Source organism: Neobacillus niacini (assembly GCF_036961885.1).
GTDB classification, from domain to species: domain Bacteria; phylum Bacillota; class Bacilli; order Bacillales; family Cytobacillaceae; genus Neobacillus; species Neobacillus niacini_H.
The window spans coordinates 88,912-200,293 of sequence record NZ_JBALNQ010000008.1 but is presented as its reverse complement, the minus strand read 5'-3'; the positions used below and the strand labels follow the sequence as shown (position 1 = coordinate 200,293).

Sequence of the window (111,382 nt, the reverse complement as noted above, 5' to 3'; positions counted from 1 at the left end):
AACCGTGAAGGCTGTGGGTTTGAATAAAAATGAACAATGCGATGTAAGCGACTGGCGCAGTATTGTGGCGATAGCGGTGGGTAGTAATCATACCATCGGCCTTAAATCGGACGGAACGGTGGCGGCTGTGGGTTGGAATAAATATGGGCAATGTAATGTAAGTGCTTGGCGCGATATAGTGGCGATTGCGGCGGGTTGTGCCCATACCGTCGGGCTTAAATCGGACGGAACGGTGGTTGCTGTGGGTGATAATGAATATGGCCAATGCGATGTAAGCAGCTGGTGTGGAATCCAACTGCCCAACATGTAGTTTTCGAGTGAAGTTGATCTACCTATAGAATAGTAAAGATAAATCGCTACGGCGGTCTTTTTTGCTTGTTGTGAGGATAATAAATCATGATAAACTAAAAGTAACAATAATGTTCATGGAGTGGTCTAAGTGGTTATCACAATGGAAATGCCCGTATCAGGTATTGCAAATAGTTGGGACGAAACAAAAGAAGTATTTAAAAAACACGATATTCCTGTTGGTTCTAACAAAGCACTAAAAGAACATCTTCAAGATAAAGAGTTGGATTTATTGATTTCTGACCTAAACAAAACCATTGGTAGCTCTGAAGTTACCTGTATAAAAGGCGGTTGACGCGTTAAGTAAGGCACTGGATGTGCCCTTTGTTTATTGTCCTATCGGGGGCGGTTCTAATGGGTCATTTACAGAACCGTTTTCATGGTCTTGGCGACACTACTAGCTAGTTGAAATCCCCTGTTCTTTGGCTGAAAACCTATCCTGTGCATCTTTCGGCAGCAAGTCTGAACCACTTTTTCCCCGTTAAAACAAAACCGCCTCTCGACAAACTTCCCTTCGCTAAAGTCAATCAAACCCCTCCACACCAGCAAAAACAGCAAATCCAATCAAGCGTTTAATTGACAGAAAATGTACGAATCAATCGTTTGATTAAATGTCAGCAAAACCCTTTTATTAAACGAACTCAGACCAGTTTATTAGAAAATTTCCTGTCGATGATAGGTCTCAATCTTCGATAACAATTTTCAATATTAACGTATAAAAACGGCTAACCTACACATATTGACACGTTTTGATACTAATTAAACGATTAATTAAAAGTACACCCACCACTGATAAACAAGGCATTTCTATCATAAAATACGTCGAATGATGTCACCCCGAAACGCGGTTCTAACTTTGCAAAGTAAAACGCGAGAAGACAAAACTTTTTATAATCCATACGTTTAACTTGCAATCAGGATCCCGAACTGGAACTTCTTTGAATCGTTCCTTTCACCTGTTTTTAGCGATGGTTAACTCTAGGAATTCATAAGCCCATTTTCTACAATGAAAAAGCCACCAGAACCGACCCCATGGCTCCAATGGCTATTCCCAAAATCATTTATATCTGATCGTTTACAATTACTGCAACTTTACCAACGTTTTGCCCTTTGAGGTAGCTGTTGTGTACTTCGTGAAGTTGGCTGACGTCAATGCGTTTGGTGATATAAGGCTTAATCATGCCTTCATCAATCAACTCTGCAATACGAGTCAAAGCGGACGAATCGGGATGTACGGCGAAAACGATATATTCAAAATCATCCTTCGTATCCTCTGGTTCATCAAAAACAACTCCGTCTGCAAAAGCCTGATTTCCGCCAGTCTTTTGGAACATATCTTGTGCACTTGCAGCGTTTCCGTTGACAACAATTCCGCCTTTTTTCAAAATGCTCATCTGACCCTGAATTTGGGAATTTGGTGCGTTAGAAAAGTTGATAATTAAGTCGACCTCACCCTCGACGACTTCTTCTGCCTTTTCGACTTTGTAGTTCACAACCTGATCGGCTCCTAACATCTTTACCGCATCAAGATGTTCAGGAGCGTCTACGCCGATTACATAAGCACCTTTCCATTTTGCTAACTGTACAACAAACGATCCTACACCGCCGCTGGCACCATTGACAATAACCTTTTGACCCGGCTCCAACTTTCCGTTCTCAAAAAGCGTTTCCCAAGCAGTCAAAGCGGCACCAGTTGCTGTTGCTGCATCGCTAAGAGGAATGTTCTTAGGTGCTTGGGCTACATTACTGGCTTTCGTGACAGCAAATTCCCCTGCACCGCCTCCATATGCATATCCAAGGTAGGAGAAAACACGATCGTTTACCTGGACGTTCGTTACCTTGTTACCAATCTCAACCACTACACCTGAACCATCCATTCCGATTACGTAAGGCATCGGTACAGAAAAAAAGTCTTTGTACTCCCCAGCGGCAACCTGTCTGTCAGCCGGATTAAAGCTAGTTCCAGCAATTTGTATTAGAACCTCGTCCTCCTGGATGGTTGGGACGTCAATCGTAGCGATTTGCATTTTACTAGTATCGTTGTTATCAAACTCTTCTACAAGATAGGCCTTCATACTTTTATTCATGGTTTAGTTCTCCTCTCCTCGTTGAGCTAATTTTTAATTACTACTCTATTTACAATTTAATTATACTAGTTTGTGAATTTTTTCACATATGGACAAAAACGTTTGCTTGTATAAAATTTTTACACAATCGTCATTCTGACAAAAAACGTTCGTTTATGATGCCATTTATCCGATAATTGAAATGGTAAACTTAAACTGGAAGCAAAGTATTATTTGGAGGTATTCCATGTCTCTTCACGATAACACAAAGCAGATTTTTGCAGATACACTTACAAACTTGCTTAAAACCATACCATTTAACCGAATCACGGTACAACGGATTACAGATACCTGTGGCGCAAGCCGTCAATCATTCTATTATCACTTTAAAGATAAATACGAACTTGTAACTTGGATCTACAAAACGGATTCTGACCGAATTGTCAACACTTCTCCCACGGCAAGCTGGTGGGAAATCATCAGTGCCATCCTCGAGGTAATGGAACAAAAACGTTCCTTTTATGTAAAAATATTTAGAGAAGAGGGGCAAAATAATCTCATCGACTACCTTGTTGCATATGATGTAGAACTCTATACTCGGATATTAAGGGAACGAAAAGAGGTTATCAGCCTTGATGATTCTCTTCTATTTTCGATTGAATATCACTCATATGCCTGCGTTCATATGACCAAACGTTGGATAATGCAAGATCCCCATAAGGCGCCAAAAAAATATGCACAAGAATTACTTAGTGTGATGCCATCAAACATCCGGGAATTACTCGTCTAGATTTGTAAATGTCTTTTATGTTATTTAAAAAAATTGTGTTTGTTGATGTAAAAAAATATATTTTAAGGTAGTTTTTTAGTTAGGGGCATAGTAAAGGAGTTGCAGAGGATGTCAAACTCTTGGAAAAGACCTAAGATTAAAATATCGAAAACGAAGAGTGAGTGGCTCTGGGATATACTGGGGTATTCATTCTATTTAGGCTCGTTTATCTTTTTAATCTACAATTGGAATAGGCTTCCTGATAAAGTACCAGCTCATTACAATCCTTTGGGTGAAATTGATCGTTGGGGTTCAAAAATGGAACTTCTAATATTGCCGATAATTGGTGCATTTATTGCCGTTTTAATGCAAGTATTAGAAAAATTCCCAGAATCACATAATTATCCAGAACGATTAAATCAAGAGAATGCTAAAGAGTTCTACTTAATAAGCCGAAAAATGATAAATCTATTAAAAAATATTTGTCTAATCACCTTTACATTACTATTATTTGAATCAGTTTCAATTGCAATAGGCTGGGGAATCAGTTTTGGAGTATGGTTTCTACCAATTACAATAATAAGTGTGTTAATCCCGATTATAGTAGGAATAATTAAGCAAAAAAAAGTTAGATAACTCTCCCTATCGCTTTAGCAAAGGGAGAGTTTCTATTATAAAATAAGTCGAATGATGACACCGCGAATCAATGGTTGAATAGTTCATATCTAGTGGGAATTTTTGAAGAAGGCAACACGAACGGGCCTTCTACAAATTTGCGGTAACTTTCTTTTTGCGGCTCTGGAAAATAGGATAATATCTTAGTGGTGGTAATATGAGGATTTTCGGAATCTGAAATATAAGCAAGATAACTGCTCCAGCGATAATCATTAGGAGAACTCACCATTTTTGCGTCTACAGGATTCAAATGAATATATCTGCTGACTTCTAAAAAATAATTTGCGGTATCAATAATTTCTGCACCATAGCGTCCTTGAAAGACGTGACCGACAAGGTCGTGTCGCTTATTAAAAAACATGGCATATCTTGAATTAATCAGTTTCATCATTTCTTTGGGATGATGGTTAATCGTTTCAATTTGGAGATGAATATGATTGGTCATGAGGCAATAAGAGTGGAGAAAAAAAGGAAAATAACAACGAGCTTCTTCAAGAAACTGTAAATAAGTCTCCCGATCAAAGTCATCATAAAAAATTGTTTCCCTACGATTACCACGGCTTGTAATATGATATACGACACCCGGAAACCAAACACGATGTTTTCTCGACAACTGGACTTAACACCTCTCCTTCTTCAAATTTCTCTGCCTATACATTATTCAACATCATCCTCCATTTTCCTCCCAAATTCGATAAATAAAATGAAGAAATAGAAAGAAAAAAAGGCAGAGAGCATCACATCACTCTCCACCATCACCGCGTTAAACTTTAGCCGAGTGGGGGTCTGACCCCCAAAAGTTAATCAATCATCTCAAACAACAGCTTGGCGATATCACTATTTTCCATTCTTCCACTAAACTTATGTTTATTTAATCCATATGCATAGATGGGGACATCCTCACCGGTATGGCCTTTTGTCGTCCAGCCGGTACTGGAATAGTGATTGATGATGTTAATAAGAGCCTGTTTGGTATCCCCAACTTCCATTTCTAATGTTGTTTGAATGGTCTTCCAGTCTTCTTGATGAAGTGAAAGGTGCATGTGACGTGTGATCCTTGATAATTCCTTTGTTTTATGCAAATCTGCTGCAATCACAGCGGGGGTTGATTTGATGGACCTGATCACTGCTGGATTCCATTTATAATTATCATTTCGATCGATACTCATTCCGCCAGTGGAGTGGTCAGCTGTTGCAATCACGATGGTATCATCACGCTCTAATGCAAATTGTATCGCCACATGAAAGGCTGACTCAAAGTCTTTAAGCTCACTCATGGCTCCCACAATATCATTGTCATGCCCTGCCCAATCAATTTGGCTTCCCTCTACCAAAAGAAAGAAACCATCTTGATTTTGCTGGAGGCGTTTAATTGCAGCCTTGGTCATTTGCGAAAGAGAAGGTACCGTTGTTGCATAGCGATCGAGGTGTTTAGGAAGTTCGATTGGTGCAAATAAGCCTAGTAATTTCTCGTTCCGATCTGCTAAAAGTTCGATGGAATTTGTAGCATAACCAAAACCATTTTTTCTAAACTCTTCAACAAGATTACGGTCATTCCTAGAGAAGTAGGAGGTTCCTCCCCCTAACATCACATCTATTTTGTGCTCGCCATTGATTCGTTCATCCAGATAATCATCAGCAATTTCATGATAGTTTTCCCGGGATTCATGGTGTGTAGCGAACGCCGCAAGAGTAGCATGATTGATTTGACTTGTTCCAACTAGCCCAGTAGATTTGCCACGAAATTTGGCATACTCTAAAATACTCGGAACTGCCTGCTTTTCACTATTCAATCCAAGGGCACCATTATAGGTTTTGTACCCTGTTGCTAAAGCGGTACCAGCTGCAGCCGAGTCTGTAATATTACTTTTGGCGTCCAATGAATAGGTCGATTGTGTGCCCACAAAATAGTGATCAAATAAAGTAGGCTTCATAAGCCCCAGTCGCGAGTCATGATTAAAATAACGGAGACCTGTCGTGTACGAAAAACCCATCCCATCCCCAATTAATAAGATAATATTTTTTACCTTCTTCATTCTGTTGAATGGATGGTTTAACATGGAAGGCATTGTATTTAAACTAAAATCACTTACCTGTACGGTGGAATGTAACAAATCAAACAGCACCTTTCACATTTAGGTAGGTATTTCGTCTTCACCAAACCAACGTAATCAAGCAACGTCACTCAAGTTATAGCACAGAATAAGAATACTTTTTCTTGAAATACAATTGTTTTACAAAAACTCAAAACATTCTTAATAATCCATGCCGAAAATTGCAAAAAAAATAACCCTATTCCAATAAAGAACTAGGGTTTTAAACTTTGTTATCGTTTACCGCGTTAAACTTTAGCCGAGTGGGGGTCTGACCCCACTATTTGATAATTATTTTTCCCTCGTTGTTTCGCCTGATACATAGCCATGTCAGCATTATGAATGAGCTCGGTAGCTTCATGGCCGTGTTGTGGATATAAGGCTATTCCAATGCTTGGTGTAACTCGAACTTTTTTTCCATATATAATAATAGGCGAACTAAGACTTTCAATCATTTTTTTTGCAACCATTGTACACTCATGATGATTTACGTTATGCAGTAAAACGATAAATTCATCTCCAGCTAACCTTGCAACCATACCTTTTTCTGCTACACATTTTTCAAAGTAAACACTAACATGTTTTAGGAGGATGTCCCCTCCTTCATGACCAAGAGAATCATTCACATGCTTAAACCCATCTAAGTCAATGAACATTACACCAAACGTCATACGATTCTTTTCTGATGCTTTCAGCAATGGAACGAGCTGATCCATGAAGGCTCTTCGATTTGGTAAACCCGTCAACGCATCTTGATAGGCTAATCGCTTTACATTTTCAATTTCGCTCTTTTGTATCGTTATATCTCTAGCTATCATTTCTCTTGCGGATTGTCCTTTGAAATCAATTTTAGTCGATTTAAATTCTATGTCAATTAAGGCTCCATCAACTCTTTTTATTCTGATTTGCTCGTTACATTCACTATCTGGTAATTTATCTAAGTGCTCCTCCATTTTTTTCAAAAGGTCCTTAGAATCATGATGGACAAATTCACTTATGTTTCGATTCAATAATTCACTTGTTGAACGTGAACCAAATAAATTGGCTCCAGATTCATTAATATAGAGTATTCTCCCTTTATTATGAATAATGATGGAGTCTGGGGATAATTGAACCAAACGTTTATATTGTTCTTCTTCATCTCGTATTTGATAGATAATCTTCCTACCTGTTAACAAAGCCCAAAACATTAAAAAAACCTCTAAAATTGGGCTAATAAAATCTACAAATAATTCAAATGTCCCCTTATCCTCTATGTTAAAAATGCGAATAATTGTAGTATCAAAGAAATCCAATAATGAAGACAATATGATTAATATTGAGATGATTATGATTTTTTTAGAAAATAACTCCATTGTTTATCTCCCTTCGGTAGACCAGCCATCATAACAATAATGCCTTAGATCTGTGTCTTTGCGTCCCCATCTTTTAATAGGTTTGCCTTTTAAAAGTCGATAAATTATGACCTCAATTTAGGAGAATGCAATAGCTATAATACTACTTAAAATACTGAGATTTATCTACACTCACTTTTCTATATGGTGGCAAACTTGTACTATTATTTAATAACAAAATAAAAGAATTAAGAAGCTTAGAAAGTGCAGCTTGCTCTTCTTCGTCAATACTAAACTCAATACCATACTCCAGTAAATCCTCATTTATTTCTTCTTTCCAAACGATAATCCCCTTCAATGTAATGGATTCCCCAAGGAGTTCTGTTTTAAACCGATAGATTGCATCACCTCTTGTAGGTAACGTCAGATTAGAGATAAATCGTAGACCACCAATACTGATATCTTCAATTAATACCTTTGACACTCCTAATTCCGTGCTTCGTCCTGCAATGGATACAAGTTCCATGTCAGCCTCAAGCGGAGAGGGGAAATTAAGGCGATAATGTTTTCTCTTGCATTGTTTCGCTTTTTGTTCAGAATCAATGGGTAGCAATACTCTTCTCTGTAAAAGTGCTTCAAATTCATTAATGGGGACAGGATGACTAAATAAATAACCCTGAATTTCATGACATTGTTCTTGTTGAAGGATCTTTAATTGTTGAATCGTTTCTACACCTTCTGCTACTACTTTTATTTGTAATCCCTTTGCCATAAAAATGATTGATTTTATTAGATGCATATCCCGATCACTATCGTGCATGTTTCGTATAAATGATTTATCAATTTTAATCACATCAAATGGATATCGGGTTAAGTAGGATAGGGAAGAATAGCCTTTTCCAAAATCATCTAACGCAATCCTTATTCCTAACTCTTTTAACTTGTAAATGGATCGTTTAACATTATCATTATTATTTAATATCGTACTTTCTGTAATTTCAAATTCAATCTCATGCGGAAGAATGCCTGCATCTCGAATAATCTTAGTAACCCTGCTATGCAAATCTTTCTTCATAAAATGAATAGCAGAAATATTAATTGAAATAGGTACAAAGTGTATTTTCCTGTTTTTCCAGTTTTTTATTCGATGACAAACCTCATTAAAAACCCACTCGTCTATCTCCATAATTAAACCATTCTCTTCAGCAATTGTAAGGAATTCAGCTGGAGAAATCAGACCCCATTCGGGATGATTCCAACGGATAAGAGCTTCTGCACTAATAATTTGATTAGAATTGGCGTCCACTCGGGGTTGAAAATATAAAATCATTTCCTTATTCTCTACTGCTTTTTTTAAGTCCCTTGCAATACTGTAGTTTTTAAAGGATTGAATACTACTAGAGTGTGAGAGAAAATAATAATTATTTTTTCCTTTTTTTTCTGACTTCTGTAATGCAAGACTAGCATTTCTCAATATTTCCAAGCTTGTTAACCCGTTTTCGGGGTATGTACTAATACCAATACTTGCTGTGATATATAATGGATAGCCGTTTATAGTAAATGGTTCATTAATACACTCAATGATCTTATTTACTAGTATTTTCAGGTCCCCAATCGACTCTATGCTTTCAATTAATACCACAAATTCATCGCCGCCAAGGCGAGCAAGCATATCTTTTGATGATAAAGGTTTTTTTATGCGATGAGAAAATAATCGTAACAGCTCATCTCCAACTTCATTTCCGAGTGTATCGTTAACATATTTAAAACCATCAATGTCCAATTTCATAACTGCAAAACCATTTTCGTTGTTGTCATGCTCGTCTATTAGTTGCTCTAACTTTTTAATGAACTTATTACGATTGGGTAGATTCGTTAAAGAATCATAATGAGCCAAGTATTGAATCTCTTCTACTAATTGCTTTTCTTTTTCCAATACAGCCTCGGAAATCTCTTGTAGGATTACATAAACATATTTGGACACTTGATTTTTAATTGGAATAAGTATGATCATAACTTCTATTGGTTTTCCGCCTTTTGGGAAACCAGTGGCGTTAAACTTCTGAGTCTTTCCAGATAGGGCATTTTCAAAGCATTTCTTTAACTTTAACGAGGAATCTTTTAGTAGATTTTCTAAAAAGGGATTTTCTAAATCTTGTTCATTAAAACCGAATTGCTTCACAAATACTTGGTTATAAGAAAGGATCTTCCCATTAGCATCTAATTTAACTACAGCATTTAAATAGTCGTAGACTTCTGAATTAAAATCCCCTTCATTTATAAACCCTTTCGTCATTAAACCACCCTCACATAGAAATTTATTAAACATAGTAAAATGGGAATTAGTTAGTTGGATAGTTTAATTATACTACCTTTTCCATCGTTTCTAAATTAGAAATTATAATATGTGAAATAAATGAGGGCCCCCTTTAAAAAAAATAACCCTATTCCAATAAAGGAGTAGGGTTTTAAACATTGTGCCCGTTTACCGCGTTAAATCTTTAGCTGAGTGGGGGTCAGACCCCGTAAAATTAGGTACAAGCCAATGGATGAGCAATCCGGCAATGGTAGCGTATGCAATACCATTATGAGCTAATCCGATTCCGATGATGAAGATAATCGCAACAATGACCAAATTTTTCATATTAGCTAGACTCACTTTTTCCTCAATGAGGTGACGAATCCCCATTGCAGCAATCATACCAAACAATAAGATACATATACCGCCCATTACCCCAACTGGTATGGATTGGATGACTGCTCCAACTTTCCCGAACAAACCAAGAAGAATCGAAAGAACCGCAGCGCCTTGAATGATCCTACTGGAAAACTGGCGTGTGATGGCTAGAACCCCGAGGTTTTCAGCATATGTGGTTTGCGCCGGTCCGCCGAGGAATCCGGAGATAAAGGTGGCAAGACCATTACCCACAAGAATACGCCCGAAACCAGGATTTTTTGTAACGTCTTTCCCCGTGATCTCGTTTAATACAAACATATGACCTAAGTCTTCGATAATCGTAACAAGTGCAATCGGTGCCATGCCAAGGATGACAGCCCAAGTGAACTCAGGCATCACAAAATCCGGAAGCGCAAAAACGGGTGCATCCGCAATGGTTTGAAACTCCACATAACCGCGTACAGCAGAATAAATATACCCGACTAAAAGTCCGATGATGATTGGGAATAGGCGGATCACTTTAGTGCCAGCTAGTGTCGCAACAATGGCTGCAAGAAGGCTCACGATGGCAGCATCCCAGCTTACCGATGCCATATTGGTGACAGCCGTTGTCGCCAAGGAAAGCCCGATAATGCTGACAACCGGCCCGACAACGACTGGCGGAATCGCTTTTCGCACTTTATCAAAACCGACTGTAGCAATGATAAGTGATACGAGCGCATAAACAACGGATACGCTAATAAGACCAGCAACTGCTTGACCCGGTGAATTCAACTTCCCTACATACAACGCAAGTGGAGCAATAAACGCAAAAGATGAACCTAGGTAAGTAGGTACCTTTCCGCGTGTAATAAGGTGAAAAATCAAAGTACCTACACCGCTGGCAATAAGTGCACTTCCTGGATCAAGACCCGTGAGTGCTGGCACCAAAACGGTTGCACCAAACATTGCAAACAAATGTTGTAATGATAATGGTATTGCACTTAGGAATTTTTTCAACCGTGCTTCCCCCCTTTAATAGTTCTTCTATTATATATTTCTACTATCATGAATTAGGGCTGAATGCGTTTTCATTTTATTAACCATCATTCCATCCAATGTAGGTTAGGACGATGTTCATTGCAAGTGTCGTTCAAAGCTAGGACGTTTTACCTCAAAGGAATAAGGCCATTACGAATACACCCATTTAACATACCTGTGGTAATAGCATTGTTTAATCATTCTTTGATTTTCATTCATGTCCTCCCTTCAAAAGATGACAATCAAACGACACATACATCCCCCCCTCACTACTAAGTTAATACTACGACATTCAAATAATATGCTATTGGAGGGAGCCTTATGACTCTTGTACTATTTTAAGCGAGGGGGAGATCAACATTATTTTTATGTAGTAAACCCAAAGAAAATCATTCTTCGGGTTTAGAGAAAAACTTGTCGGGTTCAAAGGTACTTTAGATACGGAAGGTTACAAGAAAGTAAAGCTTTTTTTCAACCTGCCTCATAGCTCAATAAGCCCAGCTTCCTTTGATGCAGAGGCTCCTGGAAATACCGTTTAATCATTTGCTCAAAAGAATCTGCGTCTTCTTCTTCTCTCAATTTCAAAACGTCTTCTTCTCTCAATTTCGATTGCTATTACAATGGGGAAAAACCGTCTTCTTCTAAAGCGGTCACGAAAAAACAAGTCTCTTCGACCAAATCCCAAAAAAGGCATTTAATGAATCCTCCTTAAAGTTTATAAAACAAAAGGGCAGAATAAAAACCAAACTGTCCTGTACAATTTAGTAGAAGCCCATGAAAGAAGTTCCGACAATGATAAGAAGAATAAACAATACCACGATTAACGCAAAAGAGTTTCCCATTCCATCAGCCATATATTACACCTCCAACAATGCTTATTAAAAAGAGCTTTGAACAAAGTCCAAGCTCCTACCGGTTCGTTTTCATTAACAAAAACTAGAAAGCACAATAATCAACAGAATGAATAATACCACGATTAATACAAAGCTACTGCCGCCATAACCGCCGCCGTAACCATAACCATCACCGTAACCACATGAGCCCCACATATCTTTTCACCACCTATTAGAATATCTAATTTAACACTCTCACTGTGTATATATATTCCTTAAGACAAGGGTGGATTGGACAACTATCATAGTGTAAGAATAAAATCAGCGATTAGCTTAAACAATTTTTTGAAATGAAAAGATCGACTGTGATGAAGATCTTTTGCTTCGACTTTCTAAGAGATTCCAATCAAAAACGCAGGCCCGTTAAAAGGTCTGCGCTTTTTTGCATACTTGAAAGACTCTTTTTATCTTGGTGCTTGACAGCTTGGGCATGTACTATGACTTGAATCATATAAAAGGGCTTTGTTATTTACCATTGGGAGACATGTAGAGAAAAATACGGGACACATATCGGCATCCCGCTCATAGATATTTTGCCCAATAGTAGATCACATAAATCCAACTCAAAAGTCCATGGAAGATTGCCCATGGGATGGATTTCCATGCTGTATATGAAATAATCATCGCCAAACACGTACCGAACGATATTCCCTTTTTAATCGAAGATTCGACCGTTCGATTCCGTTCACTTTTTTCTACATTCATACACTCCCACCTCTCTTATTGAAGCAAGCCTTACAGCGCCTCCAGCTATGCTGTTTGCTACCATTAGATTCACCTCTGCGAAAATTAATAGATGTATATACATATTCTATATTTTTTTACCTATCTCCTTTAAGCATTTGACTACTATCTGTGAACAATATGTAAAACTACCGCGTTAAACTTTAGCTGAGTGGGGGTCTGACCCCAGGGAAGTTGCGAAGTTGCGACTTTACAAATAAAGGTAGATAATTAAATTCATAGAGAAAGTTTGGCTAAAATGTCTGCAGGTATAGCTACAGTTGCCTTAGGAGGAGAGAGTTTACATGTCGTTAGAACGTGATGAGTGGCTAGATGGAGAAAGGATCATCCTAGAACGTAAAGCGAATTTGATGATTAACATTAAGGATTATGGGATGAAAAAGAAGTTTACTCCATCTAGTCAGGAAGCGATTGGAGGAAAGCTCTATTTATCGAATTATCGACTTATATTCAAGTCCCATCCCATTAATCGAGTAAAGGGAACGTACAGTATCCTATTACCAACAGTTCGTTCCGTAAGAGATTCCTCCGGTCTATTAATGAAAAAAATCGAAGTGAATGTAAGCGGAAACTCCTTTGAGTTTGTAGTATGGGGAAGAAAAGAACTGTTAACCAAAATAGAAGAATTGAAAAGCAACCTATCTGATCAAGAAAAACGGTGGCTTGAAACCATAACATCCGATCATGGAAATGGATTAGTCAGGTTCAAGGAAATGGATAAAATCGTGGATATGATCATTAAGATAGGCAAAAGCATCTAGAATCGGCATTTGAGGCAATGCGGGAAAGCTTGAGTAGACCGCCAAAAAGGGAGTTGGAAAAAATCATGTACTTTAAGACTGAACGTCTAAACACAAGAAGATTTGTATTAGAGGACCTAGATGATTTCCACGAAATGCAAAGTAATAATAATGTTATGAAATATATCCTTGGAAGAGGGAAAACAAGGACAGAAAATGCAAACGAATTATGTAAAATAATCAACAGTTATAACGAAAATAATACGGATAGATTAATCATGGCGATTTCAGAGATCAATGATGAAACTCATACATTAATCGGTGCTTGTGCGGTAGCTAAAAGTGAAAATGGAGAATTTGAAGTTGGATATAGGTTTTCTGAAAAACATTGGGGAAAAGGATATGGTTCTGAAATTTTGAATGGATTACTCCAATTTTGTCTTAATGAGTTAGCGATAAATAAGATAATTTCTATTGTTGAAAAGGCAAATATTTATTCAGTCAGAATTCTTGAAAACTCCCCTATGCAGTTTATAAGAGAATATGAAGAAGAGGACACGCGTAATTTGGTTCGACTTTATAAGTTAGAAAAAACGGTTTAATTTGAATGTTTCAATCCTAACGTGTTTTCAATAATAAAAGTGGATACACTACTGTTATTTAAAGGAGGACAGATCAATGAACACACGGGAAATCAAAGTCCAAAAACAAGGCTGGATACCAAAAAAGGAACGCATATGGGTAATAATAGCAATGATTATTGCTGCTTCGTTCATGCTTTGGGAAATCAAGGGACTATTACAGCTTTCATTAACCACTCTGCACAGCAGGCAGTTCGAACATACCTTTAAAGGATTAGGCTCCAACGCAAGAATGGCCTTATTTTTTGTACTTGCTTATTATGTGCTTCTTCGTGTTATTAAGCTTCCTATATTAAAAGGTCATAGCAAGGTTAAAAAATGGATGTCCACTTTGCTGCGCTTTGCCCGAAAATGGCATACTCCCGTAGCGATTATCGCTATTGCTTTTATTATCTTGCATACGGTAGCAGTCTTTATGCACGGCTTCAAATTTGATATTAATAATATAAGTGGATTGCTTTCCTTGCTAGTCCTACTTCCAGTTCCTATATCGGGTCTATTTCGCTATCAAAGAAAGGACCGGAAGTGGCATTTGCGGTCTGGTGTGGCTTTTGCGATTCTATTTTTGATTCATTCTGTTATATGAGTATCTCCATAGCTAAAGCTATGGGTTTCAAAAAAAAGCATTATTGTCTTTCTTTGTGAAGAATTACAATCAAACAAAGGGTGGGCAGCGAGGCAGTTGATGAGTTAAAGAAAGGCACTGGATGTGCCTTTTTTTATTGTGCTATCGGACGCGGTTCTAATGGTTCAATGGCAGCGCCGTCTTCGTGGTCTTAGCGACACTACTGGCTAGATGAATTCCCCTGTTCTTCGGCTGGAAACTATTCAGAGCATATTCCCGGCAGCTCAAACAGAACCACTTTTCACCCGTTATGGAAGTTCTTTGGATGGTGCCTGTCACCAGGATCCTCTACCACGTATTTTCCTCTTTAATATAGACACAGTAAAACTTTCATTATAATTCAACATTATTAGTTAATTTCTAACACAACAGTATTACTTACCCAATAGAACCCCACTTCCTAATTCCATGTAAACAAGGAAGAAGCCATCAAATCCGTCCCCACTGTCCTAATAATTTGTCAGAATTTTATGAAATTAAAATCCACCAATCGACAACCAGATTGAGGAGTGTGTAATAGAATGAAAATGTTCTAGAAATACCATTATATTACATAAGGGAGAGTTGTGGATGAAAAAAAAGAAACTAGCCATGCTATCTATTTGTTCTGCTCTATCATTTTCTTTACTTGTTGGGGTTCAATCGAATCAAACAAAGGCTGCACCGGAACAGGAACACTATGTCATAGCTTATAAAGGAAAGCTGCCTAGTAATTTCTCAGTAACCATCTCGAAAGCGGGAGGAACGATTGAAAGAGTTATACCCGAAATTGGGATTATTGAGGTTGCCTCCTCAGAACCAACCTTTCTCTCAACTGTTCAAAAGGATACCAACATTCAAACCGCTGGAAGAGAACTAGAAGCATACTTAGAAACCGATCCGGATGATAATATAAATTTTGAACCTGGAACTCCTAATGGGGCGAAAGTTACTTTAGATCCAAATGCAGATTCCTATTGGGACAGACAATGGGACATGCAGCGCTTAACGCACGATGGCGATTCTTATGATTTAAATGACGGCAATGAGGATACAGTTGTGGCAGTAATTGATACGGGTATCGACTTTAGCCATCCAGATTTAAAGGAGAATGCGGACCTTGCCGGTTCAAAAACCTTTGTACCTGGAACGACAGATGCATGGGATGAAAATGGCCACGGGACACATGTCGCCGGATCAATTGCAGCAAATGGGAAAGTTAAGGGAGTTGGACCTGATTTAACAGTCCGCGCCTATCGAGTATTTGGTGCTACCGGGGGAGCCCAGCAATCCTGGATTACCGATGCGATTGTTGCTGCTGCCAATGATGGGGTTGAAGTTATCAATATGTCCATCGGCGGCTGGCGTTGGATGGCCAATAATTTAGGCGAAAAAGGTGATTCCGCGTCAATGGTTGCCTATCACCGTGCAATTCAGTATGCCATCCAAAAAGGCGTTACAGTGGTTGTATCTTCAGGGAATGATTCCAAAGATCTAAACAATTTACATGATATGCAAGCCTATTGGAAGGACACTTACGGATTAGACATTAAGGGGCCATCCCGTGTCGTTCCTGCTCAAATTCCTGGAGTAATCACAGTTTCATCCTCTAATGAATGGACAACAAACGGTATCGCATTCTACTCCAATTATGGAAATGCAATTGACGTTGCAGGTCCTGGCGGCGATAATGGTCCGTTATATGATTCCTTATATCGTAGTAATCCAAAGGGCAACTATTTAGATAAGCGCGATTTCACCTATCGTACACTATCCACATATCCTTCTTATTCGGTAGGAGGAGGAAATGCAACCACACAATTTAGTGACGGACAATGGCATGGATATTCTTATTTGCACGGAACATCGATGGCTGCACCAAAAGTTGCTGGAGTAGCTGGTGTTATCAAAGCAGCACATCCTGAATACTCCCCTGCTCAAGTAGCGGCAGCAATCAGACAAAGCGCTCTTGACTTTGGTAAAGTCGGATCAGACCCACTTTATGGAGCTGGCGAAGCCAATATCTATAACTTCTTATTGAAGGATAAGAAGTAAGAGAAAGACCACTGAGAATCATCTCAGTGGTCTTTCGGCATACCCCGGTACACAAAAAAGTTCCTTACCATTGAGTAAGAAACTTTTTATTTCACTTAGGTATTAGTTATCCATATAACATATCTGGAAGAAATAAAACGACCTCCGGAAAAAGTGTCATGAGTAATACGAAAGCTATGATTAACAAGAAAAAGGGTGTGCTTGCTTTCAAGAAATGGTTAAGGTTCATGTTAAGCATGGTTTTAAGGGTATACATACCAATTCCAACGGGTGGTGTTAAGATACCTATCGTGACGATAATGGTCACAACAATACCGAAGAACACTGGATCATAACCAAATTCTTTCGTGATTGGAATTAAGATGGGTGCCAAAAGAATGATGATAATAGAGCCATCCATAAACATTCCAAATATGATAAGGATTAGAACAATGATGGCTAATCCGATAAAACTATTGGACGTAATTCCAGTTATTAATTCTGTTATCATTTGCGGAACTTTATCGATTGGAATCCCATATCCGAAAATGGCAGACATCGCTATCATGAACATGATGACGCCAATCGAAATGACTGTCTCATTTATGGCATTCATTAATGTTTTGAAATTTATCTCCTTATACACAAACACGCCTACTAGTAGGACATATGCACATGCAATTGCCCCTATTTCAGTTGTTGTAAATAGTCCAAATCGTATACCTACTAATAATAAAATAGGAAACATGATCGCCCATATAGATTCTTTAAGAGATAGTAAAATATCTTTTAAACCTGCTCTACTAGAACGGGCCGGGGATAAATTATAAACTTTAGAGGTCATCCATACCAAAATCATTAAAAATATAGTCATATATATTCCAGCTATTAATCCAGCTGAAAATAGCCTTCCGATTGAAACGTTTCCAATGGTCCCATATAGGATTAAGCTGATGCCTGGCGGAATCGTAACGACCGCTACTGACGAATAACCGATTATCGCACCGGTATATCCTTTAGGATATCCCTGCTTTTCCATATCAGGTCCTAATATTCTAGAAAGCATGGCAATATCAGCATTTGCTGAACCGGAAATTCCACCCATAAGCGCAGCTAATACCACACTAACCTGTGCGAGTCCCCCCTTCATATGTCCCACTAATAACATAGATAAAGAAAGTAATCGACTCGTAATACCCGACAAGTTCATTAAACTTCCGACGAAAATGAATAATGGTATGGCTAGCAAGTTTAAATTTTGAGTCTGATTTAGAGCTACCTGAACAGTGGTTGTAATCGGGAGCTCCGGATGTTGAAGAAAGAAGGCAACACCTGAAATCCCAATCGCAAAGCCAACTGGCATTCTTATAATCAAGAAAATAAAAAGCAGAATAACGACAAGTACCATCTATAAACCCCCTTTCTTCAAAGAACAGTACTGTTCTTCCTCTGATAAAACCTAAAGTAAAGTCTGATTTGTACCTTCAATACTCTTTTCCACAAACGTTCTATAAAGTAAGGTGATGGTCATGCATAGTGCTGATACCGGAATACTTAATGTCGCCCAGGTGAAACTTAGAAAAGGAATTCCTGAGAATGAACGATTCCACGTCGTAATGGACAAATGGGTTCCATAGTAAGTCATTGCGATAAGAAAACCCAATATGAGTAAGAAGCTAATGGTTTGAAATGTTTTTTGTATATTCTTATGCAAGAGATTGAAAGCAACGTCTACATCAACAAACTCTCCCTTGCGAAAAGCCACGTCAGCTCCAATAAAAACTAACCATGCAGACGCTAGTAAGGCAATATCATATCCCCAACTGACAGGATGACCAATAGTTCTCAATACTACGGCAATAAATAGTATAGATACAATAATAGCAAGCAATATACCACAAAATACTTGCTCAATATTGCCTAACAATTTATACATACGTTTCATAGAGTTACACCCGTCTTTTTTCAGATTATTACTTACCTAATTCTTTAAAAATTGCATCTCTTGCTTCTTTTAACTTGAAGTCATCGTATACTTTACTTCCTGACTTTTCAAAAGCTTTTAAGTCCATTTTGTCAGCAGGAATGATCTCCATTCCTTTATCAATTAAACCTTGCTTATATTCCTTTTCTTTCTTAGCAATTTCTTCAGAAATCTCGAAACCAGCATTATTTGCCTCTTCAACTAAAATATCTTGATACTCTTTTGGCAAATCACTGAACCATGGAGCACTGATAACAAGGAAATTCATTTGGTAAATATGTTTTGTTTCCATAATATAATCCGCTACCTCATTAATGTTAAAATCATAAGCAGCTGCATAAGGTAATTCAGCTCCATCTACTAATCCGGACTGAAGTGCATTGTATACTTCTCCATATGGCACACTTACAGCTGTACTTCCAAGCGAATTAATGGAAGCTTGCCAGATTGGGGAACCAGCAGTACGAATCTCGAAACCTTTGAATTCCTCAGGTGATGTTCCCTTTTTATTAGCAAATACATTTCGGTAGCCCTGAACATAGCCAAAAGAAAGAACTTTTAATTTGTGTTCATCTTCTAATTTCTTTTCCCACTTACCAACTACTTCAGAGTCTTGTAATTTTTTAATCTCATCTAACGTTCTTAGGAAATAGGGTGCATAAAATACTTGAAATTCGTTAACATAGTCCCCAAGACGAGCTGGATCGGATAACGAAGCCAAGTTTGTGCCTGAACGCATTTGCTCTAACATATCCTCATCCGGTCCCAATTGACCGTTTGGATATACTTCAATCTTAAGATCGCCTTTTGTTTTTTCTTCTACTAGCTCTGCCCATTTTAGAGCCGCAGCATGATAAGGCTCTGTTTCAGTATGCTGATGCCCATAGCGCAGCGTGTAAGACGGATCCTTTTTGGAAGAATCCTTTTCGGAAGCCCCCGTCTCATCACTGCTGCAGGCTACTAAAAACATTACCAATCCAAAGAACATTACCATCATCATGACCTTCATTTTTTTCATGCAACCCATCTCCTCCATTCAATTAGTGAAACGTATCTATAATTGGGTTTTTCTGTAATTTTTATCCAAATAAACTAGAATGTATGGTATAATAGAATTGGTTAACTTTGTTCAAGGTAGAGGGAAATTGGGTTTCTCCTCTTACCTTGTTTTTTTAGGTGTTTCATTTCAAATGGAACGGGCACCTAGTGATGTATTTAGTAGATTTTCAGAAACCAAAATCCGCTGGATGGCGATTGCATCTTTATTGGCAATAATTTCATTGATTTTTCCTTCTCCAATATTGTCTATTAAATTAGACAATCCATTAAACAATTCAATATTGGTTTCAAACTCTTTTACTGGATCTTCTCGTTTCGGGAAGGTGTCAAAGAAAATGACATCGTCATAATTATACTTTCGCATATAATAAACAAATTCAAGCGTTTGCAATAGATTTACGGAAGCGAGCATCAAGCCGTCATCATGGCTGCCGTATCCGTCATTTAAATGAAAACCAAACAATCTTCCTCTCTCCGCTGCTAATGCGAGTGAATAGGCCGGATTTTCTTTTTTCATAATCATATGAGCAAAATCTAATGTAACACCAAGATTGTCACATTTCGCATCTTCAATCGCTAATAAGGTTGTGCCAATATCATTAATGAAATAAAATTGTCTTGGCTCATACGGTTTATATTCAATGCTTATCTTCATGTCCGGATGCGCTTTAGCAACATCTGCAATACTATCAACAATCATCCTCCATGATCTACCATAATCAGCTTGGAACGGATAATCAAACCCATCAAACGCCGACCAAATGGTAGTAGTCGTTCCACCCATCTCTTTACATGTTTCAACCGTTTCATGGATTAAGTTTAATGCTTTAGCCCTAATTTTCGGATCAGGATTTGTTAACTCTCCACCAATAAATTCATCTTCAAATCTTGTCGCAACACCGCTAGTAGCTAGACCTTTACTTTCGATATATGCTTTTAGTTCTTGTACCGAGTGTTCCTTGAAATGCATTGGATAGTTTGGCTCAATATGTGTAACACCCTTAGCTGTTGCCATACGATCAATACAATCTAACACCGAAAACTCCACTTTCTTCTCATCCCAGAACAGTTCTGGCTTTTCCATAAATGATTGCAATCGTCCAGTAAATTTCCACTTTTTCATCGTAATCCTCCTCTGATTTACTTTCTATTAATCTTCTAAAATCACTAATCGGCAACCCTCAGTCGTAAAAAAACATCACCTCCTAAATTGTGCAATTAATGCTCTTCCCTTACTGCTTTTGTTGTTCTTCTGTCTATTAGTTGGACTTCTAGCTTACTTACCTCAATCTCTTTTCCTTCAATTTTGTTTATTAACATTTTCGCCGCAATTTTCCCCTTTTCCAGAATCGGTTGTCTTATCGTGGTCAGTCCAAAATTTCCAGCCAAATGAATGTCATCAAACCCAACAACTGAAATATCCGTTGGGACCTGCTTCCCTCTTTTTTTAATCGCCTCTATGGCACCAAGAGCAATCATGTCACTGCATGCAAAGATCGCAGTAGGCAGTTCAGGTTGGCTCATAACAATTCCGAAACCGGTTTCAAAAATTGGCTCACCTTCAAAAATAAGTTCTTCCTTGGGGGCGATTCCTTTTTCTTTCAGCGCATCTCGATACCCCTTCAAACGATGTTTATTACTAAGTAGCGTACTAAAGCTATTGATGATCATGATGTTTTTATGCCCTAACGCTAATAAATGTTTAACTGCTATCGAGGCTGCATGATAGTTATCAATATCAATATAGCTATGATCGTCCAAACCTGGTAAAACAGTCGTGCTGATAAACGGAGCATTGATCGCTTTTAATTTATCAACAATTTTCTTATCCTCTACACCAGGGCTTAGTAAAACAAAACCATCTACCATATGTCTCTCAAATACATCAATATAATCATCGTTTTCAATATAACTAAACATTAGATAGTAACCTTGCTCCGTTATTTCAGTCGCTATCCCATGCAGTACTCTTGAGTAAAAAGGATTTGTGTAGATATTTCCAGTTCCCTGTGGTGTAATCAGACCAATTGTTTTCGTTTTTCGATTTGAAACTGCAGTAGCGTATGCGTTTGGTTTAAAGCTATACTCATCCATCACCTCCAATACTTTTTTCCTTGTTTCAGGACTTATATCCGGTTTGTTATTAATGACTCTTGACACAGTCGTCTTAGAAACATTTGCTAATTTAGCAACTTCAGAGATTGTAATTCTTTTCATTTTTTGTACCACCTATTTTTTCGGAACCGGTAACGGAACCGGTTTCGGTTATCTTAATGTAAGTTTATCCAATCCGTTTTTATAAGTCAATATTTTTTTAATATTCTAATTTTTCTCGTATAATCTCTGTAGCCGGGATGGTGCCAGCTTTGTTATTAACCCTCATAACTTTTATCTTTATTCAACTAAAGGCTACAAGGATTTATACAAAGTGAACATAGTATGGTCGCTTTTTTCTTTGCAAAATTATCAATAAAACAGTCGGAATATTATGTTAGTATTGTTATAGAGATATTATGCTAACGAAACAGTACAAAAAAAGTAAAATAAAGTGAGGAACGGCTACTATGACCATTGATACTGATACATTTCCCGTACTTGAGACTAAAAGATTAGTATTAAGAAAAGTTACAAATGAAGATGCGAACGGCATTTTGAAATACCTGTCTGATGAAGTTGTAATGAAATATTATGGATTAGAACCTTTTAAATCAATAAACGATGCCTTGGATGAGATTTCTTGGTACCAATCAATACAAAACAACAAAACGGGGATTAGATGGGGAATTACATTAAAAGAGCAAGGAATTGTTCTTGGCAGTTGCGGTTTTCATAACATTGTCTCTCAGCATTTTCGTACTGAAATTGGCTTTGAATTGAGCAAAGAGCAGTGGGGAAAAGGTATAGCTCTGGAGGCGGTTGAAGCTATACTAAGTTACGGATATGAACATATGAATTTTCAACGGATAGAAGCATTAATTGAGCCACCTAATCGAGCATCACAAAAGTTAGTAGAAAAATTGGGTTTTATCAGAGAAGGATTATTAAGGAATTATGAATTTACAAATGGCAAATTTGATGATTTATATATGTATTCTTTGTTGAAGCAAGACTTAAATAATAATAAATCATGATAAACTATGAGTAAAATAATATTCATGGAGTGGTATGAGTGGTTATCACAATGGAAATGCCCGTATCAGGTATTGCAAATAGTTGGGACGAAACAAAAGAAGTATTTAAAAAATACGGCATTCCTGTTGGTTCTATTAAAGCACTAAAAGAACATCTTCAAGATAAAGGGTTAGATTTATTGATTTCTGACCTAAATAAAACCATCGGCAGCTCTGAAGCTACTTGTACAGTAGGCGGTTGACAAGTTAAATAAAGGCACTGGATGTGCCTTTTGTTTATTGTGCTATCAGGCGAAGTCTAATGGTTCAATTACAGAACAGTCTTCATGGTCTAAGTGACACTACTGGCTAGTTGAAATCCCCTGTCCTTCGGCTGAAAACCTATTCCGGTTCATCTTTCGGCAGCAATGCTGAACCACTTTTCATCCGTTAAAACAAATCCGCCTCTCGACAAACTTCTCTTCGCTAAAATCAATCAAACCCCTCCACAACAGCATAAACAGCAAATTCAATCAAACGTTTAATTAGCTGAAAATTTACTAACCAATCGTTTGATTAAATATGGGCAAACCCCTTTTATTAAACGAACTCTGGCCAGTTGATGAGAAAAATTTCTGTCGATGATAGGTCTCAATCTTCGATAATAATCTTCAGTATGAACGTATAAAAACGACTAATCTACACACATTGACACGTTTTGATACTAAATAAACGTTTAATTAAAAGTACACTCAACAATGATAAACAAAGAGTTCCTATCATAATATACGTCGAATGATGTCACCCCTAAATGCATGGAAATTCCCTGGATGGTGCCTGTCACGTTATGGTTTGTCACCTTATGGTTTTGGACAAATCTTGGTGAGTGACAAGCACGAAATTTGGGGTAAAATAAAGTAGTGTGAAAATCAATATATAGATAGGGATGAAGGAATATGGAATTAAATAAAGATTGTATGTATTGCATGAAGGATGAAAGACGGGACGAGATTATGATTGAAATTTGTGACTTAGAGGTTTCTACCGTTTTTCTTTTTAAGGAACAGACGTATACCGGCCGTTGTAATGTAGTCTATAAGGATCATGTAAAAGAACTATATGAACTAGAAAGCCAGGAGTTAGCAGCTTATATGAACGATGTGAAAAAGGTTGCAGCCGCTGTGGACAAGGCTTTCCAACCTGGTAAAATTAATTACGGGGCGTATGGTGATAAAATGCACCACCTACATATGCATATTGTACCAAAGTATGAAGACAAAGCAGATTGGGGTTCCACTTTTCAAATGAACCCAGGAAAAACATATTTAACAGAAGCAGAATACAAGGAAATGATCGAAACAATAAAAAACTCACTGTAATGCAATAAGGATGGTGCCGCTTGCCACCATCCTTTTTTCTTTTAGTTTCATTCATAATCACTGCAAACCACTTGTCCAACGGCTTTCGCTACAGCACATGAAAAAACAAAACGAGGGTGAAAAGAATGAACGTGACCGTTGAAATTCATTATGTATCGAATGACAACAAAGTGATGCAAAGAGGAAAATTTCGATTAAAAGGACGGAAAGCCGAAGTGACAGCTAACGAGTTTTGGAAGATGATTAAAGCAGAGCATCCTTTTAACTGTGAAATTGAAATGGTAAAAGTTGATGGAGTAGACGTTACGGAAAAAGTGAAGGCATTGCAATTCAAAAACTTGTCACCATAGCCCGTTAACACTTTACTGCTTTAAACTTTAGCCGAGTGGGGGTCAGACCCCTTATACATTTTATTTTCTAAAATAATCACATTTTCATTAAAAGAGGTCCTGCCAACATGTTTTGTGTTTTCAACTAATCGATAGACATTATCGCAGCATTGTTTTGCACCTTTTATTAAAAACGGTACACCAATAAAGTCGATTTTCAATCCTCTCGAGAAAAATCCACCTATTGATAATGCAATGGGTACAGTTGGTGATGTATTAGAGAGAACGATTTTTTCATCAAATTGATGCTTTTCTTGTAGTAGTAACGTCAATTCTTTTAATGCTGGTACAACATATTTGTTCCTTTTCCGCCCGAGTGTATAAACCGAGTTGCCCTCATCATCCGTCCCGTGAAAAATAATTTTCCCAAAATCCTCTTTCGTTAATTGATTAAAATTTTTAACATTCAATATTTCTTCCGTGGTCAGTTTCCGTTCCGATTGTGGTAATTGTTTTAAATGATAGGCTGCAGCCAAAGACGTGGTATGTGTCCCTCCATAATCATTATAAATATAAATCATAGAACCCACCTAACTTCATTTTATATCTATTTTTATTATTGGCATTTATACTTTTTTCATTCAAACTTAGATTGGTTTCACTGTCTACGGGGTTATCCTTGGCACCCAAAACGTTTAAAATCAAGGAGTAACCCCCTGTTCTTCCCTTCAAACCACAAAAAGAACAAAAGCCAACGAGAACTGTCCTCATTGGCTAAAACTTCGTAGTTGAATTCATTACATCGCGTTAATCCTTTACCGCTTTAAACTTTAGCTGAGTGGGGGTCTGACCCCAAACCTTAAAAATACAAAAATACGCCTGAGCACTGAAAAGGGCACCTCCATTTGGAGCGTGCCCTTTTCTAACTTTCTCAACTGATTTAAGTATTATTTGTATATATTTAATTTTATCTTTGAGAACTGTTGCGGGATATAAAATTTATTATGCAGGATTGGATATTCCGCATGATTGTATAGGCTTTCCAATAGGATAAAGCATTCATTTTGGCCGATTAATTTTTCATTTTGATCGGCTAAATTAACGGTATGTGTATATTTTATTTCCATTTCTCCATGGTTGGCATCCTTATACACTTGATTCTCTAGAAAATCCAGTAGTTGTTTCTCATTATTTAAGTCCAAGGATAAACGTTCTACTGCTTCCATGGACATAAACGTAAACGCATAGGCTACTAAATCGTTTCCGTTTCGATACAATCGTTCAACAGCAACGACTGTAGAAGAATCTCTTTTTAAAATCTGTTTCGTGTATTCCGTATCCTCATCGAGTCGATAATGTGTATCGATCCGATCAAATGTACTGATATGGCACTTATGCATGGGGTTACTTAATTTTTCTAATTGAACTCCCTCTTGTTTATAAAACGAATCGATTACAAAATTCCCCTTCCCGCGTATATTCCTAACGATTCCATCATCCTGCAAAAGTGCTAAAGCTTGTCTTAAAGTGGCACGACTAACCCCTAGTTCTTTTGCTAAATCTGGTTCTGAAGGAAGCTGGCTGTTCACAGGGTAGACTCCTTTCGTAATTTGAAGAAGAAGTTCGTCATATACATTTATATAAAGTGGTTTTTTTAATTTATCTAGTTTAGTTGTATTCATTCATTCAATATCCTTTTCTTAAGGTTTTAAACAAAAACCCCAAAAATAAATTTTTGGGGTTTTTTGTATCGTAACATATTATTTTAGGAATTGTAAGAATGATTGACCGTATTTAGGCATATTCACATCGAAATTATCTGCGATGGTTGCACCAATATCAGCAAATGTATCATTTTCAGGTAATTTACCAGAGTCCTTTAATTGTTTCGAATAGACTAATACAGGAATATATTCACGAGTATGATCTGTTCCTGGAAATGTTGGATCATTACCATGGTCAGCCGTAATCATTAATAAATCATCCTCTTGGATTGTATCGAAAACTTCGTCTAAACGTTTATCAAATGCTTCTAATGCTTTTCCATAGCCTTCTGGGTCACGGCGATGTCCATATAAGGCATCAAAATCGACTAAATTTAAGAAACTCATCCCTGTAAAATCTTTCTTTATGACTTCGAGCAATTTGTCCATTCCATCCATGTTGTCTTTCGTACGAATGGATTCTGTAACCCCTTCGCCATCAAAGATATCATTAATTTTTCCAATGGCGATTACATCATAACCTCCATCTTGAAGGCTATTCATGACTGTTTTCTCAAATGGTTTTAATGCATAGTCATGACGATTGGATGTTCTAGTAAAGTTCCCAGGTTCGCCCACATATGGTCTTGCGATAATTCGACCGATTAAATAAGCAGGGTCTTTTGTGATTTCTCGAACCTTTTCACAAATATCATATAATTCTTCAAGCGGAATAATTTCTTCATGAGCTGCAATTTGCAGAACTGGGTCAGCTGACGTATAGACAATCAAATCTCCCGTTTTCATTTGATGCTCCCCATATTCATCAAGAATGGCTGTTCCGCTTGCAGGTTTATTCGCGACTACTTTACGACCTGTTATTTCTTCAATCTGTTTGATTAATTTGTCTGGGAATCCATTTGGATACACATTAAATGGTTGATCAATATTCAAGCCCATGAGTTCCCAATGGCCTGTCATGGTATCTTTCCCAACTGATTTTTCTTGTAATTTCGTATAATAGGCAAGAGGTTTGTCCGCTTTCGGTACACCTAAGATTTCTTCAATATTAGATAGTCCTAATTTTGCTAGATTTGGTACATTCAATCCATTCATATACTCCGCAATGTGCAGGAGCGTATGAGAACCGACATCATTGAATTGTGCCGCATCTTTTCCTTCGCCAATCCCTACGGAATCCATAACAATCAAGTGTACTCGTTTAAATTTCTTCACGCTGCTCGCTTCCCTTGATTTAGAATGTTATTGTCTTTTTTACGGCCCACTAAAGCCCAGAATAAAACAATCGCAAATAGAGCAATGACTGCAACAATGAAGATAATGGAACCATAGTTCAATGCTGCTGCATTATCTGTCGTAAAGCTCAAAAAGCCAAATTGTAAATCTTTCTTATCTATTAAAACGGCTGAATAAGTGAAACCAGCTGACATCGCGATATTGATGCATAAATTATAGAATCCTAATGCTGTACCTGATTTTTCAACGGGTACATTTTTAATACTTGTATCGATTAACGGCGCATATAACAAGGCAAAGCTACATGAAAATAAAATAAGAGAAATAACAAATACAGTAATAGATGAATCAACAAAGATGGCACCCATTAAGATACTAATCGTGATTAAACTCATTGCTAAATAGATACATTGCTTACTAGTTAAATATTTCCCTATTTTTCCTGAAAATGCCCCCACTGTTGCAGCTAACAAACACGCAGGGATGAACATTAACGAAACTGTATCCAATTTGACATCATATACAGTAGTTAACAGGAACGAAAGAGCATTTAGCGCATAAGCAGCATAAGTAGAATAAATAATAAATGCTACTAATAATACAGATAAAAATTGTTTGTTCTTAAAGAATTCAATGGTAATAAATGCATTTTTCTTTTTACTAATATAGAATAAGAACACAATAACAGATGCAACGAAGAGGATAAAAAGTCCCCAATTGAAATAGGACATGTACAACATGATAGAAGTAGCAACTGTTGCAATTAAAATAAGTCCGATAAAATCAACATAATTTTTCTTTCTTTCTTCTTTTGGCAAATATTTTAGAATGAATGGCAGTAATAATAAGCTTAGTAAAGGAATTAAAAACAAGTTTTGCCATTGCAGATAAGTAGTAACAAATCCGCCTGTTAATATACCAATAACGGTCGCAAGCTGGTAACTACTTGTACTAAATCCCAAATATTTTTTTTGATCTGCTGCACTTGCGTATTTAGCGACAAATATTAAGTAAAGTGTTTCCGTTGCCCCTAAACCAGCAGATTGGATGATTCTTGAAAAAACGAGTAACCAATAATTATCAGATACAATATAACCAAGTAAAGAACCCGCACAAATTAGAATAATACCGACTACTAGTAAATTTCGCACGCTAATCGAATCAGATAAAGAAGAATAAACAACTGCGCCGATCCCAATCACTAAACCTGCAAGCGTTACTTGCCAACTTACCGTACTTGCCGATACGCCAAAATACTTTACTAAATCTGGTGAAATAATTTTAAAAGAGTTATCGATAACGAGTGAAAAAATCATTAAAAGTAATACGACCGGAACGGTTTTACTTAAGTTTACAACCGGTTTATTTTCAATTGAGCTATTCATGATAGTACCTCCAGTATAACTAATGCTCTTCTGCGAGCAAAGTTGAATAACAGCGTTTTCAATATGTGGATAAAAGGTACCTTCCTTCACCTCATTTGGGGTGAAGGAGGCTTGTCTACGATTTTTTATATCCTAAGTTTTTACATAGAAAAAACAAATTTACGCTAATTCTAATGCGATTTCCATCATTTTCGTAAAGGCAGTTTGACGTTCTTCGGTAGAAGTCTGTTCACCTGTAATTAAATGATCGCTTACCGTTAAAATACATAATGCGTTTACACGAGCTTGAGCAGCGTTCCAATATAATGAAACAGATTCCATCTCAACACTCAAAATACCCATATCCTGCCATTTTTTTATCGCTGTTGGATCAGCACTATAAAAGACATCGCTTGATAAGATGTTTCCAACGTGAACTTTCTGTCCTTTTTCGTCTGCTACTTTTTTTGCTTTTTCCAAAAGCTCAAAAGAAGCAGTTAATGGAAATTGTCCAGGTAAATTAAATTGCTGACCAAAATTGGAATCCGTTGCGGTTCCCATCCCTAAAATAACATCATATAAATTGATATTTTCTTGCATGGCACCACAAGTACCAATTCTAATTAAATTTTTAACTCCAAAGACATTGATTAATTCCCAAGAATAGATCCCCATGCTTGGTGCACCCATTCCAGTACCCATAACAGAAATTTTCTTACCTTTGTACGTGCCTGTATAGCCTAACATTCCTCTTACTTCGTTAAAGCACTCGTAATTTTCTAAAAAGGTTTCCGCAATAAACTTTGCTCTTAAAGGATCCCCGGGTAACAGTACCGTTTCAGCTATTTCAACACCGTTTGGTTTAATATGAGGCGTTTCTTTAGTATTAACCATCATTTTTTTTGCTCCTTTAGTTAAAAATATGCTTTGCTTAGACATGTCTATTTTTTATACAAGTTAAAAATATCATAACTTTTTAATTGAAGCAAGCACTTTCATAGAATAATATAATAGACAATAAATGCCAGAGGGGCGGTTCGGTTATTTGTGCAGTTGTTGATACACGGTGACTACGTAAGTGTCAAAAAGCCCCTTATCCAATGAGCGGATTAGGGGCTTTTTATTGTTTACGAAATTTACTTTTCATAAATTCGAAATAAGGAGGAAAAGTGACAGTCACCCTTACTGGTCTGACCCTCGAAGCATATAGCCAAGACCAGGATACGTAACGATGTATTCCTCTTTTTCCTGTGCCAGTTCTTTTATCTTTCTGCGAATTCTGGCAATACCAACACGCACATATTCAACATCATTTTGGTACTGCGGTCCCCATACCTCAGATAATAATTTTTTATGAGGAACGATTTTATCTAAATTAAGCGCTAATAGTTCAATAACAGAATACTCTGTTTGAGTAAACTTTAACTCTTCTTCATGTATCCAGCATCGTTTACTGCCAACGTCAATGACAAGCTCTCCCGAATGGATAACCGGGCTATTCATTATCTTTTCATCATCGATAGTTGCCCGACTCCTCCTCAGAACAGCATTCACCCTGGCGAACAGCTCATCTAATGAAAAAGGCTTTGTTAAATAATCATCGGCTCCGACATTCAGTCCCTGAACTTTATCCTTTGGATTGCTTCTAGCTGTCAGCATAATGATTGGGACACTTGAAAACTTCCGAACTTTCTCTAATACTTCAAAACCATCCTGTCCCGGCATCATAATATCAAGCAAGATTAAATCCGGTGAAATAAGGTCGAATTTATCAAATAATTCTTCGCCGGATCCCACCGTTGTCACATCGTAACCAATCGATTTTAAGTTTGCCGATACAAATCGTAAAATTTTTGGTTCATCATCAACGATACAAATCATTTGATTTTTCAAATTATTCCCTTCCCTTCATTACAGGAAATAAGAGTGTAAAGGTGCTTCCGTTTCCAGGCTCACTCATCACCTCAATTTTACCTTCATGTGCTTCCATAATTCCGACGCATATGGCCAGTCCTAAACCAGTGCCGCCTCTTCGTCTTGTCGCAGTTACATCAACCTGGTAAAAATGATTAAATATTTTTTCAATATCATCTTTAGAGATGCCTATTCCATTATCGGATACGGAGATTGTAAAATAATCTTTTTCCATGTTTAAGTGAATATCAATTTTCTTCACTTCAGCATCATTATAACGTAAAGCATTCGTAAATAGGTTGACTAGAACCTGCTGGACCCTCACTTTATCAGCATAAAGTGGAAAATCCTTTCTCAGAATATTGCGGAAGTGAAAAACTGCATCTGCTCGAAGTGCCAGCGGAATTTGCTCCAATGACTTTTGAATCACAAGTTCAGCAGAAATCATCTCACGCTCCACATACAACGACCCGGATTCAATTTTCGAAATATCCATCCAGTCGTTGACCAGATCCAGGATTCTTTCAATATCTTCATGAACTCCCTCTAAAAGCTCCTGTTGAAATTCCGGTTCCCACTCTACCTCAGGACGCAGTAATGTTTCAACGCTGCCCTTAATATTGGTAATCGGTGTTTTAAATTCGTGTGAAGTGAGTGAAATGAGATTATTCTTTAATGTATCGATCTCTTCTTCCTTCGTAATATCACGGAGCATTAAGCCTTCCCCAATGACGTCATCATCGAGCATGACTGAAAATTTGTGGAGAATATAGTACCTTGGCTTCATGGATTTTTGCTTGTATTCTAATTTTATTTCACCTTTCTTATCCATAAAGAAAGCTTGCAGATCTTGTTTGTTAACATCAAATAAATCTATAATTCTCTTGAATACATCCTCAATATCATATAACTCATGGTTTTCTGTAAGATCTTCACACATTTCCGGGATAACTCGCATGCCCTTTTCAAGCGTAACAACTTGAAGGAAAAATTCATTTACATATTCTACTATTTTTTGATTGTTGATCAGCATTAAGCCTACTGACATACTGTCTAATACGGCCTCGAGTACGGCATGCTTATTCCGGATTGTTTCAAATAAAAACTTATTTTGCAGCATGACAGCTAAGGATCCCGCAAAAGTATGTAGGAACTCTTGATCACTCGCCTTGATGGATTGTTCACTACTGAGGTCAACAAGTAAATACCCATTATAGAAATTTTCAATATGAATGGGTTCTATATGCTGCTGAACACCAGCCATTTGCATTTTTAAATAATCGAATAAGTTTTGATTTCTATAAATCTTCTCACTTGTAACAGCCTGATCTTGAAAAAATACATGAATGGAATAATCCAAAAATGGTTTAATTTCTTTTAGGCAATGTTGGATAAAATCGGCTATATCTTTTTCTGATGAAACGGAAGTAATCAATTTGTTTACGGCTCTTAATTCTAGGTTTCTACTCTTTAAATTTGCTGTTCTTTCCTGTACCCTGGTCTCAAGCTCAGTATTTAGTTTAATGAGCTCATCCTTATTTCTCTCCACTTCCTCGATCATACCGCTGAAATGTATCGATAGCTCTTCAAATTCCTTAGGACCACTTACATTTTTTAGCTCCACCATTTTGTCCCAGTAACCATTCGTATAAGCTTTAATATATTGAAGCAAATTCCTAATCGTTTTTTCCAGCCGATTAGCAAAAAAATAACTAATCCCGACCATAACGATTGCGATAATGACTATAAACATGATGATAGTAAAAATGGCATTTTTATACGTGTTTGTCAGTACGGAAGCAGGTTTTCCGATCCAAATTGTCCAACCGCCAAAAACATTAAGTTTTTCATAGGTAATGAACACTTTTCCAGAGCCATTCTGCTTAAAATATTCACCCCCGTGCTGGGCATGCTCGGCATTGATATAGGTAACAATTGGGTCATCCGATAAATTTACTAATTCCACTTTTGTACTAAAGTCGGGATGGATAATCACATTGTTTTTATGGTCCAAAACAACAGCATAGCCTTCTTTTCCAAAGCTTCGTTGTTTTATATGTTCTTCCAATGAGGTAAGATCTAACGCTCCTAATATATAACCATCTAAATTTCCATCCTCCCCCAAAATCGGGACAGCTATCGTAACAAGCAGGTTATTCGAGCCTCCCCTGCCAGGGAAAACAGAGGAAATAACCGTTTCTTTTTTCTCAAGCAATTCTTTATAATATTGCCTGTCACTGAAATTTTGTTTTTTTACTACATCCTCATATTCGGTAATTTCTGGGTAGAAGACAAGTGCCTCCCCATTCCTATCGCCCATATAAAGATTAATAAATCCTGGGTATTTATCTTTGATGTATCGAAGCTGCTTCTGGATAGTTGCAATATTCCGACCTGCAAACTCCTCTTTGATATCGGGAACCCGGGTCTCTATCGCAGTTTGATACTCTTGAACATAGTTAATAATGTAATCCCCAAGAAATTTTGTTGTTTGAGCTTGGCTTTTTTGATTTTCATCAATCAGGGAGGATAGTTGATAGATTTGAATGATGCCGAGAAGGACGATTGAAACGAGCGTAATGGAAAAAAAGGAATAAATTAGTTCTTTTTTAAATGAGCGTGACTTCTTCTTCATACGAATACTCCTTTTACTTCCCAATGAACTTATCTATCAATTTATAAAAAATTATATCAACAGATTTCATCTTGAACGAAGGCTATAAAAGAACATTCAATGACAAAATGCGTCAAGCCCTCGAACATTTCGACTTAGCACGAGGGCTTGACGCTAACGGTACCTGCCTTACCTTAGATCATGCTAATAATGCTTGAGGGAGACCATATTTGGTAATATGCGTTCCCGCTTTACCTTCTAAAGCTAAGTCCGCCTGGTCAAGTGAACAAATGATGGCTCTGCCGCCTTGTTCGGCAAATTTCATTGCCGCTTCCATTTTAGGACCCATGCTGCCAGCAGAAAATTGGCCTTCTTTTACATATTGGTTCGCTTCTTTGAGAGTGACATCCGTTAAAGCTCTTTGGTTAGGGGTTCCATAATTTACATAAACATTTTGCACATCAGTTAAAACCATGAAGACCTCTGCTTCCACTTCCTGAGCTAATCTGAAGGCGCTCCGGTCCTTATCAATAACCGCTTCGATTCCGGAAAGTGTACCGTCTTCGTTTGTAACCACTGGGATTCCACCGCCGCCTGCTGCAATAACAATCCCTTGTTCATCCGTTAACTTCTTCACAATATCGGAACCGAGAATAGATTTCGGCATTGGCGAGGCAACCGCTCGTCTCCAGCCTCGTCCTGCATCCTCCATTACGACCCAATTTTTTTCTTCTGCTAATGCTTTTGCCTCTTCTTCGGTAAAAAATACCCCGATTGGCTTGGTAGGATTTTCAAATGCAGGGTCATCCTTGTCTACTTCCGTTTGTGTTAATAAACTAACAACAGGATGATGTAAATTAAGTTTACGTAATTCATTTTTAAGGGTTTGTTCCATCATATAACCAATAAATCCTTGGGATTCAGCACTGCATACATCTAATGGGAATGGAGGAACTACATCCTTCGCTTCCTCGTTTTGACGTAAAATATTGCCGACCTGCGGGCCATTTCCATGGGTAATAATAACTCTATGGCCATTTTTAACAATGCGGGCAATAATTTCACTGCATTTTCTTACATTTTCTAATTGGTTTTCATAGGTTGCTTCTTGATTTGGTTGTAAAATTGCGTTCCCGCCTAAAGCGATTACTACTCTTTCTGCCATTATTCGTTTCCTCCGATTTAATATTGATAGTAAACCAATCAACATCCCGAATGCAGTGTCCAGACCGGAGCTATGTCCCATCATCAATAAATGGAGCAAATGGTTTTCTACCGCTCGAGCATCGTCTGCATTGATTGCATTTAGTAAATTGACAATCGATGAGCTAAACTCACCGTTTAAGGCATAAAGCAAGTATTCATTACCAATGTCGGTTGTGACCTTTTCCTGTTCAAGAATCTGCTTTAATGTCCCTAAAAAAACAGAACTAAAGGGGTTGGAAATTAACTGTATAGACAATAACCCCACGAGATGGTCATCTCCGGATGGTGTCAATCCCTTACCCCGCCCCAAAAAATATCGGAGTATCTTTTCCGCTTCATCCGACTCATCGGAATAGATTGCATCCATTAATCGGCAAACCTGCATTGCAATGGGATTTTCTTGCTGGCGGTTTTCCAAATAATGAAGTACAAACTGTTCAATATCTAAATCTAAACCAGTCCCTTCGTCATAATTCAGCAATACTTGAACAAAGGTTTGGATGGACTGGGGAAAGGTTGAAGAAGGTGAAGAAGGATTAACTATATTTTGAAACGGTACACCGCATTCCAAACTGACTGCCAAACACGTATTTTTAAAAATTAATCGTTTTGATTCTTCGTTCCAATAGACCACTAAAGAACGATGAATGGAGGCTGTTAGCTCTTTAAGTGTCTCCTTCTGAAGATGCATTCCAAATGGAAGTCTGCCATTTTTCACCGTACCGATAAAAATTAACCGTTCTCCCATTCGGATGTTGATTCCATTTTCAAAAATGCTGTGCACGAATCCCGTCCTGTTATGTTTCAGAAAAAGAGGAATATTTTGTTGATATTCCCCTATATAAATGAGTTTGTTGTTCATCTTTCCGGTTAAATGAGCCCTAACTTTTCAGCATATGCTTCGATTGCCTTTTCAAAGCATGCTTTTGGGGCACGAACCGTTCCGGCACCAACTTGTCCAACTCCGGCATTTTTGTGGGCAATACCCGTGTTAATAACTGGCTCGATTCCTGTTTCTACAACCTTGCGGGCGTCAATTCCCAGACATGCTCCTTGGAAATCCCAAGTTGGTATCGTGAAATTGCTATTTTGGTCAATACAAATTTCCATCATTTCGTTGCTGGTTGAAAGAGCATCTTGGAAGCCGCCAGCACCAACAAATCGAGTAACACCTGGTGCTGCAATCATCGCCATGCCTCCGACACCAAATGTTTCGGTTATCGCACTGTCTCCAATATCCGGATTGGCATCGTCTTGAGTATAGCCGGTAAAGAACAGACCTTGCGGCGTATTAACGGGTGCAGTAAACCATTGATCACCCATGCCACTGATGCGAATACCAAACTCCTTACCATTACGGGACATGGCTGTAACGACTGTTCCTTCCTCAATTTTCCTCGCTCCGTCCAACACTGCTTTACTTGTTGCCATGGCAATATTTAAGAAGAATTGATCCGTATTTGCAAGGAATTGGATGACATCTTTTAGCTGCTTAGCATCCATATCCAATTGAACAATGTACGGGCTGATTTCTTTTAAGAAAATTAATGATGATGCGATATTACGCTGGTGGAACTCATCCCCCATGGTAATCGCCTTGGCAATCATTACATTTAAATTTAATCCATCTTCTGTTAACTTTAATGCCCTAGAAATCGTTGGTCCTAAAACATTTTGCATCCATTTTAGACGAGTGACTACTTCTTCAGAATACGCACCGAAACGAAGTACTTTTCCAATTCCCTCGTTCATGATGCAATAAGCTTCATTTCCTTCACTGCGGTTTTCTACAACCAATACAGGCATATTGGCAGAGGTAATTCCCCCCATTGGTCCAACAGCATTTACATGATGACATGGGATAAATGTAACTTCCCCGTTCACTAGCATCTGCTCAGCCTCTTCCGCTGTTTCCGCCCAGCCTTCAAAAAGGCTTGCACCGATACATGATCCTTGCATAGGACCCGTCATTTCCTCCCACTTAATTGGCGGACCTGCATGGAGTAACACTTTTCCTTCATTTAATTCTTTAATCTTTTCTTTTGCTGGAACAACATCAACAAGAAATGGTGCTGATCCGACAATTTTTCCAATAACCGCCTTATTTGCTTCATCAATAGAGTTGTATTTCATGATAATCCTCCTAAAAGTTTACTAGAATGCTAGCTTTACAGATTCTATTTTTAGAGAACACTAGAAGATAAGTTCCTTCCTTGTTCTGATTTATGATTACTTCAATAGGCTTAGAATTTTTCTCATTCTTTCGTTTCCGCCAGCAATCGGTCTCCAGTCATACTGAACCACTGGCGTTCCATTCGCGACAATGGCATCGGTAAAGCTCTTTAAGCCGACATTAATAATGCTTGGTTTCGTATTTACGAATGCCATGATTTGTTCTGAAACCGTTAAATCGAACTCTTTTGCTGGGGTTTCCGTTACTTCATGCGTCTTTTGTTCATCGTGAACCTGAAGTCCAACAATACTTAATGCTGTTCGGACAGCTTCATTATTATTATTTTTTACAATGATGCCGGCCTCTTGAAGGCGGTTGATATGACCTTGATAATCTTGTGGATCATTTTCAGTCCCACATACAAATGCCACTACATAGAGGCTGCGGTCATTTTCTTTGGCATGAGCGACTGCCTTTTGAATCGATGGCAAGAGGGCGCTGGCCATGTCTTCATGCGACCCATACCCAAGTACAAAATCAAGAAGGATGACAGCTGTTTTTTCATCTTGGGCCGCTTTTTCAATAAATTTTGCACGTGTTTCCGGATCTATCATTGGATGTGGCTTCCCTTGGGTATATTTATCATCTCCAAGGTCGACAACCTCATGTCCGTCACGCTTCAAGACATATCCGTCTTCATTTGTAATCTGCGTACCCAATCCTAGTGAATCGGAAATTAACACAGCTGCTTCCGAGGCCATCGTTCCACCAGAGAATAGACCTTTGATCGAAGTTTGTCCTTGTTTTAAAGAAACATATGGTACAGAAAAGTCTCCCGCATTGTAATCTGCTTTTATTTCATTTCCTCTTAACAGGTCAACAGCAATTTGAGCTGTTTCTGCTAATGTATAAGCTTGATAGATATTCCCTTCGTGCTTCGTTGGTTTTTCGCCAAGGAAAATCGTTACAACCGGTTTTGACAGGCTGTGAAGCAATTCGACAACCTGATTGCGCACTTCTTTTGCCGGCGGCTTAGAAATGACGACAATCACGTCTGTTTGTGGATGGTTTTCTAAAGCCTTAATTCCGTCCATCATGGTAATCGCACCGATTGGTTCTTTTAGGTCACGGCCGCCTGTACCAATGGCATGACTGACGCCTTCACCTAAGCGATCGATGATGGTTGTTACCTCTTGGATTCCTGTACCCGAAGCACCGACAATTCCAATGCGCCCTTTATTTATAACGTTAGCAAAGGCAATGGGAACCCCGTCAATAATACCTGTTCCACAGTCAGGACCCATTACAAGCAGGCCTTTCTCGTGTGCTTTTTGCTTAAGCTGGACTTCATCCACCACCGGGATATTATCACTGAATAGAAAGACGTGAAGCCCCATATCTAACGCTTTATTCGCTTCTTCTGCTGCATATTGTCCTGGTACTGAAATTAATGCCATGTTTGCATTTGGCAATGTTTTTATTGCCCTATCCCAAGTACGAACCGTTTCAAACGCCTGAGTCTTACCGCTTATCGATTGATCTTTTAAATATTGCTCAACCTTCTCAAGTACTTCTTCGACTTTTCCGGCATCCTCTGTATCAACAACAATGGCCATGTCATTTGATTCTGCCGTCTCCAATTCTTCTGTATAAAGGCCGGCATCCTTAAAAATATCCTTGTTTGCTGGTGTAGCCATCATGATTTGAACCTTACTTATGCCCTCAGTAGTTGCCACCGCGTTCGTGAGAAGCATCAAGTTAATTGAATCTTGATAGGAATTCTTTTGTATGATTGTATGAAGCACGTTGATCACCTCTAAAGTATTTGTTGATTCTTGTTATTGTCAGGCTCTTTTCTTGTCTATTGTTAAAAGGATTCGTTTTGGAAAGCTGCCGAAACGAATCCTTAATAGAGTTTTGATTAAAAAGCTTAAGCTGCTTTAGCACCTTCGACGTTTGGTCTGTTATCTTCCCGAATAAACATGACGGCAATCGTACCAACTACGAGAAGCGCTCCTGCGAAATAAAAACCAGTGTTTAAGCTGCCTGTAACATCGGTAAGGTACCCGGTAATGTATGGAGCCAATATGGATCCGCACATCCCGATGAAGTTATAGACGCCAAATGATGTACTGTAAGCATGTTTAGGCGCATTGTCGGCAATAACCGCCACCAAAACCGGGTTGGTACTAATTTTTCCAAAAATTCCATAACCGATTAAGGCAATATATAAAACGGCCATGCTATCGAAGAATACAATCGAAACGAGCGCAATAATGGACAATGGCATCATGATCAGCAGAACTGGTTTACGTTTACCCATTTTATCGGCAATCCAGCTGAAAAGAATCGAACCTGGAATCGCTGCCCATGGAACGAGCGAAGAAACAAAGGCAACGCTTCCGCCCGTAATGCCGCGTTCATGCTCCAAATAGTAAGGAATCCAAGTAATAACCACGAAAAACGCATAAATGGCTGCAAAGATCGTAATATAGGCACAGATTAAGTTTCGGTTCTTAAATAATTCCCCAAGCTTCAGCTTTTGACCATTATTTTGAGCTGCTTTTTCCGCTTTTGATTTTGGTTTGTCTTTAATCACCCACCACATGGCCAAACCAACTAGAACGACAAGTACAGCAACGATGAAAAATGGAGTCTTCCAGCTCATGCCAAATTCATGAACCGTATAACTGGAAATATAGTAACCAAGCGAAGTACCAAATGCCATCCCGCTATTAATAATGGCACTGCCTAATGTAATTCTGTGTTTCGGAATGGCTTCAGACGATAATCCATAGGATGGTCCGTAAAAGAATCCTTGAAAGATCCCGACCATCAGCCAGGCAGACATAAAGTAAAAGAATGTTGGCATCATTCCAGTTACTGCTGCCATAATACCAAACAGGATAACACCAGGAACGAGGACACGTTTTTTGCCGATTTTGTCCCCCATTATTCCAGATGGGATGTTAAGTCCTGCATACCCAAGGAAAAAGATACTCATGATCATACCAAGCTGGGCATTGCTCAGTCCGAAATTCTGTTGGATATCCCCCATAATTGGATTCAAGATCGTACGGGTGGCGTATAGTACAATCCAACCCAAGAAGAACACCGTAACGATTTTTACCCAATACGGAATTTTTTCTTTCGGAGCGCCAATCTCAGGCTCCAATACCTTTTCTAACGGTTTTGCCATCTCATTTTTCCTCCCTAGAATAGTTTTTGCAGCTGTTGACAGAAAATAAAATAATGAATTAATTCAACCTCACTTAGACTATAAAAGAAGGAGCATTAAAGAAGCATAAAATTGAAAGGGATTACATTACAAAAACATTAAAACTTCAGAAAAAGATATAGAAAACGAGGTTCACTTCAAGCAAACATTAAAAAAACATAAAAGATTCTCTGCTTTTATTCTTTTCGAATGCATTTGTACTATAATGTAAAACAGAATTTGAGAGATTAGTATGATTCAAAAAGGAGGGGAAATAGGATGAAAACAACATTTGTTTATAAAGAAGTCAACGGATGTGAAATTAAAGGAGATTTTTATTCGGCTGGAGTAAGCTTTGCACCCCTGATTGTTTATATTCATGGCGGGGGCTTAATTTGGGGAACACGGGGCGATATGAAAAAGGAGCAAATTACCCTTTACCAACAGGCAGGCTTTAATGTTTGCTCCATCGATTACAGGCTTGCACCTGAATCTAAGCTTCCTGCGATTAAGGAGGATATTCAAGATGCCGTGATTTGGCTGAAGGAAAAAGGAGCAGTTAAATTTGGCTTTGACCCAGAGCGGATTGCTGTCATTGGCAGCTCTGCAGGTGGATATCTTGCCCTTTTATCCGGAACATTTCAGGTGAAACCAAAAGCTATTGTTTCGTTCTATGGGTATGGAGATATTACAGGAGATTGGTACCGTAGGCCGAGTCCTTATTTTTCTAAAATGACCACAGTACCAGAATTTCTTGCAAAGCAGCTTATTCAACGTAATATTATTTCCGAATCCCCTATCGAAAAACGCTTTGCCATTTATTTATACTGCCGGCAGCAAGGCAAATGGATTGACTACGCTGCCGGAAGCAGCGACAGGGATTTCCTCATGGAGTTTTGCCCTATCAACCAGATTACCACTAACTATCCACCGACGATGCTTCTTCACGGAGATACGGATGAAGATGTCCCTTATCAGCAATCCGTCATGATGAGCAGGGAGCTTGAACAATTTGGTGTCGATCATGAGCTGATTACCATTGCGAACGGAAAACATAGCTTTGATGATCAGATGAACAATCCGATCGTCATCGATGTATTTGATAAAGTCATTCGTTTTTTAAAAGATCATTTAGGGGACTAACCCACTAGCCTTGCACGTGTTGAAAAATAATACAAAAATGTAGTAAAAAGTATTTACTGAACAAAAAAAACTCCTATTGTAGAAGTTATAGACATTGTTATGTTCCCTAAACAAACAAGTCTTCTACAAAGGAGTTTTCCCATTGAGCAATAAAAATATAGGTCAAGAAATGTTAATGTGTCAACGCTTATCTCTTCTTCCAACAGTTGAGCAGGGCTAGTGGGTCTGACCCCAAACCTTATTTCTCCCTGTCCGTTTCGCCTCATAGACGGCATCGTCGGCTTGCTTTAGAAAAAGGTCTGGAGATTGAGTGGTTTCTAGAAAAGTAGATACTCCAATGGACGTCGTGAATCTAATTTGTTCCCCTTCTGGGAGAATGAAATGGTGATTTTCAACAGCAACCCGAATACGCTCCGCTACCTTTATGGCGATATCATGTTGGCAATTGGGCATCAAAACGGTAAATTCCTCTCCACCATTTCGTGAAACGATATCCTCTGAGCGTGTCCACTTCTTCAGAAGGGTACCTAACTGCTTAAGCACTTCGTCGCCAGCAGGATGCCCATAAGTGTCATTAATCTTTTTAAAGTAATCAATATCAATCATCAACAAAGAAAGCTTTTCATGATTTTTTATGGCTATTTCAATCGACGCATTAAGGGCCTCATCAAACTGTCGTACATTATAAAGTCCTGTCAGGAAGTCCGTTTTTGATTGGTGCTTAAGCTCATTAAACCTTTTATTAGAGTTATAGATATAGGTCGTACAAAGCAAGACAAGAGTTCCAGAAATGGCAGTCAATAGCCAATATTTAAAAATTAATTCAAAAACCTCAGGTGTCCATTTGTAAAACGAGCCATACACCAGATTGTTTATAAGTGCACTAAAGATTAGCATGTATATCCATTTCTGAATGGTAGAAATCCTTAACCTGGTGATAAAAGATGCTAAAATGGCTACAAAACTCATGCTTATTAGGGAGATCAAAACCGATTGGAAGGACCCCGCAAAAAATAAGATCTTATTTAAACAAAGGACAATCGTTGCAATCACGGCAGGAATGACACCGCCATAAAGAGCAGCAATTAATATCGCATAATGTCTAAAATCTACCAAAAAGTCCTCAGACAAATTAATACTAAAAAGCATAAGTACCGATCCAAAAATTCCTGCCAACAGACCAAAAAGAATCTTTTGCGTCAAGGTATGGTTAATAGGAAAACTCCGAACGATCATCCCACCTATAAAAATAAAGGTAATCGCACCGCATATATGGTTAATTATATCTATCAAAGTAATCCCCCAATTTACAATTATAACTTTATTATAGATCCCCAACCGATGAAAGGGCATACAAATTATACTTCTCCGATAACTCATTTCTTGCATATTTTGACCATTATGTGAATGAAGGTATAACATAAGCCCCTTTAGGTATATTTTACCACAAATTACAAATTTTCTATTATTAATCTCCTAAAAAGGGGTTTCTTACCTATGCAAAAACCCACTTTACTGCTTTAAACTTTAGCTGAGTGGGGGTCTGACCCCTCTTTATCTTTACTACTATCCCAAAAACAAATCCCATTCAAACATCTTCGTTCCAATTTGAATACAATTTTGCACTTTTAACCTGCTTTTTTATGGTAATTTTCAATTTTCCCTGGTTCGATTCCTTTATTTAATCGGGATATGGTAAAGCTACCTAGGAATAAAACGGAAGCGCGCTGCCCTGAAGGGTTTTACCAGTGGAGAGCTTTGACGAATTAGTTGTTCAGTATCAACCAATGATTCATAAGATTATCCAAACATTGCACATCTATAAAAATCAAAATGAATTCTATCAGACGGGGTTAATCGCACTTTGGGAGGCTTCACTGTCATTTGATGAAAAAAAAGGAAGTTTTACGAACTACGCTTACATTTATATGAAAGGAAAAATGTTATCGCAATTAACCCAAAACAACCAACATCGAGAAAAACTTACTTATCCGGAGGAGGAATTCTGGGAAACGATTGACAGTCAAGAATTACCTCAAATCCTTGAGAAGGAAACGATTCAAACCTATTGCGAAGGTCTTACGGAAAAAGAAATAAAATGGGTAGTCGCATCATCAATTGATCAACTTTCTATTAAGGAGATTGCCGAAAAGGAGAAGGTCTCACCCTCTGCCGTTAAGCAATGGAGGTCAGGGGCTAAAAGAAAATTAAAAGAAAAGATTGCAAATCATCACTAACGATTTTATTTCAAGCCGGGCAGCCGCTGCATTCACTGCCTGGTTTGGTCAAGATGTATCGTCATTATTTGACAAAAATGGACTATTTCCACAAAATATTCATGAATGGTACGCGTTCGTGGTACTATACTATACTATACTATACTGATATATGCTATTTTTTCATTAATGGTTTAATTAATGGTTAATGGCAGGAAAACACACTCCTAGAATTCGTTTTCAAAATATTATTCTGATTTATCCATTCCATTAAACTACCATCCGATCCTCTTTATTTTCATTACAACTAGTGTTACCCCACCTACAAATTATGGCTCTCTCATCTTGTATTCTTCTCATACGTGCAAACATTTTTTCCAAACTAACTGCTTTTTTGCATCAAAAAATCAAAATTATTTAGGAGTGAAGAATTTGGTTATTGAAAAGCACTATGTAATTAATCAGCATATGATGTACATGTTTGGGTTGCATGACCGAAATGCAAAGGTATGTACCCTGGTAAGAGAGTTCCACCGTGTTTTCATCGTAGATCGATCACCTTTGGAAATACTGGAAGATAGTCTCAGATGTATTGGATTTAATTTAAAAGGAGCCATGGACACTTCCAAACTCATCATTGGGAAAAATATGATGGGGCCTGTCTTGATCAACCATATACATAACATTTGTGTCTTTCCCAATAAATCTCATAAACCCGAAGATACCATTTGGTTTAATCCGTTCCATATCTTAAGAACACAAAGCTGTAAACGAAAAACAAACATAGAGTTTCGAAATAGGCTGATTCTCATGATTGATTCCAAACTTTATTCCTTTAATCACAAATTGAAATCAGCGGAGCAGTTAAGCCAAATTACCATCGAAAATGCTACGAACCCGGTATCCTATATCATTGAACCACCAAAGAAAGTTAGGAAAAGGAAGTCTAAAAAAAAATAATGAATTGGATGTAGGGAAACTATGAATAGAATCGTGGTTGTAAAAATTAAGGAACTACGTACAGAAAAAAGTATGACCCTGAGGAAGTTAGCGCGGCTAAGTGATGTACGTCATGCGACACTAAGTGAATTGGCAAACCAAAAGAGGATCAATGTCCATTTTCATCATCTAGCCCGAATAGCGGACGCACTAGATATTGACGACATGAATCAAATTATCACGTTCAAAAAAGTAGAAGACTAAATGAAAATCATGAATAAGGGAATTAAAGTGTTCCTGATTCCCCTTTTCTATAAAAAAGGTCGCTTCTAGAAATCTTTTAACCGTATTGGCGGTGAATTAAAGAGGATAGCAAATAAGCTATCCTCTTAATTATCCCTTTTTACTTCGCTTGATGTTATATGAGTCTGCTACCTAAAGAAACGGGACCTGAGTGGGGGTCTGACCCCATTTGATCGGTCATTATCTCTTCGGTGCCAACTCAATAGCTGAACGGATGGCAGCTAGCATGCTTTTTTCGTCAGCAATATTTTTTCCAGCGATATCAAAGGCTGTGCCGTGATCGACAGATGTGCGAATAATGCCACCTTTTAATCCTACTGTAATATTTACGCCCTCTTCGATTCCCATTACTTTAATCGGGGCATGTCCTTGGTCATGATAACAGGCAACGACGATATCAAAATCTCCTCTTCCTGCTCTAAAAAACAATGTATCCGCAGGGAGTGGGCCCGTTACATTGATTCCTTCTGATTGTGCCTTGGCAATTCCAGGCATTAATTTTTCTTCTTCTTCTCCATTGCCAAACAACCCATTTTCTCCTGCGTGAGGATTGATTCCGCAAACAGCGATACTTGGATGATCGAAGCCTGCTTTTGAAAGAGTATCGTGTGCTAATTTTATTACTGTATAGGTTCTTTCTGGATTAATGCTCTCGATGGCTTTAATTAATCCCATATGCGTGGTTAAATGGATCACTCTTAGGTTCGGTGTAGTGAGCATCATCGAAAAGTCTTCGGTATCCGTCAATTTTGCAAGAATTTCTGTGTGTCCAGGATACATATGGCCGCCCTTATGCAAAGCTTCTTTATTTAAAGGAGCTGTACAGATCGAATCAATCTTTTTCTCTTTCGCTAGATCTACTGCCTTCGCTAAATATTGAAACGCACCATCGCCTGCAATAGCTGAAACTTCACCAAAAGGTAAGTCGATAGGTAAAAGATCTAAATCAATCACATCGATCGTACCGTATTCATACTTCGCTTCAGATGGATCTTTAATAGAATTGATCTGTAAGGTTACTTGCACAATCGGTTTAACTTTTTCTAAAATTTTCGCATCCCCGATGACGAGAGGACGACAGTTTTCATACACTTCTTTATGATTAAGGGCTTTAACAATTACTTCAGGACCTATGCCTGCTGCGTCCCCCATTGTAATTCCGATGATTGGTTTCATTTTTCATTGACTCCCTTCAATTTGTTTAGCGCATTTATGAATACATCGTCTGAACCGAATCCGCCAGCTTTGGTAACGACATAAAGGTCATCACGCCCTAAGAATTTAGAGATTGGAACACCAATTTCTAGTTCATCTAGCAATTCAAACCCCTTGACATCCCATAACGTACAAATTTGTTTCGCAGTATCTCCGCCCGTCATAGAAACGCCTTTGAAATACCCTTCTTCTAAAAGAACAGCACAAACCGCGCCCATTGCTTCTACAATTTCATTGCTAATTTCTGTATGGCTAAGGCCCCTTGATTCACCTGTCGCCCAGGCTTTTTCGATATCTTCTTTTTCCCCTGTGGAATAGATGACAACATCTTGACCTTCCTGCGCCTTTTGCACAGTTTCACGATACACCCTGCTGATTTCACTTTTCCGCTCTGTATCATCAGATACGGCTTTGTAGGATTCAAAAGGGATGGCATGAACATTTGTTTTCTCCAATAACACCTTTAACTGTACTCTAGAGTTTTTATTCACACTGCCAATCACCGTGAGAATGGGAGTAGTGGTAGGAGGAATAACCAAATCAGCCTCACTTTTTGGGATTGCATAATAGTCAGGAAGATAATTTGCCATTCCCGCAGAACCCACCCAAGTAAATTGATACGTTAATGTTTTGGTGTAAGCTAAAATTTGCTCAAGATGACTTTCTTCCGTGGAATCAATGATAATGTATGTTGTATCTTTTTCAAAATAATCCTTTATCTTTTCCTGAACAAACGTTTCCCCTTGATTCAAATCATCAACAGTTATCGTTCCAATCGCATGCTTTGTTTGCTCTTGTAAAAGTTCTGGTAAGTATGATTTCGTTACGGGTGTTTTTGGATCTTTTGAAATCTCTGTTTCTCCTAAAGGAACACCTTTTAAATAGTGGGTAGAATGGAATATGGTTCGATTGTTTTTCGGATATCCTGGTGCAATCATGACAAAATCCGGTTTTAACACATCGTATACTGCGTCAATCTCAGCTCCAATATTTCCTCTCATGGTAGAATCGAGTTTTTTAAAAATATTCGTAAATCCAGCATCTTTTAGAAATTCCGCTGCCCTTTTTACCTTGTCGTACGCTTCTAGTTGGTTGATCGAACGGCTGTCTGTATCAAAAACAACAGCTTCATACTTATGAACACTGGTTTCGTCCATATCAAATAAAACAGTCGTTTTAAGTCCGTGACGAGCTAATTGAACACCACTATCATTAGCACCCGTTAGATCATCTGCGATGATAGCTAATTTCATAATGATTCTCCTTTCGGTAACCCTTTCTTGAATAAAAGAAGAAAGAGAGATGCCTCTCCCTTCTTTTGTTCAGAAATAACTATAGGTTTTTTGAAGATTGTCCAGCGTAAGCAGCCCAGCGACTAGCATTTCGCTAAACAGGCCCTTGAGCTTTTCTCCTAGCAATCTATTAACCTGATTTAACTAATTTTAGTTGTAGCCGATTCTATTTCAGATATTTTCCCCTTTTTATCTAATCGTTTTGCTAAAAACCCAATCACGATCGGAAGTAAAATGGCTGTTGTTACAACGCTGGCTGCAATTTGAACCGTTGCAATTTCAGCGACTGGAGCAAATGCTGCATTTGCAGCCACAATGGCTGCTGGCGTTGCAACGGCGTTACCTGCAGTTGTACCTTCCGCAGCACCTACAATCGGATTCCAGCCAATCCATTTGTAAACTAAGTAACCCGCGCCACCAGTGAATACAACCGTTATAACACCAAGTAATATCCCGCTTAAACCACCTTCAACAATCGCAGTAAAATTGATTCCCATACCTAATGCAAAGGCGAAAAATGGAATAAGTACGTCACTGCCTTTCGTTAGGAAATTCTTCATTTCAGGATCTAAGTTACCTAATATCATACCAATAATAATCGGAAGAAGCACTGCCAGGAAGGATTGGATAGAAAACATTCCGTCTACAAATCCCATCGTTCCAAATATAGATAAAGCAACCATTGTTAAGAATGGTCCATCATTTAAAGCTAAAAGAGAATACGCTGCTTTGTCATCTTCTTTACCGTATTGACCAACAAGAGCCATATACATGCCGCCATTACTATTTGTCATTGCAGCAATAATCGCTAGCGGCGCCATTCCTAAGAACAAGCCATTACTATCAGCGAGCCAAAAAGCAATAAGACCGACTAGAGCACCCACTACCCATTTTAATCCTAATAACGTTGCACCTTTTCCTAATGATACACCGACACTTTTTACGCTAATTTGCGATCCTGCAATGAATAAGAATAAAGCAATTAAGGTATTGGCACCGGTTACAAATAGTGATTCTGTAAATCCGCCAATTCTTAATAGACTTGGAAAAAACGTATTAATCGTAGCTGCTAGTAATAATGGAACAACCATCATTCCACCAGGGATACGATCCAAAGTTGCTTTAATTTTCATAACGATTACCCCTTTATAATTTAGTATGATTTCACGCGTCCCCTAGAAAAACGCTTACATAAAACGTTTACAAACTCATAGTAAAATAGATTGTTATTAAAAGCAACACTTTTTTTAAAAATATTGTCACATTATCGTCAAATTTAAATAGATTGTTTAAAAATGCAACACTTTTCAACAAAAAAATAACGTAAACCTAAAGGTTACTCTTTAAGTTTACGCCATAAGGTTGCCCGGTTGATTCCCAATCTTTCAGCTGCCTTTGATTGATTATTATTTTCTTCTTTTAAAATTGCTAGTATGATTTCCTTTTCGATTTCTTTCAACGTTCCTATTGGAGGAATGATTAGATTAGTAGCGGTTTTCTCATTTGAAAGAACCCTTTGGATCGTCTCTTTGTGAATCACATAATCTTTTTCATTTAAGGCGATTTGTTTGATGACGTTTTTTAGGTCATCGATATTATTCGGATAGTGGTATTCTTCTAGACACTTTAATGCATCACTTTTTATTTTAATAGCTGTAGTACCGTAATTTTGATGATAATAGGATAAGAAAAATTGACTCAATTTATCAATATCCTCTTTTCTCTCTGATAAATTAGGCAATAGAATCTTGTTCATTTTTGTACCTAAAATCATTTCATTCGCAAATGGAGTTTCTGAAATAATAAAGATCCGCGTCTTCCACTCAATACAATCTTTAATAAATCTTGCTACTTTCTCATGTTGGATGACAGTGGCAAGATTTTTCACCTTTATCGTACCTATTTTCGAAAGGGGGAGTTTTTCTAACTGATTGATCGTAAATTCTTCAAAATCAATGGTAATAAGTATTCTTTCATTCGATAACTCACCATGGATATAGTTGGTAATAAAATCTTTACCTGTCCCTTTTTCGCCCTGCAAAAGAATTGGAGCATTTTTTTCGTACAAAGCTTTAAGATGATTTAAAATGGTAGCCATCGCCTTAGATGAAATCGCAATGGGTTCACTTATTGAATCAGTATGTTTAATAAGACCCTTTTGTTCGAATAAATCAATCGAACTCTTTTCTAACACATATATTTTATAGTGGAGGTCATTCATTTGATAGGAGGATCCTGATACATGAATGTTGTAGTCATCAAACGTAAAATGGGTTTGAACCGTACTTTTATTCATCATGAGGTCCGTATTCAACATATATAACTGCCCTTTAGATAATGGATTCGAAGGGAAGTCCGTCAAATGCTCATACAGAATCTGATTGCTATCGTCAAGAATGATCATATTTTTCGTATCTTTTAAAATAAATTGTTCAAAAATTTTCGCCAGATTATTTTTATGATTAAGATAGCCATAGATCAGTTTCGCATCTTCTATTGATTTTATAATTGACTCTTTACCTGACTGTATTAAAAAACCTTTAAGTCCATAAGCAGCTGACGTTTTTACTGTAATGACATCACCGACTATTTGCTGATACCCCAAATTTTTAAGTTTTAGGATTAAAGGGGCAACCTCGTTTGAATCACTAACGGTAAAAACATTTAGCGGATAATCCAATAATTCAATGATCGACTTAGCACCTGAGGTTATATTCGAAAAACCAACAATCGCCGTTTTATCTGTTAGATTGCTTATTAACGTTAGCGATCGAATCATATCATATCCTGACAGATGCATATCGATAACAGGAATTTTCACGGCCTTTTTGATTAATTGTGCTGTTCCCCCTCTACTAATAATGACATCTGTGCCTTTTTTTTCTTCCGAACGGGCCATCTCGGCGCCAGTAGTTAAGTCCCCAACAGAATAATTTATAGTCAACTCTGGGAAAAGAGAAATGCACTCTTTAATAATAGGGACCATCGATTCATATGGAGCGATAATATGTACTTTCATATTCATAAATGCCTACTTCCTACTCAACTAATACGCTTTTGGTGTAAACACCTCTCAACGTTCAGGGAGAAATAATTCTAGTATATGAAAAAATCCCGAAGGTAAAAATGGGATGATAATCTTTGCATTCTATTAACGTGATAAGTCCTTATTTATCATAACAAATTTTATGAATATATATCTAGCAGGATTATCTAAGACCACTTTGCGATAGACTTGGTATTTTGGGAAACCTATGTATAGATGATTTGATATTAATTGGAGAGTTTACTACTTGTAGTATTGAACCATTTTCGATTTTTTTAACCGTTAAACCATTGAGATTTTCCGTTCGAGTGGAAAAACAATTGATTCTGTCATAACCATTGGTGGAGGAGCGAAAAATTCAGATTGGCTGCAAATCCAAGCAGACATCTTTAATGCAAAAATCGTGAAGCTATCTAGTGAACAAGGCCCGGCGATGGGAGCAGCGATGCTTGCGGAGTATCGGTCATCTTAAATTAAGACTCCGTTATAACTGAATGTCGATGTCACCCTGTTTGAAAAATAAGCGGAGAATTCCGTTTATATTGGGAAATACCCATATTTCCCTTAATATAAGCGGAGTTTTCCGACTATGCAACCCAAAACCCTCCATTTTCCCCTTTTTTGAGTCAATAGGCGGAATTATCCGTCTATTAGGACTATTTTCAAGGCTATTTGCTAATTAACCGGAATTCTCCGTCTATATATCAGATCGGACGCAACCTGCCCCCCCAACCGATAAGAGCGGACCAGTAAATCGTCTGCTCTACACCTTTTGTTATCCTTTACCGCGTTAATCTTTAGCCGAGTGGGGGTCTGACCCCGAAAATAGGAAAAAGGACCTATAAAATCACCAGGAAGGTTATCCGATATTATTGGTATATCCATATCTCGTACGATAAAGGCAAAATCATTGAAAAATGATGACGCAAAACTATAGGGGCTAACATCATGATGGGTGATAACGCTTGCCAGTTCCCGAATACGGTCTCTTACGATTTATGAATAAATTAAAGGGGACATGCATTATGGAAATGAAGACAAATATTAAAAAGTTTAGAATTACATGGCATACGATAAGAAAAAACTATTTAGAGCTATTACTAGATAGCTGCCTGAATTCCATGATTCAAACAAAATTGAAGCAAAAAATAACCTACCATAATAATAGGATATTTGATCTTGTCTAACAGGGCATCTTTCGAGATGCCTTTTATATTACCCAAAACTTAGCTATGAATCTTTTAGAAAAACGAACTTTGATTTGTTTCTATTAAAATAGTAGTCGAGGACATAGCATTGTTTCCATCACTATGCTGCACTATCCCCCACCATTCCACGGAGAACTCTATAAATAGTTAATCCTAAACGAACTCCATAGACACTTTTACGAAGGAAAAAGCCCTCAGAGCCGCCCCAACCGGACCCAAATTACCTATAATTTTTACAAATATTGCATTATAATAAAGTAATAATTTTGCATTCTAGGAGTTGAGCCTTGCCCATGTTGATGGCTGTCGGTCGTAATGAACCTTGTCCCTGCGGATCGGGTAAAAAATTTAAAAAATGCCACGGAAAAAATGGAAGCAAAAGTTTTAGAACGGAAGCAACTAAAGAGGTTTCCTCACCCGTCAAAAAGAAAAATAATTTCTTCCGTCCGACTGAAACGCCAAGGCAAGTCATTGATACAAAAGCCTTTGTGAAAGATAGACTGGAAAAGCTAATGACAGAACTCAAACGCCCGCGGCCTGACGGTGATGTAGTTAAATTTCTAAACTCCCAGCTTCATCAACTAGATCAAAAAGGAAACTTGACACAAAATGAGTATCGGCTCATCAAAGAAATCGCATTATCCAATGCATGGGATTATGCCCGGCTTCCTTTTGGGGATACTCCGGATTATGGGGCGTTTAACATATACTTCGAGCTGGCGCAACAAGCCATTACCGAGAGAATTACCGATGAACAACAGTATTACAGTGTCACTGTCTATGTCGGACCTGGGGACACACTCGTAAAATGGGAGCTCTCGACCAGTTATGGATGGAGAGGATATCGGGATAACGATGCCATGAATATTGTCTGGAAAGATACGGACGAACTCCCTGAAGAAACCATGGAGCCATCTCAAACGGCTGTTGACCCAGATCCAGTCCCACCAATAAGACAATCACCTTATCGGTTTGATGTCGGAATTGAGGAATTTATCGCTGGGTATTTAGATCTCATCAGCATGGAAATTGAAAATACCTCAAGAGATTGGTATCTGACCGATCTGATTGGAGATATCAGACCCTTTTCGAAAGTTTCCGATGCATCGAACCTGGAAGACCTAAAAGAAATGTATTTAATCGAGGTAGAAATTACCTTATCAGTGCGAAACGATGATGACCAATGGGATATTTCATGGAGTAATGCCACACAATCGGTAAAGGAACCCTATAAACCTCACCTTTTTACCAAACTAAAAATTGTCGATTATATCTTGGATGAAGTAAAGAACTATACCAAGAAAACGCCAGATGCAGTCAGTAAAGAAACCATCCTGTTGTATCTGGAATTTACCAAAAATGTTTTGGTCCAAAATTACGAGATTGATGAAGTAGTGAACAAGCCCTTTATCGTGATTTTTACAGATGAAAAACAGAATATTATTGATTTCACGATAACCGAAAGTAATCAGTTCACCAAAATTGAATGTTATACGTTTCAGGAGCAGTCTGCCAACATTTCTGCCACTAAAAAGGAAATGTCTCGACAAGGGCAATTGTTATTAATATCGGCACAACGTTTTGACTCACTGGTTCCTGATCAATTTAATGAGGAGTTTGACTTTTCACCTTTTTGTCTTAGTTACTTTAAGGCATTGGAGCAAGAGTTACAATTCCATTATGGCGCTATCGTTTTAGAGCTGGTTCCTAAAGTGAAAAAACGCGACTTAACCATCGGAAAGTTTACATGGGCCTTTAAAGAAATCTTTTTCAAAAATAAAGCGGAAACCCTGAATATAACGGAACCATTCCTGGTGAAATTGGAGAGAGTCAGGGAAATTCGGAATCTATCAGCCCATCTAGACCCGGTTAGCTATGGGATGTATGAAGAAGTCCGCAGCCTTTTTGTCGACAATCAATTTTTAGATGAGGTCCTTAGCCTTGGACAGGAAAATGGATATAAATTCACTTATTCCAATCGGATCCGGGAAAGTTTGCTGAACAAGTTGTTGGATACACAAATAGAGGTTCCTGCACTAAGTCCATACATGAACCTGGATGACCTGGTTCCTAACCGCTATGCAGCACTCAAAAAGCTCGAAGACGCTGCAAACCTTTATTTCAAAGTGCCGTTTCAAGGGACCCACCCGATAATGGATGGCCGAATTCTCGTAACGGAAATTGACCATGATTCTCTAGGATACCTACTCCTTAAGGAGGATGCAACGAACCGCAAAGGGTTTTGGGGCCATCAATTTGACTATATTGGCCATAATGTTTTTGCTGATCGGCTGGACTTACAATTTGGCAATATGATGGATAGTACCCGCGGTATTATTTCACTGATGATTGGGAATGGCATCATTCACTATAAAGGGAACGTTGCCGCCAAAAAAATGAAACGGAAAGTTTTAAGTAATATTTTTAGCAGCAAGGAAGATTTCCAACGTAGAATGATGGTGTTAATAGAAGACATTAATAAGGAAGCAAAAGTAGATTTCTTTTACCAACTGCTTAGCGACTTTTACCTATTACTCGTCGGTGCAAATGAAAATCAAACAATAAAGACACCCAATTTACTTCTATTAGAAAAATTCTTAACAACCGTTCTAGCAGAATACCATCATATCCAAATAACTAGACTCACCCTCCTTTCAATCGTACGTGAATTCTTATTGATGACCGATATGAAAGAGGATGTTGCAAACTTCTCTACCTTTAAAATCGAAGTATCCGATGGACAATTAACCCTAACGCCATTGTCATCAACCAGCCAAGATGAAATCATTTTTGTAGTAAGTGACAAGGAACTGCAAGTAAAATAGGTGGGTAACGGCCGCTTCTTCAGTCAAAAATTTTGGCCCAGTTATAAATTTTATTCTGTTTGAAAAATAAGCGGAGAATTCCGTCTAAATTGGGAAATACCCATATTTCCCTTAAAATAAGCGGAGATTTCCGCTTATACAAGGAAAAACCCCCCCTTTTCACGTTTTTCGAGTCAATAGGCGGAATCTCTCCGTCTATTAGGGCTATTTTCAACGCTGTTTGCTAATTAACCGGAATTCTCCGCCTATTAATTCTTATACCTACACGAAAATCAACAATGAATAGTAACAGAGCCAAAGAAGGGGCTGCTAACACTGCAAAGTGCTAGCAGCCCTCTTCTTTTACAGCTATGAATATCTCAAAAAATACTTTTTCCCTGGGTAAAACTTACGATTTGCTAACGAGCTGGAAGCAATGGATTTTATAAATATTATTTTGGAAAGGAGAAATGTAGAAACTGCACGTTAAGGGGAGAGTTGTGTAAGTGGAACCGCAGTAAGAAAAATAGTAGTAAGCGCCAAATAATCCCCACCTTTTGAAGACGGGGATTATCTGAATTATTATTTAGATTATGATTGAAAGCCTTACTTGCTGTGCCCAGCTGGTGTGCGTACCGTAATGGAGTCGGTCAGCGTGATCTTGTCAGAAGAATTACCGACATACACCTTGTACGAACCGTCAAGAGTTTTCCAAGCATCAGCATCGGCATCCCAAATGGATAATGGGTGGTTAGTCGCTGACGGGTCGATGGTAATTGATACATGCTTCTTCTCACCTGGTTCTAGCCAGATTTTCTCGAAACCTACCAAGCGCTTAGGCGGCTGATTCGCGTTTTCAGGCAGACCTAGGTAAACCTGAGGAACTTCAGCACCCGCAACTTCACCAGTGTTCTGCACGAAGAACGATACCTTAATTGGCTTGGTACCATCGGTGGTCTTCGGCGTGACTACGAGCTTTGAAATCTCGAAGTCTGTGTAGGACAAACCATAACCAAATGCAAAGAGAGGTTTGATGCCTTGAGCATCGTACCAGCGGTAGCCCATTTCTAGACCCTCAGAATAGTATACCTGCGGGATCTCTCTTCCATTACTATCCAACACTCCTTGATTGATTCCTGGATAGCGATCAGCAGTGCTAGTAGGCGTGTCCGCCTTGGAAACCGGATAGGTAACTGGAAGCTTACCCGATGGGTTGGCGAGCCCGAATAACAAGTTGGCGACAACATTGCCGTCCTCCTGGCCTGGGTTCCATGCTTCGAGTATTGCTGGGACCTCGTTAACCCAAGGCATAAGAACTGGATCTCCATCTTTGAGCACAAGTGCTGTTTTCTCATTTGCTGCGGAAATAGCTGATATCATTGCATCTTGGTTGTCAGGAAGGGCCAGGCTTGGGCGGTCTCTGCCCTCGCTAGTTACGACTCCGGCCATAAGAATTACGACGTCGGCATCCTTCGCTGCAGCAACAGCCGCGTCGAGATTGCTATTGTCCTTGGCCACAGTCACCTTAGTAATCGTCGCATCCGAACCTAGTTTATCTAGGGTGTTTTGCAGACCCTGAAGCGGTGCAACCGTGTAAAGTGGACTTACCCGTGAGCTTCCACCACCTCCGGCGACTGCTGCGTCGATGTATGTGGTTTGACCGATTAAGGCGATTGAATCAACGGAAGAGTCGAGCGGCAGTAGGTTACCTTCGTTTTTCAGCAGGACGGCTGTCTGTTCAGCGATATCACGTGCTTGAGAACCGTTGGTCACAGCGTCGATGGTGCCCCGTACAATTGGACGGTCGAATATGCCATATTTGAACATTTGCACATATCGGCGGTCGAGTGCCTGATCAATTGTTTCTATCGTTAGGCTTTTGTTGTCGAGCGCAGCCTTGATGGCCACGTCATTGAAGAACCGGTTCGACTGCATCTCAAAATCCAATCCGGCGTTTAGAGCAGGTGCAGTTGAATGCGTAGCGCCAAAGTCAGACTGGACGTAGCCCTTGAAGTCCCACTGATCACGAAGGACAGTGTTCAGTAGATACTCGTTCTCGCAAGCATAGGTCCCACCTACCCGATTGTATGAGCACATGATCGAGCCAACGTTCCCATCCTTGACTGACATCTCAAACGGCAGCAGGTAGAGCTCGTGAAGCACATTCTCTGCGATGTTTACGTTGACTGAACCACGGTTCTGTTCCTGATCATTGAGTACATAATGTTTAGACATTGCGATGATGTCGTTGTCTTGAATCCCCTGGATTTCTTTCGAAGCTAGAACGCCGGCGAGGTAAGGGTCCTCACCCATATACTCGAAATTACGGCCGTTCTCGCCCAAGCGTGCAAGATTGATGCCGGGGGCCTCGAGCTCGTGCAGACCAAGCGTGCGTGCCTCGCCCCCCATCAAGTTACCGTATGCGTATGCGAGGTCTTGATCGAAACTGGCTGCAAGCCCAAGTGCAACGGGTAGAGCAGTAGCTTTATCCTGCGGGCTGCAATCACCTCCGCCAAGACCGACTGGACCATTAGTGATCCGGAACGTCGGGATCCCAAGCTCAGGGATGCCAGGTACGTGCCGACCAGGGGTTCCGCATTCTGGAAGCTCAGGAATTGCACCGCGAGCCCCGGCAAGCTGCTGGATCTTCTGTTCCAGTGTCATTGCATTGATAAGAAGTTCCGAACGTGCCTCAGGTGAAAGAGACGTATCCATCCAGGGCAGCGACGAGACAGTACTCGTAGACTGGCTTGGAGCTGCGAGTGCCCCAGTGGCAATAGCTGTAACAGTTACAATTATTACAAGCGAAGATAACACAAGTTTTCTTAATCTGTTTACTGATTTAGACATTTTTCTACCTCCCTTTTATAGAATAGAAAGAGCTACCTTTTATACTCTACTTGCACCTCCTCGTTTTATTATGAAAGCGTTAACAATTTATAACACGTTAATTATATTAAATATTCTGACTACTTAGTTTGTTGTATTTTTAGGATTTTTTGTAATTTTCTTATATTTCTATTAATAATTCACAAAAGATACATATTAGGAAATTAGGGTCAGTGTTTGTCAAGATAGTTGTCGTATACTCCTAGTTTGCTAGCAGAATCAGATTTTGACACTAGGTCTGGAAAATACGAGGCTAATGGGAGAAACTAGACTGTAACCACCAACAATGGGCAAACAAAATCTACACCTGCACCAATCAAACCGGGGAAACTTTACACTCTTTTCTACCTATCCCCTCACTCGACAAACTTCATTCTTCTACTTTACGCAAATCCCCAATTTAACAATTGAAAAAATGAATCTTATCAAACGTTTGATTATCACGAAAATTTCTAAACAAACGTTTGATTAGATGTAAGAAAATCCCTTTTATTAAACGAACTCATGTCAGTTTAGCAGAAGATTTTATGTCGATGAAACGTCCCAGTCTTTGATAATGATCTACAATAAAAATCTATAAAAACTAGTTATCTACCAAGAGCGACCCGTTATGATGCCAATTAAACGTTTGTGTAAAACCGTCACCGCCCTAGATAAATCAATAGATTCTAGTAGAAATCGGGGTGAATCGTGTCGATGGATTTATCTAGTTTGAAGTTCTCATGTATATCCCCAGGACAATACTTAAGATTTGCAAATGAACTGGCAGCACCGTTTCAAAAATAGTTAAATAATCAAAACCGAACAAACTCCTCCGCTACCTTTATGCTTTACCGCTTTAAACTTTAGCCGAGCGGGGGTCTGACCCCTAATTATACTATCTGCCATTGCACTATATGTGGGAATTTTACATACATTGAATTATTAAACGGTAAAGGATGTTCTGTATGATCAATGTTCCAGGACACTTAAAGATTGACAACGTCAGTGGAGGTATCATCAATTTTGGCGGTACGTTATTCATCTCCCCTAAAAGTTCGGCAAAAACATTTGTTGGTTCCGGTTCCGCTAATACAGGAATCCAAAACACAACCTTCAGTGGACAAAGTTCAACCACTACCCTCGACACCGATGTTGTCGATCAGCCTATTGTCAAAGATTAAATGACTTGAATTAGAATCCACCCTACCTCCGAAGAACATGCCTGATCCAAACCGAATCAGGCTGTTTTTTAATGGGAAGCAACATTAAAATACCAGCCTATTGGCTGGTACGTAAGAATCAACTAGATTGTCTGTCTTCGAATGGAAAATCTTCCTTTAAGGTATGTCTATTCAATAAACCAAAGAAATTTTCAATTTCCCGTTCTGCACTTAAACGAGAATCTGAACCATGGATGACATTTTCTTCTTTTATAAACGCAAAGTCCCCACGAATCGTACCCGGCACAGCTTCCAATGGACTTGTCTTTCCAATCATAAGCCGGGAAACTTCAATGATATTTTCCCCTTCCCAGACCATTGCAAAAACAGGTCCGGATGTAATGAAGCTCACCAACTCACCGAAAAACGGCTTGTCTCGATGTTCCATATAATGGTATTCAGCCTTTGTACGGTCCACAGTCATAAGCTCTGCATTTAATAGACTAAAACCCTTTTGCTCAAAGCGCTTTATGATTTCTCCTATTAATTGTCGCTTCACTCCATCAGGCTTTACCATAATGAATGTGCGCTGCATCGTCATAAAATCACCCCTAAGTAAATATTCAACCACCAACCTAAGAGAAAGGCTACTCTCTTTGGAAGATTGTTGATTCTATTTACCATTATGGCAATATATCATAGATCTCAAACCCTTTATCAAAAAACTGGATTAACCAAAATTCAGCAGTGCTTTTCTTTCTTACACCAGGCACCGAAATTTTCAAGTACGTGCTTAACGCTCAAAAGTCCACACCTGTTGCAGATGTGGACTTCAAGGATAATTTATTTGAATTTATTCCTTACAAAGACATTCCCGCATCAACAACTAGTTCTGTTCCCGTAACGCGGCGGGCTTCGTCTGATGCGAGGTAAAGTGCGGCATTTGCAAGATCTTCTGGCTCAACAACTTCACCTAGCGGAATGGTGTCAATGTACTTTTTAGCTAGTTCCTCGTTATCAAAAATAGCCTGTACCATTGGTGTCCTCGTTGTTCCAGGGATCAACGTGTTCACGCGGATTTTATCCTTGGCAAGGATGTTGGAGAATGTGTACGACATCGTGCGTACCGCACCTTTGGAACCTGCATATCCCGGATAGTCGGTTCGTGTCATGATGCTGTTGGAAGCTACGTTGATGATGCTTCCAGCTTTTCTTTCTTTCATATGTGGGACAGCGTGCTTGACCATATAAAACGTTCCATATGCATTTACCTTAAAGATTTTATCAAATGCCTCTGAGTTGAACTGTTCAGCCGGATCACTTGGACCTGCATAACCAGCATTGTTCACCAGAATATCAAGTTTTCCAAATGTCTCGACGGCAAAGTCATTGATCTTCTTCGCATTCTCCTCCTTGGAGATGTCACCAATGATGAACTCAGCTGTACCCCCAGCTTGTTCGATTGCCTGCTTTACTTGTGTTACTCCCTTGTCGCTAACATCGGCAAGAACAACCTTTGCGCCCTCTTCTGCAAAACGCTTTGCGATGGCCGCTCCAATTCCGGAACCGCTTCCAGTAACAATTGCAACTTTGTTCTCTAGTCGTGTCATTCCTATCCCCTCCATGTTTGAATTTATAGACAAACCTGAATGATTTGTCTATTATATTTCTACTTCAGTATATCTCAGTTTCAGGATAAAATGGTGGGATATGCTCAACTCGGCGAGACTTTACACTCTTTTCCAACGATCCCCACTCTCGACAAACTTCCCTTTACCCAAATTACAAAAACCCCTTGGTAGCAACCGATACGGTAAATCTAATCAAACGTTTGATTAGCACGAAAATAACTACACAAACGTTTGATTAGATGTAGGAAAAGCCCTTTTGTTAAACGAACTACTGTCAGCTCGGCAGAACATTTTCTGTCGATGAAACGTCCCAGTCTTTGATAAGAATCTACAATAAAAACCTATAAAAACTAGTAATCTACACAAATCAACACGTTATGATTTTAACTAAACGTTTGGTTAAAATAGCCCTCACCCTAGATAAATCAAGAGATTCTAGTAGATATCGGGTAGAATCGTGTCGATGGATTTAAATATTAGGGAGTGACAGGCACAGAAATATCACCTTCCTCCCTGATTAAGAAAAAGAAGATCGAAACTTTTAATAACTTCTTGATCATTATTTCCACTCCCTAAATATTTCTTGTATACACTGTTTTAAAGTTATCAAATATATAATATTATTATTTAGGTATATATTCCTTGTAAATCCAAGAAAAACACCTGAATACTCCATAGGGCCTACGACTTTACAATTAAACTCTTATTCACACTAGTATTCATAAATAAGAAGTAATAATTAAGGGACGGTGTAGTATGTTTAAATCATTTGGAATTGGCTTTTGCATTTTCTTGGCCATGTTTTTTTTATTAGATTATACGGATGTGACTTTGAAACTACTAATTTGTTTAGTTGTTGGTATTGCATTTATAGGTCTGTCTTTTAAATTTTTCCAAAATGGGTCGGACGAGAAATGGTATGAATCCAAGGATAGTAGTAAAAGAAAACAGAAGTTCGCATCAAATCTTTTTTGGATAGGGGTCCCCAATGCTTTATTACCTATTCTTTATTGGGCATTTTTATAATTATCCTACGTTCACCTTAATGTAAAAAATAGATTCTATAATATTAAAAGGGGTAATAGAACTATATTAAAAAAATATGAGGAACTTATATATTAAATAATTGTGATAAAAATGGGGAGGATTATTAGTTGGGGAAAGTAATTATGGCACCACTATCTTTTTTCATCATCATTGGAATTGGGATAATATGTTTTTCAGCCCTTGTTGATAAATTCCAGGCATATACTATGGGAAAACCAATTGTAGAATCAGAAGGATTAACAAATGAATATCTTGTCGCTAAAACATTAATAAAAGTTGTAGAACAAGACTCTCATTTAACAATTGAATGGAAAAACAAAACAATTACAATAATAGTTGAGTCTTTATTAGAGGTTATAAAAGCATTTGACGATATAGGCGGAATAATTGTTGGCCTTTTCTTTGATAATGTTCCTGATGGTATTAATGTAGGTGTTGGTTTTATCGTTTTTTCAATTTTAATTATTATATTGAGCAAAAAAATAAGAAAAATTTTAAAATTAGATTTTAAGTGGCTATTTTTTGATGTTCAACCTAATATATTTAGAGGTGCGCTTGCAAAAATATTTTTGACAACAGTCCTTTTGTTTACTATTTTTGAGGGTTCCGGTCTTGCTATGAAAGTTGCTTTATTTATATATCATGATAATAAAGTGACAGAAGAGACAATGAAGGTTATGGAATATGCTCTTGAACCCAAACCAAAGGAAGAAGGTATTTTATCTTCCAAAAAGATTTATGATGTAAAAAAAATTAGTATCGAAAAAGATATGAAATTAAGAAAAGTTGGTATTGAAAACCCACCTGAAATTACGGCTAAAAACCTCAGAGAGATTGTTTTCGATGTTTATAGTTTAGAAGCTAACTCATATGATGACAAATATCTAAATAGATATGCAAAGGAATTAGTTGAAAAATTTGAACAAGAAAAATTAGCTAGTAATTAAACTGAGCAATAACTCAGAGAGAGACCAGGTCTAAATACGAAATTTACATATATGTGGAGATATATATCTATTATCCGGGAGGGAAATATGGAACTTCGAGTCTCTAAAAAGTTGTTTTCAAAATTTAAAACAATTAACCAGGCAATTGATAAAGCACCCCCTGGGTCTACTATTTTTATTGAACCAGGAGTCTACAATGAAAAAATAGTAATAGATAAAGAGCTTAGGTTAATTGGCGATGGTCCTGTTGATAGTATTGTTTTGACCAACACAGATAATACAGTATTGACTATAGAAGATAATGTGAAAGTATCTGGATTGACCATCTATCGTGATGGTCAAAAACTAAATGATAGTCATTGGACGGTAGAAGTATTGGCTGGAAAGTCAGAATTGGAGAATTGTACGATTAACAGTAAATCTGGAGACGGCATTTCAATCTTCTATTCACATACGAATATCGTCATGAAACGGTGTAGAGTAAGGAGCAGCGGCACAGTAGGAATGGGAGTACTCCTGTCAAATGGTGCACAAGGAACCTTGGAAGAATGTGATATAAATGGTTCTACGATGCTTAATACAGGTTCAGATGCTGTTATGAAAAAGAGCAAATTCTACAATAGCAAAAGCTCTGGAATCCTGGTTACCAAAAGTACATGCGAAGTAGTGGAATGTGAACTATACGATAATGAATACTCAAATATTGTTATTGCTGAGGAAGCGCGCCTCAAGGTACGAAAAAGCAAAATGTATCGAAGTGGAGAACACGGGATTCTCATAAAAGAAACAGCAAAAGGAACGATTGAGGATTCTGATTTGTTTGAAACTCGTTCCAATATAACCATAGAAGGGACAGGAGAGGTTAAACGTTGTAAGATTCACCAGGGAAGTGTTTTAGGGATTTATGTGAACAATGGTGTTGCCCGGATTGAGGATTCGGAGATATTTGACAACAAGACAAATATTGATTTTAAATCTACTCGCGATTCTGTTGTAGAACGATGTAAAATTTATTCTAGTAGCGTGATGGGATTATGGGTTAGAGACAGCGGGATAGGTAGAATACAAGACTGTCAAATTTATGATAACCAAACCAGTGTACAGATCGATACGAATGGTGAAGCAATAGTAAAAAGATGTAAAGTTTATCATGGCGGTATCGGTATTTCCGTTGATGAACAAGGAAAAAGTACATTAGAAGATTGTGAGATTTTTAGCAATAATACCAACGTGACCATTTCGGAAGGTGCTCATTCATTCGTTAGAAGAAGTAAGATTTATAACGGGGACCACTGTGGAGTGGGAGTATCTGAAAACGGTCGAGGAATACTCGAGGATTGTGAAATCTATGATAACCCTAAGTTCGGTGTTATTTCTCGTTTAGAAGGTGACGTAGTAGTTCAAGGTTGTAAAATATTTAATAATGATTGTGGCATCTTCGCAATGGAAAAAGGAAAAATTTCTATGGATGATTGCGAAGTATATGGTAATAACTATAGCGGCATTACCATTGAATCGGAAGGATCAGCCATTACGAATAAAACCAAAATTTTTAATAACGCTCAATTTGGTATAACAGTTGATAATATGGCCAATGGTAAATTTCATAACTGTAAAATATACGGAAATCAAGAAACGAATATAAAGAACGAAGCTAAAAGTTCTTTAGATTTAGTAGAATGTGAAGTTTACAACAGTGAGCTTAATGTTGCTATCGGTAACCGTGCGAAAGCTACAATAGAAGGCTGTGAAATTTACGATAGTAGCGGTTCAAATATCGTCGTAGCAAACAATGGGAATATACAGATTAAGGACACTAAAATTCATAAATCTGAACAATTCGGTGTTTTAGTTGTGAAAGACTCTAAAGCTGAGATAAAAAATTGCGAAATTTTTAATAATGGGACGAATACACAATTTGATGAAGATTCTAAAGTCATCATTGTAGATAATCCACCAAGCCAAAACAAAAATAGAGCAGCAGAAAATTCAGTCGAAGTGACAACAACGCAGGAAATAGTAGAGAAAAATGTAGATTTAGAGGGAATTCTGAAAGAAATTAACGCTTTAATTGGAATGGATAATATCAAAAAATCCATTAATGAGATGATTCAATTAATCCAATTTAATCGCGAACTAGTTAAATTAGGAATCGAGCCAGAAGAAGGTAACCTGAAAGTCCCACATATTGTCCTGCACGGAAATCCGGGTACGGGAAAAACAACCGTAGCAAAATTAGTTGGCAAACTCTATAAAGCAATGGGGTTATTATCATCGGGTCATACCATCCATGTTAATCGCGAAAAATTAGTAGGCGAGTATGTAGGGCAAACTGCTCCTAAAACAGTAGAGAAAATTAATGAAGCAATGGGTGGCGTACTATTTATTGATGAAGCCTATGAATTGACCAACAAAGGAACTAAAAACGACTTTGGTCCTGAAGCAATCGCTGTTCTTCTAGAAGAGATGGAAAACCGAAGAGGCGAGTTTATGGTGATTGTAGCGGGGTACGAAAAGGAAATGGAACAATTCCTTGAAGTGAACCCAGGATTAAAGAGTAGATTTACTCAGTATTACCAACTCCAGGATTATACACCAGATGAAATGATCGCAATCGCTGAGAAAATGATTACAGAAAAGAACCGTGAGATTACTTCGGATGCAAAAAGTCTGCTTCATAAAGAGTTTACAGGATTGTACAGAAAACGTGACCGCTACTTTTCTAATGCAAGAACGGTTCGTAACAATGTGGATGATATGTATAAAGCTCAAGCAACACGGTGCATGAATACTCCAAAAGAGTCTTGGACGAAGGAATTCTTATTAACTTTAACAATAGAAGACGTGGAAGCAGCTCTGCCGAAGAAAGAAGAAAAGGTATTTGAAGTTCCAATCAATGAGGGTTTATTATCCGAAACATTAAGTCAATTAAATGCTTTTATCGGAATGGATAATGTAAAAGAAGAAATTGAAAAACTCATTACCCTTGTTCGCTTTTATCGGGAAGAAGGAAGGCCACTAAATGAACTCTCTCCTCACACTTTATTATTAGGGAGCCCTGGTACTGGAAAAACCGAAGTGGCAAGAATCATCGCTAAAATTTACGAGGCATTAGGTATACTGGAACGTGGCGATTTGATCGAAGTAAACCGTGATAAATTAGTAAGTCAATATGCAGGGGAAACAGAGAAAATCACAACTAAATTTATCGACCAAGCAATCGGTGGTACTTTATTTATTGATGAGGCTTATCAGCTAACACAGTACGGTAACCAAGATCCGGGCCATAAGGTTGTGGAAGTACTATTAAAAAGAATGGAAGATGACCGAGGGTTTTTCATTGTGATTGCCGCTGGTTATCCGAATAATATGAAGCAATTCCTAGAAAGCAATGATGGCTTAGGAAGACGCTTTAGTCGTCGGATTGAATTTGAAGACTACACTCCGCCTGAGCTCATGCAGATTAGTGAAATGATCGTAAACAAAAAAGAGTATGTATTAGACGCACAAGTACAAGAGACTCTTTATGATTATTATCAGCTTGCTTATCGAAATCGAGATGAATCGTTTGGGAATGCGGGATTTGCAAGAAATATTATGATTGAAACGATGAAAAATACGGATTACCGAGTTGCTCAACTTCCTAAAGAAGAACGTTTTAGGATTAACTCAAAAATGGTAATCGTAGAGGATTTAGCATTAAATCAATATCAATAAAAGAAAACCAGTATTCATACGGTATTATACCGGTGAATACTGGTTTTTTTGCATTATCTCAGCTTACGATGATTTAAAATGATGATTTTATAGATGAGATTTACCATTTCATCTACTACTGTATGTATCTCTTGTTCACTAAGATTATATTTTCTTCCAAGGTCTTCATGGAAAACAGAAGTAAAAGAACTCTTAACCGTTTTAAGGGCATGGAAATTTGGTACCTTTTCTTTTTTTACAAGGTCAAAGTAATCTTCGCCTTCAATCTCGTAGTCTGCGCTTGGAAGTGGTTCGAAATGTTCGATTGTTAATTTACAAATCCTTGAAACAACATTTGTTAAAATGAGGATCACTTTTTTTCTATCGGGTTCACTGACAGAGTTTAGGTTCGGTAGTTGATTTTGACCATAAACATTCCAAATAGCATTACAGTATACAAGGATATTCTGTAATAACCCACCGCCACGTTGATCTATCTCTTGCTGTGCATTATTCATGATCACAGTATCAAACTTTTGGTTTAGCATTTGATTGATTTCATTAAATACATCACTACCGTCTTCAATTTCAGTTGGTAGTTTAGTTGGTATATATTTTGCCACCTGTTGAGCTAACGAGTCAGATGTCTGGACACCCGCAGCCATTTCACTTTTTGTGTGCTGTTGTTCTTTGTGAGCGTTATGTATTTCTAAATTGATTCTCTCAAAGTAATTATTAAGTTTTTTCGCACTCCAAGGAAATGCAGCTCTTGAAATAAATGAATAGTTCTGTCCATTCTGGACTCCATGTATTTCAAAATAATCACCTCTGGTCAAACCATACTGTTTTATTCCAGAAATCCGAAAGTTGTATATTTTATTGCTGCCTTGGATAAAAATGAAGGAATCGCTGGTAATTGCGATAAAACCCTTTCCCGTATCATGATAAGCCTTCACAAAAACTTTTGGTTCTTCCTTGAATTCTTCTTCTAGTCTCGTTTTTGCTTTTTGGGAGGACAGGTAACCAGGTAAGTAAGCTAGAGCTGCTAAAACCCAGCATGCTATGCCTAGAGGTGGAAAAAACATAAATAGTAAACCTGCTACTGCAAAACATCCGATAAAAGCCAATCTCATTTGATGTAGAAAATACGCCATTTGTTCGTCTCCTTGTTGAAAAAATTAAAATTACAAAAATAACACCTAATGTTCAAAATTATACCATAAGTCCTATTTTTACTGTATAAATATTTATTAGTAGTAGTAGTTTCTACATCCAAACTCCTATAGTTAATTAATTTAATAAGGCTGTGTTAAATTAGGCTGTTGATTTGTGCTCCACTAAGGAATGCTTCTCCGATATTAATAGGCACTGATGAGAAGAAGAGACTGGTCTCAACGGGAGCCCAGTCTCTTTGTTCTTATATATATGTAGTTTACTTGTTAATCGTTGCCATTTGAATAGATGGTTGATTTTTATATTTATTAATGAAATAGATTTCAATATGATCATCCGTTGCAAAAGGCACAAGGTCACTTGCGCTAAATCCACTAATTCCATAGGTTTCTATTCTTACTCTAGCCAGCTCATTTAAATTGTTATCTGTTTTTACCAACGTTACATTATCACGGTTCCCTGTTTCTTCGATATAATAGACATTTCCATCAGAGTCTACAGTAAAGTTGTAAATATAATTATCGTCAAAATTAATTACTTGTCCATTTTCATCAAAGATTGGATCACCTGTTATGGTGTCAATTCCACCAAACTCTCTACTTGTTCCTGCAGTGGAGAAATACTTGTTACGATCAGCGTCATAATAACCGTTATCATAATTTATTTCTCCCGTTAAGTTTATCTTTTCATCTGATTCCGGTAAAAAGATGAACTTTTCATCTTTCTCGCTAACTAAGAATCCATATCCTTTACTCGAATTTACTTCAAAATAAGAACCAGGTTTCGTGATAGCGACTTCCTTTACTATTTCACCATTAGTATCGATGACATAAATGATTCCCTTTTGCTTAATTAAATTTCCATTTATTGTTTGAGTTTCATAGGGATTATCGATGACAATATTCAGTTCCTTATCTTTTATAAGCCATTGGCCGCCTTTACCAATTGACACCAAAATCTTATCCTTTAAATTTTGGTAAACATAAATAAAGTCACCTACTTTAAAAATCTTATCATTAGCAATGCTTTCTGATTCAGCAGCATAACCTTCCCCGCCATATTGAAGCACAAGGTTTGATGCCATTTGCAGCGGTTCTGGTACCTCTTCTTCCACCTCTACTTCATCTTCCATTATTTCTAGTTCTACGTCTTCAACATCTGCTTGTTCAGGTTCTTTGGTTTCCTCATTTGTTTTACTTGAACAGCCAGTAATAAGGAATATTGCAACGCAAATAACCAATAATTTAGTAAATTTCAAAAATTACCACTCCAATTAGTAAAGTATATCTAAGATAGCATGTAAAAATAAGAAAACAATCTGAAACTAACTTACTATTAAATCAATCACCTTGCTGAATGCTTTTGATCATCTTTATGTCACATATCCGTTAGGATTTCTTATGTATCAAGTCATTTGTAACTTGTTTTTGAAACCTCATCCCACCTTTCCCCCAACTGCGACAAAGATGATCATCAATACTACCCACAGGTGTTTGATCCGTACCTGAATATCTCAAAGCTTCTGCTTCTTTTTCAAGTGCCACTCTTTCAATTTGTTTCATACGTGATTGTCGATGCTTATCATACCATATAGGTCTAAAGTTGTGCTGTCTTTTTGCCCTCCAGAAACCTATATAGAGGGTAGAATGGGGTGGTACACTTTTAAGAATTTAAAATCAGGCAGCATTGAAGGGTTCGAGGGGTATTCTCAGTTTAAGAGTGTGAAAGAGTTCAATACGCATGTGGAGATGTGGTTAGCAGTGAAGAAGCAGGCGTTCTCAAAGGGGGAACTAGTCGGTTTGACGGGCACGATTTCAACCTGATTGGTACTTAATTCACCATGCTAAGCAAATCTAAAGCCAAAATCTATGTTTTCCACCCCTTCAAAAAACACTTACCCCTAAATTGCACAAAAGGCCCGATTGTCCCCCATAAGAACCATCATAGTTTCTGAAACCAAATAATTAAAACCTTCGAAATAATGGTACATTAGGAAAGTATATTGACATACTTATTTACCTTTTGGTAGATTACTTTTAATGAAAAAAAAACAGTGACAAGAATGAAGAAGAGCAGAGCCTTGTTGCCCAAAGAGTCGACGCTTAGTGAAAGTCGGTTATTTTGAACATCATCTTCGAGGTGCAAATTTGAACAAGTACGCTTTGGTAGTTTTCAATGGAACCACTGGGTTTACGTTTTCTGATTTTTACAAAACAGAATATGGGTGGTAATCGAGTACAAATCGTCCCTATTTAGAGGCGCTTTTTTTGTAAAATAGGTTTCAAATTCATCCGTTATCTCAATCTACTATTCATCCCACTACAAAATGTTAGAAACGGAGCTCGAGAGACTATGAAAAATTTAATTGTTGTCGTTGGTTCGCTTATTGTGGCATTTGGCTTTAATTTCTTTCTGGTTCCATATGGGATATTAAGTAGTGGAATAAGTGGTATTGCCATTTTGATTGGGTTAATCACTCCATTTGATATTGGTTTCATGAATTTATTGCTTAATCTACCTTTGCTCATTCTAGGATACTTTAAGCTTGGTAAGGTGATTACGGTTAATACCTTGATTTGTGTGGTATCGCTCTCTGTTTTCCTATACCTTTTGCCAGCCATTCCCGTAACCGACAATATCTTGCTATCGGCGATCTTTGGCGGCATTATCGGTGGAATTGGCGTTGGGTTGATTTTGAAGTATTCAGGTACTTCTGGTGGCTTGGATATTATTGCTATTATCCTTTCGCGAATAAGCAATGTTAGTGTGGGTCTCCTCCTTACGGCTATGAACGGCGTTATTGTTCTGATTTCTGGTGCTGCTTTCGACTGGAATATTGCTCTGTATACGATGCTGTCGATTTATATAACAGGTAAGGCGATTGATAGCATTCACACGAATCACATTAAATTAACGATGCAGATTGTGACCACAAAAGGGGAGCTCATCCGAAAGGAACTACTAGAGTCAATTTATCGAGGTATTACAATCACAGACGGGTATGGCGGCTACACGCTGGAAAAGAAACAGATCTTAATGATGGTCGTCACCCGTTACGAAACCATGCAAATCAAAAAAATTGTTCGCAGCCATGACGAAAAAGCCTTTATTAATATCTATGAAACCGTCGAGGTCGATGGTGAATTCGCTAGGAATTAAGTAGTTATGTGGTGAGAAAGAAAGGGCCATATTTGTGAGGTTAGGGTCAAGGATTAGTCCTCAATAAGCGGGATTGAGGACTAACCTCCATTGAGTGCACCAGGGTTACTATAAAAATCCATAAAAACTAGTAACCTACACAGAGCGACACGTTACGATGCTAATTAAACGTTTGTGTAAAACCGGCACCGCCTTAGATAAATCAAGAAATTCAAGTAGAAATTGGGTATCTGTATTATTGTATTTCCCCAAATAACAAATTGAGAATTTTTTCATCCGCTTTTCGGTTTTGTCCTTTGTAAGGATAACAATGAATATGGATAGCCGGATTAAAGTTAATTTCGATGATACTGTAATTCGAGTCAGTTGCTTCTTTTTCAATGTCATCGATCATCATATCCACTCCACAGAACGTAGCACCGGCAGATTTAGCCGATTGAATGGCAATTTTTTTATAGCTTTCAGGAATTTCATCTGTAAAATCAATGCTGTCTCCGCCGGTACTAATATTGGAGTTCTCTCGCAAATAAACAACTTCGCCTGCACTCGGAATATCGGTGATTTGCTTCGATTGATTTTTCAAAAACATCTTTTCCACTTCACCCAATTGAATTCGTTCAAGAGGGGTTCTATAACCTTTTCCTCGTAATGGGTTCTTATTTTTTTCGTGAACGAGCTGTTCAATCGTGTAAATGCCATCCCCTATAACATTTGCTGGCACCCGATGTAAAATGCCGACAACCTCATCGCCCATTACTAAAAAGCGATATTCCTTTCCTGTTATAAATTCTTCAAGTAATACCGTCTGGTCGTGTTCAAAAGCCATCTCGAAAGCTTTTTGGTAATCTCCAATGGAAAAGTCCCCAGCGAAAATGGTAATGCCAAGTCCAAAATTCGTCGACTTCGGCTTAATGACGATGGGTTTATTCCGATACGTCCCATAATCAGTCAATGCAGAGTCCAAATCACGATAAACCCTTCCCTCTGGTACACGAATGCCGTGCCGCTTAAGGATTTTCTTCGTGACAACCTTATTTTCCATCATTAAAACCGTGCTGTATGAATCAAGCGATGTTTTCGTTGCTTGCTTGACGTACTCGCTGTGGTCTCCTTTTTGCAGCAGAATAAAATTCTCATCACGATCTAAAAATTCAAACGAAATTCCTCGTTTAACCGCAGCTTTCAGCAATAGTTGTGTGGATAGCTCCAAGTCCTCATAACCAATAAATTTGTAACCACTCGCCTTGCCCTCCTCGGCATACTGATGGGCTTTGGCAATGTGGTAAGAAAGATAAGAGGACTTTTGAATTTCAGACTTAACCTGAGCTGCGAAACTAAGCTCATTATTTATTATTTTTTGTTTCTCCTGATCAAGTAAGCGAAAGAATGTCTCGTCATCAGGCTTTAACAGCTGCAGCATTTGCTCCATTTCTTTCATAAGCTCTAAGGCTTTTTCCTCTAAAGTTACATAACGGTCTTCACCAAACAACCTACCCTGCAAACCATTCATGATTAGATTATCATGATTAAGTGCAGCTGCTTTTTGTTCTTCTGCTCCGAAAGGTCGATCTTCTAAAAACATCATAAATAGGAGAAACAAATGAACAAATTTCAACGTTTCTTTGCTTACCCCAATTTTATAAAGGGGGTTTAAATCAATCATACGCACTTCTAAATAGGCGATTCCATCCTCTAACAAAGCTTGATCAACGTCTCTTCCTTTTGCAGGTTTTATTCTTACAGGACTATAATATTCCCTCATACTCAATAATTCCTTGGATTTAACCAGCGATCGTAAGTCTCGGACATACTCTTCAACCGAATCATAAGAAACATAGTATGATTTTTCATTACGGTAGCCGCATACACTATTACGTAAAGAATTCATGTTCGGGAAAAAATAGCTTTCTTCATCCAAATGTTCGCTCATTTGAACACATTTTTCGATATAGGTTTTATCAAAGACAGGACTAGCCCCGGTCAAATAAATGAGCATCCAACGATACTTCAATACGTTGCGTGCTAATTTCAAATAGATACTGTCTTTAAAATCCTTAAAGTTTTTATTGACATGCATAGCATGATATAGCTTTTTTAAAAACTCCTCATCGAACGAAAAATTGTAATGGATTCCGGATAGTAATTGCCTTTTCCGGCCGTATTTTTCGGCCAATAGGAACCGATAATGATCTTCTCCTGGTTCATTCATCATAGCAATGGGGATTTCCTCGTCATTAGGCAATGCCGGTGGATTGCTGCTGGGCCATAGATATTCATCATTTAACTCAAGAGTCACAATATCATGGACCGTTTCTAAAAACTGATACGCCTCATCAATCTTTTCAAAAACAGGCGTAATCATTTCAATTTGGCTTTCCGAAAAATCTGTCTTTATATACGGATTTTCCAATTTACTGCCGAAAGCTTTTGGATGGGGAGTCAATGCCAGTTTTCCATTCCCATCCACTCGGTTATTTTCTTTTTCTAAACCAAAATTGCCACGCCAAAGATCTTTTTGCAAATGGTTTTCTAACACGAGTTGCAATAATTTATGATTCAACATACTCATGATCATGTACCTTCTTTCAGAGTTCCTACCTTTTAATACTTGCAAATTACAAGTATTAGGTTTTTATTAAAGAGCAAGAGATTCTTGCTCAAATGAAAGGTTTACAACAAACCGTTGATTTTGACATGGCCTCGTTTAAAAGTTTGACTGACTTAATAACCATTTCTCGTTCAAAATCACTCATATTAGAAAAAACTTCATTTAAGTATTGGTTCATTTCGGCATTAATTTTAGCAGCCACATAGTTTCCTTGTGTAGTTAAAGTAAGCTGTGAAACACGTCTATCATCCGGAAAAGGCGTTTTTTTTACCAGTTCCATCTTTACAAGTGTTTGTATTTGACGACTAAAAGTGGTGATATCCATCCCTAAAGTATCCGCCACTTGTTGCATTGAAGGTCTATCTTTACGAAGAATTTCATAAACGATGTGACTTTGCACCAGGGATATTTCAGCTTCACCGACTCGGCAACAGTTTTTATTCAAAAGCCCAAAACGCCTTGTCATGACTTGAAAAAGTTCTCTAAGGTTCTCCATTTAACTCACCTCTAATTCATTTATACGATAATTACTTGCAAATTGCAACTTTATTTCTTTCAGATGGAGATAATTTTTTGTATATTAACTTTAAACAGGAGAAAGAAAGGGGTTTTCCATTCTTTTTTACAAATTCCCTTCTCGACAATTTTCTCGTATCTTTTATGAAGCAAACCCCTAGTTACCAACTGCTAAGGTGAATCTAATCAAACGTTTGGATAGCGCAAAAATGACTAAACAAACGTTTGATTAGATGCGGGAAATCCCTTTTGTTAAACGAACTCATGCCAGTTTAGCAGAAGATTTATTGTCGATGAAAGTCCCAGTCTTTGATAATCATCCACAATAAAAATCCATAAAAACTCGTAATCTACACAGAGAGACACCTTTCGATGCCAATTAAACGTTTGTGTAAAACAGGCACCATCTTAGATAAATCAATGGATTCTAGTAGAAATTGGGTAGAATCGTGTCGATGGATAAAGTTAATTTCTAGTTCTCCTGTATACCCCCTGGCAAATTTTACGATTTGCTAATGAACTGGCGGCAACGATGTTGTTCTCATATACCTAATGCCCCACAGTATACCGAGATCTAATGACCTAAAAAAACATCAAACCGTCCCCATGTATTTTATCTTCTAGCTATCATCTCGATTTCAACCTGTGCACCAAGAGGCAGGGATGCCACACCTATAGTGGTACGAGCGGGATATGGCTCAGAAAATTGTTTAGAATAAACTTCATTCATTGCTGTGAAATTATTCATATCAGTTAAAAATACATTCACTTTTTCAACATTATCAGGAGTTAAACCTGCTGCTTCCAATACATTGAAAAGATTCTTAAAACATTGATTTGTCTGCTCAACCATATCACCTTCTACTAGCTTTCCAGTCTGTGAGTCTACTGGAGTTTGCCCAGATAAAAATATAAAATCTCCTGCTTCAATAGCATGTGAGTAAGGACCAACAGCAACAGCTCCAGATGCACTAAAAGCCTTTCTTGACATATGAAACCCCTCCTTAAGATATAAAAATAGGTATATGACAAAATTGTAGGATAAATGGAATATATAAGCAATGTCTTCAAATGCCATTACATTATAAAAAAGAGATTCTATAATGATCGATTAAATTACTCACACCTACTAATTAGCAGATTCCGGCATTTAGAATCAAGAGGGGCCGCTCTTTTCGGTTGGGGTGTCAGGTTAAGCACCCTAGCTGACGAATAGACGGAAAAATTCCGCCTATTTGGTAATTATTGTTTAAAAAGGCTTAAATAGACGGAGAGATTCCGTCTATTTACTTAAAAATCGTAAAAATGTGAGATTTTGCTTGGGATAACCGGAAATCTCCCCTTATTTTCTCAAAAATGAGCCCTATTCTACATTTAACCGGAAATCTCCGCTTATTTTACTATCGCTCAAAAATCACCCCAACTATTAGTCGCAATTTCTTAAATTGTATTCAAGTACACTTAATAATATAGCGAGTTCTTCAATAGAGTAATTTTTTAATAGATTTTCTTTCGTCACATCTTGTAGGTTTATTTCTTCAAATCCAGGAATTTCATTAATATCTATTTCATCGTTCATTAATTCAAAGATTAATTTAACCATATCTTTTTTTAACTTTATAACACGATTGGATACCTGCTTGGTTGATAAACTTCGTTCTTTTCTTTTGGAAGAGTCCGAAGTTATTTTAATTTCGCCATCTGTCCTCTTATCAGCTTTAATGGTTCTATTATGTCCCCAATAGTCAGTACTGCAACTCTCACAAAAACCACTTTCATCGATAATAGAAACTTTCTTCTTGCAAAAATAACAGAGGTACAACTTTTCTCTCTTTTTCTTTACTTTTGCTTTTCCAAAGCAGTAGGTACATACTTCCCTATTTGCAAATTGGGTTGAATCTTTAATCTGGTCACAAACCCGACATCTTATCAAACTCATATATATCCCCCACCCCCAAATATAAGAAATGGTTCTCCCTTTACTTAAAAGCAAACGGGAGAACCACCAACGAATTAATTCACTTGAACCCTCTGTTTCCTTCTTATTCCATTCAACACCCGGCGAAGTTCATGGCCTTTACCTAGAAATGATTGGATTAATTGTGCCGTGCCGTAGCAAGCTCGGATATCTAAATATTCCTTGTCCGTGTGTTCACGATTGTATCCGGCAGAAAGGTTGACACTTTGGATACCGTGTTGAGCCCAAATCCATGTATCACTGCTGCCGCCTGGTGTGCATCTCCAGCCATCCCATCCCGCATCCTTCGCAACTTGTTCAATAAACTCACCGTATTCTGCATCGCAAAACGGAATATATCCCCCACATGAAGTGACAATATCCCCGGTGCCACGGCGGTCAACGACAATCGCCGCATCCGTCCCCCATAGGAAGTAATCATCCACCTTGCTAGCCCCAACAAGCCCGACTTCTTCCTCTACGCTAAAAATAAATTTTATTTTTCCAGAAAAAGTAGTCGAATGAGATAGGGTCTCGGCAATATTCAATAATACAGCAACACCGGCACGATCATCTGCTCCCAAAATCCCTTCACTGCTCGACCATATCCCATTCTCTTTCACAATATGGCGATTCTCCAAAATCTCTTCCACCGTATCTAAATGCGCACTTAAAATAAGAGTGGGACCATGACCTGTCCGATACGTCTTCTCCGCCAACAAATTTCCATGGCGGTCTACCGTGATAAAGTCAACATATGGTGTTAATTTTTCTTGGACTACATCCCTGATCCGCCCTTCATTGCCACTTTCTCCTGGTATAGAAAGGAGTTCCTCTAGTTGCATATAAAAGAGCTGCTCCTTGAGATAGTCAACTCCTTTCTCTAGCCACACTTCCTGGACCACACTCATTTTTTCTGCTAAATCAAGAAGTTCCAATCTTTTTATTGGAAAAGAGATGGTATAGCTTTGCCTATTCTCACGATAGTTAACTCGTTTCATCCCAAGTGCTAAAAGCAATGGCACCAGCTGCTCAATGTTGTTTTCCTTTTTAACAATCGAAACAAACGCAGAATTTCGGTCATGCCCATCACATGAACCATTTGTGAAAAAACCAAGACGATTGAGCTGACGAACAATCCCGCAAATATACGTATCAAGCTCCCGTACCTTTGGTTCCTCCTGCCCTGGTCGGAACCACAGACCTTCTCCACGTCCACGATAGTGAAAATCTAGGAAGCTAATCCAATCTCCTTCTGCTATCGGCTGACTCTGCATAACTAGTGTTTTTTTATCATAACGATAGGATAATTGTGCCTGCTCTAAGATTTGCAGTAAAAATTCCTTGTTGGCCCCCGTTTCATGTCGGCAGTCAAATATATTTTCCTCTTTCTCATTTACTAACCAACCGTGACGAACAAATAATTGATTCCAATTTTTCATACGATCCTCTCCCTTTTGTGAATGTAGCTTTATTATCACAAAAAGGCAGTGACACCCCTGTCACAGGAGATGTCAGTTGTATTTAGTTACTGGAATGAAGGCTGATATATTCATTTGCCACCACATCATCAACACGGTATAAAATCAGGTAAGGGATATTTTCATCAAAATAATAGGCCGTTTCATCCAAGTGTCTAGTCTGAATGATAGCATCCTTTAAACCCATTTGATCCAACCTCGATCTTAACCGTGAAATACTCTTTCTAAAGGTTGCACCCACTACTTCTCCGTCTTTGCCAAAACTCCCAAAATAATGCCGAAACGTAATTCTCGTTCCGGGCTTATCTATCGAACACATTAACAGCATATGCCGTAAGATATCAGCCAGGTCAATTGATAATGCAATCGGTTCTCCGTTAAAAATATAAAAGACCTCACGATCACCAAAACAAAGAACCAATGTATGTTTAGGGGGATGTTCAACGATTTCATCACAAGCCTCTAGGGAACATGTACGGACCTGATTTTTCGTTACGGAATAAAAGGCATGGGATCTTAAATAATTCTCGTTCTGAGACAGGGTGTCATAAATAGGGGAGACTTCATAGCCTTGCAGCTGTTCTGAATCCCTCCACTTTAGCCTTTCCATGTCTTGGTAGGATTGATTGGCAACATATAAGGCACTGTTGGTTAAATACATATGTGCATGAAACAGCTGTTGTTCATTTAATTGATATTGGCGAATTTGATAGAAACGCTGGGAATCGATGGCTGCATGAAAGTATTTAACGGCCTGCACATAGTCCTTTGCTTTATACGATAAAAAACCTAACCGATAATGAGCAATCGGATTATGCTTATCTAGGGTGATAGCGTTTTTCAATGAGCTAATCGCAGTGCGATCATCTTTCACCTGACTCATTTTTAAATAAGTTCCATATTTTATGTAACAATCAATCAACCGCTTTTCGATATATTGCATGTATTCCTTATATTGTTCCTGATCTTTTCTTACTAACAATATCAGCCTTCTATACATTTCTTTGTATATATTGATTAATTGAGAGTAAAAGCCATCTTTTTGCTCCTCTTTTTGAAGCCACTCTATTTCCATATCTTCTAATTGTTCTAGAGTAAACCCTTTCATTCTCATTATTTCACACCAATTTTCAGTATTTTTTTGTTTTTTACGTGGGGACTGACACCAATGGCCTCTACCTGGATGGTGCCACCTGGTTCTCTGCACCTTCTGGTTTATACTCTTTTCTACCTAACCCCTCTCTCGACAAACATCTCTTCTCCTATAGTAAGCAAATCCCAAGTTAACAACGGATAAGGCGAATCTAATCAAACGTTTGGTTAGCGCAAAAATGACTAAACAAACGTTTGATTAGATGCGGGAAATCCCTTTTATCAAACGAACGCATGTCAGTTTAGCAGAAGATTCTTTGTCGATGAAACGTCCCAGTCTTTGATAGTTATCTACTATAAAAATCCATAAAAACTAGTAATCTGCACAGGGCGACACGTTTCTATGCCAATTAAACGTTTGTGTAAAACAGCCATCACTGTAGATATATTAAGAGATTCTAGTTGAAATTGGGTAGAATTGTGTCGATAGATATTTCTGGCTCCTATGTCTCCGATATATCCCCATGGCAAATCATACGTTTGCTAATGGCTATCAGCAACAGTAGCGATTCTCATGGTTCAATCATGGATGGGATCAGGTATTTGAGAAACATTACCTACTAACGAGTAATACGGGGGAATGACCCCAATATTCATTATGGGTGATAGATGTATTTACAAAATTAGTAAATAAAAACACCCACTACGATTATAGTGATGAGCTAATTTAGACGAGTTTCTACAACAACAAAACCCGACTTTTTATAACCTGATATCTTTTTTGACTTTTTTACTAATAAACTGTATGTACTTCTTTATTGGATAAGACATGATTTTTTCAGGTTGTTTGTACTCAATTCCTTGTCCTTTTATTTTATGCAACAACTGTGGGATTGATATCTTATTGTGATAAATGAGCTCAAACTCATTCAACACGATTTCCTTCCACTTTCTCTGGTCACCAATAAAATAAGCTTCACCATTTACATAATGATTTAAAATCTCCTCAACCCTCCAATTAGGAAGTCTGGATGTTATGCTACTCTTTGGTTTCCATTCTCGATCTGAATCTAGCCCCATTTCTATTATTGGAGCGCTTTCAATAATCTGTTGATTTTTCTCGACCTAACCATCTACTCCATAATACTTCGACATATGCTGTATTGCCTGCAAATAAGAATTATTAGAATGATTTTTCCTTTGTAAAGATTTCATATCCCTTTTCAAGTCTGCGTCCATTTGGTGCTTGGTGCGCCCTGTGAAAGGAACATCCGCTGTGCTATCATAATAATCTCTAGTATTTTGAGTTGCTTTCTTCTTTTGTTCTTCTTCCCAAGCTCTGTAAAATTCTATTTGTTTCCGTTCCTCTTCTTCCTTTCTAGCTCTTTCTAACTCTTGCTGCTTTCGTTGATTTTCTTGTTGCTGATACATCTGCTCAAGTTCTCTTTTAAATTCTTCTCGATACCCATCCTCTTTCTCGTTGGTATAAATAAAATCAGATTGTTCATGATTAATTGTTAATGCCTTTTCCAATGGTACTTTTATTGGCTTATATACCGTTCTGGTCTTTCTAAGATTTTCATTTTCTTGTAAAAAACGAATAATATTAATTTCACGTTCATGAGGTGCAAAGTAGGCCATGCTTTTTACTTGGAGTTTGAAAGGACGATTATTAAGTAAAGCATTTTTCAGATTCGAATCCAATCCACATATAAAATCGGTCCATAAGTAATCTTGCTTGGTTTGACTAACACACAATAACTCACCGTCTACTAGGGAAACGTGGTGAATTTCAGGTTCATATGCTAGCCAATAACTATCGAATAAAAAAATGGGAGTGAAATGATGCTGTATGTAAGTATGTCTACGCTTATTTAGGCTATTTGCATATTTTCTATCAGTTTTTAGCCCCGTTAAATAATCAATTGCCCATCTTTGACCATTGGAGAATTCAAGAATAAAATCAGGAACAAAAGTCAAGGTACTCTTAAATCTATACCCGTCAGTCAACCTTATATCGTTTGTTTTACAGGTCCCTTCTAGGTAAGTACGTAAAATGGCTTTACCAGCTCGATGTTTCGGTGCATTCTCTAATTTTTCTTTTTGGCTTTTGTATGTTTTGTGATTTTCGCTATATGAACATTTTTCCTTATCAGAGTGTCTAAAGAAAAACACCTTATCTTCTGATAAAACCATTTCTACCTGCTCATCACAACAAACACATCGAAAGTCACCCTTTTGTGAAAATCGTCGATACCGATCATCTAACTGTTTTTTGACTTCATATCGTTCGTAGCCCTGTTCTTCTAATTCTATGCCCAACCTTTCGATGTCAATCTCGTAATCATTTAATAATGCAACATTCATCTCTTCTCCCCCTTTTGTACAAGTACCGTGGAATTATGTAAATACTAATGTTGAGTGATTATCTTAAATTATAAAACACTAGGGTGCCCATTTTCTTGACACTTGTAACAAGCATGCATCTCAATTGGAATAAGAGTATCCTTGCAAACTTCACAAACTTTCTTCCGTTTCATGTCCCATAAATAGGCACACCGCTTACAGAATGTTTTCGTATCTTCCATTGACATATAACGCTTATAATCATCTATTCCCTGTAAGATTGCTCTCTTTCTAATCTCATCTCCGTATGTGTCCCAGATGTAATCTTGCAATCTTCTATTTGCCATTCCCCGTTTTAAGACATTAAATGAAGGAGCAACGCCTAGCTTTGGATGGTAGGGAACCATCTTAGGTTCGTCAAATTCGTGATAACAATTGGCACAACGATATGTAGGCTTCATCGTTTTTCGTTTGCTAATACTTCTCACACCGCAAGCTGGACACGACTCTTTGGTATCCGTGAATTGCTCCAGATATATTTGAACCTCTTCATCTCTCACATTAGGAAAGGAGTTATTTAGTTTTTCGTTTTCTAAAAAGAGGGCATATTCATTTCTTACACGATTCCTGTATGAAGGTGGTTGCCACATATGCTGTAAAACCATTGGTGGTTTCGTGCTATCGCATTGTTCACAACAGTCTTTAATGAGAGCATTTCTCTTTTTCTTCCAATGATCAGTTTGCCATGGTTTTGTAGTTGAGCCATAAATTTTCTCACCAGCTTCAGCAAACGTTATCTTATCACTACGTAGTGCCTCTTCAATTTTTTCTAGTTCTACCAAGTTCATAATCTAATACCTCATTTCTTATCTGAGGTTGAACTGTAATCGACTTCTTCCTCATTATTAGGGTCTGTTACTTTCACTTTTTCTCCGTTTGCATTTATTCGGTATAACCCAGTTTCATCCTGGTGAAAACCTCCCCAACAATTTTCTACATATGCTTTCCCATATTTACTTTCAAAGTCAAATGGATTAATTCCTAGTGTTTTTTCAGCCTCGGCAATAGCTAATTGGATGAAGTCAGCAGCTAAATTTGCTCTACTGGTTTCTAATTGTTTCGCAAGGTACTGCAAACGGAAATTTGTTTCATTTTCAATCGATACGGAAAACTTCACTGGTTTTGGAATCTTTTCTATTTCTAGCATTGCTACCCGTTCTTCTACATATTTTTGAATTGAGCTCATTTATGGTTCTCTCCTTGATTGGATTATTAAATTTATTACCAAAAAGATTATTATATATATTATTGTCTATATTATCTTACGAATTGGTATTATAAGTCAACAGGTTCACACATTATTCATACAAATTATTAATGGAAACGAATGCTAAATAAAATAACACCAATCAAGGTGAGTATCCAATTTGCACTCATTTACTCCTTCCCATTCATAATTCAACTCTGTTTTTAGGAAAAAAAAGTCCTGTACTAAATAGTTAATTCTAAACTAATACCGATAGGACTCCATAGACTCTTTTACGAAGGAAAAGGCGTAAGACCTTAATGAAGTACATCAAGCATCTACTACATGAAGACCAAGTGCTATTCGTTATCACAACATGGGTCGAAGCCAAGAAGGATAAGAATTGGTATGGAAGACACAAGGATACGAATAAGGTGTATGGAACAGATAGTGACCCGCTCATTCTAATGTACAAGAGAAGCATGCTGAATAATCAGTGGGCTTTTTAATGAAATCGATTCTATATAATGATAGAGTGGAGCAAGAGATAAAACATCGGGGGAATCAGCATGGGAAAATCAGTAAAAGTAATCTTAGCAGGAGTAATTCTAACAGGAGTAATCGCAGGCGGAGCATTCGGAGTATATACACACAACAAGGCAGAGCAGAAAAAAGAAATCAAAGCAGAAATCAAAGAATTAAAGAAGGAGCATAAGAATGCAGTAGCAACTTACGAATTCCATGTTGCTGAATATGATTATGTTAAGATATTGGTTGAGCTTGGCGAATCTGATTATAGTCAACTTGAAGCAGTCGAAGATGTAAGAGTAGAAAAGTTTAATAAAGTGGGCTAAATTTATGATGAAATCGAAGAACTTGAAAAGCAATTGAAGGAATAATTTAATTAAGAAAACTTCAATAATAGTCTTGCTAATTGCGTGTCTTATTTTATTAAAATATCCAAGATTGCCGCAAAGTATATGAAACACAAAGTTTTAAGTAATATTTTTAGAAGCAAGGAAGATTTTCACCGTAGAATGATGGTGTTAGTAGAAAACATTATTAGTTTTGTTACTGAAAATAAGGAAGCAAACGCAGATTTCTTTTACCAACTGCTTAGAGATTTTTACCTATTACTAGTCGGTGCAAATGAAAATCAAACAGTAAAGACACCCAATTTAGTCCTATTAGAAAGATTCTTAACAACCGTTCTAGCATAATACCATCATATCCAATTAAATAGACTCACCCTCCTTTCAATCGTACGTGAATTCTTATTGATGACGGATATGAAAGAGGATGTTGTAAATTCCTCTATATTTAAAATTGAAGTATCCGATGGACAATTAAACCTAACGCCAATGTCATCAACCAGCCAAAATGAAATCATTTTTGTACTAAGTGAGAAAGAACTGCAATTAAAATAGGTAGGGTAACGGCCGTATCAGTCAATGAACTTCTGAAAGTGCTGCCGCTTCAGGTCCATTTATTACTATTCTCCCTAACTGAAAAAAACTTGAAAAGAAGGGTCTCTAACACCCGCAAGGTGGTAGGAGCCCACTCTATTGCAGCTATGAATATCTCAAAACCACTTTTTCGCCTCTGGATGGTGCCTATGTCACCGGTTTTACTACAGACACCGAAATTAATAAAACTAGAGAATTAATAGGCGCCGATATGTTTATCCAATTAACCGTACATTAACATTTTCCCTTTTTATTTTTACCAACAAATTCAATATAAGATAATCGTACCATCCGAAAAAAGTTCCATATCATCATTTGAAATTGGATTATAAATCAATAGATGATCTTTAATTGATTGGAAGTCCCCTGTACTTAACAATTCAAAAACTTCGCTAGCTATACCATATTTTTTCTTCTCGCTACCTATCTTTGCGAAAAAATCATCATTAATAATGTTAGGAAAAAGGCCATGTGATTTGTTTAAAATATAATATTTTTTATCATCTACAATTTTCTCCTCTATAGGCTGCATCATTTGCAAATTTTCACCAGAGGCTAGTCCTACTGCTTCTTCCGTTAATCCAATAAGCATAAACCAAGATGCAAAATGATATTTAATTAGAGCTAGAGGGTCTTTTACAGTTACATCTGTTTCTATCTCAGGATCTGAGAAATGCACACATGCATCCCATGATGTTACACTCTCTTCGGGGAATAACACAACTGTTCCAAATGAATTTTTCACAGCGGAACCAATAGGACTAGCTGCTAGTATTGACTTACCGGAATCACATTGCTCTAGGGCTACCCTCAATGTACTTTTTAAACCATTTTTTACTTGATTGACAGTTGAACCCTTAGATTCAAGTAAATCAATTTGTTTTGCTTTCAAGGAATCACAAAGAACAAAATCTGGGCTACTTTGTTTATCAACTTTAATATAATGTCCCTGACTACGTAAGTAACCTTCAAAATCGACTATAATGGGCTTTCCTAAAATATCTTGAGCAAACAAATAAGATATTGCCTGCGCTAATTCTCCAACTCTCGTTGTTAATGAAAAATCTCTAAATTTCAAATTTATATCATCAACAAGCGCAAGTTTTTTAGTATTTCCTACTAATGTTTGCAAAGATAATATAGAACTCATTGACTGAAAAGCCAATTCTATTCTTCTAGGATTTATTGATAATATCGTCCTTGCTAAAGCAACTGAAACCCTAAGAGCTGAGAAATGCAGTTGGGTAGGACCCGTTCTAGTTTTTATAATGAGCCTACTATGCTTAGTACGAGCTGAAACACAGGTATATTCTTCAAGATTAATGCTTCTTCTTCCAATTAACACGACCATTTTCCCCTTACTTTTCTTTTATTTACATTAGATCCTTCGCAATTTTACAAGTTGTTTTACTTTTTTCAATATTTAACTTACCAGATTTATCTATATTTGGAAACTAAAATTCCAAAAAATGTTCTTTTGTATCTGTGCTGAGGTAACATTCAAATAAATTTCTTTTTAATCTGTGAATGATACTTACTATCGGAACTAACAGAACCCAGTTCGTTATCTTTTATTTTTTAGATGTATACAAACTATCTGACGACAGTGATATGAAGAGATTTAGATGATGATTATAGATGTTAACGGTCCGTGAAAGGAACCTTAGGAGTTTTTAATCTTAGATTCTTTGAATAATATAGTCAGATCCGTATAGTTTAGCATTACTTTCCTTTATACTATTGTTCCAAGGTAATGTGACAGGTACAAGAAATAAAGATACACTCTGACAAATCGCATACGGCTGGCGGAGAGCTGAACGCAGAAGAGGAAAATGCGGTGTTTTCAACCCTGTAGAATAATATACACCTCTCCCCAGTCGAATTGGAATTGGTGGCCGAGTTGAAAATCAAAAGAAATAAAATCTTCCTATATTTATTGCCTGCGTTTAGCTACTATTTTTACGAATGTTGGAGACAGAGCCTTTAAAATCATATTCATCTTGTAATCTTCTAAAAATCTTAATAGCGGTATGCTTCTGCTTTTTCCACATCTTTACGTCATCTTCTATCTATGATCAATGATTGGAATAACCCGTTTTGTTTCTGGAAAATACTCTTTGTTCCATAAACATTTTTTCATAAGACTGTTGTTGGAGCTGTATTATTTTTTAGATATTTACTTACGGTATTTCGAGAGATTCCAAGTTTTTTCGCAATATGCCTTTGCGATAAACCTTCAACCTATTTTAAGAGTTTGATAATATAAAATTGAACCATTTCGATCATCCTTTTTGTCCTCTCTATGAAGTATTTTTGGTTACTTTCTATCATATAAGAGGTATATAAAATTGGAAAACAAGTCGCTCGTTTTTTATGTAATCAAATTTAATTTATCAAAAACACCAAAATATAAGACTAGGAGTAGGAAAATGCCTAAGTTACCAACTAAAGAAAAAAGTCTTCTTAGTATATACCCGGAGATTGCAAATCAATGGCATGAGGAATTAAATGGACAGATAACACCAGACAAAGTATTTCCAAAATCAAATAAGGAATTTTGGTGGAAATGCCCATCAAACTCTAATCATATTTGGGAAGCCTCTCCAAATACTAGAACTAGATCTGGCTGTCCCTTATGTGCGGGAAAAATAACCGAATCTTTAGCCGATCTTTTTCCGGAACTTAGTGAAGAGTGGCATGCACTCCTCAATACACCAATTACTCCAAATGACGTCACTCCAGGGTCAACAAAAAAAGGATGGTGGACCTGCAAAGTTTGTTCCTACGAATGGGAATCAACTATTAACAATCGAAAAAATGGTAATGGTTGTCCAAGTTGTGCAGGGAAGGTTGTAACTAAGGAAAATTGTCTGGTGACGATTGCTCCAGAGATTTCAAAAGAATGGCATCCTGAAAAAAATGGCAATCTATCCCCATCTGAAGTACACGCCTACTCAAATAAAAAATATTGGTGGATTTGTGAAAGAGGACATGAGTGGAAAACAACACCAAACCATAGGGTTACCGGTACGGGTTGTCCAATATGTAAAAAAGGATTTAAAATATCCTTTCCAGAACTTTGTTTATATTATTATCTAAACCGCATTTTCCCTGATGCAAAATTAGATCACAATTTTAGCTTCTTTAAAAATAGTGCTGTGGATATTTATATTCCATCAATTAATTTGGCCGTAGAATATGATGGATATTATTTTCATCGCAAGAGAAAGGCAATTGATGTAGATAAGGTGAATCAACTTACTCAGAACAAGATTAATCTTGTCAGAATTCGTGAAAATGGTTTACCACGCCTTCATATAAGTCCTATAGTAAAAGTAATTGAGTACCAACATAAAGATGACACTTCATTAAAAAATTGTGTATTAAATTTAACAAACTATATAGGGGCAACCTTTGACCTCTCACAAGAACTTATAATGAAGCTTGAAACACTCAAAAATATTGATATAAAAAAGGATAAACTCAAAATTCTAAACCTCTTACCACCTGTAAATCGCAAAAATAGTCTATTAGAAAATAATCCGGAGTTAACTGTGGAATGGGATCTAAACAAGAATGACGCATTACTTCCTGAGCACGTACCTTCATCTTCGCACTTATACATTTGGTGGAGATGTAAATACGGACATTCTTGGCAAGCTCCAGTATATACAAGAATTAAAGGTCATGGGTGCCCCGTTTGTGCTGGTCAAAAAGCTACACTGGAAACCTCCATAGCTACAATCAATCCAGCCTTAGCCGATGAGTGGCACCCAATTAAGAATGGAATACTTACACCTGAATACTTTTTACCTAATTCAAATAAAAAAGTATGGTGGATTTGTAAAAACAACCATGAGTGGGAAGCAGCTATCAATAAAAGGACTATAGGGCGTGGCTGTCCTTATTGTTCTAACAAAAAGATAAACTCTACCAATAACTTAGCAGTTAGAAATCCATACTTGGCCCAGGAGTGGCATCCTACTAAAAACAAACCTTTAGCACCAGATCTAGTAACACCAGGATCAGATAAGAAAGTCTGGTGGCTTTGCAAAAATGGGCATGAATGGGAAGCGCATATCTACAGTCGAAACAGTGGACGAGGGTGTATGGAGTGTTATACAAATAGAAGAAGATAACGTTTTTATAATGAGATAAATTTGTAGTTTGACCTCTTTAACATACTAGAATTATCAAAAAATTAGCATTTGATGACATGTATAGCATTCCTATTTTTATTGATCACCACATTTTTAATTTAATTTAAAAAATGATAACAATCACAGATTCCTGGCAATAATATTAGCGTCGACTAAACATAACAGGAGGTTCTGTAAGTGTTAACGTACCATTAGATTAGCAAATACAAACACTAGGTAACTATATTCTATAAGGCGATAAAGCGAACTCATGTCAGTTTTGCAGAAGATTTTTTGTCGGCGAAGCGGACCAGTCTTTGATAATGATCTACAATAAAAATCCATAAAAACTAGTAATCTACACAGAGCGACACGTTACGATGCCAGTTAAACGTTTGTGTAAAACAGGAACCTCCATTGATAAATTAAGAGATTCTAGTAGAAATTGGGTAGAATCGTGTCGATGAAAATATATATGTCTCCTGATATCCCCTAGGAAAATCCTACGATTAGCTAATGGCTAGCAGCAGCTCTTACTTTCTTTTTTTGCTTTTGATGTTATAGCATATTGAAATGCCGGAAAGCTTGTTTAAGGTCGTCCTGTTTGTTTGAAGGACATGGGTGAACCCTCGAGGTTGGTGATTGCCTATTTGGCGAAATTCGAGGCTTAAGCCCGCAAACTTCTTTCATATGTGCAATCCAACAAGTTTTGACAGAGTAGCCATGTTTTTGTTTTATGTAGTCCTGGACCTGCTTATAAGTAGCCATTTAATCACATCCTAGCTAGTTAGATAAAAAGGAATTATAGTATCAATTATTTTTCTAACAAAGTATAATTTTACCATATAGACATAGGATGGTGATGGAAATGTTGAAAGATGTAAAAACCTTTACCCACGAGGCTATGATGAATACATTAGATTGGTCCTATGATAAAGCTTTAAATGGTGGAATACCTGGGATGGATACTGCAATCGAGCTAGCAGATAACTATCTAAAAAAGACGGGTAGTTTAGAAGAGCAGGTTAATCGTTTAATTCGCTGGCAAAACACGAAAAGTGCAACAAGTGGCTTTTTGACAGGATTGGGTGGAATTATTGTCTTGCCTGTTGCGATCCCTGCTAATATTGCAAGTGTTTTATTGGTGCAAATTAGAATGGTTGCAGCTATTGCTCATATGGGAGGCTATAACCTAAAAGATGATGAAGTAAAATCTTTTGTTTATCTATGCCTGGCAGGTAATGGCGCTAAGGAAATTGCAAAGAATACAGGAATTGTTATTAGCCAGAAGCTTGCGATAAGTGGGATTAAAAAAATCCCATCTGCAGTCATTACAAAAATAAATCAAGCAGTTGGATTTCGCCTTCTAACAAAATTTGGTGAAAAAGGTGCCATAAATCTTGGTAAAGCTGTACCTTTGGTAGGTGGGGTTATTGGCGGAACTGTGGATGCTATTACAACGAACATAATTGGAGATGTAGCACGAAAAATCTTTATAGAAAAAGATAATATTGGTGATGAACCGTTCATCATTGATGTTAATTAAAAATAAAGACTGTTTTCGTAGAATGGTTATTACAAAACTTTCCGAAATGGGTACCTGATTCGGACACCAACCCCAGCGGAATTAGTCAAAGTTGTCCGAATCCCCCCCTTGATTAGGACAAGAAGCTATTTAAGGTTGTATTAGATATGTAAGAGAAATTGTTTCAGGAGATAAATAGGAGAGGTTGGGGAAAACAGTTGAGAAAAATGATTGATCTTGGACACATCATCCGATTACCGAGTATGGACCTAGTCCCTCTGATGGCTCCTTTTTTTCTCTCTTTGCTATCCCTCAAGCCTTACTCCCTTTTTATTATGGAGGCTTGACCACAGTCACTGGATTTAATAATCTCTCCTCTCAATAACCTCTGAGAACCCAGCAAAACCATACCCACGGTCCTACTCTTACTGCTGAATAATGATAGTTAAAATTAACTATTTGTACGATCAGAATTGAAAAAAGTATCCATCACTATTTCCTACTACCACCAATAAAAAGCCACCAGAGACATCCCTGTTAGTCACTTTAATAAATCAACTAAATAAAGATGGCTTTCATACATTTCGAATGCATTCGTTTTATCTTTAAGAGTAATTTCATAGATATATGGTTTGTTCATTAAAAACGGAAGAAGGGGTTCCCACTGAATTAAACCCGTTCCCAGTTGCAATCCATCATGCTTCTGACCTTCACTATCGACGACATGAAAATAATGAATATAGGATTCTAACGTTTTTATCTGCTCTAGCAAAAGTGAGTTATTACCTTTAAAGGAGATAAAGGCGTGGCTAATATCATAGGCTAATGGCAAATGTAATGGCTTGACGATTTCCTCGAACCAATTCGTGTTTTCGGCAGTAAATAGACCATGAATGGAATTCTCCCATAAAAAAACATCTTTTCCGTATGTTAAAATTTGTTTCATTTCATTGACCATTTTTTCATTATTTTCGCTATTGATAGATGAGGTGGCAGATGGTAAATAGTGAGGGTGAATGATGCATTTTATCGAATGGGTTAAACAAATTTCAGCAAGAATCCGAGTTGATAAATGATAGAAAAGATAATCTTCCTTCTGTTCGTGGATAATATTTAAATATCTCCCATTGTATTTTGTCGGGTGATGCAAATAGACATCATAACCAAGGTTTAAAAGCATGGAGATGGTATTTTCTAATTGGTTCCTTTTGTCTTTAAACAAATCGTCCTCATGTAAATGCAGTTCAATAATATCTGGCTTATATCGTAATCGATCATACAATTGTTCCGGTTCGTACGAACATTTTAAGCCTAACTTCAGCATTACACATCACCCTTTCATTGAACGCTGACATGGAAAGAAATGTATTGTTTCCTCCATTATAACAAATCAACAAGCATGCTTTGTTAACTTAAAGTAAATTCTTAAATTCCTTCCATTACAGCCTCAACCAACTTGCCGACCAACATCCTGTGTCCAACGTTTACTTCACTCCAAATGGTAATTTAGCTTCCTCCAATGGAGCATAAATTGCATTTACTTTTCACCAAACTATCGTGAGAACCACTTCTATTATGAACAACTCAATATTAATTCCACTTCATTAAATTCCTCTTGAATACCTACGGGATTAAAACAAACATTTTCATCAACCGATATCTATCATAATTACTGAACAAAAAGGCCACCAGAACCGCCTCCATGTTCCGACCTTCAGTCCGTTGAAAAATAAAATTGCTCAGAGTTCATAATACTCTGAGCAATTTTATTTATTCATGATCCTAAGAATTTCTTCTCTTTACATATCCTACTAAACCAATCCCCATACCTGCTAGTATCAGAATCAGCCCAACTGCCAGCCAGTTATATTGATTTGTAGCAGTATTTGGCAAATCACCATTTGAAACAGGGGCTTGAGAAGCTATAGATACAAAGCTACTATATCCTAGCCATTTGCCTATCTATTTCCCAAACCTTTTGCGATATCCGCATTTTCTACATAGTTCCTCCACTGCCACTCTTCGTGAAAAACCAGCTACAAGGTTTTTTGCTCTATCCATCTCGATAATATCAGAAAATGAATGATCATTAATATTTCCAAGGTTGATCACTCCCTCACCATCTAGACAACAAGGAATAACCGTTCCGTTTGCTAAAATACCTGCTTGATTTCGCATGCCATAGCAGAAGCCCTTGCCATCATCTTCTTCTTCATGTAACGCGGGCCACTGAAACTCATAATCTTGATTGATGAAGATGCGGTCTGCAATTTTCACGCCGCTGCCTGGTACTACCTTCTCTTCAATTTTGTAGTCTAAATCAAACTCTTTCTCAATCATTTCTAGTAATTCTCTGTTTCGTTTTCTTTCCATATTCGTCGTATTGTCTTGTGTAAGGTTCCATAATCTCAGGGAAACAATCATTTCTGATTGACTCGTTGCTTCTTGAATAAAAGAAAGGATACTTTTCACATATCCTTCCTTATCTTTAGATCCAATATGGCCATCAAAACTATGGAGGGAAAAATTCATTTGTCTTAGTGCAGGCTTATTTAATAATTTCTCCCGCTTTTTATTAATTAATGTTCCATTGGTTGTGATGTTAACCTTAAACCCTTTTTCATGACTTACGTCTAACAATTGGTCTATTTTAGGATGGAGCAGCGGCTCACCTTTTACATGTAAATAAATGTAGTCTGTGTGCGGTTTAATTTGGTCTAATCTTTTCGAAAAATCCTTCACAGAAATGAATTGCTTCTGTCGTTCTGTTGGCGGACAAAAGCTGCATGCAAGATTACATACACTTGTAATCTCTAAGTAAAACTTCTTGAATTTCTTCACTATCGATTCCTCACTTCTTTGACCACTTAAAACTGGATGAACTATTATTCTATCACTATCACATCACTAATTCATTATTAGGAACATGGTTATTCAAGGAAACTACCATTACCATTTTTCTTTTATTTATCCTACCACTCTCTACATGGTCAGCCTCCTGGATGGTTCTCATGGTACCTTGTGATGGCTGCTTCCATGGCTAAGTAGGGATCGACCTTTATTTTCCTTCTAATACCACCACTTAAAAACCCGTCCCCATAGTCTAAAATCGGATGGACTTTACACTCTTTTCTACTTATCCCTCGCTCGACAAACGTTTGATTAGTTGTTGGGAAATCCCTTTTGGTAAACGAACCCATGTCAGTTTGGCAGAAATTTTTTTGTCGATGAAACGTCTCAGTCTTTGATAATGATCTACAATAAAAATCCATAAAAACTAGTTAGCTACAAAGAGCGACACATTTTGATGCCAATTAAACGTTTGATTGAAACAGTCACCACCGTAGATGATTCAAGAGATTCTATAGAAATTAGGTAGAATAGTGTCGAGTTCTTCTATTAACAATTTAATATTATGCTTTTTATTTAACCAACGCGCTTCACCGCATTAAGCTTTAGCCGAGTGGGGGTCTGACCCCAAAATGCGAAAAGCCATCAGAACCTCCTTATGGCCTTTCCACCGATACAAGATTTATTACCTTTGTATTAGATAAGATGGTCAATTGTTCCATCATGTAGGCTGCCGAGTGAAAATTGTTTTTAATCCAGAAAAAGATGAGTCCGAGGGTAGCACTAGTCTGATAATGTAAAAACATTTCATAGTTCACTTCCCCTGCTTCGGACTGTAGTTCCATCCGAATGTCCTTTGAAAAAATTTCAAAAAACAACTCCTCCATTTGTTGTTTGAAAACGGGATGACTTAGGTAGAGTGCAAGAAAAGCCTTCTTATGCTTTTCGATATATTCAAAAATCCGAACCGTCGTCGGTGTTAACGTTTTGATTTTAATTGTATTCTTTTCTTTGAATGGAGTTAATATCTCCTCTTTTAAACCCTCACGCACATCACATAAAATTTCCTCTAGTAAATCGGATTTATTTGAAAAATGATCATAAAACGTGGCACGGTTTACATCTGCATATTGGGTAATCATAACAACGGTTATTTGATCATCTGTATACTTTTCGATTAAATCGATATAGGCATTTTTTAAAGCTAACCTTGTTTTCTTAGCTCTTCTATCTGTCATTTGTTTCATTTTTCTCACTCCTACTACGCACAAAAATAGACGACACTTTTCGGATAAGTGTTGGTTATACGACAATTATACTACTTTTGTTTTTTTCATTTCCAGATAGAGTGTTACAGTTAAAGTGTAATGAAATAAAGGAGGAGAACACATATGAAGGCAGCGGTTTGGTATGATCAAAAAGATGTAAGAATTGAAGAACGAGCAGTAAAAGATGTAAAAGATAATGATGTTAAAGTGAAAGTAGCCTGGTCTGGAATATGTGGAACCGACCTACACGAATTCGAAATTGGTCCTATTTTACTCCCCAAAGAAACACCAAATGCCTATACAGGCGAAACGACTCCAATCGTTCTAGGCCATGAATTTTCAGGTATCGTTGAAGAAGTCGGCAAAAATGTAACTGAATTCAAAAAAGGAGATCGCGTCGTCGTAAATCCTGTAATAACTCGAGGAAATCATGCAGCAGAAATTGACCGTTATTACGAGTTTTATTCTCTAGGTTTGCATACAGATGGTTCTTTTGCTGAATATGTAGTTACCAATACAGAAAATGTCGTTCCTGTTCCTGAAGAACTACCATTAGATAAAGCAGCACTTACTGAACCATTATCGGTTTCAGCCCAAGCCGTTAAAGAAGGAGAAGTAAAAGAAGGAGATACAGTAGCCATCTTTGGATGCGGCCCGATTGGTTTATTTGCCATTGTAGCGGCAAAAGCAGCAGGTGCAAAAGAAATTTATGCCTTTGACTTATCAGATGAACGTTTGGAAAAAGCACAGCAAGTTGGCGCAACACATGTTTTAAACACACGAAACGAAGATGCAGTCGCTTACTTGAAAAACAGACATCCAGAAGGTGTAGATGCAAGCTTTGAAGTTGCTGGTGTAAAACCAACGTTTGATTCTGCAATCAGTGTGACAAAACCAAAAGGTAATGTCGTGGTCATCGCCATCCATGCAAGAAACTTTGAATTCAATCCTGTGCAATTAATGCTTTCAGGCGTTAAACTATCATCTTCTCTAGGATATGAACATGAAACATTCAAAAAATCACTCGACATTTTAATGAACAAAGAGCTTGATATAAGTCCAATCATGACAAAGAAAATAGAACTAGATAACATTGTTGAAGAAGGCTTCCATTCATTATCAAGCGACCTCTCACAAGCAAAAATCTTAGTCAAACTAAGTGGAGAAATGTAGGTTCAGTCGCTGTGATGATTACAGCCCTGCAAAACCATCAGGGTGATGGCTGTCTCGGTTTACTTTTATCAGAACCACCCTTATGCTTCCTACAGGCGCAGGGTGGTTTTCTCGTTTTCTAGAACATTCTTCCGAAAAAAATATGCACTAATTTCCCGCACATTTCCCTTCAGAACTTCTCGTTCTGTGAAAGGGCGAAAGTCACACGAACGAATCTCCAATTAGCATGGTTAGCATGTCCTCTACTTTACACTCCTTTCTACTTATCCGGATCTCGACAAACTTCACTCCTCTAAAATAAAACAAACCCCTCCACAACAGCAAAAACAGCAAATTCAATCAAACGCTTGATTACTAGAAAATTTACTAACCAATCGATTGATTAAATGTGGGTAAAACCCTTTTGGTAAACGAACTCAGGCCAGTTTGGTAGAAAAAACCCTGTCGATGATTGGTCCCTGTCTTCGATAAAAATCCGAAATAGAAACCTATAAAAACGTCTCATCTACACACATTGACACGTTTTGATACTAATTAAACGTTTGATTAAAAATACATCCACCACTGATAAACAAAACGTTTCTATAAAAATATACGTCGAATGATGTCACCCCAAACGCAGTGACATACTTCACCGCATTAAACTTTAGCCGAGTGGGGGTCTGACCCCAAAAAATTGGCATAAAGGTTTTTCTACGTTCACCAATGGTTTAGAATAGATGTAGTGAAAAAATAAGAGGTGAAATAGATGAATTGGAAGATAAATAGTTCAAATATAGAAAAAGTAGATCGTTTTCGGATTACGATTGATGAGGTGGTTCTACCTAATGGGGATGAAAAGTCTTTCTCCTATATAGACTTTGCCAAAGGAATTTGTGTACTCCCCATCACAGCTAACGGAGAAGTACTTTGTATCAAACAATATCGACACGTGGTAAAAAGCTGGGAGTGGGAGCTTCCTGCTGGAATGATTGACCCAACAGACACAACACCCTTGATTGCTGCGAAAAGAGAACTTGAAGAAGAAACAGGCCATACAGCAGAACATTGGCTAGAATTAGGGAGCTTTTATCCATCTCCAGGCTCCACAACGGAAGAAATCTTTTTATTTGCCGCAGCTGGTTTAAATCCTTCCGAACAAAAATTAGAAAATAGCGAGCAGCTTGATCTACATAAGCTAACAATGGAAGATTTGAAGACACTGATTCAAAAGGGCGAATTCAAACATGGCGCAGGTCTGGCTGCTATTTTACGCTACAAGTTTATAACCGATTAACAGAACAAAAGGGGTGATTGTGAGTAACGACTGCGAGGTGAAGAAAAATGACTTGGAAGATAGAAAGTTCGAATACAGAAAAACTCGGTCGTTTTAAAATTACGATTGATGAAGTTATACTTCCCAATGGGGATGAAGCCACATTTTCCTTTATAGACTTTGCCAAAGGAGTTTGTATTCTCCCCATCACAAATCATGGAGAAGTACTTTGTATTAAACAATATCGACACGCGGTAAAAAGCTGGCAATGGGAACTTCCTGCTGGGATGATTGATACAGCTGACATGCCACCCATGGATGTCGCTAAAATAGAACTGGAGGAAGAAACAGGTTATTTAGCAGAACATTGGCTTGATTTAGGAAGCTTTTATCCTTCCCAGGGATCCACAACAGAAGAAGTCTTTTTGTTTGCAGCCACCGGTTTGATTCCATCCGAACAAAAGTTAGAAACCAGTGAACAAATTGTAGTACATACACTATCGATGGAAGAATTGAAGACGTTAATTCAAAAGGGCGAATTCAAGGATGGTGCAGGACTAGCTGCTATTTTACGATACAAGTTTATAACCGATTAACAAGGAAAAAAGCGTAAAGGTGATCTTTTACGCCTTTTTCCTGTATCTTCGTTATGACAAAACCCCTTCTCGACAAACTTCTCTTCGTTAAAACCATTCAAACCCCTCCACAACAGCAAATACAGCAAATCCAATCAAACGTTTGATTAATAGAAAATTCACTAACTAATCAATTGATTAAATGTGGGTAAAACCCTTTTAGTAAACGAACTCATGCCAGTTGGTTAGAAAAATTCATGTCGATGTTTGGTCCAAGTCTTCGATAAGAATCCTCAAAACTAACCTATAAAAACGACTCATCTACACACATTGACACGCTTTGATACTAACTAAACGATTAAATAAAAGTACATCCACCCCTGATAAACAAAGAGTTTCTATCATAAAATGCGTCGAATTATGTCAGCCCGATACACGGTGACATAATTCTAACTTTGTACTATATACATTTCTTTCAAAAAGAAAAAATGCCCAAAAAAGAGCGCCGTTTTAACGGCACCCTTTCACTTTTTATAGTAATTCTTTGGCTGCCCCTGCTATGTCTTTCGGGGTTAGTTCGTAAAACTCTTTTAGGTATTCGAGTTTGCCGACTTGGCCGAATTGTTCTTTTACTCCAATGCGTCTCATTTTGGTTGGGCAGTGTTCGCTTAGTACTTCTGCTACTGCGCTTCCTAGCCCGCCAATGACGTTATGGTTTTCTGCTGTTACAACAGCTCCCGTTTTCGACGCGTATTTCACAATTAAATCTTTATCAATTGGTTTAATCGAGAACATATCGATCACGGTTGCCTCGATTCCTTGCTCGTAAAGCAAATCCGCCGCTTTTAAGGATTCCGCTACCATAATGCCACTTGCGATAATGGTAACATCGCCTCCTTCACGAAGAACCTTTCCTTTACCCTCTTCAAACACTTCATTCTCATCGTAAAGCTTAACGGCATTTTTACGAATCGTCCGGATGTAATGAATCCCATGCTCTTTTTCAATTTTCCGAAGCAAGAAACGTAGCATGGTAGAATCGCTCACTTCATACACTGTAGCATTAGGAAGAAGGCGAACAAGACCAATATCCTCGAAGGCCATATGAGTGCCTCCGTTATGCTCGGCCGTCACACCAGCATCGGATCCTAAAATCTTAATATTGGTCTTCGCATAAGCACCTGAAACAAATAGCTGGTCAAAGGTGCGACGAGTAGCAAACTGACCAAAGGTATGAACGTAAGGGATCTTCCCTGTCAACGACAGCCCCGCCGCCACTCCCATCATATTCGCTTCCATGATCCCGCCGTTAATGATTTGCGTCGGAATCTGCTTAACAATTTTATTCGTAGAGATAGCACTCATTAAATCAGCCTCTAGGGCGATTACATCGGGATTTCCCTGCGCCAGTTCCACCAATGTATTTGCATACATTTGCCGCATTTCCACTTTTTCTAGTTCATAATGTTTGGATGGTGTTGAAATCATACTGACACAACCTTTCCAAGTTTTCTTTCCAATTCTGCAATCGCAAGTCTAATAGCTGTTGCATCCTCTTCACTGGGACGGATATGATGGTTATCTGCCTTTTCTTCTAAATAGGGAACCCCTTGCCCTTTAACGGTATCTAAAATAATCGCAATCGGCTTCTCTACCTGACGTTTTCCCTCTTCAATAGCTTCATAGATTTGTTCCAATGAACGACCGTCAACACGCAGTGTGTAAAAACCAAATGCTTTAAACTTCTCCACAAAATCAAGTGGATCAATAATATCCTTCGTTAGACCGTCTAGCTGCTTTTTATTGTCATCAATAAACACAAAGAGATGATTCAGCTTATGGTGGGCAGCGAATTGTGTAGCCTCCCAACATTGTCCTTCGTTTAATTCACCATCACCGACGATACAATACGTATAATTATCCTTATTTGAAAGTTTATGAGACAGCGCGACACCAACAGCAGCGGAGATTCCTTGTCCTAAAGATCCAGTTGTCATATCCACACCAGGTGTTAAATTCTTATCCGGATGCGAAGGAAGAGTGGTTCCATTTTGATTTAACGTATAGAGATCTTCTTCAGGAAAGTAGCCTTTAGCCGATAACGTCGCATAAAGACCTGGTCCGCCATGACCTTTGGATAGAATGAAGTAATCACGATCCTCCCATTTCGGATCCTGAGGATTTATCTTCATCACTTCACCATATAAGACAGCCAAGGCTTCAACAATCGATAAGCTGCCGCCATAATGCCCGAAACCAAGATGATATAATTCTTTTAATGTATTAAGCCGGATCTCATCACGAAATGCTTCTAATTTTTGTAAATCCATCTTCTTTCCTCCTTTTTTTCAAAAAGTTAGGGGTGTGCGAAAACACCCCCACTGTCCTATGCTCCTACTTGTTGTGAATCAGACGCAGCTTTGTTTTTTTTGAAAAAACCAAATACCACTGCAAGAACAACAAGACCAACAACCGTAACCGTAACACCTGTTGCGCCAAAGGAATTAGCGATATTACCAAGTAGAATTCCAGAAGCTGCAAAGTCAGCGTCAGAGAATGTTGTACTAGCAAAACCAAGGTCTCCTAGCACCGGCATTAAGAATACAGGTAAGAAGGTAATCAACAAACCATTTGCAAACGAACCAATCGTCGCACCGCGGACACCGCCTGTTGAATTACCGAATACTCCAGCCGTTGCACCTGTAAAGAAATGAGGAACGACACCTGGTAAAATAATAACTGCACCCGCGAACCCAAGGATGGCCATTCCGACGATACCGCCAAGGAAGCTGCAGAAGAACCCGATTAATACCGCATTTGGCGCATATGGGAATACAATTGGACAGTCAAGAGCTGGCTTAGAGTTTGGAACGAGTTTAGTAGAAATCCCTTTAAACGCAGGAACAATTTCAGCCAACACAAGTCGAACACCTGAAAGGATAACGAAAACCCCTGCTGCAAACGTAACACCTTGAATGATAGAGAAAACAATATAATGAGTGCCGCCACTTAACTCTTTTTCAACATAAGATGGGCCTGCAAATAGAGCAATAAACACATAAAGAATAACCATCGTTAATGAAATCGTGACAGAGCTATCACGCAAAAATCCAAGTCCCTTAGGAAACTTAATCTCCTCTGTTGAACGAGATCCCTTACCAACCACTTTCCCAACTAGACCCGACAATACATAACCTAAGCTTGAGAAGTGTCCGAAACCAACGTTGTCGTTTCCGGTAATTTTTCGCATAAACGGCTGACAAATCGCTGGGAATACAGCCATGATTAAACCTAACGCAAGGGAACCAACAATAATCAATGGTACTCCTTTTAAACCAGATACAACTAAGATAACCGCAAGCATACATGCCATGTATAAAGTATGATGGCCTGTTAAGAAAATATATTTTAATCTAGTAAACCGAGCAATTAAGATATTCGCTAACATTCCAAAGAACATGATGAAGGCTGTTGCAGTACCATACTTGGTTAACGCCATCGCAACAATAGCCTCGTTATTTGGCACAACCCCGTTAACGTTAAAAGCTACTTCGAACATTTTACCGAATGGTTCAAGGGATCCAACGATAATTCCAGCACCTGCAGATATAACAAGAAAGCCTAAGAACGTTTTAGTCGTTCCCTTTATAATCTCACTCGCTGGCTTTTTCAAAATAATAAGACCAACAAGCGATATTAACGCAACCAGCACAGCTGGCGTACTCAAAATATCCATGAATAATTTAAGAATTCTTTCGCCCATACGATTACCTCCCAATTAATTCAAATGATTAAAGCAATCCTTTTTGTTGAAGGACATCCTTCAGTTTGCTGCGAATACCATCCATATCAATAATACTTTCAATCACGATAACCTCACCTAAATGCCCCATTCCTTCCGCAATATCCTTTGCTGCGATAAAAAGATCAGCGGAATCTGGAGTAGCAGAGCTAAGATCAGAATGTTCAACTTCAATACCGCTAACACCTAACTCACTAAGGATTTGCTGCACATTCATCTCCAACATAAAGCTGCTGCCTAAACCAGATCCACAAACGGCTAAAATTTTCATTTGAAATTCCTCCTATTTTTTAAAAATTAAACCACTGCTGAATAACGCTCGAATAATTCAAGAATATCTTCTGTTGTCTCTAACTCTTTTAAGAGCCCGACATTGTTGTTCTCACTTAGAAGCTTCGTTAATTGAGATAACGCCTTAAGATGTGTTTTATTATCGATGGCCGCAATACAAAAGATTAAGCGGACAGGATACTTTTCGTCATTTAAAAAATAGACCGGCTCATCGAGCTTTAAAAAGCTCATCCCTAGTTGATTTACTCCTAATTCAGGTCGTGCATGTGGAATGGCCACCTCTGGGCCAATGACAACATATGGACCTAATGTTTTAATATTAGAAATCATCGCATCGATGTAGGTTGATTCAATAGCCCCTGACTCTAGCAAAGGATTGGCTGCTACTTTTACAGCCTGCTCCCAATCAGGGAGCTGTCCAACAATTTGAATCGTATTCTCTTTCAGTAAATCGCTTAACACTGGTTGATCCCCCCTCTGAATATCTACCTTTTTGTGAAAGGTTAGTTGATTTAAAGCATTGGTTAAGCCTTTTTCATCATAAACATTGGCAAAGCGCTGGATCGATTGAATCAGCTCTTTTGTCGAGATGTCACGGTATTCGATCCCAAAAAGATGATGATACACTTCATTGACCAAGCTGTTTTTTTCTGTTGGTGTCATAATTGGCTTTACATAAAAGCACGGCAGCTTAGATTCGATCTCTACCGTTGAAAAGACGAGATCATATTGGTCAACATTCTCCTGTTGATAGCCTTGTAATGACAGGGTTTTTTCTACGATAATTTCAGAGAAAAGCGATTCCAGCAGGTGTTTCACCATCAACGATGAGCTTATTCCACTTGGACAAACCACGATCGCTCGTTTCTTTTTAGGTACTACCTGCTTCGGTTTTTCTAACATTGCTCCAAAATGAATCGTGATAAATCCAATTTCATCTTCTGGGATTTTTATACTTAATAGTGATCCAATCGGCTGGAGCAATTCCTTTACGATCGTATATAGCTCATGATGTTCTCGTTTGATTTGATCGAGCAGCGGATTATTAATCGGAATTCGATATTTCATTCGAAAATAAGCTGGCTTTAGATGCTGATATAAGCTGTTAATGACTTCGTTCTTTTTTTCGAAAGCAATCGCTGCTTTGTTTTCAAAATCAAATACAAGCTTTTCACATAATGTAAAAATTAAGTCCCGACCTCCATCAAGAACAGAGCGGTTTCCTAATGAAAGACCTAGCAATTGAGTGGTGAAATAGCATAGCTCATTTTCATCTTCCTCAAACTGAATAGATTGAAATAATGTTTTTGCCACCCGCCACATATGTTCTTTTTTCAATAATTCGATTTCATCATGATGGAACCTGACAAACTTTCTTTCCCTATAACGGTAATAATAGAAAACAAGAAAAAACGTAAAATGATGCAATCGTTCCTCGACAAAATGGAGGTCGAACAGCTTTTCCATTTCAGTAAGCGTATCGTGAATCGTATTCAAAGCAATTTGCTCCGACCGATCACTTACTAGATAGTTGATTAGTTCTTTATAATACGGAATGCGTAACAACTCAGCTAAATGATGTTGGACAAGTACCCGCTTATCCGACTCTGCACCTGAAAGATGATAGCCCTTTTGCCTGGAATAGCGTATTTCAACCAGGAAGGAGAGATTCCTTTCATTGGCCTTTTTCACATCGGATATAACTGTGTTCTTACTTACCTGCAGGAGCTGGGTTAAATGGACCGACGAAATGGGCTCTTGCCGGATAAAAAGGTAAAGGTAGATGAAGATCAAACGTTCCTCTTCGGTTAAAATAAAATCGCGTTCCTTCACTTCTATTCGTTGTTTCCGAAAATAGTCGATTACCTCTTCCGGCATCACGATAAATTGATGTCCCCTGTAAGGAATCACAGGAAGGGTTTTCTCCTTCAACCAATAGTTGACTTTCTCCAAGTCATAGGATATCTGTCGCTTGGTTAAGTGAGTTTGATCCATGACCTGATTCATGGTAGTATTCTTCACTTTTAATAGATGCCTCAGTAAAAGTGCAGGTCGTTTATCAATCATCATCGGGTCTCTACCTCCTGAAGTAATCATATAATAGAACGCTTTCATGTTGTTCGGTGATTGGGAACAATTGATGTTTGAACAATCTGACAAAATTGCGCCCATCTCGTTATTAGACAAATTTTTGTTTCATTATAGACAATTGTGAATGATTTCACTATAGTAGTTTTAAAAAAAGAGCTGGTGAATAAGTATGTATTTAATGGATTACCATCATCATACCAATCATTCCTTTGACTCCACCGCTAGTATGGTAGAAGTATGTAAAAAAGCAATAGAAAACGAGATTCAAGAGATTTGCTTTACCGAGCATTTCTCCGTTAATCCAATTGCACCAACCTATGGTCACATCGTTTTTGAAAAATATTTAAATGAGATTCGGTATTGTCAGGAACAATTTCACAGCCAGTTAATTGTAAAAGCTGGCATTGAACTTTGCGAGCCTCATCTTTTAAAAGACCAATATGATGAAATAGTGCAGCCACTAAACTTAGATTTCATCCTGGGCTCGGTCCATAATCTCAACAACCAGAAGCTACGCCTTGCCCTCAAAGAAGGTCATCCAACCGCCTATGAACGGTATTTTAATGAACTATATCACATGGTATCTACTGCTGATGTAGATATAATCGCACATTTCGATTTAATGAAGCGCTATGCCTATAAAGAACATGGCCTTTATGATTTTCATCAATATCAAGAAATCATCGAGCAAATTTTTAAAAAAGCAATTGATAGAAATATAGGAATTGAAATTAATACCTCTGGACTTAGAACAGGATTACAACAAACATTACCATCGCTCGAGGTCATCCAACTGTATAAAGAGCTAGGCGGAGAAATTTTGACGATTGGTTCAGACTCTCATGCAGCAGAGTCTGTTGGTGCCAACCTCACAGATGCACTTTCTATAGCGAAGGATTGTGGATTTAACTATATTTATAAGTTTGAAAAAAGAAACCCGATACCGGTAAAAATATAGAGTATCAATAACAAACCTAGTGTTTAAACCTACTATATTGTCACAAATCATATATCAATATAAAAAAGAATAGGTTTATTACACCGCAAGGGTGCAATAAACCTATTCTTTAATCTATTAACCGATATAGAAAATTTTAAATCTATGAAAAAAATAATGATTTCAAGAAAATACGCTTTGTGACAGGTTCTCAGTTTTGGTAAGCCTTTTCACTTCGAAAAGCTTCTAACTGATGGTCTCCCTTTTTTGCTGCAACCATAAGACTCATAATGGTAAGCATCGAAAAAGAACCGACTAATAAACCTGCAATAAACATAAACATAATAGTACCCCCTAATGGCTATTTACTAATTCGTAGGAAGGTGATCATATTCGGTACCTGGCTGGCATAGTTTCAAAGAACGTTAGCCCCTATAGTTTTGCGACACCATTTTTCAATGGATTTGCCCTTTCGTACGAACTATGTATTTATAAGCTAACTATATCATTAATTACTTGCCGTTAATAGTACTATTAACCATTTATAAATAATAAAAACCAAAAACAGACAATATTTACTAAATTAAGACAAAAATAAATGGGCATGGAGGGGGTGAAAGGATCATTGCACAAGGCACACTAAAATCTTATATAGTTTTGTCGAAATAAAATTTAATCGTTCTGACAACTTTCCACTTTAATCTCACTCTATGTTTGGTATTTTTAACGTATAATCACATTTCCACATTTTTCTTATCCAACGAATGAATAATATATATCACCTTAGGGTATCTCCATTAATATAACCGCTATTCAATATCTTTTAAATGATATCAGTCAAAACAATATAAACAGTAATCTTAACTATATTGTAGGGAGTGGTTTTAATGGAAGAACAAGGTAATATTATTCACGGGCTGCTCTGGGGTGTCTCAATAAGTGTCCCGCTATGGATAGCACTCTTTGGTTGGATAAAACTACTTCTTCGGATTTTACTTTAGTTTATACCCCTCAAAAATAATTTTAAGATTTCAAACTATCCACCTTCTCCATTATCCTCCGCATCATCAAACTTGTATAGGAATCTATAAAAAAACAAAAGATTGATTTCATCAAAGAATTTCCAAAAATGATCCAAGTGACGATAATCTATCAGTTACAAATTTCCTATTTACATTCTCTGGAAGGATTTAAAATATAATCTTTCTTTAGTATAATGAATAGGAAGATTAAGTATATTGATAGGTGGTAGTACGTGATGTTAGGTGCAGTTGAAGCCGGCGGTACGAAGTTTCTTTGTGCGATCGGGGATGATACAGGCAAAATCATAGAACGAATTCAGATACAAACCACTGTCCCTGAGGAAACAATGCCAAAGGTTATTGAATTTTTTAAGGGTAACCAGATTAAGGCAATCGGAGTGGGTTCTTTCGGTCCGTTAAATCTGGATAAGGAAAGTCCCAGATATGGCTACATCACTTCGACACCTAAACCAGGTTGGCGTAATTACCCGTTCGTACGGACGTTAGAGAACGAATTCGGCATACCGATAGGTTTTAATACCGATGTGAACGCAGCTGCATTAGGTGAGGCTACTTATGGAGCAGCAAAGGGATTGGATAGTTGTTTATACATAACCATTGGAACAGGTATTGGGGCAGGAGCCGTTGTCCAGGGCAAACTTCTTCAAGGATTATCCCATCCGGAAATGGGCCATATTCTTGTAAGACGTCATCTGGAAGATACATATCGAGGAAACTGTCCATATCACGGCGACTGCCTTGAAGGTCTAGCTTCTGGCCCAGCAATTGAGGCACGTTGGGGCTCCAAGGGAGTAAACCTAGCGGACAGGCTAGAAGTATGGGAATTACAAGGATATTATATTGCTCAAGCTCTTATGCAATATATGTTGATTCTTTCTCCGAAAAAAATTATCCTTGGCGGCGGAATTATGCATCAAAAGCAATTATTTCCATCAATATATAAACATTTAAAAGAATTCATTGCCGATTATGTCATTTTACCAGAGCTATCTGACTATATAGTTAGTCCCGGCTTGGGCGATGATGCTGGGATTACTGGATCACTTATGCTTGCCCAGCAGGCACTTCAAGAGACTATATAATCAGCGGAGGTTATCGTTTTGCAACCATTATTCTTAAAACCAGTTTTTAAAGAACGTATTTGGGGCGGAATTGCTTTAACAACAAAGTTTGGTTATGCCATTCCAACCGACCAAACAGGGGAATGCTGGGCCATTTCTGCTCATCCCAATGGGCCATCGATTATAGAAAATGGACCATATGCAGGGATGTCATTGGACGAGCTTTATAAAAAACAGCCAGAGTTATTTGGAAACCCAAAAGAAGAGGTTTTTCCCCTGTTAACGAAAATTCTTGACGCCAATGCGGATTTATCCGTTCAGGTCCACCCTGAGGATGAATATGCAAATATTCATGAAAATGGAGAGTTAGGCAAAACAGAATGCTGGTATATCCTCGACTGCAAGGAAGGCACTGATATGATCTTCGGCCACAATGCCAAAACAAAAGCGGAATTAATCCAGCAAATGAATGAAGGAAAATGGAATGAGCTCCTGCGTAAAGTAAAAATAAAGCCAGGCGACTTTTTCTATGTTCCAAGTGGGACCATCCATGCTTTATGCGAAGGTACGCTTGTCTTGGAAACACAGCAAAGCTCTGACACCACCTACCGGGTATATGACTACGGCCGCAGGGATGCGGAGGGGAATTTACGTGAACTCCATTTAGAAAAAGCCATTGATGTCACCACGGTTCCTCACCAAGAAACAGGTGTAACCCCTATAGTGGAGGAACGTGAAAATGCAACGGTAACGACTTTTGTGGAATCTGATTTCTTCTCTGTCTACAAATGGACGATCAATGGCAAAGCAACTTTTTCATCTGCTGACCGCTACTTGCTCGTAAGCGTCATAAAAGGAGACGGTGCACTTGTTCATTCAGGTGAACGTTATCCGCTGAAAATAGGAACACATTTCATTCTTCCGGTTGGTACTGGAGAGTTTGAACTACATGGAAATGCAGAGTTTATTGTTTCCCATAAGTAATCTTTCAAAAAGTCCCCAGAGTTTTCAACGAACGGTGGGGGGAGTTTTATTTCCAACAAAGGAGAATTTTTGTAAGGGGCTGTCCAAAAAGTCAGGTAACTGACCTTTGGAAGCCCCTTTTTCATTTTATAATGGAGCTTTTATCAAGTTATATCTCCTTTTTTCTTTATTCACATTGGCCTAGTGCTAACTAATGGTGTTTGAATCTATAATTTTTGTGATACTCTCTATACCCCACCCTGCTGGAAATTCTCTGGATGGTACCTGGCACCCGGTTCTTTTCTCGTACTTTATTAAGATTGGTGTGGTTGGGGATGAGTATCCCCATAGCTAAAGCTAGGGGTTTCGAAAGAATAGTCTAAAAAAGCACCATTGTCTATTCGTGGGCTACCACAAGTCCCGCTAGTACATCAGGCCGAAGCCTTCAGCTTTGCATATCCATTTTTCATGATGATGATTTTCTGTGGAGCCTGAAGGAATTGATTTCTTTCAAGTCCTTCAAAGGCACTCTTTACATGTTTTCGAATGATATTAAAGGCGCCATTTACATCCGCATGGATTAGAACTTTTGAGCCCTTAATTTTGTAAAAGGCTCTAGTGCATCGATACCCACTAAAAGTAGTTTCGTGTTCTTCTCCAAAAGTTGGGATGGGGTCATGATTCAAGAAACTGGACTTGGAAGTATAGCTCTCCTCCCTATCAATGACCTGAACACCTTTGCGCTCGGCTTTGTATCGAACCATTTCAATGAAAGTCACATAGGGGATTTGGATGAAGGTTTGCTTATTTGCCTTTTGCATAGCAACCTCCACTTTCCAGCCAACATTCCTGCCAATGATAATCGTATCGATGTTTCTTTCTAGAGCAATTTCCACCACTTTACCGCTAGCCTTATGCAAAAAGTCCATGACTCGATTATTTCTTTTTCGATCCAGCGAAATCATTCGGTTCGTGGTAAATATCCCTTCATTTGGATCTTTGCCATTTCGAATGATACTCGTGTACGTAGCCTTTAATTTGTTATAGTATTGATTGATCGATTTTAACCTTGCGCCCTTGATAAGCAGAGGCTTTAGCCCCGTATTATCGACGATAGTTGCCAGGTTATCAACGCCTAAATCAATACCCATTACTCGTTTCGGCTCAAATATCAATTCATTAGATTGCTTGTCAGAGCGTTCAATTTCCTTTTCCTGTTTACCTTTAAAAATGACTTCTACAACATAGCGACCATAGGAGGGGACAATTCGAACCTGTTGAAGTTTTCCTTCAGATTGGTCTATCTTTCCCAATTTTAACTGTAGATGAGTTCCAGGAAATTTAAGAACATTTCCTTCTTTAATCGTGGTTATTTGATTAGTTAAATAACATGTGGTTCTTCCATTCTTCTGTTTGTATTTTGGAATCTTTGGCTTACCGGAAAAGCTAGCAGGATTGATTTTATATTTCTTAGAGGCTTCGAAGAAACTTTTCCAATCGTCATAAACTTTTTTCATCGTTTGTTGATTGGACTGGGAGGGCATAGAAGTGTAATCTACTTGTTTCATCACTTTAAATAAGGCTTCTACAAAGCCATATCCAATAAATGATTTCTCAAGATGAGGCATTTCAAATAGCTTCAACATTGGATTAGTTATTTTACCATTTTTGTTTACTTTCTTGGGCTTCATCTTCGCTTTTTCATGGCTTTTCTGGCGAATCTCATTCATTTTAGGTAAATGTGATTCAATATCCATTAGAACCTGAAGTTGATTTTCATTTCTAGTTTCCTTTTTTAGAGCGCTGTAAACCTGTCTAATATAATAATTGGTAATGTTATACAAATTTTTCGCCTTAAAACACAGAGTATCACAGTATTCAAACAAATCATGGTCTGGATGTATTTGAATTTTATAGGCACTGTACATTTCGTTCACCTCCCAACTAAGAACAAATGTTCTATTTATACTTTCATTATACCAAATAGTTTGATAGAAAGTATAGTAGGAACCTTGGCTTTTTCAAAAAAATACAGCTTATATCCCCATATCTAAAGACAGGGGTTTTAAGCTGTTTTTTGATAATTTTTGTGATACTCTCTATACCCCACACTGCTGGAAATTCTCTGGATGGTACCTTGCACCCGGTTCTCTTCACTGCTTTAAACTTTAGTAGAGTGGGGGTCTGACCCCAATGTCCCAATGTCCTAAAAAAGTTTATGTCGTTTTCCTCGAATCAATATCCAATCGTGTTTCCAATTTCCTAAGAAGATACGTAAATAGCATGACGAGAATGAAATAGTAGAATCCCACCACGATGTACGTATCCAATTGCCGGTAATTAGACGCCGCTTCACTTAAGCCAGAGCCCCACAAATCAGCCATACCGACATACGCCACTAAAGATGAATCCTTTAAACCGATAATAAATTGATTGCCCAATGAGGGAATTGAAAATTTAAAGGCTTGCGGTAAAACTATTCTTCGCATGGCAAGCGGATACGTCATACCTAGTGATTGGGCTGCCTCCATTTGTCCCCGATCAATCGATTGAATGGAGCCACGGAAAATCTCAGCGATATAAGCCCCACTATGGATGGCTAAGGCCAACGCTCCAGCCCAGAACTGAGACAAGGTAATGATGGAAGCAATGCCGAAGTAAAGAATGGCAATCTGTACAATTAACGGTGTTCCACGAATTAAGCCAATATAGACCATTGCCACTTTGTTAAGCCATTTATTTTTTGAAATTCTAAAAAACGCCATGATTAGCCCGATGATAATCCCAATTAGTAAGGATGTCATTGTTAATCGTAAGGTAAGAACGGCAGCATAAATAAATACTTCGTAGGTGTCTAAGAAAATTTGAACGATGATCCACACCCCCTCCCGTTCATAGTCAAAAAGGTCCAAGACAAGGACATGCAATGACTCCCTTACTCTCCTAAAATATTGCGGTTAAACCATTTGTTACTGATCTTCTCATACGTTCCATCCTTAATAATTTCCTCAAGAGCTTTATTTAATTTGTCAAGCAGCTCCTTGTCCTCTTTTCGTACCGCAATCGCTTGATCATCTTGAGAAAGCGGTTCGCCCACATCCTTTATCTTAATGGCGCCTTCTTTAATGATGGGAAATCCGACCATTTGGTCCGTAATCACCGCGTCAAGTCTCCCAGTTGGCAAATCCATCAAGGCAGTTATGTCACTGTCATACTCAACCACCTTGTCCTTATCTGTGTTTTGCAGCGCCAATTCCTTGTAATTACTTGCCTTTACAACACCGATCGTCTTCCCTTTCAAGTCCGCAGCTGATTTAATGTCTTGTTTATTTTCAGCGACAAAAATCTGTGCACCAGATTGATAGTAGGTATTGGTAAAATTGACCGATTTTTTCCGTTCATCCGTTACGGTCATACTGCCAATAATCGCATCATACTTTTTCGCTTGTAACCCTTGAATAATCGTTTCCCATGGGTTTGTCACAGGGACAGCCTTCATCCCCATTTTCTCCGCAAGGGCTTTGCCAATTTCCACATCGAAACCTTCTAATTTTCCATTCTCTTTAAAATTAAACGGTTTATATAATCCGCTCATGGCATACTGAAATTCCTTTTTATCTGCTGACGTTCCAGCGCTTTTTTCTGACGAACCACAGGCCGTCAGGATGAATGAAACCAAAGACAGCGAAACAAGCAATCCTACCCATACATTCTTTTTCATGAGTACCTCCTCCATTTTTTAAAGAATATTCGTTAAAAACTGTTTGGTTTTCTCGTTTTGCGGATTCATAAAGAATTCATGGGGTGCTGCTTCTTCTACTATTTTTCCTTCTCCCATAAACACAACCCGATCAGCTACTTCCCTGGCAAAGCCCATTTCATGGGTAACCACAATCATCGTCATTCCCTCATACGCCAACTGTTTCATAACCTGAAGCACTTCTCCGACTAATTCCGGATCAAGCGCAGAGGTTGGCTCATCAAATAGCATAATGCGTGGCTCCATGGCAAGGGAACGAGCAATAGCAACGCGTTGCTTTTGACCGCCAGATAGATTTTTCGGATAGGCGAAGGCTTTATCCGTTAGCCCAACCTTCTTGAGCAAAATCATAGCCTTTTGTTCAGCCTCTGCCTTGTCCATTTTTTTCACATATAAAGGTGCTTCCATCACATTCTCCAACACATTCTTGTGTGGGAAAAGGTTAAAATGCTGAAAAACCATTCCCACCTCTTCTCGTACTTTATTAAGATTGGTGTGGTTGGGGATGATCTTTTCCCCCATAAGGATAATTTCACCTTGATCAAAAATCTCCAAAAAATTAAGACACCGCAGCAAGGTACTTTTCCCTGAACCACTAGCACCAATAATCACGACAACCTCTTTCTCTGAAACGGTAAGCTCAATCCCATTTAATACAGTTTGGGACCCAAAAGACTTAACAAGATTCCTTACCTTAATCATGTCACCCTCCTTGTTACTTTTTTATAATAAAGAGCTCACTAACATCCAAAAAGAATGAATGTCCTCCTGCAAAATCATTACGACTTAAAACAAGCTTGTTCACTGTTCATTCTATTAACCTAAACGCCAATATATGCGTAAATTTGGGACACTCGGACGTTTTAAAATATTTGTCTCCATACAAAAAAACCACAGACAAAGGTCTGTGGCTGTGACAAATTTTATACTTTCTTATCTTTTTAAAATAGTCTGCTGGATAGGTCACTGTAGAATGTGCTCTACTAATCGGTACTTGCCCAGTCTTAAGTAAGCGGTTTTATCTATGAATCTATTTTAATTCAGTGTGCATAGCACCGTAAACGGCCCCTAATAAGTTGGCATTTTGACGATACTTACAAGCTACGATTTCCGGTTTTATTTTAGCAAGGTCCACTCTTGCTAAAATATGATCTAGCTTCTCATTGATTCCATCTATGAGTTCGTCTCTTGCACTGATGCCACCGCCAATGACGATTACCTCAGGATCGTAAATGTACTGTAAATTATAAATCCCTACTGCTAATAAATGATAGAATCGATTAATTGCTTCAATACAATCTTTATCACCTGATTCTGCCAGCTGAAATATTTGTTCACCAGAAATAGACTCGGCACTGATTTGCTTTCTTTTAGCTACCTCTCTTACCAGTGCAGCCGTTGAAGCCACCCTGCTCCAAACGTCATTGCTATCTTGAACATCACTTGTTACCAGCATATAACCAAATTCACCGCCATGGAGATGGGCTCCTTTATGTAATTGACCGTTTTTAAACACCGATCCACCAATACCGGTTCCAATCACCATGACAAGCACATCTTTTTTTCCCTTAGCTGCACCATTCCATAACTCAGCATAGCCCGCACAATTCGCATCATTTTCTAAGTAAACCGGTAGTGAAGTTAGCTCTTTAACCAAATTTTTAATATTTGGTCCATGTAAATAACGGATGGCACTTGAACCAGAAATCACACCTTCATCCGAAACAGCACCAGGTGAACTAATCGCGATTCCTTTTACATCCGAATACGTGACGATAAGGTTTTTAATAATCGATAGCAGTTCGTCTAATGTACCTGGTGTTTTTACTTTATTGTTCTCAAGGATCTCAGCATTTTCAGTGACTAAGCCGTATTTAATAAATGTTCCGCCGATATCAAAAGCTAAATATCTACTCATCTTGAAACGCCCCTAGCTAGCAAAACTTTTATTTATGCTATTTGAAACTTGTCTGTTGATTTCCGCTCCAGGCCTTCGCGCACCTTAGGGCGGTCCAGTGAGCCTCCTCGGCGCTGAAGCGGAGGGCACTGAAAACTTTACAAACTAGAAAAAGGAAGAAATCTAAAATATTTGAAGTTGTTACCGTATTTCCGCCGAACCCGATTTACGGGCACTATCTGC

General features: G+C 37.9%; 99 protein-coding genes, 3 pseudogenes and 3 riboswitches. Of the genes and pseudogenes, 35 read left to right on the top strand and 67 right to left on the bottom strand.

All coding sequences use genetic code 11. The features are described from left to right. Together V7124_RS04580 and V7124_RS04575 are read left to right on the top strand one after the other, a co-directional pair. Nucleotides 1-310, top strand: a pseudogene (locus V7124_RS04580) (chromosome condensation regulator); the annotation flags it as partial. Nucleotides 311-451: 141 nt separating this feature from the next. Continuing rightward, entirely contained in the window at nt 452-643 is a 192-nt protein-coding gene (locus tag V7124_RS04575) for a hypothetical protein (protein ID WP_335486570.1), read from the top strand. 766 nt (nt 644-1,409) lie between these two features. Here the strand turns inward: V7124_RS04575 and V7124_RS04570 are convergent. After that, the gene (locus V7124_RS04570) at nt 1,410-2,435 is read right to left on the bottom strand and encodes an NADP-dependent oxidoreductase (RefSeq protein ID WP_335414452.1); all 1,026 of its coding nucleotides are present in this window, start codon (nt 2,433-2,435) and stop codon (nt 1,410-1,412) included. Between the two features lie 181 nt (nt 2,436-2,616). Between V7124_RS04570 and V7124_RS04565 the strand changes: the two genes are divergently transcribed. Both V7124_RS04565 and V7124_RS04560 read left to right on the top strand, forming a co-directional pair. After that, on the top strand, nt 2,617-3,204 hold the full coding sequence (locus V7124_RS04565; RefSeq protein WP_335486567.1) for a TetR/AcrR family transcriptional regulator C-terminal domain-containing protein: 588 nt from the start codon (nt 2,617-2,619) through the stop codon (nt 3,202-3,204). Between the two features lie 108 nt (nt 3,205-3,312). Next, the gene (locus V7124_RS04560; protein ID WP_335414448.1) at nt 3,313-3,819 is read left to right on the top strand and encodes a DUF1648 domain-containing protein; all 507 of its coding nucleotides are present in this window, start codon (nt 3,313-3,315) and stop codon (nt 3,817-3,819) included. Nucleotides 3,820-3,886: 67 nt separating this feature from the next. Here V7124_RS04560 and V7124_RS04555 read toward each other — a convergent pair whose 3' ends face one another. From V7124_RS04555 to V7124_RS04515, 9 genes are all read right to left on the bottom strand, one after another. Beyond that, nucleotides 3,887-4,471, bottom strand: coding sequence for a transposase (locus tag V7124_RS04555; RefSeq protein WP_335414445.1), 585 nt, complete (start codon nt 4,469-4,471; stop codon nt 3,887-3,889). A gap of 187 nt (nt 4,472-4,658) precedes the next feature. Further along, nucleotides 4,659-5,894 carry an alkaline phosphatase gene (locus V7124_RS04550; protein ID WP_335486564.1) on the bottom strand — a complete coding sequence of 412 codons (1,236 nt, stop codon included), beginning with the start codon at nt 5,892-5,894 and terminating at the stop codon, nt 4,659-4,661. 305 nt (nt 5,895-6,199) lie between these two features. Beyond that, nucleotides 6,200-7,306, bottom strand: coding sequence for a sensor domain-containing diguanylate cyclase (locus tag V7124_RS04545; RefSeq protein WP_335486561.1), 1,107 nt, complete (start codon nt 7,304-7,306; stop codon nt 6,200-6,202). 12 nt (nt 7,307-7,318) lie between these two features. After that, nucleotides 7,319-7,403: riboswitch (cyclic di-GMP riboswitch) on the bottom strand. Nucleotides 7,404-7,448: 45 nt separating this feature from the next. Next, nucleotides 7,449-9,581, bottom strand: coding sequence for an EAL domain-containing protein (locus V7124_RS04540; protein ID WP_335486558.1), 2,133 nt, complete (start codon nt 9,579-9,581; stop codon nt 7,449-7,451). Between the two features lie 189 nt (nt 9,582-9,770). Continuing rightward, a complete protein-coding gene (locus V7124_RS04535) occupies nt 9,771-10,961 on the bottom strand; it encodes a solute carrier family 23 protein (RefSeq protein WP_335486555.1) in 1,191 nt (396 codons plus the stop codon). A gap of 568 nt (nt 10,962-11,529) precedes the next feature. Then, the gene (locus tag V7124_RS04530) at nt 11,530-11,676 is read right to left on the bottom strand and encodes a hypothetical protein (RefSeq protein ID WP_335486552.1); all 147 of its coding nucleotides are present in this window, start codon (nt 11,674-11,676) and stop codon (nt 11,530-11,532) included. A gap of 67 nt (nt 11,677-11,743) precedes the next feature. Further along, a complete protein-coding gene (locus tag V7124_RS04525) occupies nt 11,744-11,824 on the bottom strand; it encodes a YjcZ family sporulation protein (RefSeq protein ID WP_335486678.1) in 81 nt (26 codons plus the stop codon). An 84-nt stretch (nt 11,825-11,908) separates the two neighbouring features. Continuing rightward, on the bottom strand, nt 11,909-12,031 hold the full coding sequence (locus tag V7124_RS04520; protein ID WP_335486549.1) for a YjcZ family sporulation protein: 123 nt from the start codon (nt 12,029-12,031) through the stop codon (nt 11,909-11,911). Between the two features lie 366 nt (nt 12,032-12,397). After that, entirely contained in the window at nt 12,398-12,580 is a 183-nt protein-coding gene (locus tag V7124_RS04515; protein ID WP_335414416.1) for a hypothetical protein, read from the bottom strand. A 323-nt stretch (nt 12,581-12,903) separates the two neighbouring features. Between V7124_RS04515 and V7124_RS04510 the strand changes: the two genes are divergently transcribed. The 4 genes from V7124_RS04510 to V7124_RS04495 all read left to right on the top strand — a co-directional run bounded on the left by V7124_RS04510 (nt 12,904) and on the right by V7124_RS04495 (nt 16,659). Next, entirely contained in the window at nt 12,904-13,380 is a 477-nt protein-coding gene (locus tag V7124_RS04510; RefSeq protein WP_335486547.1) for a GRAM domain-containing protein, read from the top strand. Nucleotides 13,381-13,397: 17 nt separating this feature from the next. Next, nucleotides 13,398-13,961: a GNAT family N-acetyltransferase gene (locus V7124_RS04505; RefSeq protein WP_335486544.1), complete on the top strand. Its 564-nt coding sequence runs from the start codon at nt 13,398-13,400 to the stop codon at nt 13,959-13,961. A 76-nt stretch (nt 13,962-14,037) separates the two neighbouring features. Further along, complete coding sequence (locus tag V7124_RS04500; protein ID WP_335486540.1) at nt 14,038-14,586, top strand: hypothetical protein; 549 nt, start codon at nt 14,038-14,040, stop codon at nt 14,584-14,586. A gap of 609 nt (nt 14,587-15,195) precedes the next feature. Next, a complete protein-coding gene (locus V7124_RS04495; protein WP_335486538.1) occupies nt 15,196-16,659 on the top strand; it encodes a S8 family peptidase in 1,464 nt (487 codons plus the stop codon). A gap of 106 nt (nt 16,660-16,765) precedes the next feature. Here the strand turns inward: V7124_RS04495 and V7124_RS04490 are convergent, their stop codons facing one another. The 5 genes from V7124_RS04490 to V7124_RS04470 all read right to left on the bottom strand — a co-directional run bounded on the left by V7124_RS04490 (nt 16,766) and on the right by V7124_RS04470 (nt 21,898). Continuing rightward, nucleotides 16,766-18,046, bottom strand: a complete 1,281-nt coding sequence (locus V7124_RS04490) for a TRAP transporter large permease (protein WP_335486536.1) — start codon at nt 18,044-18,046, stop codon at nt 16,766-16,768. 51 nt (nt 18,047-18,097) lie between these two features. Beyond that, the gene (locus V7124_RS04485; RefSeq protein ID WP_335486533.1) at nt 18,098-18,583 is read right to left on the bottom strand and encodes a TRAP transporter small permease; all 486 of its coding nucleotides are present in this window, start codon (nt 18,581-18,583) and stop codon (nt 18,098-18,100) included. A gap of 28 nt (nt 18,584-18,611) precedes the next feature. Beyond that, on the bottom strand, nt 18,612-19,640 hold the full coding sequence (locus V7124_RS04480; protein ID WP_335486530.1) for a C4-dicarboxylate TRAP transporter substrate-binding protein: 1,029 nt from the start codon (nt 19,638-19,640) through the stop codon (nt 18,612-18,614). Nucleotides 19,641-19,808: 168 nt separating this feature from the next. Further along, complete coding sequence (locus tag V7124_RS04475; protein WP_335486528.1) at nt 19,809-20,804, bottom strand: sugar phosphate isomerase/epimerase family protein; 996 nt, start codon at nt 20,802-20,804, stop codon at nt 19,809-19,811. Nucleotides 20,805-20,899: 95 nt separating this feature from the next. Next, nucleotides 20,900-21,898, bottom strand: coding sequence for a LacI family DNA-binding transcriptional regulator (locus V7124_RS04470; protein ID WP_335486525.1), 999 nt, complete (start codon nt 21,896-21,898; stop codon nt 20,900-20,902). Between the two features lie 347 nt (nt 21,899-22,245). Between V7124_RS04470 and V7124_RS04465 the strand changes: the two genes are divergently transcribed. From V7124_RS04465 to V7124_RS04450, 4 genes are all read left to right on the top strand, one after another. Beyond that, entirely contained in the window at nt 22,246-22,812 is a 567-nt protein-coding gene (locus V7124_RS04465) for a GNAT family N-acetyltransferase (protein ID WP_335486522.1), read from the top strand. 38 nt (nt 22,813-22,850) lie between these two features. Beyond that, on the top strand, nt 22,851-23,054 hold the full coding sequence (locus V7124_RS04460) for a hypothetical protein (protein ID WP_335486519.1): 204 nt from the start codon (nt 22,851-22,853) through the stop codon (nt 23,052-23,054). A gap of 693 nt (nt 23,055-23,747) precedes the next feature. Further along, complete coding sequence (locus V7124_RS04455) at nt 23,748-24,170, top strand: HIT family protein (protein WP_335486516.1); 423 nt, start codon at nt 23,748-23,750, stop codon at nt 24,168-24,170. Nucleotides 24,171-24,295: 125 nt separating this feature from the next. Further along, on the top strand, nt 24,296-24,520 hold the full coding sequence (locus V7124_RS04450; RefSeq protein WP_335486513.1) for a hypothetical protein: 225 nt from the start codon (nt 24,296-24,298) through the stop codon (nt 24,518-24,520). A 20-nt stretch (nt 24,521-24,540) separates the two neighbouring features. Here V7124_RS04450 and V7124_RS04445 read toward each other — a convergent pair whose 3' ends face one another. The 13 genes and pseudogenes from V7124_RS04445 to V7124_RS04385 form a co-directional block, all read right to left on the bottom strand. Further along, nucleotides 24,541-25,080, bottom strand: coding sequence for a DUF3189 family protein (locus V7124_RS04445; protein ID WP_335486511.1), 540 nt, complete (start codon nt 25,078-25,080; stop codon nt 24,541-24,543). Next, on the bottom strand, nt 25,064-25,231 hold the full coding sequence (locus V7124_RS04440; RefSeq protein ID WP_335486508.1) for a hypothetical protein: 168 nt from the start codon (nt 25,229-25,231) through the stop codon (nt 25,064-25,066). Before V7124_RS04440 ends, V7124_RS04445 begins: the two co-directional genes overlap by 17 nt. 215 nt (nt 25,232-25,446) lie before the next feature. Then, nucleotides 25,447-26,181 carry a GntR family transcriptional regulator gene (locus V7124_RS04435; protein ID WP_335486505.1) on the bottom strand — a complete coding sequence of 245 codons (735 nt, stop codon included), beginning with the start codon at nt 26,179-26,181 and terminating at the stop codon, nt 25,447-25,449. A gap of 78 nt (nt 26,182-26,259) precedes the next feature. Continuing rightward, entirely contained in the window at nt 26,260-27,438 is a 1,179-nt protein-coding gene (deoB, locus tag V7124_RS04430; RefSeq protein WP_335486502.1) for a phosphopentomutase, read from the bottom strand. Further along, entirely contained in the window at nt 27,435-28,844 is a 1,410-nt protein-coding gene (locus V7124_RS04425; RefSeq protein ID WP_335486500.1) for an MFS transporter, read from the bottom strand. The genes deoB and V7124_RS04425 overlap by 4 nt, the downstream gene beginning before the upstream one ends. A 159-nt stretch (nt 28,845-29,003) precedes the next feature. Further along, nucleotides 29,004-29,717: a purine-nucleoside phosphorylase gene (gene deoD / locus V7124_RS04420; protein WP_335414727.1), complete on the bottom strand. Its 714-nt coding sequence runs from the start codon at nt 29,715-29,717 to the stop codon at nt 29,004-29,006. 288 nt (nt 29,718-30,005) lie between these two features. Then, on the bottom strand, nt 30,006-30,716 hold the full coding sequence (locus tag V7124_RS04415) for a response regulator transcription factor (protein ID WP_335414356.1): 711 nt from the start codon (nt 30,714-30,716) through the stop codon (nt 30,006-30,008). A gap of 1 nt (nt 30,717) precedes the next feature. Further along, nucleotides 30,718-33,372 (bottom strand): sensor histidine kinase, encoded by a 2,655-nt coding sequence (locus V7124_RS04410; RefSeq protein WP_335486496.1) that lies wholly within the window; start codon nt 33,370-33,372, stop codon nt 30,718-30,720. A gap of 178 nt (nt 33,373-33,550) precedes the next feature. Beyond that, entirely contained in the window at nt 33,551-34,516 is a 966-nt protein-coding gene (arcC, locus tag V7124_RS04405; protein WP_335486675.1) for a carbamate kinase, read from the bottom strand. A 42-nt stretch (nt 34,517-34,558) separates the two neighbouring features. Continuing rightward, a pseudogene (locus V7124_RS04400) lies at nt 34,559-34,924 on the bottom strand (DUF2877 domain-containing protein); the annotation flags it as partial. Between the two features lie 503 nt (nt 34,925-35,427). After that, nucleotides 35,428-36,690, bottom strand: coding sequence for a DUF1116 domain-containing protein (locus V7124_RS04395; RefSeq protein ID WP_335486493.1), 1,263 nt, complete (start codon nt 36,688-36,690; stop codon nt 35,428-35,430). Nucleotides 36,691-36,786: 96 nt separating this feature from the next. Continuing rightward, the gene (fdrA, locus tag V7124_RS04390) at nt 36,787-38,535 is read right to left on the bottom strand and encodes an acyl-CoA synthetase FdrA (protein WP_335486490.1); all 1,749 of its coding nucleotides are present in this window, start codon (nt 38,533-38,535) and stop codon (nt 36,787-36,789) included. Between the two features lie 125 nt (nt 38,536-38,660). Next, the gene (locus V7124_RS04385; protein ID WP_335486487.1) at nt 38,661-39,929 is read right to left on the bottom strand and encodes an MFS transporter; all 1,269 of its coding nucleotides are present in this window, start codon (nt 39,927-39,929) and stop codon (nt 38,661-38,663) included. Nucleotides 39,930-40,226: 297 nt separating this feature from the next. On the opposite strand from V7124_RS04385, the gene V7124_RS04380 reads away from it, so the two are divergent. Further along, nucleotides 40,227-41,090 carry an alpha/beta hydrolase gene (locus V7124_RS04380; RefSeq protein ID WP_335486484.1) on the top strand — a complete coding sequence of 288 codons (864 nt, stop codon included), beginning with the start codon at nt 40,227-40,229 and terminating at the stop codon, nt 41,088-41,090. Between the two features lie 216 nt (nt 41,091-41,306). Here the strand turns inward: V7124_RS04380 and V7124_RS04375 are convergent, their stop codons facing one another. Further along, complete coding sequence (locus V7124_RS04375; protein WP_335486481.1) at nt 41,307-42,383, bottom strand: diguanylate cyclase; 1,077 nt, start codon at nt 42,381-42,383, stop codon at nt 41,307-41,309. Between the two features lie 455 nt (nt 42,384-42,838). Here V7124_RS04375 and V7124_RS04370 point away from each other — a divergent pair, with 455 nt between their 5' ends. The 3 genes from V7124_RS04370 (at nt 42,839) to V7124_RS04360 (ending at nt 44,509) form a co-directional block, all read left to right on the top strand. Next, nucleotides 42,839-43,327, top strand: a complete 489-nt coding sequence (locus V7124_RS04370; RefSeq protein ID WP_335486479.1) for a sigma-70 family RNA polymerase sigma factor — start codon at nt 42,839-42,841, stop codon at nt 43,325-43,327. Nucleotides 43,328-43,738: 411 nt separating this feature from the next. Beyond that, entirely contained in the window at nt 43,739-44,266 is a 528-nt protein-coding gene (locus V7124_RS04365) for a competence protein ComK (protein ID WP_335486477.1), read from the top strand. A gap of 21 nt (nt 44,267-44,287) precedes the next feature. Further along, nucleotides 44,288-44,509 (top strand): helix-turn-helix domain-containing protein, encoded by a 222-nt coding sequence (locus V7124_RS04360; RefSeq protein ID WP_335414315.1) that lies wholly within the window; start codon nt 44,288-44,290, stop codon nt 44,507-44,509. A 219-nt stretch (nt 44,510-44,728) separates the two neighbouring features. On the opposite strand, the gene pdxA is transcribed toward V7124_RS04360, so the two are convergent. From pdxA to V7124_RS04340, 4 genes are all read right to left on the bottom strand, one after another. Beyond that, nucleotides 44,729-45,724 (bottom strand): 4-hydroxythreonine-4-phosphate dehydrogenase PdxA, encoded by a 996-nt coding sequence (gene pdxA, locus V7124_RS04355; protein WP_335486474.1) that lies wholly within the window; start codon nt 45,722-45,724, stop codon nt 44,729-44,731. Continuing rightward, complete coding sequence (locus V7124_RS04350; RefSeq protein ID WP_335486471.1) at nt 45,721-47,016, bottom strand: four-carbon acid sugar kinase family protein; 1,296 nt, start codon at nt 47,014-47,016, stop codon at nt 45,721-45,723. Before V7124_RS04350 ends, pdxA begins: the two co-directional genes overlap by 4 nt. 179 nt (nt 47,017-47,195) lie before the next feature. Then, nucleotides 47,196-48,188, bottom strand: coding sequence for a 2-keto-3-deoxygluconate permease (locus V7124_RS04345; RefSeq protein WP_335414305.1), 993 nt, complete (start codon nt 48,186-48,188; stop codon nt 47,196-47,198). A 203-nt stretch (nt 48,189-48,391) separates the two neighbouring features. Continuing rightward, nucleotides 48,392-50,080: a sigma-54-dependent transcriptional regulator gene (locus V7124_RS04340; RefSeq protein WP_335486468.1), complete on the bottom strand. Its 1,689-nt coding sequence runs from the start codon at nt 50,078-50,080 to the stop codon at nt 48,392-48,394. A 307-nt stretch (nt 50,081-50,387) separates the two neighbouring features. Between V7124_RS04340 and V7124_RS04335 the strand changes: the two are divergent. Both V7124_RS04335 and V7124_RS04330 read left to right on the top strand, forming a co-directional pair. Then, nucleotides 50,388-50,561 (top strand): annotated as a pseudogene (locus V7124_RS04335) (FGGY-family carbohydrate kinase); the annotation flags it as partial. A gap of 430 nt (nt 50,562-50,991) precedes the next feature. Next, a riboswitch (cyclic di-GMP riboswitch) is annotated at nt 50,992-51,081 on the top strand. 521 nt (nt 51,082-51,602) lie between these two features. Next, nucleotides 51,603-54,134, top strand: a complete 2,532-nt coding sequence (locus tag V7124_RS04330; RefSeq protein WP_420490504.1) for a YecA family protein — start codon at nt 51,603-51,605, stop codon at nt 54,132-54,134. 585 nt (nt 54,135-54,719) lie between these two features. On the opposite strand, the gene V7124_RS04325 is transcribed toward V7124_RS04330, so the two are convergent. Further along, nucleotides 54,720-56,963, bottom strand: a complete 2,244-nt coding sequence (locus V7124_RS04325; RefSeq protein ID WP_335486462.1) for a beta-glucosidase family protein — start codon at nt 56,961-56,963, stop codon at nt 54,720-54,722. A gap of 986 nt (nt 56,964-57,949) precedes the next feature. Between V7124_RS04325 and V7124_RS04320 the strand changes: the two genes are divergently transcribed. After that, a complete protein-coding gene (locus tag V7124_RS04320) occupies nt 57,950-58,165 on the top strand; it encodes a spore germination protein (RefSeq protein WP_335486459.1) in 216 nt (71 codons plus the stop codon). 118 nt (nt 58,166-58,283) lie between these two features. On the opposite strand, the gene ndk is transcribed toward V7124_RS04320, so the two are convergent. Both ndk and V7124_RS04310 read right to left on the bottom strand, forming a co-directional pair. After that, the gene (gene ndk / locus V7124_RS04315) at nt 58,284-58,739 is read right to left on the bottom strand and encodes a nucleoside-diphosphate kinase (protein WP_335486673.1); all 456 of its coding nucleotides are present in this window, start codon (nt 58,737-58,739) and stop codon (nt 58,284-58,286) included. Between the two features lie 265 nt (nt 58,740-59,004). After that, a complete protein-coding gene (locus V7124_RS04310; RefSeq protein ID WP_335486456.1) occupies nt 59,005-59,754 on the bottom strand; it encodes an SDR family NAD(P)-dependent oxidoreductase in 750 nt (249 codons plus the stop codon). 1,175 nt (nt 59,755-60,929) lie between these two features. Here V7124_RS04310 and V7124_RS04305 point away from each other — a divergent pair. Both V7124_RS04305 and V7124_RS04300 read left to right on the top strand, forming a co-directional pair. Beyond that, nucleotides 60,930-61,769 (top strand): hypothetical protein, encoded by an 840-nt coding sequence (locus V7124_RS04305; RefSeq protein ID WP_335486453.1) that lies wholly within the window; start codon nt 60,930-60,932, stop codon nt 61,767-61,769. Between the two features lie 87 nt (nt 61,770-61,856). Continuing rightward, nucleotides 61,857-65,486, top strand: a complete 3,630-nt coding sequence (locus V7124_RS04300) for a right-handed parallel beta-helix repeat-containing protein (RefSeq protein ID WP_335486450.1) — start codon at nt 61,857-61,859, stop codon at nt 65,484-65,486. A gap of 53 nt (nt 65,487-65,539) precedes the next feature. Here the strand turns inward: V7124_RS04300 and V7124_RS04295 are convergent, their stop codons facing one another. The 3 genes from V7124_RS04295 to V7124_RS04285 form a co-directional block, all read right to left on the bottom strand. Continuing rightward, the gene (locus V7124_RS04295; RefSeq protein ID WP_335486447.1) at nt 65,540-66,619 is read right to left on the bottom strand and encodes a hypothetical protein; all 1,080 of its coding nucleotides are present in this window, start codon (nt 66,617-66,619) and stop codon (nt 65,540-65,542) included. Between the two features lie 278 nt (nt 66,620-66,897). Further along, nucleotides 66,898-67,896 carry a hypothetical protein gene (locus tag V7124_RS04290; protein ID WP_335486444.1) on the bottom strand — a complete coding sequence of 333 codons (999 nt, stop codon included), beginning with the start codon at nt 67,894-67,896 and terminating at the stop codon, nt 66,898-66,900. A 130-nt stretch (nt 67,897-68,026) separates the two neighbouring features. After that, entirely contained in the window at nt 68,027-68,200 is a 174-nt protein-coding gene (locus tag V7124_RS04285) for a hypothetical protein (protein ID WP_335486441.1), read from the bottom strand. Nucleotides 68,201-68,284: 84 nt separating this feature from the next. Here V7124_RS04285 and V7124_RS04280 point away from each other — a divergent pair, with 84 nt between their 5' ends. Beyond that, a complete protein-coding gene (locus V7124_RS04280) occupies nt 68,285-68,461 on the top strand; it encodes a hypothetical protein (RefSeq protein ID WP_335486438.1) in 177 nt (58 codons plus the stop codon). Nucleotides 68,462-68,990: 529 nt separating this feature from the next. After that, nucleotides 68,991-69,797 carry a YitT family protein gene (locus V7124_RS04275; protein WP_335486435.1) on the top strand — a complete coding sequence of 269 codons (807 nt, stop codon included), beginning with the start codon at nt 68,991-68,993 and terminating at the stop codon, nt 69,795-69,797. Nucleotides 69,798-70,032: 235 nt separating this feature from the next. Here the strand turns inward: V7124_RS04275 and gshAB are convergent, their stop codons facing one another. The 10 genes from gshAB to V7124_RS04225 all read right to left on the bottom strand — a co-directional run bounded on the left by gshAB (nt 70,033) and on the right by V7124_RS04225 (nt 81,043). After that, on the bottom strand, nt 70,033-72,366 hold the full coding sequence (gene gshAB / locus V7124_RS04270) for a bifunctional glutamate--cysteine ligase GshA/glutathione synthetase GshB (RefSeq protein ID WP_335486432.1): 2,334 nt from the start codon (nt 72,364-72,366) through the stop codon (nt 70,033-70,035). A gap of 88 nt (nt 72,367-72,454) precedes the next feature. Further along, nucleotides 72,455-72,901: a MarR family winged helix-turn-helix transcriptional regulator gene (locus V7124_RS04265; RefSeq protein ID WP_335486429.1), complete on the bottom strand. Its 447-nt coding sequence runs from the start codon at nt 72,899-72,901 to the stop codon at nt 72,455-72,457. Between the two features lie 633 nt (nt 72,902-73,534). Continuing rightward, complete coding sequence (locus V7124_RS04260) at nt 73,535-73,912, bottom strand: RidA family protein (RefSeq protein ID WP_335486426.1); 378 nt, start codon at nt 73,910-73,912, stop codon at nt 73,535-73,537. A 435-nt stretch (nt 73,913-74,347) separates the two neighbouring features. Continuing rightward, nucleotides 74,348-74,860: a hypothetical protein gene (locus V7124_RS04255; protein WP_335486423.1), complete on the bottom strand. Its 513-nt coding sequence runs from the start codon at nt 74,858-74,860 to the stop codon at nt 74,348-74,350. Nucleotides 74,861-74,934: 74 nt separating this feature from the next. Next, nucleotides 74,935-76,320: a M20/M25/M40 family metallo-hydrolase gene (locus V7124_RS04250; protein ID WP_335486420.1), complete on the bottom strand. Its 1,386-nt coding sequence runs from the start codon at nt 76,318-76,320 to the stop codon at nt 74,935-74,937. Nucleotides 76,321-76,402: 82 nt separating this feature from the next. After that, on the bottom strand, nt 76,403-77,473 hold the full coding sequence (locus V7124_RS04245) for a tetratricopeptide repeat protein (protein ID WP_335486417.1): 1,071 nt from the start codon (nt 77,471-77,473) through the stop codon (nt 76,403-76,405). Between the two features lie 740 nt (nt 77,474-78,213). After that, the gene (locus V7124_RS04240; RefSeq protein ID WP_335486414.1) at nt 78,214-78,531 is read right to left on the bottom strand and encodes a hypothetical protein; all 318 of its coding nucleotides are present in this window, start codon (nt 78,529-78,531) and stop codon (nt 78,214-78,216) included. 45 nt (nt 78,532-78,576) lie between these two features. Then, nucleotides 78,577-79,818 (bottom strand): hypothetical protein, encoded by a 1,242-nt coding sequence (locus tag V7124_RS04235; RefSeq protein WP_335486411.1) that lies wholly within the window; start codon nt 79,816-79,818, stop codon nt 78,577-78,579. A 68-nt stretch (nt 79,819-79,886) separates the two neighbouring features. Beyond that, nucleotides 79,887-80,645 (bottom strand): hypothetical protein, encoded by a 759-nt coding sequence (locus V7124_RS04230; RefSeq protein ID WP_335486408.1) that lies wholly within the window; start codon nt 80,643-80,645, stop codon nt 79,887-79,889. Nucleotides 80,646-80,656: 11 nt separating this feature from the next. Beyond that, the gene (locus V7124_RS04225; protein ID WP_335486405.1) at nt 80,657-81,043 is read right to left on the bottom strand and encodes a hypothetical protein; all 387 of its coding nucleotides are present in this window, start codon (nt 81,041-81,043) and stop codon (nt 80,657-80,659) included. Between the two features lie 320 nt (nt 81,044-81,363). Here V7124_RS04225 and V7124_RS04220 point away from each other — a divergent pair, with 320 nt between their 5' ends. The 4 genes from V7124_RS04220 (at nt 81,364) to V7124_RS04205 (ending at nt 82,470) form a co-directional block, all read left to right on the top strand. After that, nucleotides 81,364-81,552: a hypothetical protein gene (locus tag V7124_RS04220; RefSeq protein WP_335486402.1), complete on the top strand. Its 189-nt coding sequence runs from the start codon at nt 81,364-81,366 to the stop codon at nt 81,550-81,552. A 60-nt stretch (nt 81,553-81,612) separates the two neighbouring features. Further along, nucleotides 81,613-81,897, top strand: coding sequence for a hypothetical protein (locus V7124_RS04215; protein ID WP_335486399.1), 285 nt, complete (start codon nt 81,613-81,615; stop codon nt 81,895-81,897). 186 nt (nt 81,898-82,083) lie between these two features. Continuing rightward, nucleotides 82,084-82,263, top strand: a complete 180-nt coding sequence (locus V7124_RS04210; RefSeq protein ID WP_335486396.1) for a hypothetical protein — start codon at nt 82,084-82,086, stop codon at nt 82,261-82,263. 60 nt (nt 82,264-82,323) lie between these two features. Beyond that, entirely contained in the window at nt 82,324-82,470 is a 147-nt protein-coding gene (locus V7124_RS04205; protein ID WP_335486393.1) for a hypothetical protein, read from the top strand. Nucleotides 82,471-82,777: 307 nt separating this feature from the next. On the opposite strand, the gene V7124_RS04200 is transcribed toward V7124_RS04205, so the two are convergent. After that, nucleotides 82,778-83,854, bottom strand: a complete 1,077-nt coding sequence (locus V7124_RS04200) for a hypothetical protein (RefSeq protein WP_335486390.1) — start codon at nt 83,852-83,854, stop codon at nt 82,778-82,780. A gap of 791 nt (nt 83,855-84,645) precedes the next feature. Further along, entirely contained in the window at nt 84,646-84,726 is an 81-nt protein-coding gene (locus V7124_RS04195; RefSeq protein WP_335486670.1) for a helix-turn-helix domain-containing protein, read from the bottom strand. Nucleotides 84,727-84,857: 131 nt separating this feature from the next. Here V7124_RS04195 and V7124_RS04190 point away from each other — a divergent pair, with 131 nt between their 5' ends. Together V7124_RS04190 and V7124_RS04185 are read left to right on the top strand one after the other, a co-directional pair. Continuing rightward, the gene (locus V7124_RS04190) at nt 84,858-86,648 is read left to right on the top strand and encodes a zinc-ribbon domain-containing protein (RefSeq protein WP_335486387.1); all 1,791 of its coding nucleotides are present in this window, start codon (nt 84,858-84,860) and stop codon (nt 86,646-86,648) included. Nucleotides 86,649-87,516: 868 nt separating this feature from the next. Further along, a complete protein-coding gene (locus tag V7124_RS04185) occupies nt 87,517-88,194 on the top strand; it encodes an EcsC family protein (RefSeq protein ID WP_335486385.1) in 678 nt (225 codons plus the stop codon). Nucleotides 88,195-88,714: 520 nt separating this feature from the next. On the opposite strand, the gene V7124_RS04180 is transcribed toward V7124_RS04185, so the two are convergent. The 5 genes from V7124_RS04180 to V7124_RS04165 form a co-directional block, all read right to left on the bottom strand. Then, the gene (locus tag V7124_RS04180) at nt 88,715-89,497 is read right to left on the bottom strand and encodes a sugar phosphate isomerase/epimerase (protein ID WP_335486382.1); all 783 of its coding nucleotides are present in this window, start codon (nt 89,495-89,497) and stop codon (nt 88,715-88,717) included. A 458-nt stretch (nt 89,498-89,955) separates the two neighbouring features. Further along, a complete protein-coding gene (locus tag V7124_RS26220; protein ID WP_420490501.1) occupies nt 89,956-90,066 on the bottom strand; it encodes an LPXTG cell wall anchor domain-containing protein in 111 nt (36 codons plus the stop codon). Nucleotides 90,067-90,135: 69 nt separating this feature from the next. Then, entirely contained in the window at nt 90,136-91,014 is an 879-nt protein-coding gene (locus V7124_RS04175; protein ID WP_335486379.1) for a radical SAM/SPASM domain-containing protein, read from the bottom strand. A 149-nt stretch (nt 91,015-91,163) separates the two neighbouring features. After that, the gene (locus tag V7124_RS04170) at nt 91,164-91,373 is read right to left on the bottom strand and encodes a hypothetical protein (RefSeq protein WP_335486376.1); all 210 of its coding nucleotides are present in this window, start codon (nt 91,371-91,373) and stop codon (nt 91,164-91,166) included. A 306-nt stretch (nt 91,374-91,679) separates the two neighbouring features. Beyond that, nucleotides 91,680-92,270: a TetR/AcrR family transcriptional regulator gene (locus V7124_RS04165; protein WP_335486373.1), complete on the bottom strand. Its 591-nt coding sequence runs from the start codon at nt 92,268-92,270 to the stop codon at nt 91,680-91,682. 144 nt (nt 92,271-92,414) lie between these two features. Between V7124_RS04165 and V7124_RS04160 the strand changes: the two genes are divergently transcribed. The 3 genes from V7124_RS04160 (at nt 92,415) to V7124_RS04150 (ending at nt 95,315) form a co-directional block, all read left to right on the top strand. After that, entirely contained in the window at nt 92,415-93,464 is a 1,050-nt protein-coding gene (locus V7124_RS04160; protein WP_335486370.1) for a 2,3-butanediol dehydrogenase, read from the top strand. A 748-nt stretch (nt 93,465-94,212) separates the two neighbouring features. Next, the gene (locus V7124_RS04155) at nt 94,213-94,740 is read left to right on the top strand and encodes an NUDIX hydrolase (RefSeq protein WP_335486367.1); all 528 of its coding nucleotides are present in this window, start codon (nt 94,213-94,215) and stop codon (nt 94,738-94,740) included. A gap of 47 nt (nt 94,741-94,787) precedes the next feature. Further along, a complete protein-coding gene (locus tag V7124_RS04150) occupies nt 94,788-95,315 on the top strand; it encodes an NUDIX hydrolase (protein ID WP_335486363.1) in 528 nt (175 codons plus the stop codon). A gap of 510 nt (nt 95,316-95,825) precedes the next feature. Here the strand turns inward: V7124_RS04150 and V7124_RS04145 are convergent. Genes V7124_RS04145 through V7124_RS04125 form a run of 5 tightly spaced genes read right to left on the bottom strand, consistent with a single transcriptional unit; the run spans nt 95,826 to nt 101,457 of the window. Next, entirely contained in the window at nt 95,826-96,782 is a 957-nt protein-coding gene (locus V7124_RS04145; protein WP_335486360.1) for a transketolase family protein, read from the bottom strand. Beyond that, nucleotides 96,779-97,624: a transketolase gene (locus tag V7124_RS04140; protein WP_335486357.1), complete on the bottom strand. Its 846-nt coding sequence runs from the start codon at nt 97,622-97,624 to the stop codon at nt 96,779-96,781. Before V7124_RS04140 ends, V7124_RS04145 begins: the two co-directional genes overlap by 4 nt. A gap of 56 nt (nt 97,625-97,680) precedes the next feature. Next, a complete protein-coding gene (locus tag V7124_RS04135) occupies nt 97,681-99,057 on the bottom strand; it encodes a PTS ascorbate transporter subunit IIC (protein WP_335486354.1) in 1,377 nt (458 codons plus the stop codon). A 28-nt stretch (nt 99,058-99,085) separates the two neighbouring features. Next, nucleotides 99,086-99,367, bottom strand: a complete 282-nt coding sequence (locus V7124_RS04130; RefSeq protein WP_335486351.1) for a PTS sugar transporter subunit IIB — start codon at nt 99,365-99,367, stop codon at nt 99,086-99,088. A gap of 26 nt (nt 99,368-99,393) precedes the next feature. Continuing rightward, complete coding sequence (locus tag V7124_RS04125) at nt 99,394-101,457, bottom strand: BglG family transcription antiterminator (RefSeq protein ID WP_335486348.1); 2,064 nt, start codon at nt 101,455-101,457, stop codon at nt 99,394-99,396. A gap of 190 nt (nt 101,458-101,647) precedes the next feature. Between V7124_RS04125 and V7124_RS04120 the strand changes: the two genes are divergently transcribed. Continuing rightward, a complete protein-coding gene (locus tag V7124_RS04120) occupies nt 101,648-102,436 on the top strand; it encodes a histidinol-phosphatase HisJ family protein (protein WP_335486345.1) in 789 nt (262 codons plus the stop codon). A gap of 190 nt (nt 102,437-102,626) precedes the next feature. Here the strand turns inward: V7124_RS04120 and V7124_RS04115 are convergent, their stop codons facing one another. Continuing rightward, nucleotides 102,627-102,758 (bottom strand): hypothetical protein, encoded by a 132-nt coding sequence (locus V7124_RS04115; RefSeq protein ID WP_335486342.1) that lies wholly within the window; start codon nt 102,756-102,758, stop codon nt 102,627-102,629. Between the two features lie 49 nt (nt 102,759-102,807). After that, a riboswitch (cyclic di-GMP riboswitch) is annotated at nt 102,808-102,894 on the bottom strand. 779 nt (nt 102,895-103,673) lie between these two features. On the opposite strand from V7124_RS04115, the gene V7124_RS04110 reads away from it, so the two are divergent. Continuing rightward, on the top strand, nt 103,674-104,540 hold the full coding sequence (locus V7124_RS04110; protein ID WP_335486339.1) for an ROK family protein: 867 nt from the start codon (nt 103,674-103,676) through the stop codon (nt 104,538-104,540). Between the two features lie 12 nt (nt 104,541-104,552). Next, the gene (manA, locus tag V7124_RS04105) at nt 104,553-105,503 is read left to right on the top strand and encodes a mannose-6-phosphate isomerase, class I (protein ID WP_335486668.1); all 951 of its coding nucleotides are present in this window, start codon (nt 104,553-104,555) and stop codon (nt 105,501-105,503) included. A gap of 410 nt (nt 105,504-105,913) precedes the next feature. Here the strand turns inward: manA and V7124_RS04100 are convergent, their stop codons facing one another. The 5 genes from V7124_RS04100 to V7124_RS04080 all read right to left on the bottom strand — a co-directional run bounded on the left by V7124_RS04100 (nt 105,914) and on the right by V7124_RS04080 (nt 111,160). Beyond that, nucleotides 105,914-107,410 (bottom strand): RNA-guided endonuclease InsQ/TnpB family protein, encoded by a 1,497-nt coding sequence (locus V7124_RS04100; protein ID WP_335486336.1) that lies wholly within the window; start codon nt 107,408-107,410, stop codon nt 105,914-105,916. A 288-nt stretch (nt 107,411-107,698) separates the two neighbouring features. Next, on the bottom strand, nt 107,699-108,358 hold the full coding sequence (locus V7124_RS04095) for an amino acid ABC transporter permease (protein WP_420490503.1): 660 nt from the start codon (nt 108,356-108,358) through the stop codon (nt 107,699-107,701). A gap of 59 nt (nt 108,359-108,417) precedes the next feature. After that, nucleotides 108,418-109,203 (bottom strand): ABC transporter substrate-binding protein, encoded by a 786-nt coding sequence (locus tag V7124_RS04090; protein WP_335486333.1) that lies wholly within the window; start codon nt 109,201-109,203, stop codon nt 108,418-108,420. A gap of 18 nt (nt 109,204-109,221) precedes the next feature. Further along, a complete protein-coding gene (locus V7124_RS04085; protein WP_335414068.1) occupies nt 109,222-109,944 on the bottom strand; it encodes an amino acid ABC transporter ATP-binding protein in 723 nt (240 codons plus the stop codon). 328 nt (nt 109,945-110,272) lie between these two features. Beyond that, on the bottom strand, nt 110,273-111,160 hold the full coding sequence (locus V7124_RS04080; RefSeq protein WP_335486330.1) for an ROK family protein: 888 nt from the start codon (nt 111,158-111,160) through the stop codon (nt 110,273-110,275). Nucleotides 111,161-111,382: the final 222 nt, after the last annotated feature.

Bases quoted from the DNA above. Each gene is read 5' to 3' on its own strand.
- V7124_RS04500 (WP_335486540.1), top strand. From the start codon at position 14,038: ATGAACACACGGGAAATCAAAGTCCAAAAACAAGGCTGGATACCAAAA.
- V7124_RS04410 (WP_335486496.1), bottom strand. From the start codon at position 33,372: ATGAAGAAGAAGTCACGCTCATTTAAAAAAGAACTAATTTATTCCTTT.
- V7124_RS04180 (WP_335486382.1), bottom strand. From the start codon at position 89,497: ATGCTGAAGTTAGGCTTAAAATGTTCGTACGAACCGGAACAATTGTAT.
- V7124_RS04160 (WP_335486370.1), top strand. From the start codon at position 92,415: ATGAAGGCAGCGGTTTGGTATGATCAAAAAGATGTAAGAATTGAAGAA.
- V7124_RS04385 (WP_335486487.1), bottom strand. From the start codon at position 39,929: ATGGCAAAACCGTTAGAAAAGGTATTGGAGCCTGAGATTGGCGCTCCG.
- V7124_RS04360 (WP_335414315.1), top strand. From the start codon at position 44,288: ATGAATAGAATCGTGGTTGTAAAAATTAAGGAACTACGTACAGAAAAA.
- V7124_RS04145 (WP_335486360.1), bottom strand. From the start codon at position 96,782: ATGATTTCAACACCATCCAAACATTATGAACTAGAAAAAGTGGAAATG.
- V7124_RS04520 (WP_335486549.1), bottom strand. From the start codon at position 12,031: ATGTGGGGCTCATGTGGTTACGGTGATGGTTATGGTTACGGCGGCGGT.
- V7124_RS04225 (WP_335486405.1), bottom strand. From the start codon at position 81,043: ATGAGCTCAATTCAAAAATATGTAGAAGAACGGGTAGCAATGCTAGAA.
- V7124_RS04325 (WP_335486462.1), bottom strand. From the start codon at position 56,963: ATGTCTAAATCAGTAAACAGATTAAGAAAACTTGTGTTATCTTCGCTT.
- V7124_RS04115 (WP_335486342.1), bottom strand. From the start codon at position 102,758: ATGTTTATGTTTATTGCAGGTTTATTAGTCGGTTCTTTTTCGATGCTT.
- V7124_RS04570 (WP_335414452.1), bottom strand. From the start codon at position 2,435: ATGAATAAAAGTATGAAGGCCTATCTTGTAGAAGAGTTTGATAACAAC.
- V7124_RS04560 (WP_335414448.1), top strand. From the start codon at position 3,313: ATGTCAAACTCTTGGAAAAGACCTAAGATTAAAATATCGAAAACGAAG.
- V7124_RS04310 (WP_335486456.1), bottom strand. From the start codon at position 59,754: ATGACACGACTAGAGAACAAAGTTGCAATTGTTACTGGAAGCGGTTCC.
- V7124_RS04205 (WP_335486393.1), top strand. From the start codon at position 82,324: ATGACGGATATGAAAGAGGATGTTGTAAATTCCTCTATATTTAAAATT.
- pdxA (WP_335486474.1), bottom strand. From the start codon at position 45,724: ATGAAACCAATCATCGGAATTACAATGGGGGACGCAGCAGGCATAGGT.
- V7124_RS04515 (WP_335414416.1), bottom strand. From the start codon at position 12,580: ATGAATGTAGAAAAAAGTGAACGGAATCGAACGGTCGAATCTTCGATT.
- V7124_RS04280 (WP_335486438.1), top strand. From the start codon at position 68,285: ATGGGGTGGTACACTTTTAAGAATTTAAAATCAGGCAGCATTGAAGGG.
- V7124_RS04445 (WP_335486511.1), bottom strand. From the start codon at position 25,080: ATGATTTATATTTATAATGATTATGGAGGGACACATACCACGTCTTTG.
- V7124_RS04215 (WP_335486399.1), top strand. From the start codon at position 81,613: ATGGGAAAATCAGTAAAAGTAATCTTAGCAGGAGTAATTCTAACAGGA.
- V7124_RS04245 (WP_335486417.1), bottom strand. From the start codon at position 77,473: ATGAGAATGAAAGGGTTTACTCTAGAACAATTAGAAGATATGGAAATA.
- V7124_RS04230 (WP_335486408.1), bottom strand. From the start codon at position 80,645: ATGAACTTGGTAGAACTAGAAAAAATTGAAGAGGCACTACGTAGTGAT.
- V7124_RS04210 (WP_335486396.1), top strand. From the start codon at position 82,084: ATGGTGTTAGTAGAAAACATTATTAGTTTTGTTACTGAAAATAAGGAA.
- V7124_RS04250 (WP_335486420.1), bottom strand. From the start codon at position 76,320: ATGAAAAATTGGAATCAATTATTTGTTCGTCACGGTTGGTTAGTAAAT.
- V7124_RS04090 (WP_335486333.1), bottom strand. From the start codon at position 109,203: ATGAAAAAGAATGTATGGGTAGGATTGCTTGTTTCGCTGTCTTTGGTT.
- V7124_RS04285 (WP_335486441.1), bottom strand. From the start codon at position 68,200: ATGAAACAAATTGAAAGAGTGGCACTTGAAAAAGAAGCAGAAGCTTTG.
- V7124_RS04550 (WP_335486564.1), bottom strand. From the start codon at position 5,894: ATGAAGAAGGTAAAAAATATTATCTTATTAATTGGGGATGGGATGGGT.
- V7124_RS04165 (WP_335486373.1), bottom strand. From the start codon at position 92,270: ATGAAACAAATGACAGATAGAAGAGCTAAGAAAACAAGGTTAGCTTTA.
- V7124_RS04425 (WP_335486500.1), bottom strand. From the start codon at position 28,844: ATGAATAGCTCAATTGAAAATAAACCGGTTGTAAACTTAAGTAAAACC.
- V7124_RS04135 (WP_335486354.1), bottom strand. From the start codon at position 99,057: ATGGGCGAAAGAATTCTTAAATTATTCATGGATATTTTGAGTACGCCA.
- ndk (WP_335486673.1), bottom strand. From the start codon at position 58,739: ATGCAGCGCACATTCATTATGGTAAAGCCTGATGGAGTGAAGCGACAA.
- gshAB (WP_335486432.1), bottom strand. From the start codon at position 72,366: ATGAGTATGTTGAATCATAAATTATTGCAACTCGTGTTAGAAAACCAT.
- V7124_RS04470 (WP_335486525.1), bottom strand. From the start codon at position 21,898: ATGAAAAGAATTACAATCTCTGAAGTTGCTAAATTAGCAAATGTTTCT.
- V7124_RS04545 (WP_335486561.1), bottom strand. From the start codon at position 7,306: ATGGAGTTATTTTCTAAAAAAATCATAATCATCTCAATATTAATCATA.
- V7124_RS04185 (WP_335486385.1), top strand. From the start codon at position 87,517: ATGTTGAAAGATGTAAAAACCTTTACCCACGAGGCTATGATGAATACA.
- V7124_RS04330 (WP_420490504.1), top strand. From the start codon at position 51,603: ATGTTGATGGCTGTCGGTCGTAATGAACCTTGTCCCTGCGGATCGGGT.
- V7124_RS04320 (WP_335486459.1), top strand. From the start codon at position 57,950: ATGATCAATGTTCCAGGACACTTAAAGATTGACAACGTCAGTGGAGGT.
- V7124_RS04495 (WP_335486538.1), top strand. From the start codon at position 15,196: ATGAAAAAAAAGAAACTAGCCATGCTATCTATTTGTTCTGCTCTATCA.
- V7124_RS04125 (WP_335486348.1), bottom strand. From the start codon at position 101,457: ATGATGATTGATAAACGACCTGCACTTTTACTGAGGCATCTATTAAAA.
- V7124_RS04100 (WP_335486336.1), bottom strand. From the start codon at position 107,410: ATGTACAGTGCCTATAAAATTCAAATACATCCAGACCATGATTTGTTT.
- V7124_RS04140 (WP_335486357.1), bottom strand. From the start codon at position 97,624: ATGGATTTACAAAAATTAGAAGCATTTCGTGATGAGATCCGGCTTAAT.
- V7124_RS04485 (WP_335486533.1), bottom strand. From the start codon at position 18,583: ATGAAACGTATGTATAAATTGTTAGGCAATATTGAGCAAGTATTTTGT.
- V7124_RS04575 (WP_335486570.1), top strand. From the start codon at position 452: ATGGAAATGCCCGTATCAGGTATTGCAAATAGTTGGGACGAAACAAAA.
- V7124_RS04150 (WP_335486363.1), top strand. From the start codon at position 94,788: ATGACTTGGAAGATAGAAAGTTCGAATACAGAAAAACTCGGTCGTTTT.
- V7124_RS04295 (WP_335486447.1), bottom strand. From the start codon at position 66,619: ATGGCGTATTTTCTACATCAAATGAGATTGGCTTTTATCGGATGTTTT.
- V7124_RS04085 (WP_335414068.1), bottom strand. From the start codon at position 109,944: ATGATTAAGGTAAGGAATCTTGTTAAGTCTTTTGGGTCCCAAACTGTA.
- V7124_RS04395 (WP_335486493.1), bottom strand. From the start codon at position 36,690: ATGAAATACAACTCTATTGATGAAGCAAATAAGGCGGTTATTGGAAAA.
- V7124_RS04345 (WP_335414305.1), bottom strand. From the start codon at position 48,188: ATGAAAATTAAAGCAACTTTGGATCGTATCCCTGGTGGAATGATGGTT.
- arcC (WP_335486675.1), bottom strand. From the start codon at position 34,516: ATGGCAGAAAGAGTAGTAATCGCTTTAGGCGGGAACGCAATTTTACAA.
- V7124_RS04475 (WP_335486528.1), bottom strand. From the start codon at position 20,804: ATGAAAAAGTGGAAATTTACTGGACGATTGCAATCATTTATGGAAAAG.
- V7124_RS04540 (WP_335486558.1), bottom strand. From the start codon at position 9,581: ATGACGAAAGGGTTTATAAATGAAGGGGATTTTAATTCAGAAGTCTAC.
- V7124_RS04530 (WP_335486552.1), bottom strand. From the start codon at position 11,676: ATGCCTTTTTTGGGATTTGGTCGAAGAGACTTGTTTTTTCGTGACCGC.
- deoD (WP_335414727.1), bottom strand. From the start codon at position 29,717: ATGGTTAATACTAAAGAAACGCCTCATATTAAACCAAACGGTGTTGAA.
- V7124_RS04505 (WP_335486544.1), top strand. From the start codon at position 13,398: ATGCGGGAAAGCTTGAGTAGACCGCCAAAAAGGGAGTTGGAAAAAATC.
- V7124_RS04255 (WP_335486423.1), bottom strand. From the start codon at position 74,860: ATGAGTTTGATAAGATGTCGGGTTTGTGACCAGATTAAAGATTCAACC.
- V7124_RS04465 (WP_335486522.1), top strand. From the start codon at position 22,246: ATGACCATTGATACTGATACATTTCCCGTACTTGAGACTAAAAGATTA.
- V7124_RS04240 (WP_335486414.1), bottom strand. From the start codon at position 78,531: ATGGGGCTAGATTCAGATCGAGAATGGAAACCAAAGAGTAGCATAACA.
- V7124_RS04350 (WP_335486471.1), bottom strand. From the start codon at position 47,016: ATGAAATTAGCTATCATCGCAGATGATCTAACGGGTGCTAATGATAGT.
- V7124_RS04260 (WP_335486426.1), bottom strand. From the start codon at position 73,912: ATGTCAAGAAAGGCTTTTAGTGCATCTGGAGCTGTTGCTGTTGGTCCT.
- V7124_RS04380 (WP_335486484.1), top strand. From the start codon at position 40,227: ATGAAAACAACATTTGTTTATAAAGAAGTCAACGGATGTGAAATTAAA.
- V7124_RS04155 (WP_335486367.1), top strand. From the start codon at position 94,213: ATGAATTGGAAGATAAATAGTTCAAATATAGAAAAAGTAGATCGTTTT.
- V7124_RS04300 (WP_335486450.1), top strand. From the start codon at position 61,857: ATGGAACTTCGAGTCTCTAAAAAGTTGTTTTCAAAATTTAAAACAATT.
- V7124_RS04130 (WP_335486351.1), bottom strand. From the start codon at position 99,367: ATGAAAATTTTAGCCGTTTGTGGATCTGGTTTAGGCAGCAGCTTTATG.
- V7124_RS04525 (WP_335486678.1), bottom strand. From the start codon at position 11,824: ATGGGAAACTCTTTTGCGTTAATCGTGGTATTGTTTATTCTTCTTATC.
- V7124_RS04490 (WP_335486536.1), bottom strand. From the start codon at position 18,046: ATGGTACTTGTCGTTATTCTGCTTTTTATTTTCTTGATTATAAGAATG.
- V7124_RS04435 (WP_335486505.1), bottom strand. From the start codon at position 26,181: ATGAATACAACTAAACTAGATAAATTAAAAAAACCACTTTATATAAAT.
- V7124_RS04235 (WP_335486411.1), bottom strand. From the start codon at position 79,818: ATGAATGTTGCATTATTAAATGATTACGAGATTGACATCGAAAGGTTG.
- V7124_RS04340 (WP_335486468.1), bottom strand. From the start codon at position 50,080: ATGAATATGAAAGTACATATTATCGCTCCATATGAATCGATGGTCCCT.
- V7124_RS04275 (WP_335486435.1), top strand. From the start codon at position 68,991: ATGAAAAATTTAATTGTTGTCGTTGGTTCGCTTATTGTGGCATTTGGC.
- V7124_RS04450 (WP_335486513.1), top strand. From the start codon at position 24,296: ATGAACGTGACCGTTGAAATTCATTATGTATCGAATGACAACAAAGTG.
- V7124_RS04080 (WP_335486330.1), bottom strand. From the start codon at position 111,160: ATGAGTAGATATTTAGCTTTTGATATCGGCGGAACATTTATTAAATAC.
- V7124_RS04265 (WP_335486429.1), bottom strand. From the start codon at position 72,901: ATGGAGAACCTTAGAGAACTTTTTCAAGTCATGACAAGGCGTTTTGGG.
- V7124_RS04170 (WP_335486376.1), bottom strand. From the start codon at position 91,373: ATGGGTTCGTTTACCAAAAGGGATTTCCCAACAACTAATCAAACGTTT.
- V7124_RS04220 (WP_335486402.1), top strand. From the start codon at position 81,364: ATGAAGTACATCAAGCATCTACTACATGAAGACCAAGTGCTATTCGTT.
- V7124_RS04565 (WP_335486567.1), top strand. From the start codon at position 2,617: ATGGTAAACTTAAACTGGAAGCAAAGTATTATTTGGAGGTATTCCATG.
- V7124_RS04120 (WP_335486345.1), top strand. From the start codon at position 101,648: ATGTATTTAATGGATTACCATCATCATACCAATCATTCCTTTGACTCC.
- V7124_RS04455 (WP_335486516.1), top strand. From the start codon at position 23,748: ATGGAATTAAATAAAGATTGTATGTATTGCATGAAGGATGAAAGACGG.
- V7124_RS04110 (WP_335486339.1), top strand. From the start codon at position 103,674: ATGTTAGGTGCAGTTGAAGCCGGCGGTACGAAGTTTCTTTGTGCGATC.
- V7124_RS04480 (WP_335486530.1), bottom strand. From the start codon at position 19,640: ATGAAAAAAATGAAGGTCATGATGATGGTAATGTTCTTTGGATTGGTA.
- V7124_RS04510 (WP_335486547.1), top strand. From the start codon at position 12,904: ATGTCGTTAGAACGTGATGAGTGGCTAGATGGAGAAAGGATCATCCTA.